Source organism: Streptomyces sp. NPDC048479 (assembly GCF_040651435.1).
Lineage (GTDB): Bacteria > Actinomycetota > Actinomycetes > Streptomycetales > Streptomycetaceae > Streptomyces.
This window is the reverse complement of sequence record NZ_JBEZKA010000015.1, coordinates 57,158-172,500: the sequence shown is the minus strand read 5'-3', so window position 1 is coordinate 172,500 and position 115,343 is coordinate 57,158. Positions and strand designations below refer to the sequence as shown.

The following is a 115,343-nucleotide window of genomic DNA, read 5'->3' as shown; positions in this document are numbered from 1 at the left end:
CTACAACATGCTGGTCAGAAGCCTGGCGGGGCTCTCGTTCGCGCACAACACTCGCTCCCCGAAAGAATGGCCCGGCAGGTGAACGCGGTTCGACGCAAAGCCAGTCAAGGGGGAGCTTCATGAACGACGGGTACTCGATTTTCGCTCGGACGATCGCTGACCTTACGTACCCAGAGGTAGAGGCGAGCCGAGCGGGGAGCATGCGTTCTGCTGCCCACCGGGGTCATCGAACAGCACGGCCCTCACCTGCCACTGGGCACCGATGCCTACGGTGCCTACCAACTCTGCCGACTCGTGATGGCAGAGCTGGAGCAGCGCGGGGTGGAGGCTCTGATCGCCCCGCCGGTCTTCTGGGGGATCAACCAGGTGTCGTCGGCGTTCGCCGGAACGTTCCGTACCCGCCCCGAGACCGCTGTAGCTCTGCACACCGACATCCTGGACTCCCTGGCCACGGACGGGTTCGACCGGATCTTCGTGATCAATCATCAGGGGGACATCGCACACAACCAGATGCTGCTGGACGTGGTGCAGCGCCAGCACGAGCAAGGACGCGCCGGAGTCGTGCTGCTGGAACCCGACTTTATCGCCGACCGGCTCGGTTGCTCGCCGACCCCCGCTCTGGCCTCCTTCGCCATGCAGCCGTTGTTTGAGGGCCTGGAACTGACGGGCGAACTCGGCGTTCACGCCGAAGAGATCGAAAGCGCCCTGATGATGCGCTGGTTCCCCGAACTCGTCGACTACGACGCCATGGCCGGACTGAAGCCGACGGGCCTGAGCCCCAATGACCTCACAGAATGGCGGAAGGGAGGCGAGCACGCCCGCCGGGTGACGCCGCAGGGATTCTTCGGTGCACCCAGCCCCCGTGACCCCTTCCTGTGGCGCTTTCACCAGCGCATGGCCGCAGCCATGGCGGATCTTGTGACCGCGTCGCTGTCACCTTCCCATCGAGCCTAACGATGGTGCGGCATTCATCGGTCGGTTCATGTCGACGAACCAGCAGATGATCTCACCTGCAAGATCACTTTGAAGACGGACCCTAGCCGGACCAGGTGCCGAGACTCATCTCGGCAGTGATGCCGGGCCCGAATCCGGCCAGCAGTCCTTTTTGCCCCTCAAGGGTTGATGCCTCGTCGAACATGCGGGCCAGGGCATCGAGCACCACGGCGCTGGCGATGTTGCCGTACTCGGTGAGCGTGGCGCGACTGAAGCGGAACGCTTCCGGGCGTACGTCGAGGAAGCGGCTCAGGTCGTCCAGGATCCGCGGACCGCCCGCGTGGATGACGTAGAAGTCCAGCTTGGAGGCGTTCCACTGGTGCTGTTCGGCAACGGCACGCAGCGCCGGGGCGAGCGGCTCCATGGTCCCGGGCACGCGCTTGTCGAGCTGGAAGTGGAACCCCGTCGGCCGGACCGCGTAGGAGATCCAGTCCTCGGTGTGAGGGATGAGGTACGAGCCGTTGAATTCCAGTCGGATCCCGATGCCACCGTTGCCTCGGACCGCTGCGGCGGCGATCCCGTCGCCGAACAGGCCATTGGACAACAGCGATCCCACGCCCAGGTCGCTGGGCTGGTAGCACAGCGAGCAGAACTCGCAGGCGACGACGAGCACATTGGCGTCGGGGTACGCCGTGCAGAAGTCGTGGGCGCGGTTGACGGCCGCACCGCCTCCGGCGCATCCGAGTTGCGCGATGGGCAACTGCCGTGTTTCCGGGCGGAAACCCATTGTATTGATGAGCCATGCGGTAAGCGACGGCATCATGAAGCCTGTGCAGGAGACATAGACGATCAGATCGATCTCCTGCGGCTCGAGTTCCGCGTGATCGAGCGCCTGGCGCACCACGGCGGGCACTCGGGCTTTGGATTCCGCTTCGTAGACGGCGCTGCGGGCATCGAACCCCGGGTGCTGCAGCACCTCTTCTATCGGCTGGATCAGGTGTCGCTTCTGTACCCCAGTGTGCTCGATCAGACTGAGGATCAGAGGGAGTTGCGGATGGGCTGCATGCAATCGCGTTGCCAGTTCGAGGGTTTCCTCGTTGGTGATGACGTTGTCAGGTACCGTTACTGCCGGTTTGCACAGAACCGCCATGGATATCCTCCCAGCGTCTGATGGTCCATACGGCACAGCCTTGGCCAGACTTGGGGTCATTCATCAGGTGACACGCGCGCGGCTTGATGCGCGCGGGGGGCGAAGAGCGCCCAGTGGTTCCGGCGGCGTTGGCCGACAAGTTGGCCGACAATCCTGAGACGGCGCAGACAGCCTGAGACGGCGTAGACACGCCGACCGTCGCGAGCAGAGCGCTCGCCATACGACTGGATCCGCATCCGCCACGCGGTTGGCCAACGACCCACAACGCTACGCCAGGCGGGTGGAGCGTGCATGCCGACCGGGGCACCGGTTCACATCCGACGCGAGGGTCACCCGTTCGGAGCATTGCAGCTGGTCATCGGCCGGCCGGTCGGTTGAAGTGGACGGTGGATTCGTTCGACCTCCGCAGCCGTCCTGTGCGCTCCATGCCGCCTCTGGACCGGCGCAGGCGCCGACAACGGGCGCCGTCTGATCGCCGGGGACCGGCGGCACCGCCGGCATCTGCCTCGGCATGTGGACCACCAGTGGTACGCCCACCCTGCCCATCGCGCTGTCCGGCCCGGAAGGACCCCCACATGACGCCAGCAGCACCCCCGGAGAACAACAAGCAGCTGACCATCGGAGGCGACCTGACAATCAACCGCCTCGGCTTCGGCGCGATGCACCTCACCGGCCCCGGAATGTGGGGCCCACCGGAGGACCCCGACAACGCCATCGCCGTGCTCCGCCGCGCCGTGGACCTGGGTGTCACCTTCATCGACACCGCCGACGCCTATGGGCCCGGCGACAACGAACGCATCATCCGTGAAGCTCTGCATCCCTACCCCGGCGAACTGGTGATCTGTACGAAGGGCGGCATGCTGCGCTCCGGGCCGGATGACTGGCCGGACGAGGGCGAGCTGTACATCGTCCCCCTGGGCCGTCCGGAATACCTCCGCCAGCAGGTCGAGATGAGTTTGCGCAACCTCGGCGTGGAACGCATCGACCTGTACCAGCTGCACAGCATCGATCCGGCCGTCCCTCTGGCCGACCAGCTCGGCGAACTGGTCAGGCTCCAGGAGCAGGGCAAGATCCGCCACATCGGCATCTCCGGACAGCCCGGAGTCACCGTGGAGCAACTCGAGCAGGCCCGCAAGACCGCGGCCCTCGTCGCAGTGGAGAACCGCTACAACGTCGCCGACCGCGTCGGCGAAGAAGCCCTGCGTTACGCGGAGGAGCACCGTATCGCGTTCATCCCCTGGTTTCCCATGGGCCACGGAGAGCTCGTCGGGCCTGACGGTCTGCTCACCCCGATCGCCGCGCGGTACGGCGTGACGGCCTCGCAGCTCGCCCTGGCCTGGCTGCTGCACTGCTCACCGGCCACCCTGCTGATCCCGGGCACCGCTTCCCTCACCCACCTGGAAGAGAACATGTGCGCGGCCGACATCCGGCTGAGCGACGACGACTGGAACACCATCACCTACGAAGTCGACCGCAGCCGGTCCGCCGGCATCGCCCCCGTGCCGGTGCGGTGAGCGTCAACCACGCGACGACGGAGGACTCATGGACACCTCATACGTGCACCCCAATGCCACCGTTCTGCGCTCCTTGTACGCAGACCTCGCCCGAATCGCCGACTACGTCGATGACGACGTGGTGCTGCACACCGCGCAGCGAGGGATCGTCGGCCGGCCGTCGAAGGTACACGGCAAGGAAGCCGTCCTGGCGCATGAACGCGACCTCATCCGCCTGACGGGCCACACCCTGGTCATGGACGTGGAGCACATCACGGCCAACGACGAGTTCGGGGCGGTGCTCGGAACACTGCGAGCACATCGCGACCGCCGGGACATCGCGATGCCCTTCTGCGGACTGTGGCGCTTCAAGGGCGGCAGGATCGTCGAGCACTGGGAGCACGCGTATGACCCGCTGCTCCTCGACCGGTCCCTGACCGGCGGTACCGAACCCGTGGCGCCCTGAACGCCGGTCGGCCCCGCCGAGCCCGTGCGGGCGCGGTGGGGCCGAAGCCCGTCCGGTTGGGCACAGAAAGCTCAGCCTGGGCGCCGGGGAGATCGCCGCACGGTGTTCATGACATCCTGTGACATCACAACTCGCCGGGACTGGATCGGCGGACGTCCGGGGGTTACGGGGAAGGTCGATGAGGCTCTGCTTCCTGGTGGAGGAGCACTACCGTCACGACGGCATGCCGATTGAGGTGATCCGTCAACTGACATCTTGGGGGCACCAGGTGGACGTGCTGCGGCCGGGCGGTTCCCTGCTGCGCATGACCGAGACGGTGCAGGCGGGCACCCATGACGCCTGGGTTCTCAAGACCGTCTCCGGCGGCCCAGGGCTCACCTTGCTCGAAGCCGCGGCCGCGGCCGGGATGACGACAGTCAACGACGCCCGGTCGATACGAGGTGTACGGGACAAGGCACTGGCCGCGGCGATCGGTCGCAGCCGCGGGCTTCCTCTGCCGCAGACCTACGCGGCGGCGCGGCCGGAGCTGCTGGCGGAGATACCGGCGTCGGAGTACCCGCTGGTCGTCAAGCCCGCCGACGGAAGCTCGGGGCGGGCCGTGTACCTGGTGTCGTCACCGGATCGACTCGCCGCAATGGTCCCCGAACTGGCGAGGGAGGGCATGCTCATCGCCCAGCCGTATGTGACCAACCCGGGCATCGACGTCAAGGTGTACTGCGTCGGCGGCGAGCTGTACGCGACCGAGCGCTGCTCCCCGCTCCACCCGGACCGCTCGGTGCGAGAACGTCGCGTCCCGCTGTCGGCCGAGGTGGCCGGGATAGTCGCCCAGGTCGGGGCGGTCTACGGCCTCGATCTGTACGGCGTGGACGTGCTGCTGGGACCCGACGGTCCTGTGGTCGTCGATGTGAACGATTTCCCGAGTTTCCGTCAGGTCCCCGACGCGGCGGCCCGGGTGGCACGAGCCGTGCTCGGGCTGGCCCGCACAGGCCAGGCGTCCGGCGCGGCCACGCTGCCCTCCCCCCGTCCGCCGGAACAGCACAGCGAGGCCGGCGGGTCGTCGTTGACACCGCGCCCGCACCCTGCGCAGGTCCCGACTCAGGTGCAGGTTCCTGCGGCGGCGGGTGAGAGCGCATGAGGATTGGTCTGATCACGCCCGAGCCCGACCATCCGCTGCTGGCCGACACCGCCGCCCTGCTCACCCCCGAGCATCGAGTGGAGACGCTGGACCCGAAAACGGTGGTCGACGTCCTCGAGCCGCTCGCCGACGTCTACCTGCTGAAGTCGCGTACGCCACGTGCCCTGGCCCTCGCCCGCGACCTGGAGCAGCGGGGCGCCCCAGTGGTGAACTCGGCTGCGGCGACCGCTCTGTGCCAGGACCGTACGGCGATGGCGGAACAGGCCCGGCGGGCCGGCCTTCCGTTCGCCGCTACCCGCACCGTCACCGCCCTCACTCAACTGGCGTCCGGCCCACGGCTCCCCGGCCCGGTCGTGGTCAAGAGCCGCCACAGCCGAAAGCACGACCTGGTGGCCCGCATCGACAACGACAGACAACTGCGGGAGCTCGCCGCCGCATACCCACAGGAGCCGGTCGTGGTCCAGGAGTTCGCACCGAACAGCGGCTGGGACCACAAACTGTGGGTGGTGGGAGACCAGCTCTTCGCAGCCCTGCGCCGTTCCGAACTCTCGCCCGCAGGGCAGGGCTCCGCACGCCCGCTCGCCCTCGATGATCTGCCGCCCGGCTGGCCCGCCTTCGCGCGCCGGGTCGGCGAGGTCTTCGAACTCGACGTCTACGGCGTGGACGTCATCGACACGGGCGATGGCGCCCCGCTGATTGTTGACATCAACGCCTTCCCCGGAGTCCGGGGTCAGGCCGGTGCTCCGGAGGCCCTGGCGGCACTGACCTTGCGCAGAACCAACCGGTCATCGACTGCCGGCATGCGGCGGGCGACTGGGGCGCGGGGCAAGTCGAGCGCGACTGCAGCCACTCCTGCTTCCTGACAGGCAGGCGTCGCATTGTGCGGGGCGTCCGGCGTGTCCGGGGGACATGGGCGCGAGGCTCCGAGACCAATGGCAGGTGATCGGTTCACCCAGGCGTCGTGGGAGGGCGCGGCGGGGCCATACCTTGCGAGGACGCACATGAGGAAGCTGCTGCCCACACGGCTGCGTGTCTGCGGGGAGTCCGCCGGTCCCCCGCGCGCACCGGCCCCGCGCCCGCCGGACGGCGGGTCCTGCTGCCCGCCCTGCTGCTGGGCCTGACGGCATGGCTGGCGCCCACCCCGCAGGCTGTCGCCGACCCCCAGTCGGGCCACGCCGCCGCCTCGCAGCGAACCATCAAGGCCTGGGGATGGAACCAGTACGGCCAGGTCGGTGACGGCACCACCACCGACCGCCTCACACCCGTCACCGTCCCCGTCCTCACCCGCGTCCGCGCCATCTCGGCCGGGGCGAACCACAACCTGGCATCGCCCTGCTGTGCGACGGCACCGTCAAGGGCTGGGGGCACAACCACACCGGGCAGCTGGGCGACGGCACCGTCACCGATCGCCAAACGCCCGTCCCGGTCACCGGGCTCGCTGGCGTCCGCGCCGTCTGGACAGGCGGAGGTCACAGCATCGCCGTCTGAGCCCGCGCCCACGCCGCCGCTTCGCTCCCCCACCAGGGAAGCGGCGCGGGAGCGAAGCGGCTGGTGTGCGGGAGCGTCCCCGCGTACGCGGGGTGAGGCTGAACGAAATGACGTTGGGTTCCTTGGCCTGAATCAGGGATGATCTCCGCCGTGGCAGAGAAAGCGAGTGCGGGATCGGGAGCGAGTTTCTACAACGAAGCCGGACGGTGGGATGAGCGGCTGAGTTGGGCATACGGTCTCGTAGCGGACGATCCGGGAGAGCGGGCGGCGGCGCTGACCCAGTCCAACAGCCACAGGAAGACCTCCGACGCTCACGACCGGATGCACGAAGCGTGGCGACGAAGGTTGCCCCTGGACAGGAACAGGGCCGCCGGAAACTACTACGAGGCCCTGAGGCATTCGCTGCCCGGGGCTTTGTGGGACCGCCCACCCGGCACAGACATCGCCGCGTGGCCCGGCCTCCCTTACGCGCTTCTCTACCTGGAGTGGGAGGCGAGATATCCGCATGAGTGGACACAGCATGCCAAGGCATGGGGCACAAAGGAGCACATGATCCGAGCCCTGGCTGTCACTCACCGCGACAAGTCCACCCGAGCCAAGCTCGCCGACCTGATCGAGATCGTCGTACAGCGTCCCTACCGCTGCAAGGACCACGAGTATGTACGCGTTGCCCGGGCCGTGGACAGCGATGACCTGCGCGGCAGGCTCAACACGGCCGCCCGCACGGACAATCCATGGGCGCGACGCCACGCCGGCTACATTCTCTGGCTTCTCGATCGCCCCGAAGTTCCCCATACACGTCACGTCTGGCGACAGTGGCTGACGTCAGAATGCAGAGAGCAAGTGCTGCCCGACCGGCCAGATGGAGAGCCGGCTGAGGCCGCCTACTGACACGGCTCATGACTAACCCATCGACATCCGATTTCCAAATCCGCTGACATTTCGATACCCAACGGCAATGAATTCCATATCGAGGTTGATCGCCGTTTCGGCTTGCCGTCACCGCAACGCATTCACATAACGGCGACTTCCGTCCCGGGCACTCTAAGCGGCAACTGACCTGCGGCGTTGCCCTTCAGAAGCAGATGCTTAGCCCGCCGCCCATCTCCTGACCAACTGAATTGCGCGCGCCGGTGCGGGCTGGTGCCGGACTTTGTCTTCGGAGCCGCCGAAGGTCTCGACAACAGGGGCGCCAGCAGCGGTCGACTGCGACGCATACCCGAAATGCGCTCTTCGTATTCGCATGCAAGTCTGGTAGCAGCCCATCGTCCGACATCCGCTACAGGAGGCACGATCGTGGGCAAGAAACAGAGTCGGCAGAACCGCGGCGCCCGCACCGGCGGCCATGAGCGCAGCGCCACCGTGGAGGCGAAGGAGCAAGTGAAGACATCGGCCGCACATGAGACGGTGCGCCCGATCTCGGAGCCGGTCTCCCATAAGCAGCAGCGGAAGTTCGGCCACAACTGACCCTCCGGCGATGTTTTGCCGTCAACGTCGGCAGGGTCAAGGTCCCTTCCCAGCCGGTCTCCGATATCGGAAATCAGCTCCTGACGGGAACGTCGGCAGGCTGCCGCCGCTCCCGATAAGTGGGCTGCCTGCACGCCTGCGAGCAGTACGACGCTGCCCGCCCCGGGCCCGCCACCGCTCACGATCGGGCCGTCGCAGACCCGGCACGTGCCTGGAGACCTTGCTCCAGCGCGAGCCGGGACGGGAAGAGCTCGACGAAGGGCCACCCGAGACGACCGGCCAGCGCACGGGCGACTCCAGCCGACTCACGGCCACTCCGACGAGATGACCGTCAGCGACGGCGACGACGCTCGGATGAAGTGCCTGGAGCGCGGCGACGACATCGGAGAGCCGGAACACCGGCGGCAGCTCGGGACTGGTCGCCTCGGTGTCCAGTCGGACGACCGCTTCCAGATCGTCCGGAGCAAAGCCCCTCACGTACCGGCCGGCCACGCTTCGCCTCCAGTCGGCGTCGCCCCTCCTCCCATGATCGGCCCCCGCTCACGACCCCGCCTGTCCGGTGGACAGGAACCAGCCGGGCGCCGGGTGGCGTCGGGGCCGAGGAGGTCGTGTACGGCTTGGGGGCCGGGGTTGCGGCGTCCGCCGGCACGCACGTGTCGGCGGACCGGGACACCTCGTCGGTCAGGCACCCAGAGTCTGGCAGGCAGGGCAGAGCTCGTAGCGGCCATCGTTCACCACGCTCCCCCAGCCGCGGCACTCGTCGCAGTCGCGAGCCAGGGCGATGTTCGCGCGGGGGGCAGGAGCGTTGGGGTGGGCTCCAGTGGTCATCAGGTCATGTTCCTCGGGTAGAGGGCTATACATAGCAAAATTATGACATAAGGTGCATATCTATGCAACGACTTCCTGTGACTCGGTACGCGTGGATCACATCGAGCTCGCGTCGGCCGCAGCCCGGGCGGCGCGCCATGCCGGTACCGCTACCCAGGGTCCGCCGTGAAGCGGCCAGGGGGCGCTCGAAAACCTCGGCGCCCACGTAGCCCGCAGATGCATTTCGAGCCTGCCGTGGGTGGCGGTCGCCGTCGGCGGAAGGGGATCACATGCGTCACCCACGGCCCCTCCCGGGCTCGTCACAGGCGCTTAGGGCCGCCAGGTGCGCAGGTGCTCGGCGACGCGGCCGGCGGTGCAGCGCGGGTCGTACAGGTCGCGAGCCAGGGCAGTGAGCTCCTCTCGGGTGGGAGCGACGGGGACGCCACTGGCCTCGAGGTACATGACGGCGACGGCACAGGCGACCGTGAGGTTGGAGCGCTCCAGCCACCGGCAGCGGCCCAGCGTGTGGACGAGAGCAGCGGCGCGCGCGAAGGGGCCGCCGTAGACGGGTTGCTCCAGGAGCTCGGCGCGATGGCGGGCGACTGCACTGATGGGCACGCCGAGGTCGTCAGGGGCGGGATCGCGGTGGCCGGCACGCTCGGCCACCTCCAGGACCCAGGACAGATCGACATGCAGGGACATGCTCACGCAGCGGCGCCCCGCGGACTGGTGGCGGTGCCGTACTGCGCGTCCATGCCGGCTTCCAGGTCGTCGAGAAAGGCACCGTGAGTGTCGATGAGGCGCTGGGCGGCGGCCATGCCTGCCGCCCGGGCACCGGAGGTGTCCTCGGCGATGAGACGCTCGATATACCGGTTGAAATCGAGGCCGCGGGCGGCTGCGGCGTCCTTTCCGGCGGCGAGTACGCCGGGCTCGATTCGCACCTGCGTCTGCTTCTTCGCGCTGCTCATACAACCGAGGGTAGCAGGGTGGTAGCAGCCAAGGGGGCTGGATTGGACTGGCGGCACAACTCGCGGGCGCGCATGCGGGTTCAGGCGTCTTCCAACGGCCAGGTCTGCAGAACCTGGTCCAGGCGGTGATAGGCGTCGTCGAACCAGGCGTCGGTCAGAACGACAGTGACCGTCACGGTAGTGAGCGACATCGAGCGGTCCGCGATGGTGACGTGGGCCCGCTCACCGTCCGGATCGAGCTCGATGAGCATCTCGGTCGTGCGCTTGCCCTCAAGCCACGCGACGTCCGCCCCGCCATCGAGCGCGTCCAGGACTCCCTGCCACACCGTCAGGTCCTCTGGGAAGATCCACGTCGCGATACTTCCGCGTACGAAAGCGGTGTCGACGATGATCTCTCCGACCAGCGCGTCGGTGCGGGGTGGGTCCTGGGCGGACTTCTTCCCGGTGATCCGTACGATCACGCTGGTGCCCTCGCCCTCCAGACTGATCAGGTCGATCGGACCCTCGGACGCCATCGCTGCTCCCACCCTCCCCGGTACTTGTGCCCGGCACCATAGCCGACGGCGCTGACGCCGTCTCACCGACGTTGATACTGCATGACACGTGCGCATGGTGTGGAGAGGAGCAGTTCGCGAGCCCGGCGGGCCCGCCGCAACGCGAGGGGACCACGAGCGCATGATCTCCCACGTAGCCGGCGCACATCCATTGAGCCACCACCACGCTCATGAGCAGCCACCTGGTCAGGCTGTCCCGGCAAGCCCAGCAGCCGCCAACCGGCTCTCGCGGCCGCATGAGATCCGGACCCCGTCGACCTGCACCAGCTGCTGCTGACCGACGCGTCGGTGGACACCGTGGTGTACGTGCCGGCGCTGCCCCATATGCCGTCGCTGCAACCTGTCCCGGTTACCGGAGGGTGCGGAAGCGCGCTGCGTCACCTATGCGCTCGGCAGTCCTCCTGTACGCGAACCAGGGCATGAAGAACTGGGTGGTCGGTCCGACCGCCAGTGCATACAGCACGGTGCCGACACCCACGCTCCCACCGAGCAGCCAACCCACGGCGAGCACGGTGATCTCGATCAGGGTGCGGATGAGCCGGATGGAACGCCCGGTTGCGGCGGACGCGCCGGTCATCAGCCCGTCCCGGGGCCCGGGTCCGAAACGCGCGCCGACGTAGACGGCGACAGAGAATCCGTTGAGGAGGACACCACCGACGAGCAGACCGACCCGGGCGGGAAATCCGAGGTGCTCGGGGATGAGCGAGAGACCGAGATCGGCTGAGTACGCCAGGACGATGATGTTGGCGAAGGTGCCGAACTTCGGCCTCTGCTCGAGGGGGATCCACAACAGCAGCACGAGAACACCCACGACGGCGGTGATCGTGCCGAAGCTCAGGAAGGTGTGGTGCTCCAGACCCTCGGACAGGACGGTCCAGGGGGTGACGCCCAGCGAGGCCCGGACCGTGACCGCGAGGCTGAATCCGTACAGGGCGAGGCCTATGAACAGTTGGGGCAGGCGTCGCAGCGGCCGCTCGCCGAGCGGGACGTAGGTGAGTGGGGGCGGGGGCGGGCCCATACGGGACCTGCGCGGAGTCGCGGTGCGATCCTCGTGACCGCGGTCCGTGATGTCCTGGTGCATGCCTGGTTGCCTCCATAATGTGCTTCTGCGCCTTCAAGGCCAATGGGGCAACTCTGTACAGTGATTGGCCCAGATAACATGGCCAATCTCGGGAGAATGGTGTGACAGACACGAATCCGTTCCCGCTCGTGGGCAGAGTGGGCCGCACGGACCGGACCCTGGGGAGCCGAAAGCTTGCCGCGATGCTGCCCGACCCGGCGGGAACGAGGCCCGCCTACCGTCACCTGGCCCAGGCGATCAGCGCGCTGATCCTGGACGGACGCATCGCGTTGCACGTCAAACTCCCCGCCGAACGGGAACTGGCCGCCGCCCTCAACACCAGCAGGACCACCATCACCGCCATGTACGACCTGCTGCGCGAGAGCGGATACGCGCACAGCCGCCAGGGCTCCGGTACCTGGACGACCCTGCCCGAGGGCCGTACTCCCAGCGGCATTTCACGGCTCCTCGGGCCCGAGGACACCGCGATCGACCTGGCCAGAGCCGCACCCGGACTGCCGGAGCAGACGCTCGTCGATGCACTCGTCCAAGTCACCCCTCGGCTGGCCGAGCACGCGCACACTCCCGGCTACCACCCCTACGGCCTGCCGGAACTGCGCGCCGCCATCGCCGAGCGTTTCACCCAACGGGGTCTGACCACCGTGCCCGAACAGATCCTGGTGACCTCCGGCGCTCAGCACGCACTCACGCTCGTCATAGGGCTGCTGTGCCGCCCTGGCGACCGGGTCATGGTCGAGAACCCGTCCTACCCGAACGCTCTGGAGGCCATGCGCCGCGCTCGGCTGCGCACCGTGTCGGTCCCCGTGACCGATACCGCCTGGGATATCGAGATCATCGAATCGACCTTCCGCCAGGTGGTGCCCCAACTGGCCTATCTGATCCCCGACTTCCACAATCCGACGGGCTGCCTCATGCCCGAGCACGAGCGCGTCCGCATCCTGAGCGCCGCGGCGCGCTCCGGCACCTGGCTGGTCGTCGACGAGACCCTGGCCGACCTCGCCCTCGACGTCCCCGCCCCGCCGCCCTTCGCCTCCCACACCACGCCCGGTGGAACCGGCCAGGTCATCACCATCGGCTCGATGAGCAAGACGCACTGGGGCGGTCTGCGCATCGGCTGGCTGCGTGCCCCCGCGCGGCTGGTCACCGAACTTGCCGGCCAGCGAGTCGCCACCGACATGGGCGGCTCAGTCCTGGACCAACTCCTGGCCCTCGCCCTGCTGGCTCGGGCCGGGGAACTCATGCCGCCCCGCCTGGAACAGATGCGCCGGCAGCGCGCCGCTCTGGCCGCGGCCCTGGCGGAGCACATCCCGCAGTGGACCTGGCAACTGCCGCCAGGCGGTCTGTCGCTGTGGGTTGACCTGGGCGAGCCCGTCGCCTCGGCGCTGGCCGAGCGGGCATTGGAGAACGGGGTACGCATTGAGAGCGGCGCCTACTTCGCCACCGATCCGGGCATTTTCGAACAACGGCTCCGCATCCCCTACACCACACCTCCAGAAACCCTGCGCGAGGCTGTACACCGCATGGCCGCCGCCCTCGCCGATGGCCGCCCGCTCCCGTCGACTACCCGACGACCGCACTGGGTCGCCTGAGAGCGGCCCTGCCTGCCGTCGCTTCACCGTTCCTTGACGCCAGGGTCAGCGCCTCATCCATAGCGACCACGTTAGCCACGTACTCAACGCCATCCAGAACCTGCTGCGGTGCTGGGCCGGAACCTGCACCACATGCCAACGCCCCTACCCAACCCAAGAACCAGAAGACAGTCCGCACCCGTGCGGGGACGACGAGGTGCGGGACTTGATCCGTGCGGCGGCCAGGCGGCCCGCCGCGTCCGGCGCCGAGAGCCCGACCGACGTTGCCGTCCTACGGGCCGAGGCGATACCCGTCGAGGACGGGGTGCTGAGCGACGAGGCTCTGTTCGACCTGGTGGGTGACTCCCGGTTCGTACTGATCGGAGAGGCATCCGCGCGGGACGCTCTTGAGCCGATCAGGGAAGATCAGGGAAGAGGAGCGCCGCGGGCAGTGAGCCAGAGTTCGTACCACTCCTCTCGGGTGAGGTCTGGTTCCTGCTGCGCAGCGTCACGGCAGGCGCGGATACGTTCAGGACGCGCGCTTCCGATCACCGGCACGATCCCGGCCGGATGCCGCTGGAGCCACCACAGCAGAATCGTCTCCGGCGTCGTGCCCTTCTTGTCGGCCAATGACGTGATGAGCTGCGCGGTCGCGTACTCGTCCGGCGTCTGCTGCCGACCCGTGAAACGGCCCTGCGCGAGTGCCCCCCATGCCTGCAGGGAAATGCGGTTCGCCTGGCAGAACTCGACCGTACCGAACGGGAAGCCGATTGCAGCGGCCTCCGGGGTGTTCACGAGGACACCGGCTTCGAGCCAGTCCCGCCGCTGCAGGCTCATCTCCAGCTGATTGGCGACCAGCGGGACGTCGAGACGTGCCTGCAGAGGGGCCATCTGCACGGCGCCCATGTTCGACACACCGAACCGTCGCACAAGGCCCTGCCGGTGCAGCGATGTCAGTGCCTCGGCGATCTCGTCCGCGTCTGCCAAGGGATCCGGCCGGTGCAATAGCAGTACATCGATGACGTCGGTACGCAGACGAGCCAGGCTCTCCTCGACCCGCCGGGCGATGCTCTGCCCACGGAGGTCGTAGATGCCGGGCCGCTCGCCGTCTGCAAGACGGATACCGCACTTGGTCTGCACGACGATGCGCTCACGCAGTCCTGGGGTGCGGGAGAGAACCTCACCGAAGACTGCCTCAGCCTTCCCGTGCCGGTAGATGTCGGCGTGGTCGAACGTGCTGATCCCGCAGTCCAGCGCCGCCTCGATGGCTGCCTCGGCATCTGCAATCTCCGGCGCGCCGTAGGGCTCGGTATCCCAACTGCCGCCGAGCCCCATGCACCCGTACAGCAGCCGCCCACCGCTCGTCCCGGCATTCGTCGTCACACCGTCACCTTACGACGCAGCATCAGCAGCAGCTGTCCATGAACCGTTCGGACGATCGATCCTGTTGCCTGAGGGTCAATGGAGGTCGATGCCGCCCCGACTGCTTCGATGTCACCGGCGCCCTCTGCGCTCAGGGTTTCGGACGGTGCAACCGGGTTGGACGCCGCTCTCTTTGGGGATCCAGCGTCAGGCGGCCGACCCCATTTTTCGACGTGTCAGTTCCCATCAGGCGGCCCGCAGTTCCCTGCGGAGAGAGCGGCTCGGTGCGGTCGGCACCGGGCCGACGCCCTGAGGCCTGCAGATGCTGCAGACCTCAGGGCGCGGTGTGTCAGTGCTTCGTGACGGCGTCGAGTGCGTTGACGATGCCGTAGCCGTAGAAGCCGTTCACCCGCCTGTGGCCTTTGCAGGTCGCGTCTTCGATGCCGTTGCCGTCGGGGTCGTACAGTCCGGTCGGGCAACCGGGGTTGTCCGCCTGGGCCTTGAGCAGCGCCTGCAGAGCCTGCGGGCCGGCCCACGGGTGGGTGCTCTTGAGGAGGGCCGCGACAGCCGCCACGTGCGGGCCGGCCATCGAGGTGCCCTGCAGGAAGGCGTACTCGTTGTTGGGCATGGTGGCCAGGATCCGGCCGTTCTTCGACGGGGTGTCCGGGATCTGGTACTTGTCGCCGCCCGGGGCCGCGACGTCGACGACGCCGAGTCCGTAGCTGGAGTAGTACGACTTCAGGTTCTGCACGCCGGTGGCGGAGACCGTGACGACACCCGGCAGCTGGGTGGGGATGTCGAAGCACTTGTGCGGGTCTACGGTCCGGGGAGCCGGGGTGGTGTCGTCGGGGCTGGATTCGTCGACGATCGCGTCGGAGTCGAGGTCGTGGTTGGAGTTGCCCGCGGACGCGACGTGCAGCGTGCCCTTGCTCTGTGCGTACAACGAGGCCCGGTTGACCGCGTCGACGATGGCCTTCTGGTCCGGGTCGTCGAGGCAGTTGTAGAGCCACGGGTCGATGTAGTAGCTGTTGTTGGTGATCTCGACGCCATGGTCGGCGGCGAAGACGAACGCGCAGACGACACTCTCCGGGAAGAAGAGGCTGGTCTTCGGGTCGCTCACCTTGATCGAGGCGACCTTGACCCCCGGAGCAACGCCGGCCACGCCGATGCCGTTGCGGGCGGCGGCTATCTCACCGGCGACGTGCGTGCCGTGGTAGTCCTCCGCCGGGTCGTACGGACGCCAGGCACCTTCGCTGGTGTCCGCAACGCCGCCCACGCAGTTGGCGGACTGAGGCTTGGAGAAGTTCGCGGCGAGGTCGGGGTGAGTGTCGTCCACACCCGTGTCGATCACGGCAACGGTGACGTTCCTGCTGCCCGGGTTTACCTTGGCTGCCTTGTCGGCGCCGATGGCGCGCAGATCCCACTGGTCGGCCTCGAGCGGCTCGGTGCCATCGGTGGCGGCCGTACGGGCCTGGGCCTTGGCGCTGTCCACGTACTCCGGGGCGCCCATCTCGGTGGTGCTCGCAGGGGCGAGTGCGGCGGTACGCGTGGCACCCGCGCTCTGCACGCCCTTGACCGTGCGTATCTGCTTGGCGAAGTCGGGGTTCGCCGAGTGGACGACGATGACGCCGATCTTCTCATAGGCGATGACAACGGTGCCGCCGGCTTCGGCTATCGCCTTCTCAACGGCCTTGATTTTGCCGTGGTTCGCCTTGGTGTTGACCACGTACGAGAGCGTGGGGCCGTCCGTGGTCGCTGTGGCAGGGGTGTCCTGCACAGCGGCCTGGGCGGAGGCGACGCCCGGCAGAAAGCCGAGCGACGCGGTCAGCGCCAGTCCGGCCGGTACCGCGAGGGCGGCACGCAGGCGTCTGGAGCGCAGATGAGCCATGGAGGTACTCCACATCATCAAAGGGCTGCCCGAATTGTGTACGCACGGGCGGGGTACGTGACGAAGCAAGCTAGCGTCGATCAAGCGTGCGTATCAATGCCAACGGCAATAGGCTTCCTTACTTGCTTCCGGCTCCTCGTAGACATTTCGCCCACCGCGCGATGCTGAAGATCATTGCCGTCGGTGGCGGTGCGTCCGGGGCGACAGCCCGGCCAGGGCACGTCGGGGCCGGTCACCCCGTGGTTGCTGGTGCTTCCCGATCGCACCGGGTCGTCGGCCGGCTGTATCTCCAGCCCACACGATCAAGAGTCCTGGCGGTACTGGGGTGTTGGTAAGAATCGTGACGGGCCAGGAGCCAAATAGTTGGTCTTCGTTGGCCCCTGGTGTGGGGTACCGACAACGGTCAACGGGCAGCGGGTTCATGCGTAGGTCGCGAGGACCGCGCTCAGCGGACAGCCTCGGAATGAACCGTCCACGTGGTGTGAAACGTCATCCCTTGACTGCGAATGTCGGTGTCTTCCTTCAACTTCACAGCGTCAGCCAGCACGAATGGCGGGTTGGCCTCGCTGAGGTCAAACGTGGGCAGCGTGCCCGCGCCATCAGGGCAGCCGCGGCCACGGCGCGCATGGCGTCGGAGGCGTCCAGTGAGTCCGCGGTGCCGGCTCGACGGCGAAGTCTGCGGCGTCGCCGTTGCCGAAGGGGCCGATGCCCCAGGTGCCCATGGTGATCTCCTCCAGGAGTCCGCGGTGCCGGCGTGAGCAGGAGCGGCAGGCGATTCCTCCGCGAGTTCGCCCGCAGGCGGAGTGCCACCTCGCCGGTGCTGTGCGCTGCGGCCATCGAGGTGCCGGAGAGTGGGGCGACCGCGGCACTGTGATCGCAGGGCCTGGCCCTGCCCTCGAACTCGGGTTTCGTGGAAAGGCACGTCAACCGGATCAAGATGCTCAAGCGCCAGATACTTGAGCCCACCGACCGAAAAAGCAGCACAAAGCAGGCGTACGCTGGTCAGAACGCCGTATTGCACCGCGAGTGAACGCTGGAGGCGGCGCATGACCGACCCTCACGGCTTCCTCAAGATCCCCCGTCGGCCCGTCCCGCCGCGCCCCGTCGAGGAACGGCTGAGCGACTGGTACGAGGTCTACGCGGGCCAGGCGCTGCTTCCGCTCGTGTCCGAGCAGGCCGGGCGCTGCATGGACTGCGGCCTGCCGTTCTGCCACAGCGGCTGCCCGCTGGGGAATCTCATCCCCGAGTGGAACGCGTACGCGACGCAGGGCGACTGGCGAGCCGCGGCCGAGCGGCTGCACGCGACGAACAACTTCCCCGAGTTTACCGGGCGGCTGTGCCCGGCGCCGTGTGAGGACGCCTGTGTGCTGGCCATCAATGCCGATCCGGTGACGATCAAGAACGTCGAGCAGGCCATCGCCGACCAGATCTGGGAGCGCGGGTACGCGCCACCGCAGCCGCCCGAGCGGCTCAGCGGCAAGACCGTCGCCGTCATCGGCTCCGGACCCGCGGGACTGGCAGCGGCCCAGCAGCTGACCCGGGCGGGCCACACGGTCGCGGTGTACGAGCGCGCGGATCGAGTCGGCGGACTGCTGCGCTACGGCATCCCCGCGTTCAAGCTGGAGAAACGGCACCTGGACCGCCGCATCGAGCAGATGCGGGCGGAAGGCACCAAGTTCCGCACGGAAGTGGACGTCGGCAGCGATCTCGACGCCACCGAGCTCAGGAGGCGTCACGACGCGATCGTCGTCGCCGTCGGAGCCATGGAACGCCGGGAACTCCCCGTCCCCGGCCGCGAGCTGCACGGCATCCATCAGGCCGTGGACTACCTGACCCTCGCCGACCGGGTCAGGGAGGGCGACTACGCCTCGCCCCCCGTCACCGCCGAGGGCAAGCATGTGGTGATAGTCGGTGGCGGGGACACCGGCTCGGACTGTCTGGGCACCGCCCTCCGCCAGGGCGCCGCCTCCGTGGTGCAGCTGGACATCAACCCGGAGCCCGGCGATGCCCGGCCGGACACCGACCCCTGGCCCACGTATCCGAAGGTCTACCGGATCTCCCATGCCCACGAAGAGGCCCGGGGGCGGGAGGGCACGGATCCGAGGGTCTTCTCCTCCGCCACCCTCCGCTTCGAAGGGGGCCCGGCCGGCCACGTGCACACGCTGCGCCTGACGGAAGTGGAACCCGAGGCCAGAAGGCCGCTGTCGGACACCGAGCGGGTGATCCCGGCGGAGCTGGTCCTGCTCGCCCTTGGCTTCTCCGGTCCCGAACGGGGCACCGGCCTGATGAAGCAGCTCGGGCTCACGCTGGACGAGCGCGGAAACTTCGCACGGGACGCCGCCTTCGCGGCCGAGTCGGACGAGACGGTGGAGAGGGCCGAGACGGCCGAGCAGGCCGTGCGGACCGTCCGCACCAAGACGGACGGGATCTTCGTCGCGGGTGACGCGGGACGCGGCCAGTCCCTTGTGGTGTGGGCCATCGCGGAGGGACGTGCCGCCGCGGCGGCCACGGACCGCTATCTGACCGGCTCCACCGTGCTCCCGGCCCCCATCACTGCAAAGGACCGGCCCCTGGCGGCGTGATGCCCCGGGCCAGCCACTGCCCCCGCGGGCGCGGCCCGAACCTGCCGCGCATCCTCCCCCTCGGCTGTAAAGTGACCGGTGTAACTCCTGTGTGACCCTGGCTGTCGAACCCGCTGGTGAGCGCAGGGAAATGGCCATCTGGGTCGTAACGGTGATGCGCGTGGTCACGTGGAACCAGTCCCGCAGTGCTCGGCCTCGACGGTGCCGCAGTGCAGCTGGCGGTGGGCTTGGTCCGTATCTGTGCCAGGGCCCAGGGTCCGTGGCCCTGGGAGCAGCTACTGAAGGATCTCGTCACCGACCGGACCGACCGCTGATGAATCCACCCGCCCTCGGTAGCCGGCCATAGGGGCGGACGTGGCCGACGAGGTGCGCATCGGTCTGCTCGGTGGCCTGGACGTGGCGGTCGGAGACCGCCACGTCGCCGCCGGGGCGTGGCGGCTGCGCAAGGCCAGGAGCGTACTGAAACTGCTGGCCTTGACACCAGGCCACAGGTTGCACCGGGACCGGTTGTACGACCTGCTGTGGCCCGACCTGGATCCGGAAGCCGCGTCCAACAACCTGCACCAGGTGTTGCATGCCGTCCGGCGCGCGTTGGCGACGGCCGGGACACCCGGCGATGTCGTCGTCCTTCGAGACGACATGGTCGTACTCGGCCCGGACGGCGGCGTCCGAGTCGACCTCGACGAGCTGGAGGAGGCGACACGACGGGCATCGGCCGGCGGCAGGTCGGCGGATTACCGCGCCGCGCTTGCCCTGGCCGAGCATGAACTGTTGCCCGAGGACACCTTCGAGCCATGGACGCAGGAGGTGCGCAGTGCCATAGGTGTGCGGCGCACCGGGCTGAGACTGGCTCTCGCCGAAACGCTCGAGCAGGAGGGCCGCGCCGCCGAGGCGGTCGAGGTGCTGCAGTCTCTGATCGCCGACGATGAATTGAACGAGCCAGGCCACCGGGCACTCATGCGGATCCTTGCAGCTGCGGGGCGACGGCGGGAATCGCTGGCGGTGTACGAGCAGCTGCGCGACGCGCTCCGTGGTGACGCCGGATCCGACCCGGACCCGCAGACCCGCGAGTTCTACCGCACACTGCTGGTCGGCTCGGTCGAGGAGCCGGCCGGTCGCGGTCCCGTCCATCGTCACAACCTGCCGGCGCAGATGACCAGCTTCATCGGCCGGGAACGCGAGATCGTCGAAGTGGAGGAACTGCTCGCGCGAAGCCGACTGCTGACCCTGACCGGCCCTGGCGGTTGCGGCAAGACCCGACTCGCCATGGCCGTCGCAGCCCACCACGTCGAGGCTGTCCGCGATGGTGTGTGGTTCGTCGACCTCGCCGCGCTCACAGACCCCAGGTTCGTTCCGGACGCGGTCGCCGCGGTCTCGACATCCAGCTCTCGCCGAGCAACAGGACGCAAGCGGCGCTGGTCACGCAGCTCGCCGTGCGGGAGCTGCTGCTCGTGCTCGACAACTGTGAGCACCTGGTCGAGTCTTGCGCCGCCCTGGTCGCGGACGTTCTGGCCCACTGTCGGGGGGTCGTTGTGCTGGCCACCAGCCGCGAGCCGCTGCAGGCCTACGGCGAACGCACATGGAGGGTGCCTTCACTCGCGCTGCCGGACGTGCGCCGGCTGCCACCGCCGCCCGAGCTCGGCCGTGTCTCATCCGTGCGGCTGTTCGTGGAGCGGGCCACGGAGGCGGTCCCGCGATTCCAACTGGACGCGGACAATGCGGCCGCCATCGCGCAGATCTGCTTCCGGCTCGACGGGATGCCCCTGGCCTTGGAACTCGCGGCCGCGCGGGTACGCATGCTGACACCGCGACAGATCGCCGAGCGGCTCGACGACGCGCTCAGCCTCCTTGGGCAGGGCAGCAGGCACACGGTAACTCGGCAGCAGACGCTGCTCGCCACCCTGCAGTGGAGTCACCAGCTGCTCGACCCCGAGGAGCGACTGCTCTTTCGTCGGCTCGCGGTCTTCGCCGGCGGCTTCTCCCTGGCCGCGGTGGAGGAGGTGTGCACCAAGGACATCGACCCCGCATCCGTGCTGGATCTGCTCGGCCGTCTCGTCGACAAGTCGCTCGTCCTGGTGGAACGCCACGGCGACGAGGCGCAGTATCGACTGCTCGAAGCGATCCGGCAGTACGCGCGGGAGCGGCTGCGCGAGACCGGGGAACTGGCGGAGACCGAGAGCCGGCATCGCGGCTTCTATCTCGCGCTCGCCGAGTCGCATGACCCTGAGCTGACGACCCGGATCTCCGGTGAGACGTCGCTCCGGCTCGAAGTCGACCACGACAACCTCCGCGCCGCACTGAGATCGGCCCTTGAGAGTGACCCGGACACCGCGCTACGGCTGGCGGTCGCGTTGCGGCTGTTCTGGTCCGAGCGAGGCTACTTCGCCGAGGGGCGGCGCTGGCTGGACGACGCCCTCGCCGCCGCGCGGGCGCCGACCCCGCTACGGGCGCGGGCGCTCACCGGTCAGGGCGTGCTCGCGGTACGGCTCGGTGACGGCTCCCGGCTTGCGTCGATCGGTGCGGAGATCGTGGCGATCCACCGGGCGCAAGGAGACCCGGCGGCACTGGCGTACGCCTGCTACCAGCAGGCGGTCCTGTTGTGGATGCGCGGCACCTGGGACGAGGCAAGGACGGCACTCGACGAGGCATGCGCGCTCGCCCGAGGCGAGCCGTCGGTTCTCGCGGCCGCCGCGCACCAGCGGGGAATCTGGGCCGTCTGCCGGGGTGACGGGAGGGCGGCCCGCGAGGCCTTCGCCGAGAGTCTGCGTCTGCTCGCCGGCCTCGCCGACGGGACCCGGCCGTTCTTCCCCGTCATGACACCCGGGTACATGGCGGAGGAGGACGCCGAGAGCAGGACGTCGGTGTTCTTCGAGGAGACCGTGATGGTCGGGCGGCTGGTGGGCGCGGCACAGGCTCGCGGGTACGCGTTGTCCAATCTCGCGTGGGCCACCCGGCTGGACGGCGGTGCGCAGGAGGCCAGAACAGCGGCCGAACAGAGCGTGGACTGCTTCCGCGTGCTCGGCGACCCCCACGGGGAGTCGCTGGCCCTCAACACCCTCGGAAACATCTGCCGCACCCATCGGGAGTACGACGCAGCGCGGCAGTACCTCGACACCAGCCTTCGGATCAGACGCCGGCTCGGCGACCGCCGCGAGGTCGGGATCACGCTCGGCAGCGTCGGCCTGCTGGCCATGACCGTCGGCGACGTCGACGGCGCGCGGGCGGCGATCGGCCGGGCCCTCGCCGGTTTCGAGGAGACCGACGACATCCCGGGGACGACGAACAGCCTGCTCCACCTCGGGCTTGTCGCCCGGGCCGCGGGCGACGCCGCCACGGCGCGGGATCTGCTCACCCGCGCCCTGGACCTGGAACACGTGGCCGGTTCGACGTGCGCCGCCGGGTGGGTGGCGGCCATGCTGTCCCGGCTGGCGGAGGAAGCGGGCGACCATACCGGCGCGGAAGCTTTCACCGCCCGTTCGCTGGGCCTCTTCACGCGAGTGGGCGACATGAGGGGCCTGGCTCACCTGCGTCGCGCCGGGACACGGGCGCAAAGCCGACGCTAACCCGGTGCTGAGCGGCACCTCCTACGGTCCTTGATGTCGGAGCGAAGACCACACCAAGGAGGCCGACGATGTCGATCGAGACAGCAAGGAGTGTCCTGGGGGACGCCACCATCGGTGAGCTGGAAGCGGCTCTGCGCGGGACGGTAGTACGGCCGGGCGACGCGTCGTACGACGAGGCCCGGTCGATTTGGAACGCCGCGCACGATCGGCGGCCGGCCCTGATAGTGCGCTGCGCCGGGACCGCCGATGTGATCCGGGCGGTCGAGTTCGCGCGCAGCCAGGACCTGCCTGTCGCGGTGCGGGGCGGCTCACACAGCATCGCCGGGTTCTCGACCTGTGACGACGGGATCGTCATCGACCTGTCCGCCATGAAGGGGGCGCGTGTCGACCCCGTGGGACGCCGGGTCGTCGCCCAACCCGGGCTGACATGGGGCGAATTCGACCACGAGACCCAGGCGTTCGGCCTTGCCATGACCGGCGGCCTGGTCTCGACGACCGGTATCTCCGGCTTCACCCTGGGTGGCGGGGTGGGCTGGCTCGTCCGCCGCCACGGCCTGGCCTCCGACAATCTGGTGGCAGCCGATGTCGTCACCGCGGACGGCCGGCTCGTGCACGCCAGTGCGGAGGAGAACCCTGACCTGTTCTGGGCGCTCCGGGGCGGCGGCGGCAACTTCGGTGTGGCCACATCGCTCGAGTACCGGCTGCACCCGGTCGGCCCGCAGGTCCTCGCAGGCCTGATCTTCTACCCCCTCGCCGAGGCACGCCAAGTGGTCACCCGGTGGCGCGACCTGACCGCCGAGATGCCCGACGAGCTGACGACACTGGTCAACCTGACCACAGCGCCCCCACTGCCGTTCCTGCCGGAGGCGGTGCACGGCACCCGGGTCGTGGTCGTCGCCGGCATGTACGCCGGCGCCATCGAGGCCGGTGAGGCAGCGGTCCGTCCGTTGCGCATGCTCGGTACCCCGATCGCCGACCTCATGGGCCCCATGCCCTACGTCGGAATGCAGTCGCTGCTGGACCCGCTGTGGACGCCTGGCGCGTACAACTACTTCACCTCGGCATTCATCGAGCCATCCGACACGGCGATCGATGCGCTGATGCGCCTGCACCTCACCACGCCGACGCCCTCCAGCGAGCTGCACCTGCACCATCTCGGTGGCGCGTACGGTCGCATCCCCGCGGACGCGACCGCGTTCAGCCAACGTGACGCAGGCGTCCTGTGCAACGTGATCGCGCGCTCCGACGAGCCGGCAGGCTTCGACGGGCACGCCGCGTGGGCACGCGCGGCACGGGAGGAGATCGCGCGCCACGGCGACGGTGCCATGTACGTCAACTTCACCGGTGACGCGGCAGAGGACAAGGTGCGCGCCTCGTATCCGGGCGCGGTGCACGACCGGCTCGTGCAGGTGAAGGATGAGTACGACCCCACGAACCTGTTCCGGCTCAATCAGAACATCCGCCCGTCCTCAGCGAGGTGACCCGGTGCACTGCAGACCGCGTGGGCGGTACCGGGGCCACTGTGTCGGTTCCTCCTGCCCGACAGTCGGCGAGGGCTGGGCCGTGCGGCCACCGGTTGCGGTGCGAGCGTGGTGCCATCGGCCCTTGCGATGGCGCCGCAGCGCGACACCGCAAGGGTCCAACTTCGGGGCTGGTGGCCGCAGTCCGCTCGCATACAGGACGGACGCCGTGCGCGTGACCCACGTGCTGATTCCTGGATCCCGTGCTGGAAGCACCTGGACCTACGCCCCAGTGGTCACGTGTCCTCTCAGGTGTACCTCGCGATGGGGATGTGGATATCGAGGACGGCACCGCTGGCGCGGGCTGGTGGCGCGTCCAGACTCTCCAGGACGTGGAGCATCGGCGTGTTGACCGCGGCGACAGTCGCAGTCAAGGTGTGGTGTCCGGCCCGGCGGGCCACGTCGGCCGCGTGTGCGGCCAATGCGGTGCCGAGCCCTTTGGACTGCCATTCGTCCTCGATCAGCACGGCGAGTTCGCCGACCCCTTGCTGATCGGTGCGCATGACATTGGTCATGGCGATGATGCGGTCCGTGCGCTGGGCGGTGGTGGTGACCAAGGTGGTGCCGCGCTCCGGGTCGGACAGCAGCCGCCATCCGGCCGGAGACATCTCAGGTTTACCCGCGTGGTAACGCAAGGCTCGGCTACCCGGCGAGCAACGGCGGTGCAGGGCCTGGATGAGCCCGAGGTCGGCGGGGGTCACCTCCCGGGTCCGGGTGGTGGTGCCGTCGGTCAGCGTGATCGGGTGTGCGGGGCCTCGAGGGCCGGCGTCGGGCATGCGGCGCTCTCCTCACATAGCGAACGTGATTGGCGTGCCGCGGAGCCCTCCTGGGGGCATGTCCGCCTTGGCACAGGAGCAGTCTTTTTCCACTCCCCAGCCGATTCAAGGGGTGTTCGCGCCATATCGATTACGCTTCGCGCACTACTTGTCACTCATCGGAGTGACATTTATGGCTCTCAGTCCTCCTCCGCTGCCCTCGGGCCAAGGAGCGTGCGCGCACCGCTCCGTACGACGTCCCAGTCAGTGCCCGGGTCACGGTCCCGCGCACGCTGCAGCCAGGTCGCCCGGTCCCTGTGCTGACGGCGCAACTGCTCCATGTCCAGTTGGACACCGGGCGGAGGGGCTGCCTCCTCCAGTTCGCTGATGCGCTGGTCCATCGCGGCGAACAGCGCCCGGTCGAGTTCGGTCACCGCGGCGAGGAACTCGCTCGTCGGCATGGTCACCCGACCTGTCTGCGGGCCGGCGAACTCGATCACGCCCTCAGGGTCCGCCCGGTGCTCCCAAGTGACGGTCACGGCGTCGTCCTCGCCGACGATGGTGCGCCAGCAGCGTACGTGCGGGGCGATGCGGAGGTAGCTGGTGTGCAGGTAGCCCGCGCTGTGCCAGGTCAACGCCGCCTCAGCCTCCGGCGTGTCCAGCCAGGCCCAGTCCGGCGAGATGTCAGCCGCGACGTCCAACAGATCCTGTGGCACCGGTTCCATCGCCTCCGCCACGAGCGCGATCACGTCTTCCCACAGTCGGACAACGTAGTAGTCCACATAAGGGTTGGGTGGCCCGGCGTCGCTGTCGTTCCGAAGTTCCTGGACAGTGCGCTCGGAGTAACGAAGCACTTCATGGCCGCCCAGGTCGATGCAGTACCAGCCGTCGGTCAGCGCGAACCAGTGAAGTTCGGGATGCTCCCCGCCCCACGGCCTGACCATCTCCAGCGGAGTCAGTCCGAAGCGGAAGTGAATCGCGGGCGCAGTATGGATCACCGGTCCAGTGTCCCAGCTCGCTCACCCGAGGTAACTCGACAGCATCGGCAAGGTGCGCCAAGGGCGTGTCCGAGGGCGGAGTGGGACGGTCGAGCCCCTCAAGGACTCGGCTTGTCGCGGCAGGAGCGGGCGTCGATCGAGGGGCCGCTCGGCTTGTGGGTGCTGATCCAGCCGGGGTCCGCGATGGGCAACCCGGGCAGGGACGTCACGATGTCCCCGATCCACTCGCTGGTGCCCACGAATTTCTTCAGCCAGGTGGCCAGTCTCCGGCAGTCTGCGCGATGCCCCTTGGGCAGCCCGATTCCGTAGAGCTGAGGCGCGCCGATGGTGAGCCCGGGGAGCACGCGCAGGTTGTCCGCAGCGTGCTGCTGGGCAAATCCGTAAAGAATCGCCTGGTCGGTCGAGACAGCGGCGACCTGACCGTCCACCAGGGCCTCGATGCAGTCGGAGGCGTCGTCGAGGACCTGCACGACCACGCCCATCCCCTTGAGGTTGGTCAGCGCCTCCTGCGACGTGGTGCCGTCCCAGGTGCAGACCCGCTTGCCTCGCAGGTCCTCAAGCGCCGTGATGTCCCAGCCGTTTGAGCCCACGAGAAATCCCTGGCGAGTCTTGAAATAGGGACCGACGAAATCAACCTTGCGCATCCGTTCCGGCGTGATGGAGAACGAGGCGATCACCATGTCCGCCGTGCCGTCCTCCAGTTGAGCGATTCGGTCCCCCGACGAAACGTCGACCGGCTGGCTGAACGGGACCCCCAATTCCTCCTTCACGCGCTCGAAGAGCAGATAGTCCATGCCCGAACGGTCATAGTTCTCGGAATAGGAGATCCCCGGCAGATCGTTGTGCGTGGCAACGGTGACCCTCTCGGCACCGAGGAAGTGTGGCTCGCCCGACGGCGGGCCGCAGGCCGTAAGGGCAGCGGTGACCGCCACGGCAAGCGCGGCCGCGACGCAGGCCGACGGCCGTCGTGGCGGTTTGCCGGCCGGCCATGGGCGCGGTGTGCGAGACATGGTCTCCCCCTCAGTCGTGGAACGCCGCACTGGCGACGGAAACAGCTAGCAGGCAGCCCTCTTCGGCGGACAGGATGACCTGGACGCGAACCTCGGTGCGCGAGCCGCCGAGTGGGAGATCGACGGGCGTCCCCGCGCGCACCCCCTCGACCCGGCCTGTCTTGCTCCCCCCGATGAGTTGCAGCGTGAGTTCACTCTCGGGCGTGCAGGACTGCTGCAGCGGATCGGCGTCCTCGACCGCCAGCGTCAGGCGCAGCCAGGAGCGTTGCGCGGAGCCGTCGACGACGATCTGGGCGGCGGACGTGTGCGTCATCGGGCCCGTGGGGGAAAGGTGCGTGCGTCCGGTGACGTCGATCTCGCCGTGTTCGGCGAGATGATCCATTCCCACGAGCCCCAGGACCGCGAGAAGCAGGGCGAAGCCTTGCACGAGCGCACGCGGTACGGGCGAGCGGCTGTTGCCCACCACGCCCACGACCCGGCAGAAGGACAGCACCACGGCCGTACCGATGGCCGCGTACACCCAGGAGAACTGACGCGCCGGTCCGGCTGGCCCCGCGATCAGCGCTGTGGCGCCCAGTGCCAGTACCAGAAAGAAAGGTGGCCAGTTCCAGCCGCTCCAGCGCTTGGCTCTGCCGGAGAACTCGCTGACATCACCTGTGAAGAGGGTGAGGACCACCCTGCCGACCTTGCCGATCGTCAGCGATCCAGAGCCTGTTGAGTTCACGTGATAGGTGTCGGTGGAGCGGTGGGGAGTCACCAAGCGGCTCCACCGTCCGGGCGACGGCCGAAGTGGAAGTCAGCGTGCGTGATCCGGCCGATAGCCGGTGAGTTTTCACCGTGGGACGTCACCGTGATGGTGTCACCGGGCCGGTTCGACTCCATGGCCCGTCGTACGTGAGTGAGCAGGGCTTCGCCCGTCAGCGGACCCTCCGCCAGCCACCGACCGATCGCCGTCTCCAGTACCAGCCGGTCGCCTGCTGTCAGGTTGGCGACGGCTTCGGCGGCAGCTGCTTCCTCCGGGCTCCCCGCCGAGGCATCGGCCTGCCTGCGCAGCAGTCCGCCGAGAAGGGCGCGGCCGCGCTCCACGGCACTGTCCGCGAGTCGGTTCTGTACCGACTGGGCCAGCGTGCCGGCGAAGCTGGCCGCTGCTGCGGTCACGAACGGGGTAACGGCGGCTGCAGCTGCCAGCAGATCAGACATGGCTTTCCCATCCTCGGCAGCACTCGCACAGGCCGCACTCGTACGCCTCACGCAGCGCGTTCTGCCCTCGTTCAGCTGGCTTTCGAGGCTACGGAAAGCGAATGCGCCGCATGCCGGATGGACTCTTCTGACGGTATTTCTCCGATGCTGTCAGCTGCGAGTCCGAGTGTGTGCTGATCCGGTCGGAACGGGTTACGTGCGAGCCGTGGGCGCGGCTCGACAGTTTGGCCGTGCCGGTCTCGTCCGCACCCTTCGTGACTGGGCTCTGCCGTAGCAATGAGCCGGCGGACCGGACGTGAGGCACGTGTGCAAGGACGTCGGCGTCCAAGATTCGGTCGTCGGGGTAGACCGAGCTGCATCGTGCCCCCAGGGAGCCGGCTGCTGTCACCCAGTACTGTCCGGCCGAGTGTGAGTACGTCAGCCCGGACGGGCTGAGTACGTCGGCCGATTCCCACCAGCGCCGCTGCTGGTCGAATGAGAACCATGACTCCTGACGCCGCGCGCCACCCCCGCATGCAGCACGTCACCAACACCGGCACGGCGCTGGCCGTTGTCCTGCTGCCACTGGCGGCCGGCATGCTGCTGGCCAAGGCGATGGGCTCGGACCCGCTGACATCGGTCAACGCGATGATCGCCCACAGCGGGCAGCGAGCACGCGTGTCACCGTCGCAGTGGCGCGGATGCGGCAGATATGCACTGCGCGGGCGGGAGGCCGCCGCACGCAGGGCCGCTCTGCGCACACGCGCGGCTGCCGCCTGCCGCTCGGCGACCCGCACGGACAGGAGTACCGCTGCCACGAGCGCGGGCGCGGAGGAGAACCTGTCCCCTGTCCAGGGCGTTTAGATTTCGCACTTCTCCTCGGCATTGCCGGTTGCACAGAATGTGGGCAGGGCGCCGCGTACACGCTGTCGTTGGGCTCGAGATCGGCGAACCCGCCGGCGTCGTAGCGCACAACCACGTAGAAGATCATGCGGGCGTGGTCGAGCCACCACTGGTGCCGCGGAGGCTCGGTCCACTGCCACAGGTTCGCCTGTTGGAAAGGGCCGTCAGCCCTTCGGCGCGATACCCAACGACCGGACGAGCTGGGCCAGTTCCTCGCGGAAGAGCTTGTCCGGGCTGATTGTCTGGGTATGCAGATGGCCGTAGACCTCCAGTGACACCAGGCCGTGCAGGTGGCCCCAAATGCGCAGGGCGAGTGCCACGGCGGCTGGGGGGAGGTCAGGGAATGCCGGGCGGACCTTGCCGAGCAGGCCGGCATCGAAGTCGGACCACTGGAAGTCGCTGTCCGTGTAGAGGTGTTCGGCGTGCGGCCAGGCGGCAGCTGCGAGGGCGGTGAGGCCGGTGCAGACCCGGTGCGCGGCGTCCGGTGCGGCGCCGCCCTCTGGGGCTCGGTAGCCGGGTACGGGATCGCCGTAGATGAGGCGGAAGCCCTCCGGGTTGGCCAGGGCCCAGTCCCGGAAGGCGGACGCCCATGCCTGGATCCGGCGGGACGGGCCCTTGGCGGGGGCAGTGTCCCAGGCGGCATCCACGGCGTCGGCCAGCGAGGTGTACACGTCGTTGATCAGCGTGGTGACCAGGTCGTCGCGGGTGGCGAAGTAACCGTAGATGGCGTTGGCGGTCATGCCCATCTCGCGGGCGATGGCCCGCAGCGTGATCGCGTCGGGCCCACCCGAAGCCATCAACTCGAGTGCGACCTGCTTGATTTCCGCCGTCGTCGCGGCTCGCAGCCGTTCGCGGCGTCCCCTTGTGCTTCCCACAGTCGCGCTTTCCACGGCGCCACTCTACAGCGTCTCAAGATTGATTGCCGTATCTTAACTTCACGGCGTATAGTTTTCGCACGCCGTCACAGCAAGGGAGAGCCATGCACATCGGAGTCATCGGAGCCACGGGCAGCATCGGCAGTCGCGTCGTCACCGAAGCCCTCGGCCGCGGGCACCACGTCACGGCGTTCACCCGGGACGCCACGCGGATCAGCGAGGACCGGGAGAACGTCGCCTGGAAGAGCGTCGACGTCCTCGACGCCGGCAGTATCGCCGCGGTCGTCCCCGGCCTGGACATACTGATCAGCGGATTCCAGCCCGGCAACGGCGCCAAGAACATCGCGGATACCGTGGAGCGTTCGATCGCCGATCCCACGGTCTACGCCACCGCCGCGCAGGCGCTGTTGAAGGCGTTGGAGAGCCACCCCCGGACCCGGCTGATAGTTATCGGCGGCGCCGGCAGCCTGGAGGTCGAACCCGGATCAGTACGGGCGGACTCCGACGAGCACCTGCACGAGAGCCTCGATCTGCTCGGACTTCCGAGAGAGTACGCCGCCGCAGTACGCGGTCATCGGGATGCCCTGAATGTCCTGCGCACGTCCAACCGGCTATGGACCTACTTCAGCCCCGCGGAGAACATCGCTCCCGGCCGGCGCACGGGCCGGTTCCGCATCGGCGGCGACCAGCCGGTCCTCGACGCCGACGGGCGCAGCAGCATCTCCATGGAGGACGCCGCCGTCGCACTTGTCGACGAGGCGGAACTGCCCCGCTTCGTCCAGCGCCGCTTCACGATCGGCTACTGATCGGTCGCCGACGGGACATCAGCGGCGGGCCGGCGCCGTAGCCACGCTCATCGTGGTGGGCTCGGCCCTCCCCTGGACCTGACTGCCTGGCAGCCCCGGAAGTGGCGCTGCTCCGGTAGATACCTGGCTGTCAGCCACCCCCGAAGAGTCGGGCCTGTTTTCGTGCAACGTCCCGAAGGAGTTGGGCCAGAACCTGACGAAACAGACACAGCCACAGGTACCGATGGCGCGTATCAGAACTTGCCCATGTGCTCTTCAGAGCGGTGCCCCAACTGCTCACGGAACTCCGCGAAAAAGCTGTCGGTGAGCGGCGGCCACCCCCAGAAGTCGAAGGCGAGCGCCCCGAGGGCGAAGCCGGTCGGCCACTCCCACTCGGTGACCGGAACGGACACGCCGCAGGAGGAACAGAGGGCTCTCCCCTCCCCCGTTTCCCGCCATGCATCGATGCCGTCCTGGAAAGGCTGCCAGGCCTCCTCGTCCGCCTCCCACTCCTCCGGATAGTTGATGATCACGGTCTTCGTCCGGCAGCGTGGGCACGTGGCGGATTCCGGCTCGCTTTCCCCCTGCCCCCCGATGTGGTCATCCCGCCCGACGATGACGGCCACCGGGCCCGGTATCCAGTCCGAACCCCAATCTTCCGCAGTCCGCTTCCAGTTGGGGCCCGGCACATAGCCCTCGTCCACGTTCAGGCTGTACATCGCGTCACTGGACATCTCGCGCGTGAGTAGGCCTTCGGCAACCATCCAGTCGACCATCCGCTCCGCGAGCACCCCGGCCTCCTCGGCCGTCACCTCGACATCGACGATCCGCTCGAAGAAGTCACCCATCGTCCGTCAGTCCCCCTTGGTCAGTCGGCGGAACCCACGATGCCATCCCCCTCCGACAATGGACCGCGTCACCGGTGAGGAAGCAACACCGCTGCAGGCGCACCGACTCAGTCCCCCAAGTGCCGGGTGGGGGTGGATTCCCCTACCTGTTCCAGTCATACCTGCGGCGGCAACGCGTCTGCACAGCCCCATTCCCGGGAAGGACAGAGCCCCGCCGGCTCACACGGTGTCGCACACCGATCTTCACCCCTGACACCTTCCCCCGCATCGGACAGCGAGCGTGACATCACGGGGCCGGCAGTCCCTGACGCCGCACATTCCCAGCCAGTCCGAGCACATGACCATTTCCACCTCAAGTGGGATTGTCGGCGCCGGGTCCAGCCGAGGCTTGCAGCGAGCCCCGTCCAGGCTTCCGCGACGTCAGTTCCGGCAGCGCGGACAGGGCCTGCAGCCCCTTGAGAAAGCCGGCGCGGTCGGCGGCCGGCAGCTGGGTGAGCAGTTGCTCCTCGCCTTGCTGGATCGCAGCCTGTACCGCATCCCGCAGCCGTTGACCCGCGGCGGTGAGCGACAGCAGACGTACCCGTCGGTCCTTGGCATCCGGCTGACGGCGGATCAGCTCCCGTGCCTCCAGGTCGTCGAGGACGGCGATGATGCGGGTCTTGTCCGCCCGGATGGCCTCGGCCAGCGCCGCTTGAGTGCGGATCGGTGACTCGTCGAGGTGCAGCAGTACCGAGTACGCCCACATCGTCAGACCGTGCGCGTCGAGGATCGGCTGTTCGGCTGCCATCAGCGCACGGCCCAGGGGCACGATCATCGCCGCCAGATCGGGACGGGTCGGCCGCCCCCCGGATGTGGTGCCACTGTCGGCTGCATTCTCGGCCATGGTCAAGAAAATACCCGTTGACACTTCATATGCTCACGCAGATCGTAAGCACATGCATATGAATCATGCGCATGTGCCCGCATCGCACGCGGACTTCGAGCGCCTCCGGCGCCTCAACGCCCAGGCGGTCCGGGACAGCGTGAACCTGATACGCCGGATGACCCCCGGCGATCTCCTCAGGCCAACCCCCTGCTCGGCGTGGACACTGACCGATCTGCTCGCCCACATGACGGCCCAGCACCACGGATTCGCGGCGGCGGCGCTTGGCCACGGGCAGGACCTGTCGCACTGGTCGGTCCGGCCCCTCGGCGAGGATCCCGTCACGCATTACGGCGACGCTGCCGAGAACGTCATCGCCGTGTTCACGACCCTGGAGGGCCCCGACCGCGAGTTCACCCTCCCCGAATTCACCCGGGCTCAGACCTTCCCCGCCGCCCGCGCGATTGGCTTCCACCTCATCGACTACGTGGTGCACAGCTGGGACGTCGCCCGCACCCTAGGCATCACGTACGCACCCGGCACCGAACTCCTGGGGGCCGCACTGCCGATAGCCCGCGCCATCCCGGACGGCGACTCCCGGCTCGCCCCGGGCAGTGCCTTCCGACCGGGGCTGACCGCGGGCGACGACGCGGGCACACTGGAGAAGATCCTGGCGGCTCTCGGCCGCTCGCCGGACTGGCACCCCCCTCTTCAGCGACAACCACGCCGCCCCGGTCAGCGCCCGGCCCTCCGCCCGGAATGCCCGGCGGAGGCGAGGCTCGGGGGTCCTGCCTGACTGTGGCGGGAGCGGCACTGGCCCCCGCCGACCAGGCGCCGGTTGTCGCCGATCTCCGCCGGAGTTGAACGTCGAGGAGCGGGCTCGGCGTGAGCGGGTGCACCTGGATTCGGCCGAGTTGATCGAGGCGGGGCCGGTGACCGTGAGGTGGCGCGGCGCTTCAGGGCGGCGGTGACGCCGACGCCGTCGTGCGAGGCGCGGGCTGCCGAGTGGGACACATATGCGTCGAACTGACCCCTTGTCCCGCAGGCGGAACGCGATTAGGGTTCGGCAATGTCGAACAACGGTCGGGGTGCTTTGTGGAGCCGATCGTGTGCAGCGGTTGACGCAGCGTGGCGCGCCGCTGGCCAGAGCACGCCCGAGGGCGCGGTTGAACAGCCGCAGGAAACCCTGCCGAGCAAATCCACCGGGACATCGCCATGCGAACCACCGTCTTGAATCCGTCCACGGCGCGGCGCGGCACCATCGCACACCGTGTCGCGGCCTCTCGCCGCGGGCCGGGCAACGCCGTTTCCGTTTACACCTTCACCGTGCCGGCGGTACCCGCTGAGGTCCCCGTCGCCCGAAAGAGGGCGACCTGCGTCCTGCGGGACTGGGGGCTGCACGAGGACGGGCTGAACACGGCCGCGCTGGTGATCTCCGAGCTGGTCGGCAATGCCGCACGGCACGCCATCCCGCATTCGGCCCGAACCACAGTGATGCTCACCAGGACCGGGACGACGCTGGCGCTGGCAGTGCACGACGAGCACCCCTTCCTGCCGCAGCCCCTGCCCACGGGCGATCCCGGACAGGAATGCGGACGGGGCCTGATGATCGTCGACAGCCTCGCCCGCGAGGCAGGCGGCGCGTTGCAGATACGCCGGGTGCCCGCGCGCGGCAAGGAAGTCCGGGCGCTCTTCCCCGCCGCCGACTCCGCGGACACCGCGGACCTCGCAGCATGTCTGGCCGCCGCATGCCCGGTGATGCACTTTCAACGGCGAAGCACAGGTGACCGCAGGGCTGTGCATCACGGCTGACCCGTCCGGCACCGGCTGTCGGCGGTCAGGTGGGCTCGCCTGACGGGGCCCTTCTGTGCAGGCCCCGGCGGCGTGCTGATGCGTGCGGATCACACTCAAGAACAGGCCCCTGAGCAGCACAGACAGACTTCCACGACGACGAGCACGATCCCGAGGGAGCCACGGTCGCGGTCGAACGAGCCCGGCTGCGGGACGTCCTGAAGCAAGCACGCGCCTACCTGGACGACTATGCGCATGGCGAACTCGCCGCCGCAACGGGCGTGAGCGTGCGGTCGCTGCGGTACTACGAGGAGCAGAACCTGCTCACCGCAGAACGCAGCCCCAGCGGTCAGCGGCACTATCCGGACAGCGCCGCCGACCGCGTCCACCTGATTCAGCAGCTGTACGCCGCGGGCCTGCCGAGCACGACGATCGTGGAACTGCTGCCTTGCATCGAGACCGACGCCGTGACACTGGAGCTGCTCGACCGGCTCTCGGCCGAGCGCGACCGCATCGACAAGCGGATCAGTGATCTGGTGAACGCCCGGGACAGGCTCGACACCGCCATCACCCTGGCAACCGATGCCAGGAAACCGGGCCGCCCCTGCCTCCGCTGAGCGGAAGCGGAGACCGCACCCTCTCCTCCAACCGTTAATTACGGGGTCGCCGCAAAGAAGTGACGAAGAGTTACGGAACACGGCGGCCATTACCACGGCCACCCCTGGACGACGGGTCTCCGGCTTCGGCGTAATCGGTCGGTGTACTGGGCACCCACGGGGACCAGGGCCGGCCGTGCCGGAGTACGTCACAGCGGGTCCGGCTGACGCCCCTACGCCGCCTGCCAGGCGGCCGCCAGATGGTCGGCCCTGCAGAGACTCGTCGATCTTGCCGCGCCGGAGATGGAACGGCACATCCAGAATTCACCTCTAGGGTGACGTACCAGTGCTTTCCCGAAAGGCAGTGTTGATATGGCCGTCGACGCATCGAGCGTCGCACGAGAGCGGAACCAGGAGTCCGGTGATGAGCGATGGAGCGGCGGGCAGGACATCTCGTCGTCATGGCGGACCGCCTGGCCTCTGGCTCTGTCGCTGCTGCCGCTCGGTCTGCTCGTCATGGCCTCGTGGATCGGCCGGCACGTGCGCCCGAGCGCGGACGAGTGGTGCTTCCTGCCGAGCGTGCGTGACCACGGCATCTCCGGGCTGATCGGGAAGTTCTACTTCACCGACAACGGACGGGTCGGCAACGGCCTGCTGGTCGGGCTGTACGCGCAGTTCCCCGTCGCCGGGCACCAGTGGTTCGGGCTGATCAGCGGCGTGCTCATGCTGGCGCTGCTGTGGGCGCTGACCGTTCAACTCCTGCGCAGGGCCGATCTGGAGGTGCCGCGCGGTCTCCCGCTGCTCCTGACGTCCATGATCACCGCGGTGTTCCTCTTCGCGACCCCCAATACGTACAAGACGTTCTACTGGCCCGCGGCCTCCGTCTCGCACACAGTCGCACCGGTACTCGCCTGCGCTGTCGCCATCCCGCTGCTGCGCGCAGGCGGCCGCCGCAGCCGTATGGCCGCCCTGGCCCTCGTGTTCACGGCAGGCGTCTTCATGGGCACGCTCTCCGAAGAGGCGTCGGTCGTCGCCCTGGTGGTGCTGTCATCTGTGGTGCTGTTCGCGCACCGCGTCTTCACCGTGCGGGTAAAAGCCTTCGCACGCCGCTGGTCGCTGCTCGGGATGGCCGGCATCGCCATCGGCACGGTCGTGCTGGTGACATCTCCTGGATCGCGCAATCGCCGCGAGCACTACGGCGCCGACCGTGCATCCATGTTCGCCCCCGAGTCGCTGCTGGGCTCCCTGCGGGGATATGCGCAGATCCTCGAGACGATCCTCACCACCTGGCAGTACGCCGGAGCTGTCGCGGCCGGGGTACTGCTCGGTCTGCTGGCACGCGGCCAGGCTCGGCGACCCGCCGTCCTGCTCCCCTGCCGCCCGCTGCTGCTCACCACTCTTGGCGCGGCCGCTTTCCTGGTCTCCGGCTACCTGTGCACCGTCATCACCTACCCCGTCTTCGGAGCAGACGTGGTGACGACGGAACGCACTTGGAACGACTACCTCCTGCTCTACGTCATGCTGCTGGTCGGCGTCGGTGCCTTCATCGGGCGCTCGCTTCGGCTGCGTGGACGCCGTACGGGGGTGGCGACCGCGGCGGCCACGGCGGTTTGCGCCGCGGCCGTGCTGGGACTGGTCGGCCCGCTGAACGGAGTCGGGGACGCGATGGAGGTACGGGCCGCGAAGTGGGACCGTCAGGACCGGTATCTGCGCGAGCAGGCGGCGGACGGCGCCAAGGTTGCGCCGTACACGCCCGTTTCGGTCGCCAGGATGCTGGAGCCCTTCAGCAACCAGGGCCGCAGGATCTGGCCGGCGCAGTGTGTCGCCGACTACTACCACCTGGACAAGGTCACTTACGGTCGCACCCACGATTGATCGTGGGGGGGCTGTGTTGAGGCGTCCGAAGTCGCATGCCGTTGACCAGGGCGGCCGTCGGCATCGCGATCACCGGGAAGACCCGGCGCGAGACCGCGCGGTTCCGCAAGGACGAGCCTTGGTTCCCGGCGGCCTGCGCAGCCCTTGAAGCCATCGGGGCCGGCATGGCCACAGAGGACAGCTGGAAGGCCATCGCGCCCTTCTCCTACCGACAAGCACGCCTGGCGCGAAGCGCGGCGCCCGCAGTCATCAGCCCGGATCTGCGTCGAGCACACCAACGCCGAGCTGCGGCAGTCGCCTGCTGACCACCCGCCAAACGACGAACCACCATGCCAGCACGCCCCGAACTCAATTGCGGGTGACACCGTTACTCGACAGAGCGTCCCTGAGGTCGGACGCGGAGGCGGCCGCCGCGTGAGAGACGTTTGTCTCCCGGACCACATAGTGCGGCCGCCGCTTCGCCTCGTGGTAGATACGTCCCACGTACTCGCCGATGACACCGAGCGTGGCGAGCTGGATGCCGCTGAGTGCGACGATGGCAGTGATCAGGGTCGCGTAACCGGGCGTGTCCACCCCGTCGAGCAAGACGTTCGCAATGATCCACAGCGCATAGCCGAGGGCGGACAGGAAGAGCCAGAGTCCGGTGTGTATCGCCATGCGCAGTGGGCGGCTGTTGAAGGAGAGCAGCCCGTCGATGCCGTAGTTGAGCAGGCGCCGGCCGCCCCACTTGGACTGCCCGGCCGCCCGCTCCACATTCTGGTAGGTGAAGCTGACGGTGTCGAAGCCGATCCAGGAGAAGAGCCCCTTGGAGAATCGGTTGCTCTCCGGGAGGGAGAGGACGGCGTCGACAGCACGGCGCGACAGCAGCCGGAAGTCGCCCGCCCCGTCGACGACTTCGACCTCCATGAAGCGGCGCACCAGACCGTAGTACGCGCGGCTGAGCGTCCTGCGAACCGCGCCTTCTCCGACACGGTCGCGCCGGGCGACGACTTGGTCAAAGCCGTGCCGATGCAGCTCCAGCATGCGGGGCACAAGCTCCGGAGGATGCTGCAGATCGGCGTCCATGAGGACGACCACTTCGCCGTCGGACATCCTCAGCCCGGCGAGCATCGCCGACTCCTTGCCGAAGTTACGGCTGAAGGAGGTGTAGCGCACGCGGGAATCCGCTGCCGCAAGGTCCCGGAGGTGGATACGGGTGTGGTCGCTGCTGCCGTCGTCGACGTAACAGATCTCAAAGGCAGTACCAGTCGACTCGAGAGCAGCGACCAGCGCCGTGTGAAAGGCGTCGATCACTTCACTCTCGTTGAAGCAGGGTACGACGACCGAAGTATGAACCGTTGTCATCTCTCTCCATGGTGCTGAGGTGCGGGCCGGCTGCGTAACTCTGCAAGTCGTCGCGTATGGAGGATGGTCGGCGGACCGTAGAGGTTGCCTCCCGGACTCACAGTGGGCACCGATGTCATGGCGGAACAGCGGGATGACTCGCTGGACTTCGTCGGGAGCTTGCCCAAGCCGTCACGTCTGGGCGCAGGTTCCCCTTGAGCGGTTGTGCGGCCCGCGGTGACCTTTGTCCTGCCGGAGTGCGGACGATTCGCTCTGCCGCCCCGATCGTGTGGCGGCGAGGATCTGTGGTGTCGACCGGTGGCTCACCCTGTGGACCCTGACTCGCGCCACCACCGCGCTTTGACCGGTCAGCCGAGCCGGAAACGCAGGAGCCGGACGCATACGTGCAGTGACCCCCTGACCCGGCACCGTGGGGGCAGTTCATAAGATCGAGCCTGTGACAACGAGGACAACAGGGTGGGTCCCGCCGACAGAGACCGAGCAACTGCTGTGCGAAGCAAGGGCGGCCGGCGCCGTCGAGGCGGAACTGGGTGTGCTCGCCCGCGCGACGCTCTTCCTGCCGGTCGGCCGGCTCTACGCGGACACCCCCGGCTCCGCCGTCCCGTTCGTTCCGGCCAAGGACCTCCAGACCGGCAAGTGGAGCATCTCCGTCCGCACGGCGGGCATGCTGCCGCCCTGGCATCCGGAGTGGGTGCACTGGTCCACCACGCGAGCGCACGGGCACGCCGTGTGCCGTCAGCATCGAGGCCAAGCGGTCCCACCGTCAGGCATGACTGAAGGCGACCACCGAGAACGGCGGCCCACCCCGCGGGCTGCTGGCCACGCACGCGGGCGGCCCGCTGCAGGGCGCCTTGGCCCACGGTCTGGCCTGCGGTGCGCATCGTCGCCACGGCCGCCGCGTACGACTACGGACGGGCGCCCTCCGTGGCCCGCTGGGGGCTGGCCGCCCGGTTCTGCACACCCCATGAGGCGGAGCAGGCCATCGTGCACGCGGGCGCGCTCGCCAAGGCGGCGTACGGGTCGTGGCAGGACTTCTGCGCCGGCTATGTGCTGGGCAGGGTGCTGCGCTTCGACGACGAGGAGTACGGCCCCTACTACGAGGACGCGCTGTCGTCCCACCGGATCCTGATGGAGAACGAGGGCAGCCCCTGGCGGAACGTCCGCTGGAACTGACGGCCCCGCTCGGCTCGTTCCATGCCACCGGCCGCCGGGCGTGCTCACACATCACGACAGGGTGCTCCTGAGCCGTCACGTCCGTATCCAGGCACGCAGCGGCCCCGAGGGCGGGTGCGACGCCAGGAGGTGGTACGAACGCATGCGAGGCGCGAGCAAGAGCCAGTCGGAGTAGACGGCTGCCCTGAACGAAGGACAGCGCGCGCGGACGGCCCGTCGGCGTCCGGGAAGTGTCAAAGGCTCTGTGGGAGGAAACCGGCCAAGACGAGGGGCCGGACGAGGCGTCGGCGGAACGGACTCCTGGAGGCACCATGCTCGACCGCACCCTGCCGTGCATGCTGCGGGGCTCAGGGATGCGTCCGGCCGATGACGAGGCTCGCGAGACGGCGGACGACCTGGTGGCCAGTGTCGACGGCTTCGCCACCCTGGGACCGCGGCACTGGCGGCCCCGCGACGCACGAAACCGCCGGGAGACGCGGACGGCCCCGCTCCTCGGGCGGACACGCATGGAACCTGCGGCCGATGGCCGGGTGCTGCAGGCGGTGGCCCTCCCACCGCGAGATCGGCGGCGCGCTGCTCGCCCCCCGGCCACGAGATCTCCGAAGCCGAACACGAAGCGGCGCCGCACAGCGAGTAGCCGCTGACCACTCCAACGAACACGGGAATTCACTGACCATGGTGCAAATCGGATACACGATGATGACCGAGCAGGCAGGCCCCCGCGAGCTGGTGGACCACGTCGTCCAGGCCGAAGACGCGGGATTCGACTTCTCGGTGACGTCGGACCACTACTTCCCCTGGCTACGCTCGCAGGGCCACTCCCCGTATGCGTGGAGTGTCCTCGGGGCGGCCGCTCAAGCGACCTCGCGCATCCCGCTCACGACGTACGTGACGTGCCCGACGTTCCGTTACCACCCGGCAGTGGTGGCGCAGAAGTCGGCGACCATGCAGCTGCTGTCCGAGGGCAGGTTCCGTCTGGGCCTGGGATCCGGGGAGAACCTCAACGAGCATGTCGTGGGCGGCGGTTGGCCGTCGGTGGATGTGCGGCATGAGATGTTCGAGGAAGCGGTCGGCATCATCCGCGCGCTGTTCGAGGGAGGCCATGTCACCCACCACGGCGCGCACTTCGATGTGGACTCGGCCCGGCTGTGGGATCTGCCGGACCACCTTCCGCCCATCGGGATCGCCGTGTCGGGCGAGCGTTCCTGTTCCCTCGCCGGCCGTCTCGCCGACTTCGTCGTCGCCACGGAACCGAAAGCGGACCTGCTGACCTCGTTCGACCGGCACGGCGGAGAGGGCAAGCCCCGCGTCGGCCAGCTGCCGGTCTGCTACGACACCGACCGGGACGCGGCGGTGCGGCGGGCCCACGAACAGTTTCGCTGGTTCGGAGGCGGCTGGAATGTCAACGCGGAACTACCGCATCCGGATTCCTTCGCATCGGCGACCCGGTTCGTACGCCCCGAGGACGTCGCCGACTCCATTCCGTGCGGGGACGACGTCGAAGACTTCGTAGAAGCCGTACGTCCGTTCGTCGACGCGGGCTTCACGGACGTAGCGCTGGTACAGATCGGTGGCGAGACCCAGCCCGAATTCCTCGACTGGTCGGCGAAGACGCTGCTGCCCGCCCTCAGCGAGGCCTTCGGGTAAGTCCAGCCAGTGGCCGTCAAATCGTCTGAATCCCGGCCAGTACCCGGTCAGGCGTCAGCGGGACTTAGCGGAAGCGGATGCCGGTGGCGTGGTCGGCACGGCCTTGGTGATGGCCGCCGCCGTGCCGACGATGCAGATTTGGCCGATCCCCTTGCATCCCATCGGATTGCGGTGGGTGTCCAGCTCATCGAGCCGGTGCGCCTCGATGACCACCTGCCCTGGAGCGGCGCAAACGGCGGCTCCGCCTTGGGCTGGGCCTCGCCCCCTATGGCGTGGAGGCGACCCTGCGCGATCCGGACGGCGTGCTGCATACCGTGACGAGCGACCCTCGAATGGCTCAAGGTCATCACAGGCACCTTCAGCAGTCAGGCCGGTGTATCACAGCGGCTTCCGCAGGCTGGAGTGACCGCGACGCCACGCCGAGAGGAGGTGGTCACCGAATCGGGAATCGACCCAGCCCGTGGCGTCGATGCCGAATGCCACCTCTTTCTCGAGCCAGGGTTCCTCTTCGAGCAGACCGCCGATCACATCCCGCCGAACGACCTGCTCGTGCACCGCGTCCGCCTCAACGTGCTCCGCGTAGAAGTGCACAGCGGCCGGTCCTGCGCCGACCCGCCGCAGTGCGTGAGCCATGCGGCGCGAGCCCGGCGACGACGTCACCTCGACGGCTGCGAAGTGCCCCACCAGAGCGCCCCGCAGCGCCCGATGCAGGCCGAACAGCGACATCAGGTTGACACTCGTCAGCATCTCCGAAGCGGCGGAATTCACATAACGGCCGTAGGACGTGTCCAGGCCGAGATCCGCCATCAGATCGGCGAAGAGCTGCGCGTGCACTTGCTCCGCACGTCCCGCGCCGAATTCGTCGAACTCCACCGCCACCATCGCCGCTTTGGCCCTGCCCCAGAGACGCGGGAGGACCCATGCATGCGGATCGGCCTCTTTGAGGTGGTAGAGGGATCGCTGGGCCGCGTACTCGCGAAGCTGCCACAACTCGCCCCGGTCCTTGAGAAAATGGGACGTTCCCGTGCCGTTGAGGGGTTCGACGAGGATGTCCTCGAGCGCCTCCTGCACCCCCCTGCGCCGCCCTACATCCATGCGCAGCGCGGCAAGGAAGCACCGCTCCATCTGCCCGCGCAGGCGCAGCAGTCCGGGATCCCATTCCCAGTCGGGGTCGACGCCGGAAAACCCCCGGTAGTGCAGCTCGTAGCAGAGGTAAAGCGCGAGTTGCAGGTCGTCCCCATACGGAGCGGCGCACGCCACCACCTCTCCCTCCGGCATGGGGTGGCCGGGACGGCCGCGCAGTGCGCGTACGACTCCGTGGGAGAGCTCCCCTCGGTTCTCCGGCAGGACAGGCCCGGCCAGACGGCCGTCAGAGCTTTGCACGGGAGCCTTCACTGTTCTCGCCGCTTCCCCCGGCGACGGTGGCTGGTGTCGCACCACGGATACGTCCGGCTGCGTCGGCAGGTGCACAGCGCAACGCTGAAACGGTCCGACACCGCCGTAGCCCCGTCCTCGAGAACCACTTCGACGGGGCCCTCGACAAGAATCGGGCCGTCCTTCGTCAGGGTGACGCGACGCCGCACAGTCGGTTCGGTCGGCTCAGTCGGTTCGGTGGGCATGGAAGATCACCAGCTCTTCCTTCTGGTCGCCGGGATCGATCAGCCCCTGGTCCTCCAGCCACTGCCTTCGTGAGCTCAGCACCGGCCCGAAGGGGACACAACAGCGGTCCACCACCGCCGCACGCAGGCCCCCATTGTTCAGACGCGCCAGTGTCCGAGCGACGCCGCACAGCCCGGAGTGCACCAGCAGCAGTGCCCCGCCGGGACGGAGCAAGTCGGCGGCCCCGTCGCAGATCCTGTCCACCACGGCCCGGCCGTCGCGCCCTGCGTCCCAGGCCATGGCGGGGCCGCGTCGCGGCAGGCCAAGCCCCGGTGCGGGCACGTAGGGGGGATTACTGAGGATGAGATCGAAGTGGCGGCCCTCGACCGGAGCCAATAGGTCGCCGTGCAGCACTTCCACTCTCAGCCGAGCGAGGGCCGCATTGAGGCGGGTGGTCAGCGCGGCGCGCCAGGCCCGGTCGACCGCGGTGACGCGTGCGCCGCGCCTGGCGGCGGCCAAGGCGAGGGCTCCTCCGCCGCTCCCCACGTCGAGAACGTCGGCACCCGGTCTCAGTGGCTCGCGTTCCAATGCCTGCGCGAGCAGGAGCGTGTCCTCCTGCGGGGTGTAGACCCTGGGCGGAACCAGTACACGGCCGCCCCGGTCATCCTTTTCCAGACCGAGCATCCATGTCACCTCTGTTGCTTGCGGCGCCTCGTGCTTCACAGCCGCCAATTCCGTCACAGTCCGCGAGTGCCCACTGAGGCGGCTTTCTCACATCGAGCGGAACGATTTATGGACTGTTTCACCCGGTTTGCCCCTTGCGCGGCCGCTCACGCGCGGGTACGGGCGGCGTCGCGCACGTCCCGTCGCCTCCGGGTCATCACGCTATCGGCAAGCTGACGTCGCACCCGGACGGTGCTTGCTGTGAGGCGGATGCAACGCTGCCAACCGTCAGCCGGATGAGATCGTCCACGACTCCGACAAGACCGTGACGCGATTCAGCAGAGGCGCGCTGGCGCTGGGCACCGGACCCCCGTACCGCCAGCCTCCGCAGGAATGCCCTCACCTGGTCCATGTCCCCGCGCTCTTCCAGCGCGGGCCGGACGTGGTCGACCAACCGTGCGGCTTGCACCGAGGCAGGGAGAATCCGGCCGGTGAGCGCGTCGACGCCGTTGCCCGACCAGCCGTCCCGCGCCGCGCGCCAGTATGCCCCGCGCAGCAGCTCACTGCTGGGGCGCGGGCCGGGGTCGCCACGCCGGACCCGTGCCGCCGCAGTCACCGCGAGTGCCCTGATCAGGACCGCCATGGCCGCGGCGTCATCGATGTCCGGCATCACATCCATGGACCGGATCTCCAGCGTCGGCAGATGCGGGTTCGGCCGGATGTCCCAGAAAGGGACGGCCGCGTCCAACATGGCCTCGGATTCCTGCATGGCGACGGCGAGGCGCTCGTAGTGGTCCAGGGATTCGAAGTATGGCGGCGGCCCCAGGCAGGGGAAACGCCCTCTGACGACGGAACGCCAGCTTTCGTATCCCGTGTCGTGCCCTTGATGGAAGGGGGAGTTGGCACTCATCGCCACAAGCAGCGGTAGCCAGGGTCTGAGGTGATTGCTCACCAGTACCCCCAGCTCTCGGTCCGGCAGATGCACATGTGTATGGAATGCGCAGACGGCGAAGTCGTCGAGCATGGCACGGTACTGGTCCACGCTGGCCCGATAGCGCGGATGGTCTCCGATTTCGGCCGATCCGCTGCCTCCGATGACCGGAGTACCTGATGCGCACAGGCGTAGCCCTTCGGCCTGGGCAGCTGCCGAGGCGGCACCGCGTATCCAGGCCAGTCGGCTGAAAAGTTCCGCGAAGCTGGAGCACGGTGGTGTCTTTCCTTCGATTTGGTATTCCGTGAACTCGCCGGAGACCAGATCGCCCATCACGGAGGAAGCTCGTGCGACCACCTTGGTACCGCCCGCTTCCACGGAGCGGCTCCCGGGGTGAACGAGAAAGTACTCCTCCTCCACACCCACCGTGGGGACGGCCGCATGATCGTGGCCGTTCGCATTGCTGTCCGCGACTGCCTCTTCGGCGTCAGCCATCGCGTTTCCCGACGTCCTTGTCGGGAGCCGACCGGGAGCCCTGGTTCCCGAAACCCCTCAGCTCATGCGGGCTGAGCCTCTCGCCCTCGCCGCCGAAGTCGTCGGCTTCACGAGTTTCCTCAATGTGCGTCTGACGTGCAGGGCGTCGGGGCTGCTCATCGGGACGGGGCGGCCCGCTACGGCCTCGCCGGATCCCCCAGCCGACCAGGCCGATCAAGAAGGCCACCACAACGATCCCAATGAAAAACGGGGCAATTCCCGTGAGCCATTCGTTCTCGGCGGCAAGGCTGGGCACACTTCCGCGGCCAAGTGCGACTGGGAATGTGTTCATGGCGATCATCTCCTCCGTTCGGTGCACTGGAAGCCGAGCCGACCGGCAGCGGATTCACAGTGCAAAGCTCAGCACCATTGCCAGGAAGTTCCGGAGATCGGGGTCGGTTCTGGATACTCACGTGATGGCGGGTGCCCTATACGGCCCGCCCTATTCATGTCGCGTACGCAGCCCGCATCGCGTCAAGTGGCGCGTGCTCAAGGATTGGCCGGCGTGCATTGTGCCTGCGCGCAGAAATCGGAACGAGTCGATAGCGCGGCGCGACCAGTGCAGATCACCCCGGGGAACCGGCGCCATCGCGATTCGGTGTGTGAGTTGGCGGGCGCTATGGGCGCCGCCGAGTGGAGGGTGGAGCTGCGACGAGGCACGCTGTATCCATGCGGTTGCTCTTCCGCTCCTCTCCCCGACCAGGGGCGGGCGGCCATAGCCGGGCCCTCTACACACTGGCGGAGTGTGTGCCCTTCGCGATCGCAGTGCTGGTGGTGGTCATCGAGCTCTCGCCTGCGCACTTTCTGTACACCGGTCCCCTCCTCACCGCGACTCCGGCGTTGGCCGCGGTAGCGATGGGCCCCAAGGGCACCTTCGCGGCAGCGGCTTTCGCTTTGGCCATCAGTGTTACCACCGCCACCTACAACCAGATGTGGGGTAGCCAGCAGGTCTACACCAACTTTCTGGCTCTCTTCTTGGTCTCCGCGGCCAGTGTCACGACCAGTAGCGCGGTGCACACTCACAGGCAGAACGAGCTCAACCAGATTCGGCGGATTGCCGTGGCGGCCCAACGGGTGCTGCTGCGGCCCGTACCCGACCGACTTGGACCAGTGCGGGCGGCGAGCATGTACATCGCGGCGGAGACGGGGGCGGAGATCGGAGGTGATCTGTACGAGGTTCTGCAGACCCGGTACGGGGTCCGGATGATCGTCGGAGACGTCCGCGGCAAGGGGCTTCCTGCTGTGCGCTCGGCCGCAGCGGTGCTGGGTGCCTTCCGGGAGGCCGTGCACTATGAAGAGGACCTGGTGGAGGTCATCAACCACTGTGCGGCTGCGCTGCGACGGGAGCGCGCCATGCCGCGCGGGATCGATCAGGGCGCTGAGGAAGATCAGTCGGAATCGTTCGTCACCGCGCTCGTGGCTCAGGTGCCGGACGGGCCCGTAGTGGAGTTCGTCAACCGTGGCCATCTGCCTCCCCTGGTGCTGAGTGAAGGCAAGGTTCAGGCCGTGATGCCCGCTTCACCACTGCCGCCCCTTGGTCTGGAAGAGTTCATCACCGGCCCTCCGGCCAAGGCGGAGAGCCATCCGTTCGCATGCGGCGACCGCCTGCTGCTGTACACCGACGGCGTGACAGAAGCCCGCAACAGCGAGAAAAAATTCTTCGCTCTGCCGGAGGCCATGGAAGCGCTGAACGACCGCACCCCGCCCGAGTTCCTGGAACAACTGCACCAGGTATTGGTCCGCCACACCCAGGGCCACCTGGCGGACGATGTGGCGATGATCCTCGTTGACCGGCTCGACGAGGAATTGGATAAATAGGCTGCTTCCCATGTGGTGACCGCTCGTTGGATTGTTCATGGCTCGGGGAAGTCAACGGTCCACCGTCGGTTCATGATGTGGTCGCGGGCCGGTGTGTGGGGCCGGCTACCCGAGGCAGCGCTGCACCACCACGACGACCACGGGTCCGATCAACGTCTCCCGCATGGTCCTCGACTCAGCCGATGTCAGGGCTGGCCGGCTGGACCAGGAATAGTCGGCGATCTTCAAGGCGCACTCGTCGGCGCCCGGCCATCGACTCGTGTCCAGGCGGATACTTGTTGGGTGAACGTGTCAGTGCCCGGGGCTTTCGACCTGCGGGAGCGACTTGGCAGCAGCCTCTTCACCCGCGTCGCAGGCCCCGCGGGCCGGGACAATCGTGCGCGCATTCATGACACACCGGGACCTCGCTGGTTCGGTCCGGACAGGCCAATCCGTACCGTCCACGGCGACGCCTCGATGTTCATCGGCGGACTGAGGGCCCTGTTGCTGCAGTCCTTGCACCCGCTGGCCATGGCCGCGGTGGCAGCTCACTCCGGCTATCAGGGTGACCCGTGGGGGCGGCTGCAGCGCACCAGCACATTCCTCGCCGTGACGACCTACGGCACCGCCGACGACGCCCAGCAAGCGGTCGACCGCGTCCGAGCGGTGCACGACCGCGTGAAAGGGGCCACCCCCACCGGGGAGACTTACCACGCCGCCGACCCGCATCTGCTCGCCTGGGTGCACATCGCCGAGGTAGACAGCTTTCTGCAGGCCCACCAGCGCTACGGCGCGCATCCCCTGGATGCCACTGGGTGCGACGAATACATCGCCGACACCGCACGCGTCGCAGCCGCGCTCGGTGTGACCGACCCTCCACGCGACCAGGGCGAGCTGGCCGACCGGCTCGCTGCCTACCGTCCGGAACTGCGCGCGACCCAAGAGGCCCGCGAGGCAGCGCGCTTCATACTCCTCCACCCGCCCCTGCCCTGGATCGCCCGAGTCCCGTACGCCGTCCTCACCGCCAACGCGGTGTCCACACTTCCGCAGTGGGCCCGCAAGCCGCTGAGGCTGCCCTATCTGCCGGGGATCGAGGAAACCTGCGTACGACTGGGTGGACATGCGCTGATCACGACGATCCGATGGGCCATGAAGCCTCCCCGGCCCGTCGCGCACACGACCTGACCAGCGGACACTGCGTCCGCCCGCACTCGCCACACCCCCTGCCGACTCCCGCATGACCTCGACCGCCTCGCAGCCGGCGGGAGCCTTCAGCCCCGGGCCCGGCCCTGTCCCCAGGGCGCTCCCCCGCCGCGGGCACCGGGGCCGGCGTCGTCCCGGATCGCGGTGGCCAGCTCCGCCGGCCGCTCGACGCGCCGGTGACCAGCACCGCGCGCCCCGACAGAAGGTTGTTCACTCTCCCGCAGCGACCGCCCCTTGGCATATCGGGCACCGGTCCTTGCCATCCCACCCGTCCCACCCGAAAACCGCGGGCGAGAGGGACTGGCCTTCAAGCTCCTTGCGCACGGCGACCCGATAGGACCAGACCGCGCCGATGTAGGGGTGGTAGACATCGTGGAAGGCGGGTGACACCGGCGAAGCCCCTGCCGCAACCGCACGTTGAAGAGCACGGAGCTGCTCGAACATCACCTGCCCGGCACCGGCGACAACCGCGGTCGCATCGATGAACAGCCGTTCACGTACTTCATAGATCGCGGCATCGCTCAGTGCAGCGCGGGTGGCTGGGCCCAGGTCGACTTCGGCACCAGGGGCTTGCGCGATCTGGCGCAACCGCGCGTGGCACGCCCCAGCGGCTCCGATGAACTCGATGTACACAGCCCGCCGCCGTGCCCCGACCCCCCGGTCATCTTCGTGGCGATGGCGCAGGTAGTCAGCCAGAACGGTGCCGGAAATGGCAAGAGAGCCACCACTGACCGCCGCGACGAGCGTCCCCCAGTCCACGTCTGCCCCCCCAGCAGTGATCACAACGTCGGCGTCTGGAATCTACGCGCGGCTTCCCTCGAAGAACAGAGGTCAAGCCAGGCCCAGTTGCCGCGCAGGGGGCACTGCCTCACGACGCTGCAGGCGCAGCGCGCGCAGACCCTGCGCGAATCGCCCAAGTGGCAGTGTGAGATACGTCGACAGGCAGACGTGGAGTTCGTGGTCAGCCTCACTCACTCTCCGCCCGTGTGGAGTGAATCGAGGAGGGCCAGTTCTTCCGCAGGGAGCCGCAGCGCGCTCGCGGCCACGTTCTCGACGACGTGCTCCGGATTGCCCGTGCCGGGGATGGCCAGCACGTGCGGTCCTTGCTGAAGCGTCCACGCCAGCCGGACCTGCGCGGCCGTCGCGCCGTGCGCGCGTGCGACGGCGAGTACCTCTTCGCTGTCGGTGGCGCTCGCACCCGCGTCACCCCCGGCACTGGCGATTGCGTAGAACGGTACGAACGCGACGCCCTGCTCCCCGCAGGCGCGCAGGAACTCGTGATCCTCGAGCCGTGCGCCAACGCCGTAGGAGTTCTGCACGCAAACCACCGGAGCGATGGTCTGGGCCTCGGCGAGCTGTTCGGGCCTGACGTTGGAGACGCCCAGGTGGCGGATCAGCCCGGAGTCACGCAGACCGGCCAGCGCACCGAAATGCTCGGCGATCGAGCCGGTTGCCAGGCTTCGTGGGATGCGCAGGTTCACCACGTCGAGGTGGTCACGGCCGAGCTGGCGCAGGTTCTCCTCGACCTGGCCGCGCAACTGCCCGGGCGTGGCCCACAGCCACTCACCCGAAGGATCCCGGCCCGGCCCGACCTTGGTGGTGATGACCAGATCATCCGGGTACGGGGCCAGCGCGCGGTTGATCAGCTCATTGGCGGAGCGCAGCGGCGAGAAGTAGAAGGCGGCGGTGTCGATGTGGTTCACACCGAGCTCAACGGCGCGGCGCAGCACGCTGATTGCCCGGTCACGATCGCTCGGGATGCCGTTCCCGAACGCCCCACCGTTCTGTGTCAGGCGCATCGAGCCGAACCCGATCCGGTTGACTGTCAGGTCGCCGAGTTCCCAGGTGCCCGCGGCCGCCGCGCTGATCGTTTCTGAGGTCATGCCCGGAGTCTGTGTCAGACCCCTTCGGAGCGCCTCACGGTGGCAACAACCTGCCAGAGACAACGCATCCGCTCGCGGTCCCAGCGATCAGCCCGGCCTCGGAGCCGGCAGCGAGCCGGCGGACGAAGACCTGATGCTCCGGCAGACAACAGCTGCTGGCAGGCTCATCGGCCAGTCAGCTGCGCCCGCCAGGTGGCGAAGTCGACGCCGTGGGCCCCGCGTTGGCCGTAGGCGTTGCCGTCGAACGGCGATCAGGACGTGGACGCCGACGATGCGCAGGGCAGCCCTGCCCCACCCGGGTAGCCAGTAACACCGTGTGAAGCCTTGGCCTGTAATGTCTCGCGGAAGCTACTCGGTGGGGGGCCGCGGGCCATTGTGCCGCGTGTGAGTATGCGCCCCACGAGTCGCCGACATCCGAGACAACGAAGACTTCGGGGACCCGTATGAAACACACCGGCCTGGGGCGCAAGCTCTTCGCCATAGCCGCTGGCACAGCCTTCGCGCTACTCCTTCCCGCCGCCTCTGCCGACGCAGCCGGCACTCAGGTGTACTCGGGCAACGGATGGAAGGCACTGCCCAACATCCACTCCCTGTCGGGGGACGGCACCGGCTACACGATCCAGTTCGCCAGCGCCGACGCCCGGACCAAGCTCGGCCCGGCCGCCAAACAGGCTGCCGCCCAGCTCACTTCGGTGACCGGCATCAAGTTCACCGTCTCGACGACTCTCAAGGCCTCCCCTGAGGGGTGCGCGGCACAGCCGCGCCATGTCCTGACGCTGGGCACCAAGTACCGGCCGTTCGACGGCAGGAAAGGCATGTCCCGCGCGTGGCACTGCTTCAACACCGGTGACCACAGCGTGTGGGGCGGGTGGTCGTGGATCGACACGGAGTACTGGTCGAGGCCCGACTGGTTCAGCAGCAACAAGGCAATCAACGCGGCCATAACCAAGAACGCCGTCAACCACGAGATCGGGCACCTGGTCGGCCTGGACCACCCGAACAAGGACCTCAACGGTGACGGCAAGGTCGCCGACTTCGAGTGCGTACTGACCCCGAAGAAGTATCGGCCCCTGATGTGCTCGCCGAACGGTGGCTACACCACGGCGGCCGACGGAGGCAAGTTCACGTCGATCGAGACTCCTGGTCTCAAGCAGCTCGCCGACAACTGGACGCTCCCCGCTCCGGCCGGCAAGGCCCGCCTTGCCAGGACAACACCCGGCATCGACACGGGCGCGCTCGGCGGAGCCGACTCCTGAGGCATCAGGAAAGCGACATCTGAGGGAGCAACCCTCCTCTCGTCACAGGGTGCCGCCGGAGCCACCGGCGGCACCCTGGAACCGTCCTGACGCCACGGCTCCGGATTGGCCGATTCACGCCACAGGCACGTTCTGGTTCGCCTTGAACGCTAGGTTGAGTACAGCGAGCCCCGGCCTCCGTGTCATCCCCCGTGCACGGAGTCCGGGGCCGCGCTTTCATACTCCGCCCGAGGGGCGTCACCCGTAGCCCTCTGCGACGCGGTCACGCGGCGGCCCAAGTCGGGGAGTGTCGGCAGCCGTGGGCCACGTGCACGGTTCCGTGGCCCCGCCCGTCAGCCGGTCGGCGCCGCACACTGTTTACCGGGAGGGCAGAACCACCCGAGGGCCGTGTCCAGCAGCTCCTGCTCGTCGTCGGAACCGTCGGCGTCGGGTCCGTAGGCCACTATGGCGTACCGCTGCCCGTCCTCCGCTTCGAAGCGGTGGTCGATGACATGCCGGGTGAAGCTCTGCGACTCCCCGGCGACTTCGTCGGCGCGGTACTCGTGCGTGGCGGCCTTTCGCGCGGCCCCCGAGCTTTCCTCCAAAGTGATGACCTCGTAGCCGTTGAGTTTCCGGCTCTCGAGCTGTGCCGCCTGGAGCGAGGCGTACGGCGATGTCTCCATCACCGCGAACACCTGGAGCCGCCGGGATCCGTCGGAGCTGCGGTATTCGACCACGGCCATGCCGTACTGCGACGGGCGGCTGGTGCGCTCCCAGCCCAAGGGCACAGCGGACCGGAAGCCCTCGGAGTCCTGCACGACTTCGTACCCCCGCGGGGGCGTGGCGGCCGAGGTCGCCGCGGGCGATTCGGCTGACGGCTCGGCAGACGATTCACTGTCGCCGTCCCACGACTCGGTGGCCGTTGGCTGCGCGGCCGCAGGTTCCTTCACCGGCTGCGGCTCGCCCTTCCAGCCGAGCGCCCATATGAGGAAGCAGAGCCCGACCACAGCGAGCACCACGGCAGCCCGGCGCAACATCTGTCCTTGTTCGACGGCCTGCATCTGCTGATCGCCGTTGAACCGTGTTTCCCGCTCGTCGCCGGCCCACTCCTGCCGGTCGGCGTCGAATACCCGCATTGGTCCTCCGCCCGTCACACCAGGAGTTGCGCGATGCCTTGAACGACAGCCGTGGCCGAGGCGACCGCTCCCGCCGCGGCCGCGTTGGTGCCGAGCCATCCGCGCACGCCCACCAGCAGCCTCGTCAGACTGCTGCGGTCGGCAGTGCCGTCCCGGACGATCTCGGCCTCTGCCTCGGCCAGTTCACCGTCGAGCACTGTGTCCTCGGCGCTGCGGTCCTCCCGGGGCAGTGCGCGACGCAGTGCCCGGATGGCATCGAGCAGTTCGTCGTGCTCCGGTCCGGGCCCCCGCGCGGTGGTGTTGACGGACGTCGCCACACCGTGTGAACCCGTCGAGACGGAGCCTCCGCTCATGGCGTGGATGCTCACACTCCCTCCACCGGTCTCCCCTGCCTGCCCCGCGGGCTCGGACGGGGTGTCCCGCTCCGTGCTGCTCATGCCCTGCTCCCCTCCGTGTCCGGCGCCGAATCCGAGTGCGGTGTCCTGTCCGCGTGCGACGCCCTGCCGTGAGTGCCGGTGGCCACCGCGCCGCCCGACATCTCACCGATGAAGACACTTCCGCCGCTGACCTGGTAGACGTGCTGTTCGAAACGGTCCGTGCGGTAACCGTGGTTCTTGAGCGCGTCCCGCATCCCGTTCACGATCCGATCCTGAATCGTCTTGATGTACCGGGCGACATCCATCTCCTGGAACGGCGACAACTGCTGCGTACTGGCCACTTGACGCAGCGAGACGCGCGGCACGTCGGGAGCCGGGTCGCGGTTGGCCACCTCCGTCCGGATCTCCGAGCCGAAGCTCACCGCCGCCCCGAGTCCCACGGCGAGCCCCGTCGCCGGCCCGTCCCGCAGGGCGCGTACGGCACCGCGCCACCACTCCTCCGGCAGGTCCGCCATGAGTGTGTCGACCTTCTTGAACTCCGCGCGGACCGGCCCGAGTACGTAGGGCGCTACCTCCAACACGAGCATGCCGCCCTGGGTGTGGACCCGGACCAACACGGTGACGACCACCTGCTCGTGCCAGGCGCCCACCCTGATGCGCAGAAAGACCCGGCGTCCTTCACCGCCCTCGTCCACCGACTCCCTGCGGTGCCGCTCCACCTGCCCGGGCTCGTACACGCTCGCGCCCTGCCGGTCCGGCCGACTCTCGTCCTGAGCTCCGGCGCCCGAGCCGAGCAGCAGTGCCTCGTCCCGTTCCACTCCGCCCGGCAGATACACGAATTCCTCGATCTCCAGCTCGCGCAGCCGGTCCTTGCCGGACATGGCCGCGGATTCGCGCAGTTTCTGCAGCCCGGGCTTGATCATGTCCAGGGCGCCCCGGGCCGTGAGCGGCTGCCCCCACTGATGAGGTACGCCGTTCTCGGTTCGCTTCGGTTCCGTTTCCCTCTTCAGCTCCAGCGCGAAGGACCAGGGACTGCGCGGGGTCCCGGCACCCACGAACGGGCTGTCCACGTCGTAGAGGGTGAGCGAGGCGGCCTGCTCCCGGCGGATGTTGTCCTGCAGGTCCTCGTACAGCGGTCCTGCCGACAACGCTGGCTGTACAGCGTCCTGGAAAGTCCACCTGGACAGCCAGGTGGCAAGCGCGCGCCTGTGCTCCAGCTGGTGCCACCAGACCACCAGGGCGATCAGCAGCGGGAAGATCAACGGGTAAGGGGTCTGCACTGTGCCGTCGAGCGCCCCGGCCACGAACCAGTACCAGTAGAACGCGGCGAACAGCCATGCACCAACGCCCACCAGCCGTCCTGCCCCCTGCACGGCCTGGGCCACCTGACCACTCCGCCCGGTAGAGAGGCCGTCAGTCCCCCGCCCGGACACCGAGCCGGCGAACCACAGCGCCACCGCGACCATGGCGTACAGCTGGGACCAGGGCAGCGGCAGCCCTCCGGTGAGCTTCAGGGCCTCGTCCCCGGAATAGAAGGCCGTCAGCACGTCATGGAACTGCACATCGGAACCTGCGCCCCACTGGTCCCCCAGGGCATCCCAGAACATCACCACGTCGGTGATCAGGAATCCGCTCCACACGGCGAGCAACAGCAGCGCCGTCGTCGTTTCCTGGCGCATGACGCGCAGGGCGTGTGCCAGCACAGGCAGGACGTCCACGCCCAGCGGCGGTGCCACGGGCCGCTCCGGGTGTCCGACCAATTCACCCACGACGCGGCGACGGAAGGACATGTCCAGGTAGACCCCGGCACACAGCAGGCGAGTGGCCTCTGTGCGGCTGTACTGGTGCTGCGGGAGGCTCTCTCCGGCCACGGGCATCCCCACTCAATCCGGGCAAGGAATAGGCAAGTTACTGCGCGGCCGGCACCCAGGGTGAGAAACAGCGATACATACGCGTCGATCAGGTGAATTTCCGCAATTAGCCTTGATTTTCTGAAGGTAGGCGATGAAACACCCTGCCGGATGCAGACACGCGGCACACTGTGCTCGCCCCCAACTCCCGTACCCTGGCCTCGAAATGACGCCGAGTCTCTGCCAGTCCCCGGACCCGGCGTCGCCGACGGGCACGCGGTCGATCCCCAATGCCGGGTCCGATAAGCCACGGTGGTGTGCCGGGACATGCTGATTCTTGGTCAAGAGGACGTTGCGGCGCTGCTGGACTGCGATGCGCTGATCGACGCGCTCGCAGGGGCGATGGCCGACCTGAGCGCCGGGGACGCCGTGGTCCCCGCGCGGACCGCGGCGCCGGTTCCTGGGCTCGCGGCGACGATGCTGGTGGACATGCCCGCCTACGTTCCCTCGACTCGGGCGCTGATCAGCAAGCTGGTGTCAGTGTTCCCGGGAAACGCGGGCGGGCCTGTCCCCGTACGCCAGGGCGTGGTGGCCGTCTTCGACCCGGACACCGGCGTACCGGCGGCGCTCATGGACGCGACCTGGCTCACAGCGGCCCGCACCGGCGCCTGTTCGGCTCTGTCCGCCCGACTGCTGGCCCGCGAGGACGCTTCCGTACTGGCGGTCCTCGGGACCGGCCCGCAGGCGCGCGCTCACGCGCTGGCTGCGGTCCGGGTACGACCGATCCGCGAGCTCCGCATCGCCGGCCGCGACCGGGCCAAGGCGTCGGCGCTGGCAGAGGCAGTCTCGGACGACCCGGCTACTGCCGGGGTGGCGGTTCGGGCCGTCGGATCGTACGAGGAAGCACTCGATGATGCCGATGTCGTCTGCGCGGCTACGTACGCACAAGAGCCGGTCGTCCGCCGTGGCTGGATCAAACCGGGCACACACATCACTTCGGTCGGCTACAACCCCCAAGGCCGGGAGATCGACGATCAGACCGTCGTCGACGCGCTGCTGTTCGTGGAGTCGCGCTCGGCCGCACTGTCGGCGGTGCCTCCCAACCGTGATCTCGCCGAGCCGATCGAACGCGGCCTGATCAGCGCCGGGCATGTGCGGGCCGAGCTGGGCGAGCTGGTCGCCGGAACAGCCACCGGGCGAACCGGCGACGAGCAGATCACCCTCTACAAGTCGGTCGGCGTGGCCGTGCAGGACGCCGCCGCGGCGGCCCTGGTCCTGGCCGCCGCACGTGAGCGCGGAATGGGCCAGGAAGTCTCGCTCTAGCTTCGGGCGGCGGCATCCACGATCCGGCTGTGGTGTCCGGCACTCATGCGGCCCGGGACGTCGCCAGTGCCCGGCTCGCCGAGTCGGCCGGAGCTCTGACCGAACTACCGGCCCAGCGCCGACCGGAGCGTCATTCCATACCGGGTGCGCAGCCGCCGCACTTCCCAGAGCGACAGCGCGGACACCGACAGCGGGCCGCCGAGCGAGAAGGCGTAGATCACGACCGGAGGCGCGGCCACATCCGCGTCGTCGAAGAGCTGAAGACCGAAGAGCGACCGGACCAGCAGCGGTGAGAGCAGGGCCGGCAGCAGCTCATGAACGTCCCCCCGTATCCGCGACAACCGTATCCAACGATGGCCGGCTCCTGTTTGGCCGCGTCAAGACGTACTGGTCCCGCCGACGCCTTCGGGGAACTGACTACATCCCAGGTCATGTTGGCAGGTACGGCCCGCCCGTGCGCTCACCCGTCCGACGGCGCTCGGCTCGCATCGACCATCCACGCAGGATCGCCACAACCGGCCCACGGTGATGCTCTGCATCAGTGCCGTCGCGCAGGCTCATACCCAACAGCCCGAACACAACATGCGTTCATCTCATCCTACTTATGGAGATGACCGACTTCGATATCTGATTTCAATGAGTATCCGATACACTTCCGCGGCAAGCGAAATGGTTGTTTGTCCAGGATGTGACCCGGGGGGCACCTTGGAACCATTGGGGCCTGACGACCCCGCCGTCGTGGGGCCGTACCGGCTGGCCGCCCAGTTGGGCAGTGGCGGCATGGGCCGGGTCTACCTCGGGTACTCGCCGAGCGGCCGGCAGGTCGCGATCAAGGTCATCCGTCCGGAGTACGTACAGGAGCCCGCCTTCCGGCAGCGCTTCGCCCGCGAGATGATCGCCTCCCGAGCCGTGAGCGGGTTCTTCACAGCCGGGGTGGTCGATGCTGACCCCGAAGGGCGCCAACCGTGGCTGGCGACCGCGTACATTCCCGGCCCCTCACTGCAGCAAGCGGTGCAGAAGAGCGGCCCCCTGCCGGAGCGGTCCGTGCGGGCGCTCGGCGCGGCGCTGGTGGAAGCGCTGACGGCAATTCATGGTGCGGCTCTGATCCACCGGGATCTCAAGCCCGCCAATGTGCTCCTGGCCCAGGACGGGCCACGTGTGATCGACTTCGGGATCTCCCGGCTCGCCGAGCACAGCGGACTGACCCTCACCGGCACCACGATCGGATCTCCGGGCTATATGTCGCCCGAGCAGATCCAGGGACTCCCGATCGAGCCCTCGACCGACGTGTTCTCGCTCGGCTCGGTTCTGGCCTATGCCGCGATGGGCGCCGGCCCCTTCGGTGAGGCGTCTGTGCCGGCACTGTTGTTTCGCGTAGTGCACGAGGAGCCCAATCTCCAAGCGATACCGGCCCAGTTGCGCTCGCTGATCAGCTGGTGCCTTGCGAAGGAGCCCGCCGACCGCCCGGCACTTTCGGCTCTGATGCCCGCTCTGACCGGCGGCCGGTCACCGGTGGAACTGCTCGACGCGGGCTGGCTGCCGAAGGCCTGGCGGGGCGAAGACGCGGCGGGGACGCCCGCTTTCCCGGACGTGCCCACCTCGACTACGGCGCGGCACACCCCCGTCCCAGCCCCCGCCCCCGCCCCCGCCCCAGAGCAGCCGCAGAGTCTGCCGGAGCCCCTGCAAGAGCGTCCGGTCAGCCGTCGCCGACTGCTGTACGCCGCAGCCGGCACCCTGGGAGCCGGCGGGCTGGCAGCCGCCACCTGGGCGATGACGCGGGACGGCAAGTCGGCCGCCGCCGGATCGCTGCGCTGGCGATTCACCACCACCGGCACGGTCCTGTCCTACCCCAGCGTGGCCGGGGATCTGATCTACGCGGCGAGCAACGACGGCACGCTGTACGCGCTGACCACCGCCGACGGGCTGCGACGGTGGAAGTACACGACCGCCGCAGCCATCGGCTCCGCACCCACCGTGCTGGGCGGCAGCGTGTACCTCGGCAGCGACGACCGCATCCTGTACGCCTTCGACGCGCTTTCGGGGAAGGTCCGCTGGCGGTTCACCACGGGAGGCATCGTCCATACCCCGGTCGTGACAGGGGGCGTCGCGTACGTCGGCAGCGCGGACCATCGGCTCTACGCCGTGGACACGGCCAGCGGAAAGCGTCGGTGGGACTTCGCCGCCGGCAACGATACCCACTCCCCCGCCGTGTCCGGCGAAACGGTGTACGTGGGCAGCAGCGACACCAGCCTCTACGCGGTGAACGCGAACACGGGCGAGAAGCGGTGGGCCTTCACCACACGCGGGGCAGTGTCCGGCATCCCGTCCGTAGCGGGCGGTCTCGTCTACTTCGGCAGCACCGACGGAAACTTCTACGCGGTCGACGCAGACACAGGAAAGCAAGTCTGGCAATTCTCGGGTGCCTCCGTCGGGTCCAACCCGGCCATTGCCAAGGGAGTGGTGTACGTGGGAGGCGGCAAGACGATGCACGCGCTGGACGCCGGTACCGGCAAGTCCAGATGGGAGTTCACGGCCACAGGGGACGTCCATACGCCGGCCACAGCTGGAGCGGTCGTGTACGTGGGGAGCGATGACACCAAGCTCTACGCGGTGAACGCTGCCACAGGAAAGCAGCTTTGGGCCTACTCCGCCTCCGCTGCGGTGCACTCGCCGACAGTCACGCAGGACACGGTGTATTTCGGCAGCGACGACAGCACCCTGTACGCCGTTCGTATCTGAACCAACCGGGAACCGGGCAGCAGACGCAAGCAGTCCTACTCACTGCAGGTAATGGCTTTTTCATGTCTGAGTAACGTTGTTTGTTACCAAGGGGGGACATGTCAAGATATTCATCGCGGCTGGATCGGCGCGCCGAGAGGAGGAATCGCCGCAACGCTTCAGCCGTCGCTGGCTACGCCCGTGCTGCCCGGACCTGCGGCCCGCTGGCCAACCCGGGCCGAGAAGTGGAGTTCCGCTCGGTGCTACGACCGGGCCATCGGGTGTCGCTCACAGTTCTGACCGCCGCCACCGCCCTGGCCGATATCGTATTCATCGGCTGGCTGCTGCTGCCCCAGCATGTGCCCGGGCCCGGGGTGACCGGCGTCGGTAACGGCTGGCTGTTCCTGGCCCGGCTCGGGTTCTGCTTGGTCATCGCGGTCGAGACGATCAAAATCGTGCAGGCGGTGGCGATCTGGGTGTTCGCCTTCCGGGCGAAGGACCCCATCCCCATGGTGCCGCCGCGCGGACTGCGGATCGCCATGCTGACCACCATCGTGCCGTCCAAGGAGCCGATTGCCGTCGTTCAGCGGACGCTGCGGGCCATGCTGGAGGTGGCGCGCTGGGACTGCACCGTGGACGTCTGGATCCTGGACGAGGGAAACGATCCGACCGTACGGCAGATGGCCGCGCGCCTAGGGGTCCACCACTTCAGCCGCAAGGACCGGCCGGAGTACAACATGCCGTCCGGCCCGTTCCATGCGCGTACCAAGTCGGGAAACCACAACGCCTGGCGCGCCGAGCACGAGAACGAGTACGACGTGGTCGCCCAGATGGACCCGGACCATGTGCCGCTGCCCTGCTTCCTGGAGAGGACCCTGGGCTACTTCCACGACCCGGACACCGCGTTCGTGGTCGCCCCCCAGGTGTACGGCAACGCCTACGACAACTGGGTCGCCCACGGCGCCTCGGTGCAGCAGTACCTGTTCAGCAGCATCGTCGAGCGGGGCGGCAACGGTCTGGACGCCCCCTTGCTGATCGGCACCAATCACCTCTACCGGGTCGCCACATGGCAGCAGATCGGCGGCTACCAGGACTCCATCATCGAGGACCATCTGACGAGCATGAGGGTCCACGGCACGCTCAATCCCGCCACCGGAAACGGCTGGAAAGGGGTCTACACCCCCGATGTCGTCGCCGTGGGCGAGGGCCCGACCACCTGGACCGACTACTTCAATCAGCAGAGGCGCTGGGCCTATGGCATCTGGGAGATCAAACTCAACCCGCGGCTGAGGCAGGGCATCCGGCTCCGGCCCCGCCAGCGGCTGCTGTACGACCTGGTTCAGTTCTACTACCCGAGCGTCGCCATGAGCCTGACGCTCGGCACCCTCGCCACCGCCCTGTACATGCTGCTCGGAGTCTCGTCCATTCAACTGCCGGGACTGCCCTGGTTCCTGCTGTGGTCGGCGGGCATGGGCGGCTCATTCGCCCTGTGGCTCTGGCTGCGCCGATTCAACCTCGCCGAGCATGAGAGGCGGGAGATCGGTATGGCGGGGATCCTCCTGTCGCTCTTCGCCGGGCCTGTCTACATCGCAGCCGCGGCGAGCGCCCTGCTGCGCCGACCGCTGGCGTATGTGGTCACCGCCAAGGGCGAGCTGCGCAGTTCGGAGTCGCTGCGCACCTTCCGGCTGCACCTGATGTGGGCCCTGCTGGCCGGGGGTCTGCTGACCGTCAGTTTCCTCCACGACCATGACTACACCGGCATGCGGATCTGGACGCTGCTGGCCCTTGCGGCCGGCTCTGCCCCGCCGCTGCTCGCCCTGGCCCAAGGTGTCTCCACACGCTTGCGCACCGCGAGGGCCGACCGGTGAGGGTCACTACCCCACGGGTGCTCGCGCTACTGTGTGCCGCCCTACTGTCCTGGTACACCTTCCAGGTGGCGCCGGATCTGGCGGACCGCGAACGGCGCGAGGCAGCCGCGCGCGCCGACGCAGTGCTGCCACCGACGACCGTGCTGCCGGACGACGATCGCGCGCCGCACCACCCCGCCCCGCAGAGGCCCACGGTCTTCTTCCCCGCCGCGGGAAACGCGTTCATCGGCGTCTTCACCTCCGCGGGCGCCCACGACTTCACAGAGGCGGCCGATTTCGCCCGGCAGACCCGGCACCGCCCGCAGGTGTACGAGTTCTCGGCCGACTGGGAGACCGATCACTTCGACGCTGAGGCCATCAACCGTGTGGCCAAGCGGGGCATGCTGCCCATGGTCGCCTGGGAGCCATGGGACCACAGAGCCGAGGCCGACGAACCCACGCTGCGTGGAGAGCAGCCCGAGTACCGGCTGTCGAGGATCATCCACGGCTCCTTCGATTCGTACATACGGTCATGGGCGCTGGGCATCAAGTCGCTCAGCTACCCGGTGGCCATCCGCTTCGCTCACGAGATGAACGGCTACTGGTACCCCTGGTGCGAGCAGTCCAACAGCAACCGCCGTGGGGAGTACGTCCGAGCGTGGCGTCATGTGCACAAGATCTTTGACGCGGTGGGAGCACGTAATGCCGTGTGGGTGTGGAGCCCCAACGTCAGCTACACGAACTCCACACCGCTTACCCGGCTCTACCCGGGAGACGCATACGTGGACTGGGTGGGTCTGTCCGGCTACTACGGCACCGTGGGCAAGGAGAACTACCAGTCGTTCGACCAGCTCTTCACTCCGACGAGGACCGAACTGCGCCGCTTCACCCGCAAGCCGCTCGTCATCACCGAACTCGGCGCCACGGACGCCGCCGGGCGGAAAGCAGAGTGGATCACCGGCATGTTCCGTGCTCTGCCGCGCCACCGCGACATCATCGGCATCATCTGGTACCAGGCGGTGAAGGAGATCGACTGGCGCGTGGGCACGTCCCACGCATCCTCAGTCGCCTTCACCGCCGGGGCCTTGGCGAGCCGGTACCAGCAGAAGTGGGAGCCAGGTATGGCGCCGCGTCTTCGGTAGATTGTTCAACGGTGCGGATGCAGGACGACTTGATAGTTCTCGCCGCCGTACAGGAACTCGTACCGGTTCTCGAGCGCGAGCCGTCGATTGATCAAGTCTGCGGCTTCGGCGTGTGCCTGCTGATCGTAGTTCGCGAAGCCTATGGGGCGTCGCCGTGGACCGTGTCAATGAACTGTGGGAGCGGATCGAGCCGCTGCCGACCCCTGGCCCCAGCGCGGACGCCACGTCGACGCGGTCGATCCTGGCGTGCTCCCACTGGCAGGCGAATGGGCTGGAGTCTCCAGTAGGGGGAGACGCGAAGGTGGGGGCATGGACAACGACACGCTCTACTCGATCGGCGATCTGGCCCGGCGGACGGGTCTCACGGTCAAGACCGTTCGGTTCTACTCCGACTGCGGGATCGTGCCGCCGACTGACCGCAGCCCGGCCGGCTACCGCCTCTACGACATCGACGCCGTCGCACGACTGGACCTCGTGCGGACCCTGCGCGACCTGGGACTGGACCTTCCCACGATCCGGAAGGTCGTGGACCGGGAGCTCCCGCTTCCCGAGGTCGCCGCAGCGCACGCCGAAGCACTGGAAGTGCAGATCCGGATCCTGCGCCTGCGGCGCGCGGTGCTGACGGCGGTGGCCAAGCGCGGGTCCACCCCTGAGGAGATGGATCTCATGCACAAGCTGGCCAAGCTCTCCGAGGACGAACGCCGACTTCTGATCGGCGAATTCCTCGATACCGCCTTCGGCGGTCTGGACGCCCATCCAGAATTCGTGGGGATCATGCGCTCGATGACCCCCGAACTGCCCGACAACCCCGAGGCCGAGCAGGTCGAAGCGTGGGTGGAGTTGGCCGAACTGTCCCAGGACCCTGATTTTCGCGCCGACGTGCGGCGCATGGCTGAGCATCATGCGGCCGAGCGCGCCCAGGCCGACACCCCGGGACTGCACCGCGACCCTGCCGCAAGCATCCGTGACCAGGTCGGCCCAGCCCTGGTAGCCGGCATCGACCCGGCCTCGCCCCAGGCGGATCCGGTCGTCGCAGTGGTCACGGCTCAGTACGCGCACGTACTCGGCCGCCCCGACGACGTCGAGCTTCGGCCCCGGCTGTTGACCTGGCTGGAGAGCGTGAACGACCCTCGCAGGGAGCGGTACTTTCAGCTGCTCGCAGTGATCAACGGCTGGCCGGCCCCGGAAAGCCTGGCGCCGGTGTTCGACTGGTTCATCCAGGCTCTGCATGTCCGTACGCAGCGATAATGGGTCGCTCGCGAGGCGGCATGGACCGGGCATGGTTGTCGTCAGCTGAGGACGTCGCCGTCATACTGCGGGCGGCGCGACACCGGCCGCCCTCTCTCTCGTTCTTCACCCCTGGTGCGACGGAGGACGTTGCCGCATTGGTGGAGCTGTGTCGCGATCCCCCTTCGCTGTCCATCACGTGACACGGCCAGCGAGGGCCCGCGCGCACTCCATCGACTCGGCGTGCGTCGTGTCCACCTCCAGGTCGTAGAACACGCCCGCCTGGACCACATCCGCCTGTGACACGGGCTTCCTTTCTGCGGAAGCGCATCGCCGACCAGCGGGGCGTGGCCGAAGGCGAGGCTGCGCCCGCCGGCCTGATGAGGTCGAGCTCGTCAGGGCATGAGGCGTCCACCGATACGAGTTGCAGGCATCGGCCAACGCCCTCAGTCAGTACGCATTGCTGATCCGTTCGCTGCCCGAGTCGCCGCGACCGTGGCCCGTCGCCCTTCCCTCGCCGACTCCCGCGCCCCTCCTCTCCCGGTGCGGAATGAGCCATTGCCGGTCTGCCCTCGGAACCTCGGCCTGATGGCGCTTACGGACCGCCCGCAGCCCGTTGCACGGGGTGTACGCCCATGCCGGAGGCAATGACGGCAGCCCCCGGAGAGCGGAGGGTTCCGGCCGGGAGGGCGGCCGACGGGGCCCAGTGGGTGCAGACGGGGCGCCGCGCGGTCTCCTAGCCTCCCTCGCCATGCGCCTCACACACCTGAGACGGATCGCCCTCGCCGCGGTCCTCGCCGTCGCCGTCGCCCTCCTCGGACTGGCCCAGCCGGCCGCTGCCGACACACCCGACCTGACCTTCACCGTCGATCAGCCAGTCGCGGCCCCGGGCTCCACCGTGAACCTGACGATGACGCTCACCAACAACCAGGCCACCGACGTCGCGTTCGTCTATCAGTCGATTCAGCCGACCTGGGCCACATCACAACGCAGCGATCTGAAGTACTCGTTCACTTCGTGCGCCTCCGAGGGCGCCACGTGTACCGGCACTGGCACGACCGGGCTCGGAGTGAACTACGCCCTCCCCCTCGCCCCGGGTGCCAGCCGCACCGTCACTCTCACGTTCCAGATCGCCCCCGACTCCGGCTGCAACGGCAGCATCTCGTTCTACTCGTACCTCTACTACGAGTACAACGGACACCAGAGCGCCAAGGACGGCATCCACAACACCCCTGTCACCCAGGTGGACTGCCCTCCCGCTCCGCAACCGGGCTCCTCGAACGCAGACCACTCCTGACCCCAAGTGGCCGGCGAGCAGGGCAGGCGATCCCGGCAGAAACACACCGGGGTCGTCTGCCCTGCCCCCCATGCAGCCGCAGCTCGGGACGACCAGCGCAGCCCCAGCGAAAGTCCCTGGGGCGAGCTTGCCGCAGGGGTCCGGTCGGCGCTCAACAACGGAAAGCGGGGCCGTTCTGTTTGGTGAGGTTGTCGTTGGACATCCAGCCCGATGTGTTGGTGCCGGCGATCCGCATGAACGTCCAGGTGTGGCCGTGGGAGTTGACGACGTAGCAGTGGTACCAGACCTTTGCTCCTGATTGAGCCTGTGCCACGTCGGAGCATGTCGCGTACGGCCCGGTCTTGAGGTGGTAACTGCCCGTCATGTAGCCGTAGGTACCCGGATGCGGGTCCTGGTGGCCCCATCCGTTGCAACTCGTCGACACGGAACTGGATGTCGCTGTCGGGCTCGCGGGCGACGACGCGCAGGAGCATCAAGTGAGCCGGGTCAGCCGGTGCGCACCGCCGTGACTGTGAAGCGTTCGACCTCGGCGATGTGCCCGCCGGTGGAGGCGACCACCGTGAGCACCGGGTCGCGGGCGCCGGAGAAGGTCACCGACTGTTTCCAGGGCTGGCCGTTGCCGCCGGCCGAGGTGCAGCACGAGGTGCCCAACGGCGCCGCGGACGACGGCTGGCGTACCTGCACGCGGATGTTCTCGTCCACGCCGGTGATCCGCCCGCCGATCAGCACCGGGGAACGCACGAGCGCCCCGTATCCGGGCATGGTCAGGGAGAACGTCGTGTCGTCGGTACCCACGACCTCCCACGGGGCGTCCGGGCCGGTGCCGTACCGCACGAGGTGGACAATCGCCGCGGTGCCGCCCTCGGACCCGCGCAGTGCGACGCCGATGCGGGCGTCCGAACCCTTGACGGTGTGCGCGGAGATTCGGCCGATGTCCCGGAAGCCGAGGTAGCCCTGGGTGAAGGACAGTGCGGTCCGGTCCGGGTCGAGATGCCAGGGCTGGTGTCCCCCGGAGTGATAGTCACGCTGCCACGCCTGGGCCTCGGCGAGCGTGGCGAACGGCCAGATCGGCTGGAGGCGTCCGGAGCCGAGCGCCGGCGCGCTGCCGCCGGGTGCGGGCGTGGTCGGCGCTTGCGTGTCTGGCGACGTGGTCGCCGACGGGGCCGAGGGAACGGGCGTGGTGGGCGACGGCGACGGCGAGGACGTCCCCGGTGCGGCGGAAGGCGATCCCGACGCGTCCGGGGGTCCGCCAGAACTCCCGCAGGCGGTGAGCATCAGGCCGGTCACGGCTGTTGCGGCGAAGAGTCGGAATGGGAGCCAGATGTTCATAGGTGCCCCAAAAAACGTGTACCGACCGCCGGTACGGTCTGTGCGCCTATCGTGCCACCAGTCCGGTTCGCGTCACAGACCCCCGGCCCGGTCGTGTCCCCGTAGGCCGAGCGCCCATCGGGCTGCTGCTGGGCGATGACTCGCCCGTCATGGTGATCGTCGGCGAGCTGGGCATTGTCGTAGCGGCACTCCCCACCTCGTAGCGCCGCCCATCGCGGCCTCGGAGCCCCCGGCCCACCAGGTCGCCCGCCTGGGCAGCTGTTACGGAACCGTCTTCTTTCCCCGTGCAACTACGAGGTCCCCTCTGCCGTCTACCAGGCGGAACTCGCAACACGCCCGCATAAGGAGTCGACAGCCGTGGGGGACATACGCCGACGAGGAGTCGTCGCACTCGGGATCACCGCGCTGGTGGCCCCGCTCACTCTGGCCATGGGAAGCACGACCGCTCAGGCGGCCTCGTGCACAACGCAGACCGGGGCGTACCAGGAGCAGGTCGAGAAGTTCCTCGGCCGCCCGGTGGACGGAAAGCAGTCGGCCGCCGACTGCAAGGCGATCCAGGCATTCCAGACGAAGCACTCGATCAGCCCGAACGCCGGACTGGCGGGACCCATCACCTGGGGCGTCATGGATCTCATGAACAAGCAGAAAGCCGTCGGGAAGAACCCGAACAAGTCCCGCAAGTGCCCCACAAACAAGGGCCGCGTCGCCTGTGTCGACCTGACACTCCAGCTCAGCTGGATCCAGGACGGCGAGAAGCTGGTGTACGGACCGGTCGCGGTGCGTACCGGCCGCGATGGACACGAGACGCGGACCGGCCTGAAGAAGATCTACTGGCGCGACATCGACCACGTGTCCACCCTCTACGACGTGCCGATGCCGTACAGCCAGTTCTTCGACGGCGGCCAGGCCTTCCACTCCGTGGGCATCAGCGTCTGGGCACCGCCCGGCTCGCACGGGTGCGTGAACATGACCAAGAGCGACGCCGCCAAGTACTGGAGCCTGCTCCGTAACGGCGACGACGTCTTTGTCTACGGCCGCAAGGCCGGAACCTGAGACACCTCACGACCCGGCAGTGCCCGTACAAGCGCCCGGAGGGGGCCGGAACCATGTTCCGGCCCCCTCCGGCGCAATTGTCATGGGACACACAGACGGTGCCCGGCAGTGCCGGTGAAGCCGCAGCAGCCGGCCCCCCGCCCAAGGCCGGCGCCAACGGATGCCGACCTGTATGCGGCGCACGGTCAACTCCTCCCCCGACGAGCTCGTGGCGATGGGCATCCGCGCTGGTACAAGTCGTGATACTGCCTCCATGCGCCCGATTTGGGTTGATTTCATGCTGGGTTCACGACGCAGGAGTGCATGCCGATGGATCTGAACCTCACCGACAAGGTCGCCGTCGTCACTGGTGCCAGCAAGGGCATCGGCTTGGCCGTCGCCGAGGCGCTCGGTCGTGAAGGCGCGCGTGTTGTCGCCGGCAGCCGTACTGAGACCCCTCAGCTGGCTGCGCTGCGCGAGAGGTACGACGTCGCCTTTACCCCTGTCGATCTGGCCACCGCCGACGGTGCGGCCCTGCTGGTCCAGGCTGCAGCGGACCGACACGGCAGGATCGACCTGCTGGTCAACAACCTCGGCGCGACCCGCCCCCGCCCCGGCTTCCTGGACGTCGATGACGCCGAGTGGGAACGGGCCTTCGATCTGACGTTCTTCAGTGCGGTCCGCGCCAGCCGTGCCTCACTGCCGCATCTACTCGCCGCCGGCGGCGGGGCAATCGTCAACATCAGTTCCATCAACGCCCGGCTGCCCTTCCCCACGGTGGTGGATTACTCAGCGGCCAAAGCCGCGTTGAGCAACCTCACCAAGGCTTTGTCGGAGGAGTTCGCCCCGCGCGGCGTACGCGTCAACGCCATCGCTCCGGGGCCGGTCCGGACCCCGTTCTGGACCGACCCCGGCGGCTTCGCCGACGCCGTCGCCGCCGACGCGGGCAGTACCGCCGAGGAGGTCCTGGACGAGGTCGTGCCCCGGCAGATGGGCATCTCCACCGGACGGATCACCGAGCCCCAGGAGGTGGCAGACCTCGCTGTCTTCCTGGCCTCCCCCCGCGCCGGCAACATCACCGGTGCCGAATTCGTCATCGACGGCGGCCAGATCAAGACCACCTGACCGGTCACGAATCATGTCCGGCTGATGCTGCCCCATGCCACTCCGGCCCGAGGCGTGCGATGGTCAGCGGAATAGGGTATCCGTTCCTATTGCCTCCACCGCGTCCAACTCGTCCAGCCGGGGCTGGAGATGCGTGTCGCGGCTTTCCGGTCACAGCCGGGCACCCGTGCGTGGACGCGCCAATACGCTCACAGGCCCGTGCCCCCAGGTGCGACTGTTCATCTGCGCGGCAGCGGCCGGCGCAGAGCACCACATTCGTATGATCGAGATCCGGACAGACATCGCGGGGATTGTGCACAACCAGCGCTCTGGAAAACCGGTTCTCCTCCCCGCATCCGGCAGGCACGGCGAGGCGAGCCCCGCTGCTCCGGCGCGACTCCGCCGAGGAGGTCCCATCCCTCCAGCCCGCTCCGGTATTCCGTGCCGAACTCGCCGGGATCCTGCCGCAATATCGGCAGCCGACCGTCGGCCATCACGCTCGGCAACACTCCTGTAACCACAGAGTGGTGATCATCACAGGCTCGTGGTGTCAGACCCCCCTGAGCAGTGCGCTAACGTCATCGGGCGGCGCACCGAAGTCGGGGATTTCAAGAGCCATGACCAGGCCGGCTCGGCGATGAAGCCGGAATCAATTGAGGCTTTCACCCCGTCAGCGCGTCGCGTGAATAAGGAATCACCAGGAGAGGTTTATGAATAAGAGTCGATTAGAGTCCATCGGGACGTATCTCCCCTCGGCTGTTATGAGTACTCCGGAGCTCCTCACTCGCATGGAGAAGTCTCCGGAATTCGACCTCTTCAAGATTACCGGAATGGCCGAGCGCCGCGTCGCGGACGACACTGCCGACCTCCCCGAGGACTGCCTCACGATGGCAGTCTCGGCAGCCCGCGACTGCCTGGATCGCTCCCGCTACGCCCCGGCCGAGATCGACGTCGTGATTTCCTGCTCCATCAGCCGCACGACGGACGGCCGGCGCCACCAGTTCGAGCCGTCATTCGCCCACCGCATCGCCAAGGAGATCGGCGCGATCTCCGCCATTCACTTCGATGTCTCCAACGCCTGCGCGGGCATGATGACCGGCGTCTACCTGCTGGACCGGATGATCCGCTCCGGTGAAGTGCGCAATGGCCTGGTGCTCAGTGGGGAGCACATCACCCCGATCGCCTTCACTGCCGCGCGCGAGATGGAGGACAGCCGGGACCCCCAGTTCGCGTCCCTCTCCGTGGGCGACTCGGCCGTCGCCGTGATGGTCGATCGCGCCACCGACGAAGCAGACGTGATCCACGACATCGAGCTGATGACCTGCTCGGAGTACTCGCATCTGTGCCTGGGCATGCCCAGCGACGACACCGGCGATCTGGCCATGTACACGAACAACAAAGAGATGCACGCCCAGGACAGGCTCTCGCTGTGGCCGACGTTCCACCGCGACAAGCTGGCCGATGACGGTCGCCAATTCGCTGACGAGGGATACGACTTCATCGTCCAGCACCAGGTCGGCAGCCGGTTCATCGACTTCATGAACCACGTGGGCGAGAACATCTTCGACACACCGATGCCGCAGACGCTCTCGGTCGTCGAGAAGTTCGCCAACACCGCGACCACCTCCCACTACCTGGTACTCCACCAGGCACTGGCGGAAAGCCGAATACCCAAGGGGTCCAAGATCCTCCTGGTACCCGCCGCCTCGGGTGTGGTGACCGGTTTCCTGTCCGCGACCGTCTCCTCCCTGGAGGTATGACCATGGCCACCGTCATCACCTCCACCGCCCTCAGCCCGGCCGACGACGCCGGCAGCGCGATCGGGTACGCGGCATCAGCCGGCAGCGCCTGCCTGGAACAAGCAGGGCTCACCGCCGCGGACGTCGACGTCCTGATCAACGTCGGTGTCTACCGCGACTCCAACATCTCCGAACCGTCCGTCGCCGCGCTCATCCAAAAGCGCATCGGTATCAACCTGGACTACCTGCACGCCCCCGACAGGCGGGCCGCATTCTCGTTCGACCTCATGAACGGCGCCTGCGGCGTGCTCAACGCCGTCCAGGCGGCCGGTGCCCTGCTGGCAACCGGGAGCGCCCGCCGGGTGTTGGTGGTCTCCGCCGACACGCATCCCTCGATGGATCCGTCGAAGGCGGGTACTGCCGAGTTCCCGTACGCGAGCACCGGCGCGGCGCTGCTGCTGGAACGCACCGACGACGCCTGTGGCTTCGGCCGGGTGCACCACCGATCGGCGCCGGGGGCACACGGCGTCAACGGGTATCTGCCGCTGCACGAGGCCGGCTCCGAGGGGCGTGACACCATCGTCGTCGACCGCTACGGCGGCGTCCTGGAGCTGATGCTCGACCTGGCCGTCGACTCCGTACTCGGCTGCCTCGCGGCCGAGGAGGGCACCGACGCCGACGGAGCGACAGCGGTACTCGACCGCACGCTCCTGATCACATCCCAGCCGTCGCCCGACTTCCCCGCCCAGCTCGCCAAGCGCCTGGGTGTGGCATCCGATGCCGCCGTCACCGTCGAAGGAGTGCAGGGCGACCCACACACCTCGGCACTCGCCTACGGCTGGCGACAGGCACAAGACGCGGGCAGGCTCGGGGGCTTCGACCGGATCCTCTTTCTCGCCGTTGGCGCCGGGCTGAGTTCGGCAGCCTCCCTTTACCGCCTGGCCGGCGACAGCGACGGAGCGGCGCGCTGATGCCTGGCACCACAACCGGACTGCGCCAGGACGCGTTTCTGACCGAACTGCTTGCCTGGCACGCCGTCCGCACGCCCGACAAGCCGGCCGTCATCCACCCGGACGGCGGCCGGGTGGAGTCGGCCGGCCGACCTGCCTACGCCTCGGTCGGCTACGCCGAATTCGCCGCCCGCGTCACCGCCTGCGCCGCCGCACTGGGAGAGCACGGCATCCGCCGCGGCACCCGTACAGCCCTGCTCGTGACTCCGGGCGTCGACCTGCTGACGCTGGTCTTCGCTCTGCTGCACGTCGGCGCGGTTCCGGTGGTGGTCGATCCCGGCATGGGGCTGAACCGCATGCTGGACTGCCTTCACCGGGTGGGTGTCCAGGCATTCATCGGCGTACCGGCCGCACACATCCTGCGGCGGCTGCGCCCGCGTGCCTTTGCCGGAGTGCGGAGTCTGATCAAGGTGGGCGGCGGGAGCGGCACCGCGCTGGAGGACTTGACCGCCCTCGGTGCGGGCCTGCCGCAGCTGCCTCCGTTGAAATCCGGGCCCGACGACCTCGCACTGATCGGCTACACCACCGGCAGTACCGGCCCGGCCAAGCCTGTCGAGCTGACCGTCGGCATGCTGCGGGGCATGGCGTACGGCGTCGAAAAGGGCCACTTCACCGCCGACATGACAAGCACCCTGGTCACCCTGCCCCTGATGGGCGTGTTCGACCTCGCGGCGGGCCGCACGGCCGTGGTGCCGAAGATGAACATGGGCCGGGTCGGCGCCGCCGACCCGGCGCTGCTGACCGACGCGATCCGACGCTTCTCCGTGAACGCCATGTTCGCCTCCCCCGCGCTGCTGGGTCCGCTCTCGGCCCATCTGGCAGCGACCGGCGCCCACGTGCCGTCGCTGCACATGATCGTCTCCGGTGGCGCACCGGTGAGCCCCGAGCTGATGGGCGCGCTGCGCGCCGTACTGCCCGACGAGGCACGTGTGTTCAGCACCTACGGGGCGACCGAGGCGCTGCCGATAGCACTGGTGGAGAGCAGAGAAGCGCTGGCCGGGCCGGCCGCCGGCCCGGCTGAGGGCCTGGGTGTCTGTGTCGGCCGGCCCGCACCCGGCACAACGGTGCGCACCATCGCGGTCAGCGACGGGCCGGTCCCCCGATGGACCCGCAAACTGCCGGTGGCAGCCGGTGAGATGGGCGAAATCGTGGTCAGCGGTGAGGCGGTCAGCCCGCGCTACTTCCAAACGCCCCAGGCCGACGCCGAGCACAAGATCCAGGACGGCGAGCGTCGTTGGCATCGCACCGGTGATGTCGGGTGGATCGACGGTGAGGGAAGGATCTGGTTCTGCGGGCGCAAGAGCCACCGGGTCCGCGCCGCCGACGGCGACCTGCACACGGTGCGCTGCGAGAGTGTCTTCAACACCCACCCACAGGTGAAGCGCACGGCGCTGGTGGGCTTCGGCCCCTACGGCGAGCAGCGGCCGGTGCTGTGCGTGGAGCTGGCACCGGGCACCGACCGTAAGCAATGGCCCCGGATCGAGGGCGAGTTGCTCGAACTGGGCGCGCGCAGCCCCATGACCAAGGCGATCGCGGACTTCCTGCCGCACCCCGCGTTTCCCGTCGACATCCGCCACAACGCCAAGATCCGCCGGGAGCTGCTGGCCGGATGGGCCGACGACCAGCTCACCGGAAGTCGTCGCCCAACGGCGGCCGACCGGGCGCTGCGCACCGTCCCGCTGCTCGGGTGGGCGTACCTGGCAGCCTGGCCGCTGCTGCCCCTGGACCATGTGGCGCTGACCGCTCTGTGGTGGGTCGACGCCTTCCTGAGCGTTGTCGTCCACGCGGTCCAGATACCGTCCGCTCTGCGCGCGGAGCAGGAACTCGCCACCGGGCGCAAACCATGGGCGACAGCCGCGCTCACGATGCTCTTCGGGGCCACGTGGTGGCGGACACAGCTCCGCAAGAGGAAGGGCGCTTCCGTATGAAGGTGCTGGTGACGGGCGCATCCGGGTTCCTCGGCAGCCATATCGTCGACGCCTGTGTACGCGCCGGCGACCACGTGCGGGTGCTGGTGCGCGAAGAGAGCGACCTGAGCTATCTGCGCACCGTCGCAGGTATCGAGTTCGCGTACGGCGACCTGCGCGACGCCGACTCGGTACGCCGGGCGATGGTCGGGATCGATGCGGTGCACCACAGCGCGGCGCGGGTCACCGACAGGGGCACCCGCGTCCAGTTCTGGGACGAGAACGTCTCGGGCACGGCGCGCCTCGTGTCGGCCGCCCAGGAAGCCGGGGCACGACGCTTCGTCTTCATCAGCAGCCCCAGCGCACTGATGAGCATCCAGGGCGGCGACCGCCTCGACATCGACGAGAGCGAGCCCTTCCCCACACGCCACCTCAACCTCTACTCGGAGACCAAGGCCGCCGCGGAGCGCCTGGTGCTGGCCGCGGACCGCGCGGACTTCACCACCGTCGCGCTGCGCCCGCGCGCCGTGTGGGGCCCGCGCGACCACTCCGGTTTCATGCCGCGGCTGCTCGCGAAGATGATGACGGGCAGCCTGCCCGACCTCTCCGGGGGCAGGCCGGTGTACGCCTCGCTGTGCTACTGCGAGAACGCCGCCGATGCCTGTGTGCGGGCGGCGCGTGCCGACGGCGTTGGCGGCAGGGCGTACTTCATAGCCGATGGACAGCCGGTGGAGATCTGGAGCACGCTCGCCGGCCTAGCCGAACGGTTCGGCGGCAGGCCTCCGACCAAGCGCGTCTCCCACAGCCTCCTGCGCGCAATCGCCTTCACGGCGGACATGGTCTGGAAACTGCCGCCGCTGGCCAAGCACTCGTCGCCTCCGCTCTCCCGCTACTCGCTGGCGCTGCTGACCCGTTCGGCGACGTATGACATATCGGCGGCGCGGCGGGATCTGGCGGCGCCGCGGGTGGGCCACGAAGCCGGGATGGCTCAGCTGGAGGCCTGGATCAACAGCATCGGCGGCGTCAACGAGTTCATCCGGAAGGTGAAATAGCCATGACTGCGCAGCATGCCGCCACGGGCATTGTTCCTGGGGCCGGTACTGGGAGCAGCACCGCCTTCCGTCGGCCCGTCTCACCGACCGAGTGGTCCTATCTGGCCGCAGCCCGTCTGGGTGAGCTACTGGTGCTCCAGCTGGTGGTCGAGGGCATCGGGCCGATCGACGCCCTGGCCTTGAGCCGCGCCGTGGCGCAGGCCTCGGCGTCGTGTCCGGGCTCGCGCCTGGTACGCCGCGGCAGGATGTGGGTCGACAGCGGACTGCCGGCCCGGATCGTGGTCGCCGATGGACGGGCCTTCGACCGCAGTACGCTCACCGGCTTGCCTGAGCTCACCGGCCAGCTGGCCGAGGCGGAAGGCCGCTCCGGCTGCGAGGTTCTGCTGCTCACCGGCGAACCCAGCACCGTGGTGTTCCGCGCCTCCCACGCCGTGATGGACCTCAAGGGCACGGCGATCTGGGCCGCCGAGATCTTCCGCGCTCTGCGTGGTGAACCGCTGCACGGCGCCGCCGGTTCCCTGGCCGACTACCAGTTGCTGGACACGCTCGGCCGCCCCGGGCAGCGGCCCCGCCTCGGCCTCGACCAGCGCTCGCCGCTGGCCGGCCGGCCGGGCAGCGGCTCGGTGTGGCGGCGGCGTACGGTTCCGGGCCGACACGCGGCGCTGGCATCGAAGGTGGCGGCGGCGGTTGCCGGGGCCGTCGGTGGTTCCGCGGCCCGGATCATGGTCCCGGTGGATCTGCGGCGGCACGTCCCCACCGTGTCATCGACGGCCAACCTGGCGCTGCCGGTGTTCCTCGACGTCCCGGCCGGCCAAGGCACGGATGCGGTGCACCGGCGGTTGCTCAACGCTCTGGCCGACCGCCGGGAACTGGCAGCCGGGGCGGAGACGGCGCTCGCCCGGCTGCCGCTGCCCGCAGCCGCAGCACTGGTCGGGGCTTCGCGCGCCGCCACGTACGCCCGGCACCGTTATCTGGCGTCGGCAATCGTGTCCAATGCCGGCCGACTGGCGCTCGAGGAATTCAGCACTGGGGAGTTCACCGCGGCGACCGTGTACGCCCTGCCGGTGCATGCCCCCCTGGTTCCTGTCAGCATCGCACTGCTCGAACTGCCCGAGCACACCGAACTGGTGATCTCGGCCCGCGGGGCCGCGGACGTCGGCGAGCGCTGCGAGTCGCTGCTGGACCGGATCGAGACCGCGCTGGGCACGGCCGTGCCGGTCTCGTGCGCGCCGCCGACGGCACCGCCTCGCGAGCCCGGCGCCGCCGACCGGCTGCTCGCACCCGGGCCTGACGGGCTTCCGCCGCTGGACACCACAGTAGTGCAGCTGTTCCGGGCGCAGGCCGCCCGGCGGCCCGAGGCACCCGCAGTGATCGGCGGCAGCCATTCGTGGTCGTACGGGGATCTGGACCGCCGCTCGGACTCCGTCGCGGCCGTGCTGCTCGCCCGCGGGGTCGAGCGCGGCGAGGTGGTCGGTGTGCTGGCCGACCGCTCGGCGCTCGGCCTGGCCGGGGTCTGGGGTGTCCTCAAGGCAGGCGCCGCGTTCTTGCCCATGGACATCCGCAATCCGGCGCAGCGGGTCAAGGAGCTGCTGCACGACGCTCAGGTCCGCTTCTGTCTGACGGATGCGGCCTCGGCCGACACGGCGGAGGGGGCCGACTGCACAACGATCCTCCTCGAGGATGTCGGCAGCGACCACACCACGCTCGACGGGCAGGCGCACAGCGTCCTGGCCGCTGCCGCTCCGGACCCGGACGATCTGGCGTATGTGATCTACACCTCCGGTTCCACCGGCAAGCCCAAGGGCGTCCAGATCGAGCACCGGAGCCTCGTCAACGTGGTCGGCTGGATAGCCCCGTTTCTGCGGTGCGACGAGCAGACCCGGCTCGCGTACTCCTTCTCGCCCGGCTTCGACCTGTCGATGATGCAGATCTTCCCGCCGCTGCTGCACGGTGGCGCCGTCGTACCGGTGCCCGGCGAGCTCGACCCCGTCAAACTGCGTGAGATGTTCTCGGGGCTGCAAGCCAACACCCTGGCGCTGACCCCGACCCACCTCGAGCTCGCCGCCCGGCTCGGCCTCCGACCGGCCGGCATCCGCGCGCTCCATCTCGGCGGCGAGAACCTCACCATGGCCAGCAGCCAGTGGGCACGCACGTCGTTCGGGCCCGACTGTCTGATCGTCAATATCTACGGCCCCACCGAGGCGACGGTGGCCTGCACGGTCGCCGTCGTCGGCGACGACGCCACACGCGCCTCCACGCCGATCGGAGTGCCGGTACACCGCACCTCTGTGGCCGTGCTGGACGAGCAGCGGAACGATGTCCGGGACGGCGAGTTGGGCGAGCTCTATGTAACGGGTGTTCAACTGGCCCGCGGCTACCTCGGCCGCCCCGACCTGACGGCCGACCGCTTCGTCTACCTCCCGGACGGCCGGCGCGCCTACCGGACCGGCGACCTGGTGCAGCAACTGCCGGACGGGCAGCTCGAGTACGCGGGCCGGATCGACACGCAGGTCAAGATCCGGGGTCACCGGGTCGAGCCGGCCGAGGTCGAGGCGGCGCTCACCGCGCTGCCGGACATCGCCCAGGCCGCCGTGGTCGCCCGCCGCCGGCACCACGCCGGCCCGCAGGCACTGTGCGCCTATGTGGTCCCCGCCGAGGGTGCGGCGCCCCTCGACGAGGCAGCCGTACGGGCGGAGTTGGAGCGTACGCTGCCGTCCCACCTGGTGCCCTCGGTGGTGTGTGCGGTGCCCGGGCTGCCGGAGACGGCCAGCGGCAAGACCGACCGCAACGCGCTGCCGAATCCTTTCGACGAAGCAGCCGAAGCAGACGGAGAAGCCCAAGCAGCGGCAGGGCCCGGGAAGCCGGCCGCCTCGGGAGCACCCGCCCCGAACCCCACGGGCACGAAGCCCCCCGGGACCCTACGTGCTCCGGGAGCCGCCACTGCGGCGGTGACTGCCGGGATCTGGTGCCGCATCCTGCACTGCGATGCCACTCGCCTCGATGCCTCCTCCGACTTCCATGCACTGGGCGGCGACTCACTCGCCGTCCTGGAGATGCTGGCCGCGCTCGGCGACGAACTGCTGGGACAGTCCATGGAACAGCAGTTCCTGACCCAGCTCGGTTCGCTGAGCGAGAATCTGACGCTCGGCCGGGTCGTCGAGACCGTCGACGCGCTGCGGAGCACGTCGTGATCTTCGTCGGTGAGGGCGCGCTGCTCTGGCGCGCCGTACAGCACACTCTGGACAGCGGCCTGGCCGTGGACCTGGTCTGCGGCCCTGCCGCCGCACGGACGGCTCGGCCCGACGTGCCCTTCCTGACCGCCACGGACGTCAACACGGTCGCTGCCGAACTGGCCGCCGCCAGCACGGACGGCCTTGTCTGGTCGGTCAACAACCGGATGATCTTCCGCGCTCCGGTCCTCTCCACCGGGCTGCGCATCCTGAACGTCCACCACGGCCCGCTACCTGCCTATCGGGGGCTGCCCGAGGTGGCTCTGGTGTACGCGATGCTGCGCGGCGAGCGGGAGTTCTCCGCGACACTCCACCAGGTGGACGAGGGCATCGACACGGGCCGTACGCTGGCCGCCGAGCCCTATCCGATCGGCCCGAACGACCCGTACCACGTGGTGCTGCGCCGCGGCCTACAAACCTGCCACCACCTCTTCGAGCGCTGCCTGCCCCTCGCCGCAGCCGACCCTGAGTGGGTCGGCGAGCCCACCCCACCCATGGGGGCCGACGCCGGCGGCTACTTCGGCCGCGAGGCACTGATCCGTCTGCCCGAGCACCGCAGTAACCCGAATTTCGGGCGCGCCACCGACCTGGGATTCCTGGCCGGCTACCTCCCGGAGCTCGCCGCAGCGCTGGCCTGAAGCCGGGCAGCCATCCGCACCGACCGCGGACAGCGGCTGGTCCGCGGGCAGGCGGCGAGCCCCCGGCCCAGGACGCGCACCCCCTGCTCGGCTTCCCCGACGGTCGGCTGGAGGGAGCGGCCGCGGTGAGTACTCCTCAGCCGCCGCTCAAGGGAGTGTCCGGGGCGACGTGGTTGGCGACCGAGATCAAGAGCTCGGTACTGAAATTCTTGGCCGTGTTGCTGCCGATCCCCTGTGTCGCGACCGTCGCGATCGCGATCTTCTTGGAAGGCAGATAGGCGACCGTTCCCTGATAGCCGGCGAATGACGGATTCTGCAGGAGCCAGGTGTTCTGCACGGCCAGCCCAAGGGCATAGGAGGCCGTCGGCGACAGCTTGGAAACGGGTGTGATCTGTACCTTGTGCGACTCGGGCGTCAGCAACTTCCCCTCGCCCAGTGCCATCACCGACTTCCCCATATCTTCCAACGTTCCCGTCATGACCGCTCCCGGGGCCAGCGTCCACGACGGATTCCAGTAGGTGGAGTCCTCGAATACGCCCCGTTCGTTGTCGAAGGCATGGAGTACCGGGGCGGTGATCTCCGCCGTTGACGGGTTGTCGGTCTGAGTCAAGCCGAGGGGCTTCAGGATGTCATTCCGCATCACTTCCGACAGGGGCTTCTTCTCCACTTTCGAGATGATGTCACCAAGGATCACCCAATTGGCGTGCGAGTACACGAAACCCGTTCCCGGGGTTTTCTCGAGCGGCTTGGAGACGGAGATCTTCACCAGTTCTTCCGCCGTCCATTGCCGAAACGGATTCTTGTAGAGCTCGGCCAAGAACTCACGATCCCGGACATAGTCCGAGTATCCAGAGGTGGTAGAGGCCAGCATCTTCAGTGTGATCTCGTCCGCGTGCGGAAGGTCGGGGCGCCACCGGGAAATCTTGTCGTCAAGCTTTACCTTGCCCTCGTCGACGAGCATGAGAATTTCCGTCGTCAAATAGGGAATCGCAACCGAACCCATCCGGAAATGCATGTCCGTCGAGACAGGAACGCCCGTCATCGACTCCCCTGAAGCGACATTCGAAATTCTCTTGCCGTCGACCCATACCCCTGCCATGGCTGCACTGAGTTTGTACTTCTTCAGGGATTCTTCGACCTGCTTCTCGGTGAAGTCGGCGGTGTCGGCCGGAATGCACGTGCCGCCTGGAGAGATCTGGCCGGACGGACACGCCTTCGCAGCGCTCGCGGCCTCACTGTCGACGCAACCCGCCAGCGAAGCACCCAAAAGCAATTGCAGACACGTGAGCGTAACTGTCTTGTGTGTACGCACGGTGGAGCCTCCATGCAAGGTCGAAGGACGCCGACTCTGCGATCCCCACTTGTCGCCTTTGAGGGCCTCGTTTCGCATGCTAACCGTCGGCGTCAGCCGGCGCGCTTCAGAGGATTTCCAGGAGCTCCTCAGAACCGCACCGCACCTCCAAGCCGACATGGGGCCTGCGAAACGGCTCGCCACAGGGCGCCCGGCACCGCAGCCTGACGGAAACTGAAAGCAGGGAGCAGGGAGCCGTGAGGAGGAGACATGACCGAGAGCACCATGGGCGACGAGGTCTACCAGCCGGACGGGTCCGAGGTGCAGGACGATGCCGGGCTGCTGGACGCCGAGGACACACTCGAGGATCCGGCGCTGCAGATCCTCTCCGACGGGTACTCCCCGCCGGAGCGACCGTGGGCCGTGGACCGGGTGGGCACCACCGCAGCGGAGCAGCGCTGGGGCGAGAGCCTTGAGGAGCGGCTGGCCGAGGAGGCACCGGACGTCACTGTCCCCACGGGCGATGGACTGGGGGACGCCTCGGATACCGACGGCGAGCTGATCGACGACGAGGTCGGGGCGGACCGCGCCGGGCGGCTTGTGGCCCCTGACGAGGGGGCCCACTCCGACCTGGAGAAGGAGCTGGTCGCTACCGACGTCGGCATTGACGGCGCCGCCTCGGCGGAGGAGGCGGCGATGCATGTGATCCCGGAATCCGAGCAGTTCTGATCTGCGCGAGGCTGCGCTGGGCGCTCGACCGAGCGCCCACCGCGCGGCGTCCGGCAGAGGCTCCGGCGTCAGCGTTCCTCACGGAACAGAACGTGCCGGCCGACGGTGGCGTCGTACTTGCGCAGGAGCAGGCGGTCGGGGTCGTTGCGCCGACTCTTGCGGGTGACGTAGGTGTCACCGGTCCCGGCAGTCGACCGCAGAGTGATGACCGGTCGGGTGTCGCTTCGTGCCATGGGGTGCCTCCCGGCGATTCCACTGGACCCCATCCCATAAATGAGATGGTTGTCGTTTTCATCGATGTGCTGATGGAGTAACGAACCAAGACTCCACCGCATTCCCGGGCGCCGCCCCGCTTCGGTGGGCTCCGACGGAAGGCTCACGGGTTCGCCGGTGCCCCAGCCAGCGGGCGGCCCGCCGGTGAGCTGCAACCAGGCGCTGCCGCCAGAGAGCGGCCGGGCAGCCCCGGCGTTTTCACGGTCGAACCGTCCCCATGATCCGTCAGTTCGTGAACGCACAGCGGACCGCGAACGCTGAGCACCACCACAGGCAGAGCGGCTCCTACGTCAAAGGCGCCTGCCCTGCCCCTACGAACGGGCGGGCTGGTTGGCGATCAGCAGAGTGGTGCCGGCCGGGCGGAAGCCCAGGCGGGCGTAGATACGGGCGACCGCCTCCTCCGCGTAGGCGAGGAAGATGGTGCGCACGCCGTGGTCGCGGGCATGGGCGGCCAGGGCCGCCGCGACGGCGGCGCCGAGGCCTTGGCGGCGGGCGGTGGGAAGCCTGGCCCGGTGGTGTGAACGTGGATGTGTGACGCGTTCCGCGACGACGGCATCAGCAGATTCGTGGCAACTGCTCACCGATCGGCAGGTCCACCACCCGCGTGCCGCCAAGTCCGGTACGCGCCACCACCATTCCGGGGTGCGCCTCCACAGCTTCGCCGATCACAGATGCGTCAGCGCCCAGAGGGTGCGAGCGCATCGCTTCCAGGACCGGCTCCGCGTGCTCGCGCGGAACGAACGCCACGAGCTTGCCCTCATTGGCGACGTACATCGGGTCCAGCCCCAGAATGGCGCAGGCGTTGGCCACGGGTGGCGGGACAGGAATGGTGCGCTCCTGGATGACGACTCCGGCGCCGGAGGCCGCCGCGATCTCGTTCAGAGCGGCTGCCAGGCCTCCGCGCGTGGGATCGCGCAGCACATGCAGGTCCGGGGTGACAGCAAGCATCGTCTCCACCAGGCCACCGAGCGCCGCGCAATCGCTTTCGATCTCCACACCGAACTCGAGGCCCTCGCGGACGCTCATGATCGCGACGCCATGGACGCCGATCGCGCCGCTGACGATCACAACATCACCGGGGACGACGCGCTGCGGCCGCAGATCGACGCCCGTCGGGATGATGCCGATCCCCGCGGTATTGATGAAGATCCCGTCACCGTGGCCGGCTTCGACCACCTTGGTGTCGCCCGTCACCACTTCGACCCCCGCGGTGCGCGCGGCCGAACCGAGCGCCTGCGACACGCGCGAGACCACCGAGAGCTCGACCCCCTCCTCCAGGATGAATCCGCAGGAGAGATAAGCGGCTCGGGCGCCGCTCATAGCAAGGTCGTTGACGGTGCCGTTGACAGCCAGGTCACCGATACTGCCGCCGGGGAAGAACAGCGGCCGCACCACGAAGGAATCCGTGGAGAAGGCCAGCCGGACTCCGCCGAGCGAGAGCGCCGCGGAATCGCCCAGCTGGCCGAGCACCTCTCCCCCGAAGGCCGGCGCGAAAATGTGCTGGACGAGCTCGGCGGAGAGCACGCCGCCACCGCCGTGGCCCATCACCACCCGGCTCTGGTCCCGCATTGGGGCTGGGCAGGTCCACGCCGTGAGGTCCGGCAGCCGCGGCCCGGCGGCCTGCGGTGAGCCGTTCAACGGTGTATCGATCGAGAGCGCTTCTGTGGTCTCAGACAACGGGGCTCGCCTCCAGCGATGCGTTCGTGATGTCCAGCCGCCGGTAGAGGTAGTACGCGGCGCAGGCGCCCTCACTGGAGACCATGGTGGCGCCGAGCGGGGTCCGCGGCGTGCACAGCGTGCCGAAGGCCTCGCATTCATGAGGCTTCAGCAGACCCTGCAGGACCTCGCCACTGCGGCACTCCGCCGGCTCCCTGGTCTGGATGCCGGTGACCGAGAAGCGGTACTCGGCGTCGTACTCCCGGTACCGCGATGACAGCCGCCAGCCGCTGCCGGGGATCGTTCCGATGCCGCGCCAGGCACGATCGGTGACCTCGAAGACATCCGCCAGCATCGCTTGAGCGGCGCGGTTTCCCTCGGGGCGCACGGCACGCGGGTAGGCGTTGTCCACGGTGTGCTCACCGCGTTCCAGCTGCTGTACGGTCCTGCGCACCCCCTCCAGGATGTCCAGCGGTTCGAATCCGGTCACGACGATCGGGACACGGAACCGCTCGGCCAGCTCGGGATACTCCGCGACGCCCATCACGCTGCACACATGCCCGGCCGCGAGAAAGGCCTGCACCCGGCAGCTCGGGGACTGCATGATCGCCTCGATCGCGGGAGGCACCCTGACATGGGACACCAGCAAACTGAAGTTCTGGATACCGAGCCTGCGCGCCTGATACACCGTCATGGCATTGGGCGGCGCAGTCGTCTCGAATCCGATACCGAAGAACACCACTTCCCGGTCCGGGTTCTGCTGAGCGATCTTCAGGGCGTCGAGCGGCGAGTAGACGACCCGTACATCGCCGCCTTCGCTACGGACCTGGAACAGGTCACGGCCGGTGCCGGGCACGCGGAGCATGTCACCGAAGGAGCAGAAGATCACCTCGGGGCGGGAGGCGATCTCCAGCGCCTTGTCGATGACTTCCAGCGGGGTGACGCACACGGGACAGCCGGGTCCGTGGATCAATTCCACCTGGTCAGGGAGCAACTGGTCGATGCCGTGCCGGATGATCGTGTGCGTCTGTCCCCCGCAGACCTCCATCAGTGCCCACGGTCTGGTCACGGTGGAATGGATGTCATCGAGCAGGCGGCGCGCCAGATCCGGGTCCTGGAACTCGTCGATGTACTTCACTTCTTGGCCTCCTGGGGCGTGTCGGTGCCGGCGGCGGGCAACGGGGATCCGCCGGATCGCGCCACCGGCTCCCACGGATCGCCGAACTCCTCCTGGAGCAACCCGAGCGTGGCAAAGAGCTCGAGGGTCTTCTTGGCCGACTCCTCGTCCAGGCGCTGCAGGGCGAACCCCACATGCACGATGGCGTACTCGCCGACCTGGAGGTCCGGCAGATACTCCAGGCACACCTCCTTGACGACACCGCCGAAGTCCAAGCGGGCCATACGGGTGCCGTCGCGTTCCTCGATGTCCAGGACTCTCCCGGGTACCGCCAGGCACATGTCGTTCTCCTCGCTGTGGGTGTTTCGTCGCCCGGACTCCCCGGGGCACGTCGTCAGTTGCCGCCTGCGCGCAGGGCCACGGCGGTATGTGCGGCCACCATCAGTTGACCGAGCGCCAGCCCCCCGTCGTTCGGCGGGACTTGGTGGTGGCGCAGGACGGTGAAGCCGTCCTCGCGAAGCGTCCGTGCGCACGCCGATGAGAGCAGAGTGTTGGCGAAGACACCGCCGGTCAGGGCTACGGTGTCCAGTCCGCGCTCGTCTCGCGCCATGACGCAGATCTTGTGTACGAGATCGGCGACGGCCCGGAGGAAGCGCGCGGCGACAAGGGCTGGAGGTGTGCCCGCCCGTACGTCGTCGACGACGGCTGCCAGAACGGGTGCAGGGTCGGCGGCCACCGCAGCCCGGCCATCATCCGGAGGCCGCACGGCGAACGCGTAGCCGACGACGTCCTCGGCCGCCGCCGTGAGCGCGGCCGCCTCCAGCTCAATGGCTGCCTGGGCTTCGTATCCGGACTGATGGCAGACGCCCGCGAGCGAGGAGACGGCATCGAAGAGCCGCCCCATGCTGGACGTAGGCACACAGTTCAGGTTCCGCTCCAACTGGTGTTCCAGCACCCGGAGTTCGTCGGGAGGGCAGGCGACAGTACAGGGAAGGTCCTGGGACCAGGCGATCCCGGCTGCGCGCAGATGTGCGAGTGCCATTCGGTACGGCCGGCGCACCGCGGCGTCGCCGCCCGGCAGGGAGACATAGGCGACGTGTCCGAAGCGGCTGAACCCGTGGTAGTCCGCCAGCAAGAACTCCCCACCCCACACCGCCCCGTCGTCACCGTAGCCAGTGCCGTCGAACGCGACCCCGATCACGGGGCGGCTCCCGTCCAGTCCGTGCTCCGCCATCGCGGCGGCGACGTGGGCGTGATGGTGCTGGACCCGCACGACGGGCCGACCGGCCGCGTGCCGGGTGGCCCACTGTCCGGAGCGATAGCCGGGATGCCGGTCGGCCGCCAACAGCTCAGGGTTCACCCCGGTGATCGACTCCAACTGCGTTTCGGCGCGCTCGAACGCCTGCTGTGTGGCGAGGTCGTCCATGTCCCCGATATGAGCCGACAGCCAGGCCCTGTGCCCTTCCGCGAGACAGAACGCGTTCTTGAGGTCGCCCCCGACAGCGAGAGCCGCCGGCACGGGTAGGGGCAGTACCACGGGCAAGGGGGCGTAGCCACGAGCGCGGCGGATCGTCAGCGGCTCCCCGTCGCACACCCGCACCACGGAGTCGTCGCACGGCACGTGGATCCCGCGGTCGTGCGTGAGCCAGGCGTCTGCCAGGTGCGCCAGCCGGGTCAGTGCGTCGGTGTCTTCGGTGACGATCGGCTCCCCCGCCACATTCCCGCTGGTCATCACGAGCAGACACGGCCCGTCGGCATCGCCGGGCAGGCCGAGAAGCAGATGGTGCAGAGGTGTGTAGGCAAGCATCACGCCGAGATCGGGACTGCCGGGGGCGACCTCCTCCGAGGGCCCCGGCCCCGGCAGTCCCGGCAGCACAGCGTCAGGCCGACGGCGCAGCAGGACGATGGGCCTGACGCCGCCCGTCAGCAGACTTCGCTCCTGGGAGCCCAGGTGCACAAGGTGCTCGATGTCGGCGATGCTCCTGGCCATCAGGGCGAACGGTTTGTTCCCCCGGGCCTTGCGGTGGCGCAACGTGGCCACGGCCCGGGAGTTGGAGGCGTCGCAAGCGAGGTGGTAGCCGCCGAGGCCCTTCACGGCGAGGATCGCGCCTTGGGACAGGAGCCTGCGGGCCTCGGTGATGGGGTCCTCGGCGGATACGGTCCGAGGCGAATCTTCCGTATTCGCTTGCGCCACGAGCAGACGCAGGCGGGGGCCGCAGGCGTGGCAGGCGACCGGCTGCGCATGAAAGCGGCGGTCGGCCGGATCGGCGTACTCCCGGGCACAGTCGGCGCACATCGGGAAGTCGGCCATGGTCGTGTGGTCCCGGTCGTACGGAAGACCGCGGACGATCGTGAAGCGGGGGCCGCAGTGCGTGCAGGTGATGAAGGGGTGGCGGTGACGCCGGTCGGCCGGATCGGCCAGTTCCGCGAGGCAGGCCGCGCAGGTCGCCATGTCCGGCGACACCAGGGTGCGCGCGGGTCCGCCCATGGTGGATGCGGCGATGGTGAACCCCTCACCCCCGGTGGTGGGGACCTCCTGATGGTCGACGGACTCCACCCGCGCGAGAGGCGGCGCGTCCGCGGAGATGCGGGCACAGAAGAGAGCAACGTCAGCGGGTGGCCCTTCGACTTCCGCGACAACGCCCTCACCGGTGTTGGTCACATGGCCGACCAGGTCGAGCCCGGTGGCGAGTGTGTACAGGAAGGGCCGGAACCCGACGCCTTGAACCACGCCCCGGACAGTGACCCGCCTGCGCTGCACCGCCTCCTCCGCGACGGCGGCGGCCGGCTGCCGACCGCTCACGAGCCGGACTGCGCCATGGCGCCGGAGGCCGGCGTAGGGGTATGCGTACCGTGTTCGTGGTGATGGAGATGCTCCTGACGGGCCATGACGGGCGAGTGGACCGGCCCGCCGTCCGCTGCCGCCGTCGCCCGGTCCAGCAACGCCCCGACGCCGTCGCCCCGACGCGCGGACGTCAGCAGCACTTCCACCCCGGGGTTGACCTGCGCGACGTTCGCCCGGAACGCCGCCTCGTCGAACTCGACCGCCTCTGCGATATCGGTCTTGGTCACCACCACCAGGTGCGCCAGACCGAAGGCGGTGGGGTACTTCAGCGGCTTGTCCTCCCCCTCCGTCACGGAGGCGAGCACGACCCGCAAGGACTCACCGAGGTCGTACGAGGCCGGACAGACCAGGTTGCCGACGTTCTCCACGAACAGCAGCCGGGTGTCCTCGGACAGCCATCCGTCCAGGTGCCGGCTCAGCATCCCGGCCTCCAGATGGCACAGACCGTCGGTCAGCACCTGCTTGACCGGAACTCCTGAACGAGCCAGGCGCACAGCGTCGTTCTCGGTGGCGAGGTCGGCGGTCAGGGCCGCGACCCGTACTCCCCGCTCCCGTGCCAGCAGCAGCTCGCCCTCCAGCAGAGCGGTCTTCCCACTGCCGGGGCTGGACAGCAGATTGACGATCGTGGTGCCGCGGGCGGCAAGTTCGGCGCGCAGCGTGTGCGCGGTCGCATCGTTCTTGGCGAGGACCGCCTGTTGCAGATCGACCACACGGCACATGCTTCAGCACTCCTCGAAAATGGGTTCACGGGCCCGTTCGTGCTCCTGGCCGTCCTCCCAGTGCACGCTGACGATCTGCAGCTCGCGGCCCGAGAGCAGCTCGGCGGTCGCCTCTCCGCACATCGGACAGCACAGTTGCGGCGGCATTCCGACCGCCCATTCATCCGCGCACGGTTCGCAGCGGGCACGACCCGGCACGGAGTCCGCGACCAGCTCGGCACCTTCCAGAACGGTCCCGGCACAGGCCAGTTCGAAGCAGAAGGAGAGAGCGTCGGGGACCACACCGGCCAACTCGCCGACCTGGAGGCGTACGGACGTCACCGCGGTGACGCCGCCTGCTTCGGCCGCCGCCTGCTCCACCTGGCCGACGACAGCCAACGCGATGGACATCTCGTGCATCGCTCTCCGTCCTGGCACTGGCCGACCGCCGTCGAACGCTCTGGGCCCGGTGGGCGTCGCCCGCCCGCGCAAGCTGAGCGCTGGGGCCGTTCGGCACCATTACAGGCCGGGACCCGGTGGCCGGGAGCCCGGCACGCCGACGCCACCCGGCCGCGTACACCATTCGGGGCAGCGGCGGAAGCCGTGCCGGTCTCGAGGTGTACGTCGCCACAGAACAGCCCGGCCGAGGGGTGGCTCCGATTACCACCTAAACGGACAGAACGTACCTATAGGGCACCAATGCACGTATAAGTCGAATGCAGGGATTGAATACGCACCCCGGGAGCGCAATCCCGCCTCGGAGTGTCCGGAATGGGCGTTTGCTCGACATTGCTCCCGACATCCATTTTGCGGGAAATCACGCGACTTGTCGTGTATTTTCGCGGCGCCGTGGGGCAGACCGTCCCGCATCGAAGCTCGTGATATGGGTCACGTCCGTGACGCTGCGCGAAGGGCGCCGGCCTGGCTCAGTCCCGTGCCCCAGAAAGAAAGTTGAGTTTCCCGCCCTCGGTGGATCACCGGATTTTTCGCGGCAGAATCCGCCGCGTGGATTGCAGTGGTGAATTCAGGGCTTGTTCCATCCAGCCCTTTTCGCTTACGGTCACCGCAATCCGGACGGAACGCCGAATCCTGCCGCCGTCCGGCAAAACCCACCCACTTACGTACGGCAGGAGCGGGGGACCCAGGTAAGCCGCCGATCCGGAATCCGGAACGGCTCGGGGTGAAGTCGCATTCCTACTGCGGCCGGGCATCTCCAGCCCGAACCCGACAGCTGACCTCGCAGGCGACGGAGAGGAACTCGCCATGCCCGCAAAGGGTAAGCATCGCCGTCCCAAGTCCAGCCCGATCACTCGGGGTTTCGTCGCTGCGGGTGCGGGAGGTGCCGCACTCGTCCTGCCGGTGATCGGCGCGACCACTGCCGGCGCGGCGCAGCCGACGGCGCATCCCTTCACAGCTGAAAAGGCTGTGGCGCCGACCGTCGCGGGCACCACACCCGTCGCCGCGAAGAAGGCCCTGCCCACCACCTATTCCGTCGTTGTGGGCGACTCCCTTTCCAAGATCGCACGGGCGCACTCCCTGAGCGGCGGCTGGATGCAGCTGTACAAGGACAACCGGCGGGCAATCGGTAGCAACCCTTCGCTGATTCACGCGGGTCTCAAGCTGTCGGTCGGCAAAAAGGCCAAGGTGACCCCCAACACGTCTTCTCCGGACGAGCGGGCCAGCCGCTCCGCGCAGAGGAGCACGCTGGCCACCAATAGCGCCGCCACCGCCGCGAAGCCCGCGACCTATGCGAACAACCTCGACGGCTGGATCAGGGAGTCGCTCGACGTCATGGCCAAGCACGGCATCCCCGGCTCGTACAACGGCATCCACCGGAACATCATGCGCGAGTCCTCGGGCAACCCGCTGGCCATCAACAACTGGGACTCCAACGCCGTGAAGGGAACCCCGTCCAAGGGGCTCCTCCAGGTCATCGACCCGACGTTCCGTGCCTATCACGTGCCCGGCACGTCGATGGACAGCTACGACCCGGTCGCCAACATCACCGCCGCGTGCAACTACGCCGCCGCCAAGTACGGCTCGATCGACAATGTGAACGGCGCCTACTGACGCAGTCGCCTCAGTCGCGTCACATCCTGCGGATGCGCAGATAGCGCATGAGGTCCGGCAGGGCCAGCCTGACGACGGCGGCCAGCGCAGTCGCGGCAGTAGCGGCGGCCGCGCCACCGATGATCGTCTTCTTCATGCTCTTCTCCTCACTTCGCAGCCTCGCCGACCGCAGCCGGTGGCGCGGACGATTCCTGCTCGCCGTCCCGCAGCAAGCCCATGATCAGCCGTACGGCCTCCGGCACCGCGGCGGCCACGGCCGGACTGAGACCGATGCCTTCCTCCACACCGGCGGGTTCGCATCCCACTACCAGGATGCGCCGCGGCGGCCGCGCGCCGGTCCCGGCGCAGAGGGTCTCCAGGAGAGCCAGGACCGCGTCGGGGGACATCCGGTGACCGTCCAGCAGCGCGTTCCGGGGCTCGATGCCGCACGCGCCGTCGGCTTCGATCAGATACACCGTGCCGGGTTCGCCGCCGCGCGCCGTGGCATCGACCAGGACGAGCGTGTCGTAGCCGTCGAGAAGCTGATACGCCAGGTGTACGCCCCGTACGCCGATGTCCACGACCTCGGCGTGCTCCGGCAGCTGTTCCGCGGCCAGCCTGCGCACGGTCTCGACGCCGAAGCCATCGTCGCCGAGGAAGATGTTTCCGACCCCGGCGACCAGAATCCGGTCGCTGTTCCGCTCAGGACGTGTCATGCGTCCTCCAGGGGGGCGACCTCGTCGGGCTGGAAGTACAGGAAGCGGCCCTGCTCGCGGCGGATGTCGGCTCCTGGATCGCCCTCGACGGTCACTGCCAGATGCACTGCCCCGTCCACGTCGTGCAGCACCGCCTCGACCCTGGCGCTGCGGCCGTGCAGGAACAGGTCCTGTGCGTCGGTGCGCCGCAGGCCGGGGCGCAGCAGCACGCGGCTCCCGGCCCCCAGCGACCGGCCGTCCACGACGACCCGGTCGCGGGCCGGGTCGAAGCCGGAGTCGCTCGCCGGGTCCCACCACGGGGTGCCCGGCGCCTCCACGCCGTATTCGTCGGTGAACCCGCGACAGTCGGGCGGCGGGGGTGCGTCAGCGTCCGACGCGTCGGGGCCGGTCACCTCCCGTAGCGCACGCACCGCACCGTGCAGGCGCTCAAGGACTTCAGGGGGCATCGAGTCGGCCAGGTCGATCACCGCGCCGGCCCGCTCGTCGGTGCCACGAGCCTCGCGCTTCTCCTCGTCGGTGAGGGCTGCGGTGCGCAGCGCGAGGATCTCGTCGATCTCGGTGGCGTCGTAGAGAGCCCCTGGGCTCTCCGGGGCGATGGCGGGGTGGTCCTCCAGGATGATCGGGGAAGACAGCACCAGGTCCGCGCGGCCGGGTTCGCCGGCGAGGACCGGCCAGGTGTGCAGGTTGCGGCAGGACGCGATCGCGCCCTTGGCCCACTCGGGCGGATCCGTCATCGACAGGAACGACCCGGCGCTGAGGCCCATCAGCAGATGCGCGGCCACCAGCGAGCGGGGCAGCGCCGCGTCACGGTCGGCCGTGCCGTCCGGCGGGCTCCAGCTGCTGGTGTTCTCCACGACAGCGGTCAGGCGCATCACCCGGTAGGGACCGTCGAGGTCACGTGCGGACAGCCGCACGGCGCCACTGATCTCCTCGCATCGGCGAATCAGCCGGCCCACTGTCCGGCCGGTCGCGTCCAGGACGGGCTCGGTCTCTTCGCGGGCAGGGCGGGTGAAGGGAACGGTGACACCGTCTCCTGCCAGCTCCTCCACGTCTGCGAGGACCTCGACACGCTCCTCGACGCCCTCGTCCCAGGGCACCAGGACGCGATCCTCGAGGTGGAGTTCGGGCACCGTCTCGAACCCGCCGTCCTGCCGGGCCTGTTGCACGGTCCTGCGCCGGGCGTGCAGGAAACGCACCTCGACCGCCAGCGTCGCGCCCGCCTTCGGTTCCATCAGACATTCGGTGTGCTGGAAGTCGTGCTCCTCGCACTCGGAGCCCCAGGCGGGCGGCACGAGGACTCCGAACTGCCAGCGCAGCCGGTTCTTGGCCGCCGAAGCACGGTACGGGTAGAGCACATAGCCCTCGAAGAGCACCGCGTCGGCCACCTGTCGGGCGACGGCGAACCGGGCTTCCGTCGCCGGTGCGAAGGCAGTTGTCGTCAACGTGCCGTCCTTCCGGTAGCGCGTGGCAGCAGCGCTCGGTCCAGGGCGTGGACCGGCTGGGGGTCCGGCGTGCCGGCCTCGGCCAGCAGGGCCCGGACGGCCGCCTCCCAGGAGGGATGTGCCCGCCGCGAACGGAATGCGAGCAGCGCGTCCATGGTGTCGCGCGGCAGCCGGATCCAGCCGCAGCCGGGGAAGTGCTGCTCGACCATCTCCTGCCACACCTTTACCGGCATCCGGAAGGCCGCCTCCCGGTCCCACGGCACGGGCTCGACGCGGAAGCCGCCTGGCCCGGTGAATGCCGTTCCGGAGAACAGCATGAGCAGCGGCACCTCGCCCGCCTCGAGGGCGTTGAAATACCGGGTGGCGGCGACGTCCATGTCGTATGTGCAGGGGACGGCGAGGTCGGTTTCCGTCTCTCCCGTGAAGCTGGGAACCATGTGCGAGACCTGGGCGAACTGAACCGGCTGGAGCGTGCTGCCCCAGCGTGAGCGCTCTCCGAAGAGGTCGGCCAGCCCGTCGGCCTCCGTGGGAGCGTAGCCGCGGCGCGCGGGTTCGATACGGATCTGGCAGCGCAGGGCCAGGGCGTGCACGCGGGCGTTGTCGGACGCGGTGATGCGCAGCCTGAAGACGAGTGTCGGACCGGCGGCGTACTGGTCGGCCCGTACGCCCGTACACGTGAAGGCGAACTCCGTCATGGCCGGTCCGCCCCCTGCACCACTTGGGCGCGGCCGCCGACATGTGCGAAGAAGGCCTCCAGATCGGCCCGGGCCTCGGCTCCGCCGTCAAAGCCCTGCCACAACAGGCGCATGCGGCCCACCAGTTCGTAACAGATGTCGATCGGGACGAGGTAGCACTCGGCCCGGCCTTCCACACGGCGCAACAGGAGTGCCTCCACGTCGGGTTCGAGAAGCGCGGCCAGCCGGCTGCCGCCCAGCACGGCCTGCCATGCCGACGGGTCCAGTTCACTCTCGGTCGCGCCGGCGGGACTCGGGTACAGCGCGACCAGGCGGTCGAGCGCCGCGTTACGGAAGAAGAAGGCGACGCCAACCGGGATCTGCAGAACTTCCCACGCGCTGTCGTCCAGGCGGTGGTCCGGGTCGGCCAGATAGCGGTCCGGCACCGCCCGGAAGCGGCCGCCCGCGGCACCGGGCCGCTCGAACAGGAGGGAACACGGGACGCAGGCGCAGGCAAGTGCGCGTTTCTCCGTGTCCACCAGGTGGCGGTGTCTGTTGTCGGCCACCGCCACTCCGCACAGTTCGCAGCGCTCCTGCCGGGGTGGCCGCTCGGTCAGAAACCGTCGCAGGCCGCGCAGTTCAGCGGCAGGCCCAGCAGTCTGCGGCCGAAGCTGGGGCGCGCTCACCGCGTCTTCGCCGTGGCCGGTCCGGGCGCCGTACGGGACGTGGGAGCCTTCCCGATCTGGAGCAGCGCCGGCTCCCGGGCGGTGGCGCCCGCCTCCACTTCCACAGCCGTCACCTCAGGCGCGAAGCAGGTGAGAGCGTCCTCGACTGCCTGCTGTGCCGACGCGGCTGTGCCGGCGCAGCCGCAGCCCGCACCACCGGCAGACCGCAGGCGCAGCGTTGCGGAGGAGTCGTCGAACCCCGCCACCTCCCAGGCATGGTCACCGGCCGCGTCCAGAGCACGCGCGATGCGCGTGGCGGTGTCCTCGGGGTGCAGGTCGTGCAGGACCAGCAGGCTCGAGACCAGTTCGTCTCCGAGCAGGCCGGCCAGGGGACTGCCCGGGGATTTGCCGGCGGCGGGGGCATCGAGCAGCCGGACGATCCGGGCCAGACCGGCGCCGTAGAAGTCCATCAGGACCCTGACCAGTTCCTCGGCCCCGGCACACGCCGATTCGTCGCCGGTGGCGGCCAGTCGGTCGAGGACTTCTTCCACGCGCCGTCCTGCCTGCTCCGCGTTCATGACCCGGTTGGCAGCATCGGCCGGCGGGGCGGCGGTGTGGGCTGCCGCGCTCATCCGGAAAGGCCGCTCAGGCCGGTGGGCACGTGCATCGACTTCACGGTCTTTCCGCCGCCGACGTACATGTGAACGCCGCAGGGCAGGCAGGGGTCGAAGCTGCGCACCGTGCGCATGATGTCGATGCCCTTGAAGTTCTCCGGGGAGTTCTCCTCGAAGATCGGCGTGTTCTGCACGGCGTCCTCGTACGGGCCGGGCGTGCCGTAGGAGTCGCGAGTGCTGGCGTTCCACGGAGTCGGCGGGTACGGATGGTAGTTCGCGATCTTCCCGTCCCGGATGACCATGTGGTGGGAGAGGACACCGCGTACGGCCTCGGTGAAGCCGCAGCCGATGGACTGGTCAGGCACCTCGAACTTCTCCCAGGTCTGGGTGCGGCCGGCACGCACTTCGTTCAGGCCCTTCTCGGCGCAGTGCAGGGCGATGGCCGCGGCGTAGGCCTGGAAGTAGGTGCGGGCACGGTTTCGTTCCAGCGCGTTGCTCCAGCGCGGGATCTTCCACTCGAAGGTGGTCTCGGGCTTGGTCATCGTGCGCGGCAGGTTGATGACGACGCTGTTGCCGGTGGCCTTGACATAGCCGACGTCGACGAGCCCGGACAGCGCCGTGGACCACAGGCGGGCGAGGGGGCCACCGCCGGTGTCCAGCGGCAGGTAGTCCTTGCCGTCGAACCAGCGGGGGGACATCACCCAGCTGTACTTGTCGTTGAAGTCCCGCTTCTGAGGGGCCGGGATGGTGTGCTGGTTCCACGGGTGGCGCGGGTCGACGGGGTTGCCGAGCGGGTCGTGGGTGACGAACTGCTCCTGGCCCTGCCAGTCGTCGTAGTACGAGCTGCCCAGCAGGATGCGGATGCCGAGGTTGATCTCGGTGAGGTCGTTGGTGACGAGCTTGCCGTCGACGATGACGCCGGGGGTGACGAACATCTTCCGTCCCCAGTCGGTCATATTGGCGTAGGTGAAGTCGCAGTACTCGGGGTCGTTGAGGGCGCCCCAGCAGCCGAGCAGCACCCGTCGGCGGCCGACTTCCTCGTACCCGGGCAGAGCCTCGTAGAAGAAGTCGAACAGGTCGTCGTGCAGGGGGACGACTCGCTTCATGAACTCCACGTAGCGCATGAGGCGGCTGAGATAGTCCGTGAAGAGCTGAACGGAGGCAATCGTGCCGACTCCACCGGGGTAGAGCGTGGAGGGGTGCACATGGCGGCCCTCCATGAGGCAGAACATCTCCCGGGTGTAGCGGCTCACCTGGAGGGCTTCCCGGTAGAACTCGCCTTCGATGGGGTTGAGCGACCGCATGATGTCGGCGATGGTGCGGTAGCCGTGGTCCCCGGCGTGCGGAGCCTCGGTGCGCTCGGCGAGCTCGAGGACGCCGGGGTTGGTCTCGCGGACCATCTTTTCGCAGTAGTCGACCCCGACCAGGTTCTCCTGAAAGATGTTGTGGTCGAACATGTACTCGGCGGACTCGCCGAGGTTGATGATCCACTCAGCGAGGTGCGGAGGCTTCACCCCGTAGGCCATGTTCTGGGTGTACACCGAACACGTGGCGTGGTTGTCGCCGCAGATCCCGCAGATACGGCTGGTGATGAAGTGCGCGTCCCGGGGGTCCTTGCCGCGCATGAAGACGCTGTAGCCACGGAAGACCGACGAGGTGCTGTAGCACTCCGCGACCCGCTTCTGCTTGAAGTCGATCTTTGTGTGGATGCCCAGACTGCCCACGATCCGGGTGATCGGATCCCAGGCCATTTCCACCAGGCCACTGCCGTCGCCGGCCGCCTTCGTCGTCGGTGCCATCGTGAGTGCCGTGCCCTTCTTCAAGCTATAGGTGGGTCGCGCGGTGAGGCGTGTGCAGGTACTTCGGTTCAGCGGGGTTCACCAGGGCGGCCGGTAGCCGGTGGTCAGCTGCTGTCCCGTGTGGCGCCACTTCGGCTCCTTGTCCACGGTCCTGGCCGTGATGGTCCGCAGCTTGCGGATCACCGCGCCGTACGCTCCGCTGGCGGTGCTGGACACCTTGGCGCCGGGCGGTTCGTCCATGAACGGCATGAACTTGTCCGGGAACCCCGGCATGGTGCAGGCGATGCAGATGCCTCCGACGTTCGGACAGCCGCCGATTCCGTTCATCCAGCCCCGCTTGGGCACGTTGCACTTGACGACGGGGCCCCAGCAGCCGAGCTTGACAAGGCACTTGGGCGAGTCGTAGGTGTCGGCGAACTGTCCCTGTTCGTAGTAGCCCGCGCGATCGCACCCCTCGTGCACGGTGGCGCCGAACAACCACGTCGGTCGGAGTTTGTCGTCCAGCGGGATCATCGGAGCGGCGCCCGCCGCCTGGTAGAGCAGATAGGTCAGGGTCTCCGAGAAGTTGTCGGGCTGGATCGGACAGCCGGGCACGCACACGATCGGGATGCCGGCCTTGGACGTCCAGTCCCAGCCCAGGTAGTCCGGCACACCCATCGCACCGGTCGGGTTGCCCGCCATGGCGTGGATCCCGCCATAGGTGGCACACGTTCCGATCGCGACAACAGCCAGCGCCTTGGGCGCGAGCCGGTCGATCCATTCACTGGTGGTGATCGGCTGGCCGGTTTCGGGATTGTCGCCGAAGCCGCACCAGTAGCCTTCCTGCTTGATCGACTCGTTGGGGACGGATCCCTCGATCACCAGGACGAAGGGGTCGATCTCACCGCGCTCGCCCTTGAAGAACCATTCGATGAACGTGTCCGCGCCCCCGACCGGTCCACATTCGAAGTCGATCAGGGGCCAGTGCACAGCGATCTTGGGCAGGCCGGGCAGCACGCCGAGCACGATCTCCTCGATACTGGGCTGCATCGCCGCCGTCAGGGCTACCGAGTCACCGTCGCAGCTCAGCCCGGCATTGATCCAGAGGATATGGATCGGGGGTGCGTCGTCGGCGGGTGCCCCGGCGGCGTCCGCGTCCTGGGCCGCGGTCGACGTGGCTGCATTCATCAGCGTGCCTCCTTGGGGAGGTATGTCATGAAATTCGGCATTTTGACCTCAGCCTTCTTGTTAACAGACATCCGGTGCTGAAGCCGAGTTTTCGGCGTCCGGTCCGGTGACACGGGCCTGGGACCGGAGCTGATCCGTCACGCGTGCTGCAGACACCGGAACCTCCAGGTGCGGCGGTGTTTGCAGCGGCTTCTCCTTGCGGACGAACGCGCGACGCAAAGCGTGGTAAGGGGCGGCCGGGTCGGAGAAAGTCCGCCGCATATGGGCCAGCTCCTCCTCCCGGAAGGCAGCGAGCGGCTTGAGACTCTCCTGGTGGTCCCGCTCGGCCTTCTTCGCAGCGATCCGCGGCTGCACCGCGGGGAGGGAAGCGAGGTGCCCGGCGAGCCGGGCGACCTCTGCGGTGAAGTCCTGCGGGGTGCACTCGACCAGCCGCTCGACGAGGCCCAGTCGCTGCGCGGCCGGCCCGCTCACAGGCAGGGCCTGACGCATCAGACGCCCTGCCACCGCCGAACCGACTCGGCGAGGCAGCGTGTACGTCCAGTACTCCGAGCCGTACAGGCCCATCAGCCGGTAGTGCGGATTCAGCACGGTGCCCGATCTGCACCACACCTCGTCCGCTGCCAGTGCGAGCATCGCCCCGCCCGCGGCGGCATGTCCGCCGACGGCAGCGACCACCAGCCGGTCCGTGGTCATCAGGACGGCCTCGACCAGGTCGTCGATGGCGTTGATGTTGGCCCAGGACTCCGCACCGGGGTCTTCGGCCGCCTCGATGACGTTGAGGTGGATGCCGTTGGAGAAGACCCGGCTGCCGCCGAGCACCAGCACCGACGTGGGACGCGAGCAGGCCTCCCGATAGGCCGCCAGCAGACGACGGCACTGGGTGGTGCTCATCGCGCCACCGGCGAACGAGAACGAGAGGAAGCCGACGTTGCGCTCCTCCCGGTAGCTGATGTCGGTCCAGGTACGGCGATGCGCGTCCAGACGCAAGGGCGCGGGGCTCTCCGGCAAGGAGGGCAGCCGGCCGGCAAGCGCCTGAACGGCAGGCAGCTTGAACGTGGGGGGCTGCCCGGGCCTGCGCCGGGCCCGCAGCTCGGGAATCCACACGGCGCCGTCCGTCGTCGCGCGGCAGACAGCTCCGGCTCGTGTGGCCAGAAGTTCGCCTGGATGCCCGCACAGCTCGTCGTCGGGGCGGCCACCGTGCAAGTACCACTCCTCGCCCAGCAGTTCGTCGAGCACTCCGGGCTGCGAGTCCGCGGCCCGCAGCTTGCGGACGATCGCTTCGGTGGACTCCGACGCCCAGTCGATCCGCCGGACGCTCTGATCGAGATACGGCCGGGCTCGGCCGGTTCCTCCACTGCCTCGGCCGGTCTGCGCGCGAGGGGCGTACATCCCGGTGGCGAACCGTTCCACCGCCAGCATCACAGCAGTCACCGCCGCGTCGGACACCTCGCCGCGGTACAGGTCGCTCTTGGCCACCGGCGGCATCGGGCAGGGGGCAGCGGCCCACACGTCACCCGCGTCCATCTCCGCGTTGGCCTGCAGGACAGTCACACCCCAGTGGCCGACGTCCTCGTGAATCGCCCAGTCGAGGGACGAAGGCCCGCGGTCCCCGACGGGGCCGGGGTGGACGACGAGACACGTGTGCGCGGACCACACCTCGCGTGGGATCGCCGTCTTCAGTATCGGCGCGACGACGAGCTGCGGCTCATGACGACGTACGGCATCCGCCAAGGGCTCTCCGTGCAGGGCGAGTTCCACCGCCACGGTGTGACCGAGATCCCTCAGTTCTGCGTGGAGTCGCTGCGTGAGGCTGTTGAACGCAGTGGCGACGAGCAGGATGTGCATGACAGGCCTCCCAGCGTTCAACGTCTCCGGCAGCGTCTCCCCGGCCGCCTGTGATCGTCGAATACACGGAACCGGCCATGACGACGCCGAGCCACGGGGTCACCCAAAAGCGGACATGGCGACGGCCACCTGGCGGTTCGGGCCTTCTCGGCCTTCCCCCATGAAAGGCGCGCGCCGACACCGGTGGTGGCCGGCCTGCATGTCCTCGCGTGGTCGGGTAGGCAAGTCGTATGACTCTTCAGCATCCCGCCGATCGTGGTGGCGACAAGCGCACATGGTTCGCCCGGTTGGCGGAGCACGCCTCGAACTTCACCAGCTCGCCGGCGTTTTTCGGAGTGTGCTTGGCCTTGGTGGCTCTCGTCGTAACCGCCCATGCCATGAAGCTTCCGGACGAGTGGCTGCTGCTCGCCGGAGAATCGATGACCGCCGTCACTCTGCTGCTTCTGGCCCTGCTCAAGAACTCGGAACGGAGAGCCGAGCACGTGATCCAGCGCAAGCTCGACGCCATCGCTGCCGCGCTGCTGGAGATGCAGGAGAAGAAGCCCGGCCAGGCACTCGAAAACCTCAGGAGCGCCATTCGTATGGAAGAGGAAACCTGAGGGACGGACTGGGTACGCCTGCGCACCGGCGACGCCGACGTGAGCCTTCCCTGCACAACGCGCCATCGCCGAAGAGGGGCAGGCGCATCACGCGTCTCCGCCTGCCACCTCACCCGCTCCAGTTGTTGTCCCGGCAGCCGCAGCGGTGTGACCTCACGACCTCATGGTCAGTGGCGGCCAGGGATGTCGCCCGGCGAGCACCACCGCCCGGTGCTCGCCGAATGCCTCTTCCCCGATACGCAACAGGCCCGTTGACTGCCGGTCAGGACTCCTCGAAGTAAGCGTCCAGGACAGCGTCGAGTTCCGCTGCCCACTCCTTGAGAAGGCTCCTGGCCGGGGCCTCGACCTCGGCGTCGAACCAACGGCGCATCGTCAAGTGGACCGTGACGGTGAATCGACGCCCGAATCGGGCGGACTTCACCTCGACGGCGCCGATCTCGTCCCACCGGAACTCGGCCTCCTCATCGTCCAGCCGGAACCGGACCCCGTCGCGGTCCGCCCTGACCGAACCGCGGCGGTCTCTGACCTCGAAGACGGGGCCGCTCACTTCCTCCCCCGTCTCGCTGACGGCACCCTCCTCGTCGGGGGCGGGTACCTCCTCACGGACGGCCTCGTCAGACCTTCGCTCCTCGGTCTGGTCCGGGACTGACTCTTCTGCCTCCTCCACCTCTCCCGTCCCGGCAGAGCGGGGGGCCGTGAGGCCAGGGATGTACGCCGGGTCTGTCCCGACGGCGTACTCGAGCGGAATGTTTGGATCTACGCGCTGCTCCACGACGGGCAGTATGGTCGACGAACCTGTGGGCAACCAGTGAACCCTGAGACGAGGGTGCACTACTGGCTTCGGCCATGACCGAACCGGCGGCCTTTGCTTCGCGGTACAACTCTCACGACCGGTGCAGGAACAGGAAGAGGTCCAGCTCGTCGCCGCCGCGGAGGGCAGCGGGTCAGCGCCTCGGTTCGCGACGCCGCGACGCCGGTTCTCCCGGGCGGCAGCGAGGTCGACCATACGGCGGGAGCCGTCCGCGGTCGGCCTGGAGAGCCGGATCCGGCCGACCGGAGCACCAACGACCTCGATGATCTCCAGCCGACCGGACGGATACCGCTGCAGCCATTCGCGCTCACGTGCGTCGAACTGCCGGCAGAGCATGAACTCCCGCTCGCGCTCCGCGACGCATGCAGCCGAGGCCACGGCCTTTCCGGCTGCAAGCAAGCAGCTCCGTCAGACGCACTCCGATGCGGCGTCCAGCAGCCAGTCCGCCAGGTAGCCGGCGAAGGACGAACGGACCAGCAACCAGAACCCGGCCCGGGGTTCGTCCCGTGCGACCAGCACGACCTGCGCGCGGGCCAGGGTGGTCTGGGCGCAGCGTCCGGGGCCGAAAGCACGTGGGTGTAGGTCCAGCGGGCAGCCGTGGGCCAGCAGGTCGCGGGCGCGGGGGCCCGTGACGAGCAGGGTGGTGCGCTGGGCTGAGACGTCGGTGACCGATGCCGGTTCGTCGCCGGCAGCCGCCCTGATCTGGTCCTCCAGGCCCGACTGGCTGCCGGGCGGCCCGACGACGAGCCATTCGTCGGGGCCGAGCCAGATGGCGGCGCGGTCAGCGGCGTGTACGACGGTGTCGGGTTCGATGGGCAGTTGGAGACCCAGAGCAAGCCCGACGGCGTCAGCAGCCTGGCCCTTGGGGTCGAGCCGGACGTTGACCTGGGCCAGGAAGGGCAGTTCGGCCAGGCGGACGGCTCCTCCGGAGGCGCGGGTGGCCGCGGTGAGGCGCCCGGCGGCATGCGCCAAGGGGCTGTGGCGGGTTGCGGTGTCAGCCATCGCGGCGGGCTCCCTCGGGGTCGTAGAGGACGGGGCTTGCGACGGTCACCGGGACCAGACGGTCGCCCACGGGCGCGTACAACCGCTCGCCGATGCGCTCCCGGCCGCCCTTGATCAGGGCGAGTGCGAAGGTCCGGCCGAGCGCCGCGCTGTGGTAGCTGGAGGTGACATGGCCGAGCATCGGCACCGGCGGCTCGGGAAGCACGCTGTCGGCGACCAGCTGGGTGCCCTCGGGGAGGAAGGAGTCCGGGTCCTCGGGGAGCAGGCCGACGAGGTGCTTGCGGTCGCCCCGTACGGTGTCGGCGCGTGCGTGGGAGCGCTTGCCGACGAAATCGGGCTTCTTCTTGGACACCGCCCAGCTCATGCCGAGGTCCTGCGGGGTGACCGTGCCGTCGGTGTCCTGCCCGATGATCGGATAGCCCTTCTCGGCGCGCAGCACGTGCATGGTCTCGGTTCCGTACGGGGTGATTCCGAACGGGCTCCCGGCCGCGTACAGCGCCTCCCACAGCGCGCGGGCGTCCCACGGCGACACATTGATCTCGTAGGCCAGTTCGCCGGAGAAGCTGATCCGGCAGATGCGGGCCGGGATTTCGGCGACGGTCGTGTCGCGCCACGCCATGAAGGGGAAGTCGTCGTTCGCGACGGCCAGTTCGGGGGCGAGGCCGGCCAGCAGCTCGCGGGAGCGGGGACCGACGAGGGCGACGGTGGCCCACTGCTCGGTGACGGAGGTGCAGTGGACGCGTAGTTCGGGCCACTCGGTCTGCAGCCATTCCTCCATCCAGTCCAGGACGGCGGCCGCATTGCCCGTCGTGGTGGTGACGAGGAAGCGGTCCGCGGCGAGGCGGATGACGGTGCCGTCGTCGAAGACCATGCCGTCGAGGCGGCACATGACGCCGTAGCGGATCATGCCGACTTTGAGGGTGCTCATCATGTTGGTGTAGAGCCGGTCGAGAAGAACGGCGGCGTCCGGCCCCTGCACGTCGATCTTGCCGAGGGTGGAGGCGTCCATGAAGGCGACGCCCTCGCGGGCAGCGCGGCACTCACGGAGCACGGCGGCCTTCATGTCCTCGCCTTCCTGGGGGTAGTACCGGGGCCGCTTCCACTGACCGACGTTCTCGAAGAGCGCGCCATGCTCGACGTGCCAGTCGTGCAGGGCGGTCACGCGCACAGGGTCATGGAGCGCGCCGCGGTCGCGGCCCGCGAGGGTGGCGAAGGAGACGGGGGTGTAGGGAGGGCGGAACGTTGTCGTGCCGAGGGCGGAGATGTTCACGCCCAGGAGCTGGGCGACGGTGCCGCTGGCGAGGACGCCGGACGTCTTGCCCTGGTCGTTGGCGGTACCGGCGGTGGTGTAGCGCTTGGTGTGCTCGACCGAGCGCATACCGGCGCCCGTCGCGCGGGCCAGGTCGTCGACGGTGACATCACGCTGAAGGTCGACGAAGCAGGGCGCGCCGGCGGCGCCGGGGACGACGAAGACCTGCATGGACGGGGACTGCGGTTCGCCGGCCGCAACCGGGAGCTCGGGGGCACCGACCCCATAGCCCTCGGCGTCGATCGCGCGGGCGCCCGCCGCAGAGCCCTGAGCGAGAACGCCGGGCAGATCGAAGACGCCGGCAACGGAGCCCGCGGCCTCGACCGCCTGAGGGCATGAGTCGGGGACGAAGGTGCCGAGCGTCTCGTCGTACCGCAGCTTTCCGCCCGCCTGGCTGAACAGATGCGCGACGGGGTTCCACCCACCGGAGACCAGCAGCAGGTCGGCAGCGAACTCGCGCCCCGCCGACTCTCCGTACGGAGCGACGGTGACCGCCGAAAGCCGCTGCTCGCCCTCGGTTCCGACCACGGCGTGTCCGGCCAGCACCTCGATCCCGGCGTCCTGGGCGCGGCGCGCCCACTCCCCCGGTTCGGGTCGGGTGTCTGCGACCGCCGCGATGTCCACGCCCGCCGCCGCCAGGTCGAGCGCGGCCGCGTAGGCGCTGTCGTTGGTGGTGAAGACGACGGCGCGACGGCCCGGCAGGACGCCGTAGCGGTTGGCGTACGTACGGGCTGAACCCGCCAGCATCACGCCGGGCCGGTCGTTGTCGGCGAAGGCCAGCGAGCGCTCGTGGGCTCCGGTGGCCAGGACGACGCGGCGGGCGCGGATGCGCCAGACACGCTCGCGGGAGACATGCTCGGGGGCTTCGCCGCCGAGGTGGTTGGTGCGGCGTTCGACGGCGAGGACGTGATTGTCGTCGTAGTAGCCGAAGACGGTGGTGCGGCGCAGCACACGAACCTCGGGCTCGGCACCGAGCCGCGCGCCCATCTCGGCTGCCCAGTCCAGGAGTTGGCCTGTTCCGAGGAGACTGCCGCCCAGCTCGGGCTGGTCGTCGGCGAGGATGACCCGCGCCCCGCTGCCTGCGGCGGCAGCCGCGGCCGCGAGTCCGGCCGGTCCCGCGCCGACGACGAGCAGGTCGCAGTGGGCGTGGACGGCGTCGTAGCGCGCGGGATCGGGCTCTGTGGCAAGCCGTCCCTGCCCGGGGAGGCTGCTGGCGACGAGCCCGTCGTACAGCTCCACGGCCGTCGCGGGCAGCATGGGCTCGGGGAACGGCTCCTCGATCTGGACGACCGCGTTGGGCTCCTCGACGCCGGCGGAGAAGATGCCGCGCGGGCGGCCGAGCTTGATGCTGGTGCCGGCCTGGATGATCCCGTTGGCGAGAAGCGCGGAGGCGAGGGTGTCGCCGCGGAAGCCTTCGTATGTCGTCCCGTCGAAGGCGAACGTGAGCGGTTCGTCCCGGGCTACGCGACCGCCCGTGGTGAGGCGGAGGGGCTGAGTGACCGTGCCTGCGGCCTCGGGTGCCTGAGGTTTCGTCGCCGGGTGGGCGCCGGTGGCCAGGGAGTTCTCCCCCGCCCCGCCCCTTCCCGTAACCGGGGCTCCGCCCCGGGCCCCGCTCCTCAAACGCCGGAGGGGCTCACATTCCGCCGGACGGGCTGGATTCGGCTTCGGATCGCCCGTCCTGTACACCGCCAGGATCTCGTTCGTCGCCGTATTACGCACGGCGTTGAACCAGCGACGGCATCCGGCCGCATGGCTCCAGCGCTCCGCGAACGGACCCCTGGGGTTGTCGCGGAAGAAGACGTAGCGGGCCCACTCCTGGTCGGTCAGGGCGGCGGGGTCCTCGGGATAGGGCACGTGCGCCTGGCCGCCGTAGTGGAATTCGGCCTCGTCGCGGGGCCCGCACCAGGGGCATGGGATGAGCAGCATCGATTCGGCTCCCTAGTGGGCCACCGCGGCCGCGCCGTGCTCGTCGACGAGCGCGCCGGTGGTGAATCGGTCGAGCGAGAAGGGGGCGTTGAGGTGGTGGGGGGTGTCGTGGGCGATGGTGTGGGCGTAGACCCAGCCGACGCCCGGGGTGGCTTTGAAACCGCCGGTTCCCCAGCCGCAGTTGAGGTAGAGGTTGTCGACCGGGCTGAGCCCGACGATCGGCGAGGCGTCGGGGCTGACGTCGACGATGCCGCCCCAGGTACGCAGTACATGGGCACGGGCGAAGACCGGGAAGAGTTCCAGGGCGGCGGACATCTGATGCTCGATGATGTGGAAGGCGCCGCGCTGGGTGTAGGCGTTGTACGCGTCGATGCCCGCTCCCATCACCAGCTCGCCCTTGTGTGCCTGGCTGACGTACACATGCACCGCATTGGACATCACGACCGTGGGGTGCACCGGCTCAAGGAGCTCGGAGACCAGCGCCTGCAGCGGGTGACTCTGCAGCGGCAGCTCGAAGCCCGCCATGGCTGCCAGTACAGAGGTGTGACCGGCCGAGCAGAGCGCCACCTTGCCTGCGGCGATCGGGCCGAGCGTGGTCTGCACGCCGACGACCCGCCCGCCCTCGATGTCGATGCCGGTGACTTCGCAGTTCTGGATGATGTCGATGCCCGCGGCATCGGCGGAGCGCGCCAGCCCCCAGGCGACGTGATCGTGCTTGGCGATACCGGCCCGCGGCTGGTAGGTGCCGCCCATCACCGGATACCGCACGTCGGGTGAGATGTTGACGATGGGGCAGACGTCCTTGACCTGCTGGGGGTCCAGCCATTCGGCGTCGACGCCGTTGAGCCGGTTGGCCTCGACCCGGCGCACGCTGTCGCGGACGTCCTGCAGGCTGTGGGCGAGGTTCAGCACACCGCGCTGGGAGAAGAGGATCGGGTAGTCGAGTTCGTCGGCCAGCCCCTCCCACAGCTTGAGGGCATGCTCGTAGATTCCGGCGCTCTCGTCCCACAGATAGTTGGAACGGATGATGGTGGTGTTGCGGGCCATGTTGCCGCCTGCGAGCCAGCCCTTCTCCAGCACGGCCACATTGGTGATGCCGTGGTTCTTCGCCAGGTAGTGGGCGGTCGCGAGACCGTGTCCGCCGCCGCCCACGATCACCACGTCGTACGACCGCTTCGGCTCGGGCGTGCGCCACAGCCAGTCGGGGTGCTCGGGGAGGTCGGCGCCCGGGGTGCGGGGGCTCATCGGGCGTCTCCTGAAAGGTGCGCGTACAGCGGGTGCTTGGCGGCCAGCGCCTGTGTACGGGCGCGGAGCGCGGCGACATCGGGCGCGGGCTGGAGGGCGAGCGCGATCACATCGGCGACCTCGGTGAAGTCCTCTTCGGTGAAGCCGCGGGTGGCCAGAGCGGGGGTGCCGATACGCAGCCCTGAGGTGACCATGGGCGGACGTGGGTCGAAGGGCACGGCGTTGCGGTTGACGGTGATGCCGATGTGGTGGAGCAGGTCTTCCGCCTGCTTCCCGTCCAGTTCCGACTCCCTGAGGTCCACCAGGACCAGATGGACATCGGTGCCGCTGGTGAGGACGCTGACTCCGGCCGCGGTCGCGTCCGGCTGCGTGAGCCGTTCGGCGAGGATGCGGGCGCCGGCCAGGGTGCGGGCCTGCCGCTCGGCGAACTCCGGCGACGCGGCGACCTTGAACGACACCGCCTTCGCTGCGATGACGTGCTCCAGCGGGCCGCCCTGCATTCCGGGAAACACCGCCGAGTTGATCTTCTTGGCGATGTCGGCCTCATTGGTGAGGATGACGCCGCCGCGCGGGCCGCCGAGTGTCTTGTGGGTGGTCGTGGTGGTGACATGGGCGTGCGGTACGGGACTGGGGTGCAGGCCGGCGGCCACGAGGCCCGCGAAGTGGGCCATGTCGACCATCAGATAGGCGCTCACCTCGTCGGCGATCCGCCGGAAGGCCTCGAAGTCCAGTTGTCGGGGATACGCCGACCAGCCCGCGATGATCATCTTGGGGCTGTGCTCCTTGGCGAGCCGCTCCACCTCGTCCATGTCGACCAGGTTGTCGGTCTCGTCCACGTGGTAGGGCACTACATTGAGCATCTTGCCGCTGTAGTTGATGCGCATGCCGTGGGTGAGGTGACCGCCGTGCGCGAGGTCGAGGCCGAGGATGGTGTCACCTGGCTTCAGCAGGGCGAAGTAGACGGCGGTGTTCGCCTGCGCGCCCGAGTGCGGCTGCACATTGGCGAATCCGGCGCCGAAGAGAGACTTGATCCGCTCGATGGCCAGCCGCTCGGTCACGTCAACGTGTTCACAGCCGCCGTAGTAGCGGCGACCCGGGTAGCCCTCGGCGTACTTGTTCGTCAGGACCGAACCCTGGGCCTCCATGACCGCCGAGGGGGCGAAGTTCTCCGACGCGATCATTTCGAGGGTGGACTGCTGGCGGTCCAGCTCCGCGGAGACGGCGGCGTGGACCTCCGGGTCCAGCTCGGCGAGCGGCGCGTTCAGCGTGTTCATGCGGCGTTCCTCTCGGCAGCCTCAACGACATTGGCGAGCAGCATCGCCCGCGTCATGGGTCCTACGCCGCCGGGCATGGGCGCGACCCAGCCGGCGACCGTGGCGGCATCGGGGTGCACGTCCCCGATCAGCCCTTCGTCGGTGCGGGTGATACCGACGTCGAGGACGACGGCACCGGGCCGAAGCATCTCGGGGGTGATCAGTCCGGGCGATCCGGCGGCCGCGATGACGATGTCCGCCTCGCGTACGTGCCAGGCGAGACCCTTGGTCCCGGTGTGGCACAGGGTCACGGTGGCGTTCTCGGACCTGCGGGTGAGCAGCAGCCCGATCGGCCGTCCGACCGTGATGCCTCGCCCGATGACGCACACCCGCGCTCCGGCGAGGGGGACGTCGTGGCGACGCAGCAGTTCCACGATGCCGCGCGGGGTGCAGGGCAGCGGGGCCTCGATGCCGAGAGCGAGGCGTCCGAGGCTGACGGGGTGCAGGCCGTCGGCGTCCTTGGCCGGGTCCATGCGCTCCAGTACCGCGTTGGCGTCCAGGCCCCGCGGCAGCGGCAGTTGGACGATGTAGCCGGTGCAGGCGGGGTCGGCGTTGAGCTCGTCGATGACGGCCTCCACCTGCTCCTGCGTCGCGTCGGCGGGCAGTTCGCGCCGGATGGAGGCGATCCCGGCCTGTTCGCAGTCGCGGTGCTTACCGGCGACGTACGCGTGACTGCCGGGGTCGTCGCCGACCAGTACGGTGCCGAGGCCCGGCGTGATTCCCCGCGCGGCCAGCTTGGCGACGCGCGCGGCGAGTTCGGTGCGGATCGCAGCCGCGGTACGGCGTCCGTCGAGGACCTTTGCGCTCACGGTGCTCCTCTTCTTACGGATGGGGGCTCAGCCACGCAGGCGGGACATGGAGGGGTCGAACAGCGGCTCGTCGGCGACGACCGCTTCGACGCGCTGGTCGAAGTAGCCGATGTGCAGGGTGCGGCCGGTCGTGGCGAGCTCGGCGGGCAGCCACGCATAGGCGATGCCCTTGCCGATCGTGTAGCCGTACGCGGCGCTGGTGACATGGCCGACGGGGCGGTCGCCGTCGTACACCGGCTCCTTCCCCATGACCACGGCCTGTGGGTCGTCGATGGTCAGACAGGTCAGGCGGCGCCGCACATCGGCCTTGCGCCGCTCCAGCGCGGCCTTGCCGATGAAGTCGTCCTTGTCGAGCTTGACGGCGAAGCCGACGCCCGCCTCGTAGGGGTCGTGCTCATAGGTCATGTCGGTGCCGAAGGAGCGGTAGCCCTTCTCCAGACGCAGACTGTTGAAGGCGCCACGGCCGGCGGCGATGCCGCCGAGGGGCTGGGCGGCCTGCCACAGGGTGTCCCAGAGTTTCTGGCCCATGTCGGCGGTGGTGTACAGCTCCCAGCCGCGTTCGCCGACGTACGACAGGCGCATCGCGGTGACGGGGACGGAACCGATGTGGGCGCGCTTGGCGCGGAAGTACTTCAGACCGTCGTTGGAGAAGTCCGAGTCGGCGAGCGGCTGGAGCACCTCGCGGGCCAGCGGGCCCCACAGGCCGACGCAGCAGGTGCCGGCGGTGATGTCGCGTACCTGGACCGACCCGTCCGCCGGCAGGTGCCGGCCAAACCAGTCGAGGTCCAGGTTGCCGTTGGCGCCGACCTGGAAGTGGTCGCGGCCGAGACGGGCGACGGTGATGTCGCTGCGGATACGGCCGTCTCCGTCGAGGAGCAGGGTGTACGTCACCGAGCCGACCGACTTGTCGACGTTGCCGGTGGACAGCCGCTGGAGGAACGCGGCAGCGCCGCGACCGGTGACTTCCAGGCGCTTGAGCGCGGTCATGTCGTACATCGCGACGGTCTCGCGCGTGGTCTGGGCCTCTGCGCCGACGATGGGCGACCAGTAGCGCGCTGCCCAGTCGTTGGGAGTGGGGATGGAACGCCCGGCTGCCAGATGCTCGTTCGCTTCGTACCACTGGGGCCGCTCCCAGCCGGTGGCCTCCAGGAAGACGGCGCCGAGTTCCTGCTGGCGGGCGTAGAAGGGGCTGGTGCGCAGGGGGCGCGGCGCGCCGGCCGGCTGGAGGGGGTGGAGGATGTCGTAGACCTCGACGAAGTTCTGGCAGTCGCGGGCCAGCACGTACTCCGGGGAGAGCTGATGCGGCTCGAAGCGGTTGACGTCGCACTCGTGCAGATCGAAGGACGAGCAGTGGCCCTCCACAAGCCATTCCGCCACCGCGCGGGCCACGCCGGCCGAGTGGGTGACCCACACGGCCTCGGCGACCCAGAAGCCCTTGACGTCAGGTGATTCGCCCAGCAGCGGCAGGCCGTCGGTGGTGAAGGAGAAGAGACCGTTGATGCCCTCTTCGATCTTGGCGTCGCGGGTCGCGGGCAGCAGTGCCTGTGTCTCGGCCCAGGCGTCGGCGAAGTCGTCCTCGGTGAACTTCATGACCGAGGGCATCTGCTCCGCCTCGTCCACCGAGGCGATGTCCTCCGGGTCGACCGGCATGGGCCGGTGGCCGTAGTAGCCGATGCCGATGCGGTCGAAGCGGTCGCGGTAGTACAGATCCGCGTCCTGGTGGCGCAGGATCGGCCGGACGGCCTCCACGGCCTGGCCTTCCAGTGCGGGAACGGGGCCGGTCCAGGCGAGCTGGTGGGCGAGCGGGGTGAGGGGCAGGTTCATGCCGACCATGCGGGCGATCTTCGGGCCCCAGATCCCCGCACAGCACACGACGATGTCGGCGGGGATCTCGCCCTGGTCGGTGACGACGGCGCTGACCTCACCCTCGCTGTGTACGACGTCGAGGACTTCGTGGCGGGCGAGGAAGCGTACGCCGCGCTCGGTGGCCCGCCGGATCTGGGCCTCGACGGCGAGCACCGCCTTGGCCAGGCCGTCGGTGGGGACCAGGAGGCCGCCGAGGACACGCCCGGGGTCCACCAGCGGGTGCAGTTCGATGCACTCCTCGGGGCTCAGCAGCCGGGACTCGATGCCCCAGGCGGTGACCCAGCCGTGGCGGCGGTGCAGCTCGATCAGGCGTTCCGGGGTGGTGGCCACCTCGAGTCCGCCCACCTGCAGGAAGCAAGGCTCTCCGTCGACGTCGAGGCTGCAGAACTTCTCGACGGTGTAGCGGGCGAGCTCGGTCATGGTCTTCGAGGAGTTCGTCTGGAAGACCAGCCCCGGCGCATGGGACGACGACCCGCCGGTGGCGGGGAGGGGCCCCTGGTCGACGACCGTGATGTCGGTCCAGCCCGCGAAGGACAGTTCGTCCGCGAGCGCCGCTCCCACGACGCCCGCTCCGATGATGACCACTCGGGGTCCCGCCATCGCCGCACCTCCGCCTTTGAGCAGTTAAGTTGCTGTCAGCGCAACATGCTTCAGGTTGCGCAACTCACGATGCCGGTCGCCGAGGGTGGGTGTCAAGGGGCCTTCACGGCCGTAACCGGGGCAAAAAAACAGCCGTGCCCGGCGGGCTGTCACGGCAGCCCGCCGGGCACGGTCAACGCTCCCGGCCCCTCCTGTGGATCAGCTCTTCTTGAGCCAGAAATCAACCTTGTCGCGGTTGGCGTCCACCCACTTCTTGGCCGCCGCATCCGGCGTCATCTTGTCCTCGGCGATGTACTTGGCCACGAGGTTCTGGTCCGAGTTGGTCCAGGTGAAGTTCTTGACGAGGTCATAGGCAGGACTGCCCGAGTCGGCGAACTTCTTGCTGACGATCTTGTCCAGCTCGTATTCGGGGTAGTCGCAGGCAACCTTCTCCGCGTCGGCGTCGCAGCCGTCCTTGTACGCCGGCAGATTCACCTTCGCCAGCTCGACCTCCGACATGAACCACTGCGGTGCGTAGAAGTATCCGATCACCCAGGACTTCTTGGCCTCGGCCTGCCTGAACGCCTGGATGAGCGCCGCCTCGCTGCCACCGTAGACGACCTTGTAATCCAGCTTGAGATTCTTCACCAGTGCGGCGTCGTTCGTGACGAACGACGGATCGCCGTCGAGGAACTGGCCCTTGGCACCCGACTCCGACGTCTTGAAATTGGCGGCGTATTTATTGAGGTTCTTCCAGTTGGTGATGTCCGGGTGCTCCTTGGCCAGCCACGGCGGCACGAACCAGCCGATGACGCCCGTGTTGCCGGTCGCGCCGGCCTCCACGGCGGTCTTCTGGTCGGTGATGTACTTCTTCTTCAGGTCGTCGTGGCCCCAGTTCTCGACGACGGCGTCCACCTCGCCGGTGCCGAAGCCCTGCCAGGCGACCTCTTCCTTGAGGTCCTTCTTGGTCACCTGACACTTGAGGTCATTCTCGGCGACATACGCGATGACCGCCGCGTTGGCCTCGTAACCGACCCAGGGGTTGACCGCGAGGTTGAACGTGCCGCACTTGCCGGCGCCCCCCGCCTTGTCCGATCCCGACTCGCCGACCTTGGCGCCGCCGCAGGCGGTGAGCGCGGCGAGGCTCAGCGCCGCCAGCCCGGCCACCGCGGCCCGCCGTCTCGCGGGCCGCGACTGCCCAATGAAGTTTCCGATCATTACTGCCTCCTGTGCTTCTTCCTGTGGCCGCTGAGTTGTGGCCGGCCTAGCGGGCGCCGGGCGCCCTTGTTGTGCGCCGTGCCGCTGCCTGGGTTATCCGGTCGAACATGACCCCGAGCAGAACGATGGCCAGGCCCGCTGCCAGGCCCTTGCCGTACAACTGGCCCTGGGAGAAACCGGCTACGACGTCGTAGCCCAGGGCGCCCGCACCGACCAGACCGCCCACGACCACCATGGACAGGACGTAGATCAGTCCCTGGTTGGTCGCAAGTGTCAGGGCGCTGCGTGACATGGGGAGCTGGACCTTGGTGATGATCTGCCAGGTGCTGGAGCCGGCTGCCGTGGCGGCCTCCACCGTGGTCTGTGGCACCGCTCGCACACCGTCCGCGATGATCTTGATTGTCACGGGAGCCGCGAAGACGACCGCGGCGATGATCGCCGTGAAGCGCGTCGCACCGAACAGCGCCAGGAACGGCACCAGATACACGAAGGAGGGCATGGTCTGGCCCGCGTCGAGGCTGGGCCTGATCAGCCGGTCGACCAGCGGACTGCGGCCCATCCAGACACCGACCGCGACGCCGAGCAGCATCACGATCAGAGTCGCCACCGCCGTGGAGGCCAGGGTCGTCATGCTGTCCGACCACACCCCGGTCCCGACGAGCAGTGCCACACAGACCGCCGCCGTGATACCCGCGCGCCACCCGCCGAGCACTGCGCCGACGGCGACGAGGACGAGGCCGACCAGCCACCAGGGGGACTCGGTGAGCAGTGTCTCGAAGGGGTTGAGCAGCGCCGTGGTGATCAGGTCCCTGGTTCCGTTGGTCAGTCCGCCGAAGGTGTCCTGCGTCCAGAGGGTGACCGAGTCCGCCGTGCGCGCGATCGCGCCGCCGACTCCGGCGTCGCCGGGGAACTGGGCTGCCCACACATAGGTGTGGGACAGCCACACGCACACGGCGGCCGCCGCGCCACCGGCCAGCAGGAGGGGTCGGCGCCACTTCGTGAAGCGGCCGGCGCGGCGCTTCCTCGCGGCCTCCACACGGTCACCCGCCGCGGTCGTGACCCGGTCCAGCACGATCGCCATGACGACGATCGCGAGGCCGGCGTTGAAGGCGACGCCGACGTCCAGGGTCTGCAGCGCCTTGACGACCGTCTTGCCCAGCCCGGGCGCGTCGATCAGGGCGGCGATGGTGACCATGGACAGCGCGGCCATGATGGTCTGGTTCACGCCCATCACGACGGTCCGCTTGGACATGGGCAGCAGCACCTTGGTGAGCGTCTGCCGCCGGGTGGATCCCAGCGACTCTGCGGCCTCGACCGTGGTGGCGGGCACCGAGCGGATGGCGTGCGCGGTGATGCGTATGGCGGGCGGCGCCGCGTAGATGAGCGTGGCGATCGTCGCGGATGCCGGGCCGATGAGGAAGAACAGCGTCAGCGGAGCCAGGTAGACGAAGGTCGGCATCGTCTGCATGAAGTCCAGGAACGGCGTGATGGCGCGGTTCACCCGGTCGGAGAGCCCGGCCCAGATGCCGAGCGGGATGCCGATGAGCAGGGAGACGAAGACCGCCGACAGTGTCAGGGCCAGCGTGTCCATGCTCTCCTGCCACAGTCCCTGCAGCCCGAGGAAGACGAACCCGGCCACCGCCAGGGCCGCGACGCGTATGTTCCCGAACGCCCAGGAGACATATCCGGCGAGGCCGACGACGCCCAGCCAGCCGATGACGGGGACCGGGCGCCCACCCTGCGGCTGGGAGATCAGCGACTGGATGAAGGTGACGAGATTGTCGATGACCAGCCGGATCTCGTTGAAGAAGTAGAGGAAGAGCGGGTTGCTGTTGCGGTTCGCCCCGATGCTGTCGTTGACCGAGTTGAACCAGCGGTGCAGGTCCGTCAGGTCGGCCGCCGCCAGCGCCAGGGTCTCCCGCCCGCGCAGGGCGGCGAACAGCACCAGCCAGGCGAGCAGGATCGCGGCCACCACGACGCGGCGGCTGACTCGGCGCGCGGCCCGGACCGGGGCGGCCGCGTCGGCGGCGACAGCCATCACGCGCCGCCTTCCTGTCCGGCGACGACCGCGAGGATCTCCTCGTCGCCGACGATGCCCAGCAGCTTGCCGTCCTGGACGACCTTGACCGGCCTGTCGGCGGCGAGCACCGCCCGCGTCGCCTCGCGCACCACGACGTCCGGGCCCAGCTCCGGGCCGTCGAGGGCGTCGCCGGGCTCGGGGGCGCGCATGATCCAGCGCAGGGTCAGGACTTCGGCGCGGGACACGTCCTTGACGAACTCGCGGACATAGTCGTCGGCGGGCGCGCCGACCAGTTCGTCACCTGTGCCGCACTGGACCATCTTGCCGTCGCGCATGATGAGAATGCGATCTCCGAGCTTGAGCGCCTCGGACAGGTCGTGGGTGATGAAGACCATGGTCTTGCCGACCTCGTGGTGCAGGCGGATGACCTCGTTCTGCATGTCGCGGCGGATCAGCGGGTCGAGCGCGGAGAACGGCTCGTCGAAGAACAGCACGTCCGGATCGCCGGCAAGCGCACGGGCGAGACCGACGCGCTGCTGCATGCCGCCGGAGAGCTGGTCGGGGTAGGAGTTCTCGTATCCGGCCAGGCCAACCAGTTCGACGACCTCCATGGCCCGCTTGACGCGCTCTGCCTTGCCCATGCCACGTATCTCCAGGCCGTACGAGACATTGTCGACGACCCTGCGGTGCGGCAGCAGCCCGAAGTGCTGGAAGACCATGGAGAACTTGCGGCGTCGTAGCTCGCGCAGCCGTTTGGCGTCCGCGCCACGGATGTCCTCACCCTCGAAGTTCACTTCGCCCGCGGTGGGTTCGATCAGCCGGGTGAGACATCGCACCAGCGTGGACTTGCCGGAACCGGACAGGCCCATCACGACGAAGACCTCGCCGGGCGACACGTCGAAGTTCACATCCCGTACGGCGGCGGTGCATCCCGTGCGGTCCATGAGCTCGCGGCGCGTGAGCCCGCACAGCTCCTCGGAATCCGGCACCTGGCCGGCCTTGGGCCCGAACACCTTCCACAGCCCGCGCACGGAGATGACCGGGGGCCTGTCCTGGTCCTGGGACGTGCCGCGCCGCTGCGGCAGTTCAGTCTCTGTTGGGGTCACGGTCGACCTCTCTTCGGCATTCAGCCGCGGAACCAGTGCTGCGGCCGGGGTTGGATGTTCTGCCAGATGTGCTTGGGCTCGCGATATTCGTCCAGGCCCGTCGGCCCCAGTTCCCGGCCCACGCCCGAGTGGCCGAAGCCACCCCATTCCGCCTGCGGTACATAGGGGTGGTAGTCGTTGATCCACACGGTGCCGTGGCGCAGCCGTCGCGCGACCCGCTGGGCCTTGCCGGCGTCCTGCGTCCATACGGCTCCGGCGAGTCCGTACTCGGTGTCATTGGCTATGCGTACGGCGTCGTCCTCGCCGCTGAAGCGCTCGACGGTCAGCACGGGGCCGAAGGACTCCTCATGCACCACACGCATGTCCTGGCGACACTCGTCGAGCACGGTCGGCGGGTAGTAGTAGCCGCTCGCGAGTTCGGGGTCCTCGGGGCGACTGCCGCCGCAGCGCAGTGCGGCGCCCTCGGCGATGCCCGCGGCGACATAGGCCTCGACCTTCTCCCGGTGCTGTGCGGAGACCAGCGGTCCCGTATCGGCCTCGGGATCGAAGGGGCCGCCCAGACGGATTCGCCCGGCCCGGCGTACGACCTCGTCGACGAAGGCGTCATGGAGCTCGTCCTCGACGATCAGACGGGCGCCGGCCGAGCAGACCTGCCCGGAATGCAGGAAGACGGCCGTGAGAGCGAAGTCCACCGCGGCCTCGAAATCGGCGTCGGCGAAGACGACATTGGGGTTCTTGCCACCCAGTTCGAGGGCGACCTTTTTCACGGTCGCGGCGGCCGTGGCCATGATCCTTCGGCCGGTGTCCAGGCCCCCTGTGAAGGAGATCATGTCGACGGCGGGGTCTTCGGACAGCGGTGCGCCCACCTCGGGACCGGCGCCGAGCACGAGGTTGGCGGCGCCGGCCGGCAGACCGGCCTCCTCAAGTGCCCGCATCAGCAGGATCGATGTGGACGGGGTGAGCTCGCTCGGCTTCAGCACGATCGTGTTTCCGGCCAGAAGAGCGGGGGCGACCTTCCACGACGCCTGGAGCAGCGGATAGTTCCACGGGGTAATCAACCCGCAGACTCCGACCGGCTCGTAGGTGACGCGGCTGACGGCGTCGTCGCGTCCGGTGTCGACCACCCGGCCGGCGCTGGTGCCCGCGATCCCGCCGTAGTAGCGGAAGCAGGAGACCACATCGGCGATGTCGTACTCGCTCTCCACCAACCGCTTGCCGGTGTCGAGTGATTCGGCGCGGGCGAACTCCTTGGCGTCGCGCTCGATCAGATCGGCGGTGCGCAGCAGCAGCGCGCCGCGTTCCCGCTCGGGGGTTCGCGGCCAGGGGCCTTCGTCGAAAGCCCGGCGGGCCGCTGCGATCGCGGCCTCGCTGTCGGCCCGGGTCCCTTCGGACACGACCGCCGCAAGCGTGCCATCTGCGGGGCAGAGGATCTCCCGGTGGCCCCCGGCCACCGGATCGCGCCATTCTCCGTCCAGATACAGGTCTGCCACGTGCGGAGCCCTTCGACCGAAGTTCGTTGCGCATCATGCACTGCATTGCTTGTGGTGGAACACCCTGGCCGAACGTATGACCCACGTCAAGAGGGCAAAACGGGCGGATTCCGACCTGGAGCCCAGTTGTCCCGCTTCCCTTGACCGCGACCCATGAGGGGCTGACCATGTTGCGTATCACTCACCGCGTTGTGCAATACGCACCAACGGAGGCCGCGTATGTCCCCTCGACCGCAACCTGGCCGCGAATACGTCCTCACCCTCTCGTGCCCGGACCAGGCCGGACTGGTGCACGCCGTGAGCGGCTACCTGGTCAGGAACTCCGGCAACATCCTGGAGAGCCAGCAGTTCGACGACCGGCTTCAGGACCGTTTCTTCATGAGGGTCCACTTCGATGTGTCCGACCCCGACACCGACGTGAAACAACTGCGTGACCGATTCGGCCCCGTCGCCGAGGCCTACCGGATCTCGTGGACCCTGCGGGACGCCTCGACCCCGACCCGCACGCTGATCATGGTGTCGAAATTCGGCCACTGCCTGAATGACCTCCTCTTCCGCCGGCGCACCGGCGCTCTCAACATCGAAATCCCGGCCATCGTCTCCAACCACGAGGAGTTCGAGGAGCTGGCCGGGACCTACGGCATCCCCTTCCACCACATCCCGGTGACCAGGGACACCAAGGCCGACGCCGAGGCACGTCTTCTGGAGCTGGTGCGCGAGCTGGACATCGATCTGGTGGTGCTCGCCCGCTATATGCAGATCCTCTCCGACGACCTGTGCAAGCAGCTCGAGGGCCGGGCCATCAACATCCACCACTCCTTCCTGCCCAGTTTCAAGGGCGCACGCCCGTACGGGCAGGCGTACGACCGCGGCGTGAAGCTCGTGGGCGCCACGGCGCACTATGTGACGCCGGACCTGGACGAGGGCCAGATCATCGAGCAGGACGTGGTTCGCGTGGATCACTCGCTCGACCCGGACGAACTGGTCACGGTTGGGCGGGACGTGGAGGCACAGGTACTGGCGCACGCCGTGAAGTGGCACAGCGAGAGCCGCGTGATGGTGGACGGGAACCGTACGGTGGTCTTTCGCTGAACCGACCGGGGCTCCACCCCGGACCCCGGTCCTCAATCGCCGGCAGGGCTCCATTGGAGCCCGTCCGGCGATTGACTCGCCCGAAGGGCGTAGAGGGGTCCGGGGGCTAACAACCGTCGAGGCGCTCCAGCATGCCGCGGCGCCAGCGCTCCGTCTCGGCGATCTGGTTGAAGGTGAACAGGTGCAGGCCCGCGACGGCCGCCGAGGGAGCAGTGAGCGCGTCGGCGCTGCGTCTGAGCAGCTGATCGGGCGAGTAGCCGCCCGGTGCCGCGAAGCGCAGAAACCAGGAGGCGTGCCCGGCCAGGAACCGCGCCGACTCCCCCACTCCGATCTTTGTCGCCATGGCGAGCAGCTTCGCCCGCTCAACGGGGCCGGCGACGCCCACATGGACGGGCAGCACGATGTCGCGCCGGCGTACCCGCACGAGCCAGTCGCCGAGCACGCGAGGATCGAAGCACAGATTGCTGACGATGTACGTGGCGTGCGCGCGCTTGTCCCACATCGACTGGACGATGACGTCGTCGTCGATGAGCGGATGGCTCTCGGGGTAGCCGGTAATGCCGATGTGTGTGAAGGGGCTGCCCAGCTCGCTCAGCCTGCGCAGCACCGGCAGCGCTCCGTGGTACGTCCCGGCCGGCGGGTCGGCGTCCCCGGCCGGGACAAAGATGTCGTCGATGCCCGCCGCACGGAGCCGGCCGACGACGTCCGCCAGGTGCGCGTCGTCCCGCAGCAGCCGCGCGGGCACGTGCGGGACGACGCGGTAGCCGTGCGCCGCCAGCCGAGTGGCGAGGTCGAGGGTCGGCTCCAGGCCCTTGACCGGCGACGCGGTGACCGTGACCACCACGTCGCGCGGCACATTGGCGAGCACCTTGTCCTGTGTGGACTTCGTCGGCAGGACCTCGTAGCGGA

General features: G+C 68.6%; 100 protein-coding genes, 5 pseudogenes and 1 riboswitch (1 of these 106 cut by a window edge). Of the genes and pseudogenes, 44 read left to right on the top strand and 61 right to left on the bottom strand.

Annotation, left to right across the window (positions count from 1 at the left end):
• Positions 1–198: 198 nt before the first annotated feature.
• Positions 199–954, top strand: a pseudogene (locus AB0D12_RS23665) (creatininase family protein); the annotation flags it as partial.
• A gap of 82 nt (positions 955–1,036) precedes the next feature.
• Here AB0D12_RS23665 and AB0D12_RS23660 read toward each other — a convergent pair.
• The gene (locus tag AB0D12_RS23660) at positions 1,037–2,083 is read right to left on the bottom strand and encodes a type III polyketide synthase (protein ID WP_362686209.1); all 1,047 of its coding nucleotides are present in this window, start codon (positions 2,081–2,083) and stop codon (positions 1,037–1,039) included.
• A gap of 575 nt (positions 2,084–2,658) precedes the next feature.
• On the opposite strand from AB0D12_RS23660, the gene AB0D12_RS23655 reads away from it, so the two are divergent.
• The 8 genes and pseudogenes from AB0D12_RS23655 (at position 2,659) to AB0D12_RS23620 (ending at position 8,132) form a co-directional block, all read left to right on the top strand.
• Positions 2,659–3,597 (top strand): aldo/keto reductase, encoded by a 939-nt coding sequence (locus AB0D12_RS23655; protein WP_362686206.1) that lies wholly within the window; start codon positions 2,659–2,661, stop codon positions 3,595–3,597.
• A 28-nt stretch (positions 3,598–3,625) separates the two neighbouring features.
• Positions 3,626–4,042, top strand: coding sequence for a nuclear transport factor 2 family protein (locus tag AB0D12_RS23650; protein ID WP_362686203.1), 417 nt, complete (start codon positions 3,626–3,628; stop codon positions 4,040–4,042).
• Between the two features lie 178 nt (positions 4,043–4,220).
• On the top strand, positions 4,221–5,177 hold the full coding sequence (locus AB0D12_RS23645; RefSeq protein ID WP_362686200.1) for a hypothetical protein: 957 nt from the start codon (positions 4,221–4,223) through the stop codon (positions 5,175–5,177).
• Complete coding sequence (locus AB0D12_RS23640) at positions 5,174–6,040, top strand: alpha-L-glutamate ligase (RefSeq protein WP_362686197.1); 867 nt, start codon at positions 5,174–5,176, stop codon at positions 6,038–6,040. Before AB0D12_RS23645 ends, AB0D12_RS23640 begins: the two co-directional genes overlap by 4 nt.
• 98 nt (positions 6,041–6,138) lie before the next feature.
• Positions 6,139–6,492, top strand: a pseudogene (locus AB0D12_RS23635) (RCC1 domain-containing protein); the annotation flags it as partial.
• Positions 6,493–6,503: 11 nt separating this feature from the next.
• Positions 6,504–6,665 (top strand): RCC1 domain-containing protein, encoded by a 162-nt coding sequence (locus AB0D12_RS23630; RefSeq protein WP_362686374.1) that lies wholly within the window; start codon positions 6,504–6,506, stop codon positions 6,663–6,665.
• Between the two features lie 138 nt (positions 6,666–6,803).
• On the top strand, positions 6,804–7,556 hold the full coding sequence (locus tag AB0D12_RS23625) for a hypothetical protein (RefSeq protein ID WP_362686194.1): 753 nt from the start codon (positions 6,804–6,806) through the stop codon (positions 7,554–7,556).
• A gap of 405 nt (positions 7,557–7,961) precedes the next feature.
• On the top strand, positions 7,962–8,132 hold the full coding sequence (locus tag AB0D12_RS23620; RefSeq protein WP_362686191.1) for a hypothetical protein: 171 nt from the start codon (positions 7,962–7,964) through the stop codon (positions 8,130–8,132).
• 681 nt (positions 8,133–8,813) lie between these two features.
• Here the strand turns inward: AB0D12_RS23620 and AB0D12_RS23615 are convergent.
• The 5 genes from AB0D12_RS23615 to AB0D12_RS23595 form a co-directional block, all read right to left on the bottom strand.
• The gene (locus AB0D12_RS23615) at positions 8,814–8,960 is read right to left on the bottom strand and encodes a hypothetical protein (RefSeq protein ID WP_362686188.1); all 147 of its coding nucleotides are present in this window, start codon (positions 8,958–8,960) and stop codon (positions 8,814–8,816) included.
• A gap of 309 nt (positions 8,961–9,269) precedes the next feature.
• A complete protein-coding gene (locus AB0D12_RS23610; RefSeq protein WP_362686371.1) occupies positions 9,270–9,641 on the bottom strand; it encodes a fic family toxin-antitoxin system, toxin component in 372 nt (123 codons plus the stop codon).
• 2 nt (positions 9,642–9,643) lie between these two features.
• Positions 9,644–9,907: a hypothetical protein gene (locus tag AB0D12_RS23605; protein ID WP_362686185.1), complete on the bottom strand. Its 264-nt coding sequence runs from the start codon at positions 9,905–9,907 to the stop codon at positions 9,644–9,646.
• 80 nt (positions 9,908–9,987) lie between these two features.
• Positions 9,988–10,422 carry a DUF5959 family protein gene (locus AB0D12_RS23600; RefSeq protein ID WP_362686182.1) on the bottom strand — a complete coding sequence of 145 codons (435 nt, stop codon included), beginning with the start codon at positions 10,420–10,422 and terminating at the stop codon, positions 9,988–9,990.
• Positions 10,423–10,810: 388 nt separating this feature from the next.
• Entirely contained in the window at positions 10,811–11,542 is a 732-nt protein-coding gene (locus AB0D12_RS23595; protein WP_362686179.1) for a hypothetical protein, read from the bottom strand.
• Positions 11,543–11,643: 101 nt separating this feature from the next.
• Between AB0D12_RS23595 and AB0D12_RS23590 the strand changes: the two genes are divergently transcribed.
• Positions 11,644–13,131, top strand: a complete 1,488-nt coding sequence (locus AB0D12_RS23590) for a PLP-dependent aminotransferase family protein (protein ID WP_362686176.1) — start codon at positions 11,644–11,646, stop codon at positions 13,129–13,131.
• A 405-nt stretch (positions 13,132–13,536) separates the two neighbouring features.
• Here the strand turns inward: AB0D12_RS23590 and AB0D12_RS23585 are convergent, their stop codons facing one another.
• Both AB0D12_RS23585 and AB0D12_RS23580 read right to left on the bottom strand, forming a co-directional pair.
• Positions 13,537–14,493, bottom strand: coding sequence for an aldo/keto reductase (locus AB0D12_RS23585; protein WP_362686173.1), 957 nt, complete (start codon positions 14,491–14,493; stop codon positions 13,537–13,539).
• Positions 14,494–14,821: 328 nt separating this feature from the next.
• A complete protein-coding gene (locus AB0D12_RS23580) occupies positions 14,822–16,360 on the bottom strand; it encodes a S8 family serine peptidase (protein ID WP_362686170.1) in 1,539 nt (512 codons plus the stop codon).
• A gap of 1,046 nt (positions 16,361–17,406) precedes the next feature.
• On the opposite strand from AB0D12_RS23580, the gene AB0D12_RS23575 reads away from it, so the two are divergent.
• The 4 genes and pseudogenes from AB0D12_RS23575 to AB0D12_RS23560 all read left to right on the top strand — a co-directional run bounded on the left by AB0D12_RS23575 (position 17,407) and on the right by AB0D12_RS23560 (position 23,986).
• Entirely contained in the window at positions 17,407–18,942 is a 1,536-nt protein-coding gene (locus tag AB0D12_RS23575) for a glutamate synthase subunit beta (protein ID WP_362686167.1), read from the top strand.
• Between the two features lie 639 nt (positions 18,943–19,581).
• Positions 19,582–19,971, top strand: a pseudogene (locus tag AB0D12_RS23570) (bacterial transcriptional activator domain-containing protein); the annotation flags it as partial.
• Between the two features lie 404 nt (positions 19,972–20,375).
• Positions 20,376–22,505, top strand: a complete 2,130-nt coding sequence (locus AB0D12_RS23565) for a tetratricopeptide repeat protein (protein WP_362686164.1) — start codon at positions 20,376–20,378, stop codon at positions 22,503–22,505.
• A gap of 68 nt (positions 22,506–22,573) precedes the next feature.
• On the top strand, positions 22,574–23,986 hold the full coding sequence (locus tag AB0D12_RS23560) for an FAD-binding oxidoreductase (protein ID WP_362686161.1): 1,413 nt from the start codon (positions 22,574–22,576) through the stop codon (positions 23,984–23,986).
• Positions 23,987–24,273: 287 nt separating this feature from the next.
• Here the strand turns inward: AB0D12_RS23560 and AB0D12_RS23555 are convergent, their stop codons facing one another.
• From AB0D12_RS23555 to AB0D12_RS23535, 5 genes are all read right to left on the bottom strand, one after another.
• A complete protein-coding gene (locus AB0D12_RS23555) occupies positions 24,274–24,801 on the bottom strand; it encodes a GNAT family N-acetyltransferase (RefSeq protein ID WP_362686158.1) in 528 nt (175 codons plus the stop codon).
• 179 nt (positions 24,802–24,980) lie between these two features.
• Positions 24,981–25,778 carry a DUF5984 family protein gene (locus AB0D12_RS23550; protein ID WP_362686155.1) on the bottom strand — a complete coding sequence of 266 codons (798 nt, stop codon included), beginning with the start codon at positions 25,776–25,778 and terminating at the stop codon, positions 24,981–24,983.
• Positions 25,779–25,876: 98 nt separating this feature from the next.
• Positions 25,877–26,710 (bottom strand): transporter substrate-binding domain-containing protein, encoded by an 834-nt coding sequence (locus AB0D12_RS23545; RefSeq protein ID WP_362686152.1) that lies wholly within the window; start codon positions 26,708–26,710, stop codon positions 25,877–25,879.
• Positions 26,711–26,798: 88 nt separating this feature from the next.
• Positions 26,799–27,545 (bottom strand): hypothetical protein, encoded by a 747-nt coding sequence (locus tag AB0D12_RS23540; protein WP_362686149.1) that lies wholly within the window; start codon positions 27,543–27,545, stop codon positions 26,799–26,801.
• Positions 27,542–27,988, bottom strand: coding sequence for a hypothetical protein (locus AB0D12_RS23535; protein WP_362686146.1), 447 nt, complete (start codon positions 27,986–27,988; stop codon positions 27,542–27,544). The genes AB0D12_RS23540 and AB0D12_RS23535 overlap by 4 nt, the downstream gene beginning before the upstream one ends.
• 483 nt (positions 27,989–28,471) lie before the next feature.
• Between AB0D12_RS23535 and AB0D12_RS23530 the strand changes: the two genes are divergently transcribed.
• Positions 28,472–28,831: a hypothetical protein gene (locus AB0D12_RS23530; protein WP_362686143.1), complete on the top strand. Its 360-nt coding sequence runs from the start codon at positions 28,472–28,474 to the stop codon at positions 28,829–28,831.
• 203 nt (positions 28,832–29,034) lie between these two features.
• Here the strand turns inward: AB0D12_RS23530 and AB0D12_RS23525 are convergent, their stop codons facing one another.
• The gene (locus tag AB0D12_RS23525; RefSeq protein WP_362686140.1) at positions 29,035–29,760 is read right to left on the bottom strand and encodes a TetR/AcrR family transcriptional regulator; all 726 of its coding nucleotides are present in this window, start codon (positions 29,758–29,760) and stop codon (positions 29,035–29,037) included.
• Between the two features lie 89 nt (positions 29,761–29,849).
• Between AB0D12_RS23525 and AB0D12_RS23520 the strand changes: the two genes are divergently transcribed.
• On the top strand, positions 29,850–30,551 hold the full coding sequence (locus AB0D12_RS23520) for an NAD(P)H-binding protein (RefSeq protein WP_362686137.1): 702 nt from the start codon (positions 29,850–29,852) through the stop codon (positions 30,549–30,551).
• Between the two features lie 233 nt (positions 30,552–30,784).
• Here the strand turns inward: AB0D12_RS23520 and AB0D12_RS23515 are convergent, their stop codons facing one another.
• On the bottom strand, positions 30,785–31,378 hold the full coding sequence (locus AB0D12_RS23515) for a hypothetical protein (protein WP_362686134.1): 594 nt from the start codon (positions 31,376–31,378) through the stop codon (positions 30,785–30,787).
• Between the two features lie 352 nt (positions 31,379–31,730).
• Complete coding sequence (locus tag AB0D12_RS23510) at positions 31,731–32,261, bottom strand: MarR family winged helix-turn-helix transcriptional regulator (protein WP_362686131.1); 531 nt, start codon at positions 32,259–32,261, stop codon at positions 31,731–31,733.
• Between the two features lie 52 nt (positions 32,262–32,313).
• On the opposite strand from AB0D12_RS23510, the gene AB0D12_RS23505 reads away from it, so the two are divergent.
• From AB0D12_RS23505 to AB0D12_RS23485, 5 genes are all read left to right on the top strand, one after another.
• Positions 32,314–33,036: a TIGR03086 family metal-binding protein gene (locus tag AB0D12_RS23505; RefSeq protein ID WP_362686128.1), complete on the top strand. Its 723-nt coding sequence runs from the start codon at positions 32,314–32,316 to the stop codon at positions 33,034–33,036.
• Between the two features lie 419 nt (positions 33,037–33,455).
• Positions 33,456–34,052 (top strand): ATP-binding protein, encoded by a 597-nt coding sequence (locus AB0D12_RS23500; RefSeq protein ID WP_362686125.1) that lies wholly within the window; start codon positions 33,456–33,458, stop codon positions 34,050–34,052.
• Between the two features lie 218 nt (positions 34,053–34,270).
• Complete coding sequence (locus AB0D12_RS23495; protein WP_362686368.1) at positions 34,271–34,648, top strand: MerR family transcriptional regulator; 378 nt, start codon at positions 34,271–34,273, stop codon at positions 34,646–34,648.
• Positions 34,649–34,999: 351 nt separating this feature from the next.
• Positions 35,000–36,502, top strand: a complete 1,503-nt coding sequence (locus tag AB0D12_RS23490) for a DUF6056 family protein (protein ID WP_362686122.1) — start codon at positions 35,000–35,002, stop codon at positions 36,500–36,502.
• A 35-nt stretch (positions 36,503–36,537) separates the two neighbouring features.
• Complete coding sequence (locus AB0D12_RS23485; protein WP_362686119.1) at positions 36,538–36,807, top strand: hypothetical protein; 270 nt, start codon at positions 36,538–36,540, stop codon at positions 36,805–36,807.
• A gap of 43 nt (positions 36,808–36,850) precedes the next feature.
• Here the strand turns inward: AB0D12_RS23485 and AB0D12_RS23480 are convergent, their stop codons facing one another.
• Positions 36,851–37,846, bottom strand: coding sequence for a glycosyltransferase family 2 protein (locus tag AB0D12_RS23480; RefSeq protein ID WP_362686116.1), 996 nt, complete (start codon positions 37,844–37,846; stop codon positions 36,851–36,853).
• An 873-nt stretch (positions 37,847–38,719) separates the two neighbouring features.
• On the opposite strand from AB0D12_RS23480, the gene AB0D12_RS23475 reads away from it, so the two are divergent.
• Both AB0D12_RS23475 and AB0D12_RS23470 read left to right on the top strand, forming a co-directional pair.
• Positions 38,720–39,019, top strand: coding sequence for a DUF1266 domain-containing protein (locus AB0D12_RS23475; protein WP_362686113.1), 300 nt, complete (start codon positions 38,720–38,722; stop codon positions 39,017–39,019).
• A 675-nt stretch (positions 39,020–39,694) separates the two neighbouring features.
• On the top strand, positions 39,695–40,666 hold the full coding sequence (locus AB0D12_RS23470) for an LLM class F420-dependent oxidoreductase (RefSeq protein ID WP_362686110.1): 972 nt from the start codon (positions 39,695–39,697) through the stop codon (positions 40,664–40,666).
• A gap of 54 nt (positions 40,667–40,720) precedes the next feature.
• On the opposite strand, the gene AB0D12_RS23465 is transcribed toward AB0D12_RS23470, so the two are convergent.
• The 6 genes from AB0D12_RS23465 to AB0D12_RS23440 form a co-directional block, all read right to left on the bottom strand.
• Positions 40,721–40,879 carry a hypothetical protein gene (locus AB0D12_RS23465; protein WP_362686377.1) on the bottom strand — a complete coding sequence of 53 codons (159 nt, stop codon included), beginning with the start codon at positions 40,877–40,879 and terminating at the stop codon, positions 40,721–40,723.
• 165 nt (positions 40,880–41,044) lie between these two features.
• Positions 41,045–42,049, bottom strand: coding sequence for an iron-containing redox enzyme family protein (locus AB0D12_RS23460; protein ID WP_362686108.1), 1,005 nt, complete (start codon positions 42,047–42,049; stop codon positions 41,045–41,047).
• Positions 42,050–42,057: 8 nt separating this feature from the next.
• Positions 42,058–42,285: a CDGSH iron-sulfur domain-containing protein gene (locus AB0D12_RS23455; RefSeq protein WP_362686105.1), complete on the bottom strand. Its 228-nt coding sequence runs from the start codon at positions 42,283–42,285 to the stop codon at positions 42,058–42,060.
• Positions 42,266–42,949, bottom strand: a complete 684-nt coding sequence (locus AB0D12_RS23450; protein ID WP_362686102.1) for a HemK2/MTQ2 family protein methyltransferase — start codon at positions 42,947–42,949, stop codon at positions 42,266–42,268. Before AB0D12_RS23450 ends, AB0D12_RS23455 begins: the two co-directional genes overlap by 20 nt.
• Before the next feature lie 196 nt (positions 42,950–43,145).
• Positions 43,146–44,354 carry a glutamate--cysteine ligase gene (locus AB0D12_RS23445; RefSeq protein ID WP_362686099.1) on the bottom strand — a complete coding sequence of 403 codons (1,209 nt, stop codon included), beginning with the start codon at positions 44,352–44,354 and terminating at the stop codon, positions 43,146–43,148.
• Entirely contained in the window at positions 44,347–44,685 is a 339-nt protein-coding gene (locus tag AB0D12_RS23440) for a DUF6479 family protein (RefSeq protein WP_362686365.1), read from the bottom strand. Before AB0D12_RS23440 ends, AB0D12_RS23445 begins: the two co-directional genes overlap by 8 nt.
• A 455-nt stretch (positions 44,686–45,140) precedes the next feature.
• Here AB0D12_RS23440 and AB0D12_RS23435 point away from each other — a divergent pair, with 455 nt between their 5' ends.
• A complete protein-coding gene (locus tag AB0D12_RS23435) occupies positions 45,141–46,211 on the top strand; it encodes a PP2C family protein-serine/threonine phosphatase (RefSeq protein ID WP_362686095.1) in 1,071 nt (356 codons plus the stop codon).
• A gap of 282 nt (positions 46,212–46,493) precedes the next feature.
• Complete coding sequence (locus AB0D12_RS23430; RefSeq protein ID WP_362686092.1) at positions 46,494–47,375, top strand: oxygenase MpaB family protein; 882 nt, start codon at positions 46,494–46,496, stop codon at positions 47,373–47,375.
• Positions 47,376–47,603: 228 nt separating this feature from the next.
• On the opposite strand, the gene AB0D12_RS23425 is transcribed toward AB0D12_RS23430, so the two are convergent.
• Both AB0D12_RS23425 and AB0D12_RS23420 read right to left on the bottom strand, forming a co-directional pair.
• Positions 47,604–48,152 carry a CchlQ gene (locus AB0D12_RS23425; protein ID WP_362686089.1) on the bottom strand — a complete coding sequence of 183 codons (549 nt, stop codon included), beginning with the start codon at positions 48,150–48,152 and terminating at the stop codon, positions 47,604–47,606.
• A gap of 212 nt (positions 48,153–48,364) precedes the next feature.
• A complete protein-coding gene (locus AB0D12_RS23420; protein WP_362686086.1) occupies positions 48,365–49,276 on the bottom strand; it encodes an oxidoreductase in 912 nt (303 codons plus the stop codon).
• A 443-nt stretch (positions 49,277–49,719) separates the two neighbouring features.
• On the opposite strand from AB0D12_RS23420, the gene AB0D12_RS23415 reads away from it, so the two are divergent.
• Complete coding sequence (locus AB0D12_RS23415) at positions 49,720–50,532, top strand: hypothetical protein (protein ID WP_362686083.1); 813 nt, start codon at positions 49,720–49,722, stop codon at positions 50,530–50,532.
• Between the two features lie 332 nt (positions 50,533–50,864).
• On the opposite strand, the gene AB0D12_RS23410 is transcribed toward AB0D12_RS23415, so the two are convergent.
• From AB0D12_RS23410 to AB0D12_RS23400, 3 genes are read right to left on the bottom strand one after another with little or no spacing between them, the layout of a single operon-like run.
• Complete coding sequence (locus AB0D12_RS23410; protein ID WP_362686080.1) at positions 50,865–51,647, bottom strand: hypothetical protein; 783 nt, start codon at positions 51,645–51,647, stop codon at positions 50,865–50,867.
• Between the two features lie 14 nt (positions 51,648–51,661).
• Positions 51,662–52,084, bottom strand: coding sequence for a hypothetical protein (locus AB0D12_RS23405; protein WP_362686077.1), 423 nt, complete (start codon positions 52,082–52,084; stop codon positions 51,662–51,664).
• Entirely contained in the window at positions 52,081–53,895 is a 1,815-nt protein-coding gene (locus AB0D12_RS23400; RefSeq protein ID WP_362686074.1) for a hypothetical protein, read from the bottom strand. The genes AB0D12_RS23405 and AB0D12_RS23400 overlap by 4 nt, the downstream gene beginning before the upstream one ends.
• A 306-nt stretch (positions 53,896–54,201) precedes the next feature.
• Between AB0D12_RS23400 and AB0D12_RS23395 the strand changes: the two genes are divergently transcribed.
• Positions 54,202–55,197, top strand: a complete 996-nt coding sequence (locus tag AB0D12_RS23395) for an ornithine cyclodeaminase family protein (RefSeq protein ID WP_362686071.1) — start codon at positions 54,202–54,204, stop codon at positions 55,195–55,197.
• 104 nt (positions 55,198–55,301) lie between these two features.
• Here AB0D12_RS23395 and AB0D12_RS23390 read toward each other — a convergent pair whose 3' ends face one another.
• Positions 55,302–55,538, bottom strand: coding sequence for a hypothetical protein (locus tag AB0D12_RS23390; RefSeq protein WP_362686068.1), 237 nt, complete (start codon positions 55,536–55,538; stop codon positions 55,302–55,304).
• A gap of 373 nt (positions 55,539–55,911) precedes the next feature.
• Here AB0D12_RS23390 and AB0D12_RS23385 point away from each other — a divergent pair, with 373 nt between their 5' ends.
• From AB0D12_RS23385 to AB0D12_RS23370, 4 genes are all read left to right on the top strand, one after another.
• Complete coding sequence (locus AB0D12_RS23385; protein WP_362686065.1) at positions 55,912–57,936, top strand: serine/threonine-protein kinase; 2,025 nt, start codon at positions 55,912–55,914, stop codon at positions 57,934–57,936.
• A 260-nt stretch (positions 57,937–58,196) separates the two neighbouring features.
• Positions 58,197–59,783 (top strand): glycosyltransferase family 2 protein, encoded by a 1,587-nt coding sequence (locus tag AB0D12_RS23380; protein WP_362686062.1) that lies wholly within the window; start codon positions 58,197–58,199, stop codon positions 59,781–59,783.
• A 17-nt stretch (positions 59,784–59,800) separates the two neighbouring features.
• Positions 59,801–60,904 carry a glycosyl hydrolase gene (locus AB0D12_RS23375; RefSeq protein WP_362686059.1) on the top strand — a complete coding sequence of 368 codons (1,104 nt, stop codon included), beginning with the start codon at positions 59,801–59,803 and terminating at the stop codon, positions 60,902–60,904.
• Positions 60,905–61,213: 309 nt separating this feature from the next.
• Positions 61,214–62,152, top strand: a complete 939-nt coding sequence (locus AB0D12_RS23370; RefSeq protein ID WP_362686056.1) for a MerR family transcriptional regulator — start codon at positions 61,214–61,216, stop codon at positions 62,150–62,152.
• Between the two features lie 174 nt (positions 62,153–62,326).
• Here the strand turns inward: AB0D12_RS23370 and AB0D12_RS23365 are convergent.
• A pseudogene (locus AB0D12_RS23365) lies at positions 62,327–62,434 on the bottom strand (chloramphenicol phosphotransferase); the annotation flags it as partial.
• Positions 62,435–62,882: 448 nt separating this feature from the next.
• On the opposite strand from AB0D12_RS23365, the gene AB0D12_RS23360 reads away from it, so the two are divergent.
• A complete protein-coding gene (locus tag AB0D12_RS23360; RefSeq protein ID WP_362686054.1) occupies positions 62,883–63,428 on the top strand; it encodes a hypothetical protein in 546 nt (181 codons plus the stop codon).
• A gap of 151 nt (positions 63,429–63,579) precedes the next feature.
• Here the strand turns inward: AB0D12_RS23360 and AB0D12_RS23355 are convergent, their stop codons facing one another.
• Both AB0D12_RS23355 and AB0D12_RS23350 read right to left on the bottom strand, forming a co-directional pair.
• Positions 63,580–63,792, bottom strand: coding sequence for a hypothetical protein (locus AB0D12_RS23355; protein WP_362686051.1), 213 nt, complete (start codon positions 63,790–63,792; stop codon positions 63,580–63,582).
• Between the two features lie 122 nt (positions 63,793–63,914).
• A complete protein-coding gene (locus AB0D12_RS23350) occupies positions 63,915–64,757 on the bottom strand; it encodes a hypothetical protein (RefSeq protein ID WP_362686048.1) in 843 nt (280 codons plus the stop codon).
• Between the two features lie 357 nt (positions 64,758–65,114).
• On the opposite strand from AB0D12_RS23350, the gene AB0D12_RS23345 reads away from it, so the two are divergent.
• The 8 genes from AB0D12_RS23345 (at position 65,115) to AB0D12_RS23310 (ending at position 76,469) form a co-directional block, all read left to right on the top strand.
• Positions 65,115–65,810: a L,D-transpeptidase gene (locus AB0D12_RS23345; RefSeq protein WP_362686045.1), complete on the top strand. Its 696-nt coding sequence runs from the start codon at positions 65,115–65,117 to the stop codon at positions 65,808–65,810.
• Between the two features lie 309 nt (positions 65,811–66,119).
• Positions 66,120–66,914 (top strand): oxidoreductase, encoded by a 795-nt coding sequence (locus AB0D12_RS23340; protein ID WP_362686363.1) that lies wholly within the window; start codon positions 66,120–66,122, stop codon positions 66,912–66,914.
• Between the two features lie 740 nt (positions 66,915–67,654).
• On the top strand, positions 67,655–68,653 hold the full coding sequence (locus AB0D12_RS23335; protein ID WP_362686042.1) for a 3-oxoacyl-[acyl-carrier-protein] synthase III C-terminal domain-containing protein: 999 nt from the start codon (positions 67,655–67,657) through the stop codon (positions 68,651–68,653).
• Positions 68,650–69,603, top strand: a complete 954-nt coding sequence (locus tag AB0D12_RS23330; RefSeq protein ID WP_362686039.1) for a hypothetical protein — start codon at positions 68,650–68,652, stop codon at positions 69,601–69,603. Before AB0D12_RS23335 ends, AB0D12_RS23330 begins: the two co-directional genes overlap by 4 nt.
• The gene (locus AB0D12_RS23325) at positions 69,603–71,570 is read left to right on the top strand and encodes a fatty acid CoA ligase family protein (RefSeq protein ID WP_362686036.1); all 1,968 of its coding nucleotides are present in this window, start codon (positions 69,603–69,605) and stop codon (positions 71,568–71,570) included. The genes AB0D12_RS23330 and AB0D12_RS23325 overlap by 1 nt, the downstream gene beginning before the upstream one ends.
• Complete coding sequence (locus AB0D12_RS23320; protein ID WP_362686033.1) at positions 71,567–72,601, top strand: NAD-dependent epimerase/dehydratase family protein; 1,035 nt, start codon at positions 71,567–71,569, stop codon at positions 72,599–72,601. The genes AB0D12_RS23325 and AB0D12_RS23320 overlap by 4 nt, the downstream gene beginning before the upstream one ends.
• Before the next feature lie 2 nt (positions 72,602–72,603).
• A complete protein-coding gene (locus AB0D12_RS23315; protein ID WP_362686030.1) occupies positions 72,604–75,792 on the top strand; it encodes a non-ribosomal peptide synthetase in 3,189 nt (1,062 codons plus the stop codon).
• Positions 75,789–76,469, top strand: a complete 681-nt coding sequence (locus AB0D12_RS23310) for a formyltransferase family protein (RefSeq protein WP_362686027.1) — start codon at positions 75,789–75,791, stop codon at positions 76,467–76,469. Before AB0D12_RS23315 ends, AB0D12_RS23310 begins: the two co-directional genes overlap by 4 nt.
• A 136-nt stretch (positions 76,470–76,605) precedes the next feature.
• On the opposite strand, the gene AB0D12_RS23305 is transcribed toward AB0D12_RS23310, so the two are convergent.
• Complete coding sequence (locus AB0D12_RS23305; protein ID WP_362686024.1) at positions 76,606–77,781, bottom strand: serine hydrolase domain-containing protein; 1,176 nt, start codon at positions 77,779–77,781, stop codon at positions 76,606–76,608.
• Positions 77,782–78,030: 249 nt separating this feature from the next.
• Here AB0D12_RS23305 and AB0D12_RS23300 point away from each other — a divergent pair, with 249 nt between their 5' ends.
• Positions 78,031–78,489, top strand: coding sequence for a DUF5709 domain-containing protein (locus tag AB0D12_RS23300; protein ID WP_362686021.1), 459 nt, complete (start codon positions 78,031–78,033; stop codon positions 78,487–78,489).
• A gap of 68 nt (positions 78,490–78,557) precedes the next feature.
• Here AB0D12_RS23300 and rpmG read toward each other — a convergent pair whose 3' ends face one another.
• From rpmG to AB0D12_RS23260, 8 genes and pseudogenes are all read right to left on the bottom strand, one after another.
• Positions 78,558–78,722 carry a 50S ribosomal protein L33 gene (gene rpmG, locus AB0D12_RS23295; RefSeq protein WP_362686018.1) on the bottom strand — a complete coding sequence of 55 codons (165 nt, stop codon included), beginning with the start codon at positions 78,720–78,722 and terminating at the stop codon, positions 78,558–78,560.
• A gap of 351 nt (positions 78,723–79,073) precedes the next feature.
• Positions 79,074–79,265 (bottom strand): annotated as a pseudogene (locus AB0D12_RS23290) (GNAT family N-acetyltransferase); the annotation flags it as partial.
• Between the two features lie 52 nt (positions 79,266–79,317).
• A complete protein-coding gene (gene hypE / locus AB0D12_RS23285) occupies positions 79,318–80,331 on the bottom strand; it encodes a hydrogenase expression/formation protein HypE (RefSeq protein ID WP_362686361.1) in 1,014 nt (337 codons plus the stop codon).
• A gap of 100 nt (positions 80,332–80,431) precedes the next feature.
• Positions 80,432–81,556: a hydrogenase formation protein HypD gene (gene hypD / locus AB0D12_RS23280; protein ID WP_362686015.1), complete on the bottom strand. Its 1,125-nt coding sequence runs from the start codon at positions 81,554–81,556 to the stop codon at positions 80,432–80,434.
• Positions 81,553–81,876, bottom strand: a complete 324-nt coding sequence (locus tag AB0D12_RS23275; protein WP_362686012.1) for a HypC/HybG/HupF family hydrogenase formation chaperone — start codon at positions 81,874–81,876, stop codon at positions 81,553–81,555. The genes hypD and AB0D12_RS23275 overlap by 4 nt, the downstream gene beginning before the upstream one ends.
• 53 nt (positions 81,877–81,929) lie before the next feature.
• Complete coding sequence (hypF, locus tag AB0D12_RS23270; RefSeq protein ID WP_362686009.1) at positions 81,930–84,338, bottom strand: carbamoyltransferase HypF; 2,409 nt, start codon at positions 84,336–84,338, stop codon at positions 81,930–81,932.
• Entirely contained in the window at positions 84,335–85,099 is a 765-nt protein-coding gene (hypB, locus tag AB0D12_RS23265) for a hydrogenase nickel incorporation protein HypB (protein WP_362686006.1), read from the bottom strand. The genes hypF and hypB overlap by 4 nt, the downstream gene beginning before the upstream one ends.
• 3 nt (positions 85,100–85,102) lie before the next feature.
• The gene (locus tag AB0D12_RS23260; RefSeq protein WP_327327862.1) at positions 85,103–85,498 is read right to left on the bottom strand and encodes a hydrogenase maturation nickel metallochaperone HypA; all 396 of its coding nucleotides are present in this window, start codon (positions 85,496–85,498) and stop codon (positions 85,103–85,105) included.
• Positions 85,499–86,148: 650 nt separating this feature from the next.
• A riboswitch (cyclic di-AMP (ydaO/yuaA leader) is annotated at positions 86,149–86,337 on the top strand.
• A gap of 4 nt (positions 86,338–86,341) precedes the next feature.
• Here AB0D12_RS23260 and AB0D12_RS23255 point away from each other — a divergent pair.
• A complete protein-coding gene (locus AB0D12_RS23255; protein WP_362686003.1) occupies positions 86,342–87,148 on the top strand; it encodes a transglycosylase SLT domain-containing protein in 807 nt (268 codons plus the stop codon).
• 146 nt (positions 87,149–87,294) lie between these two features.
• Here the strand turns inward: AB0D12_RS23255 and AB0D12_RS23250 are convergent, their stop codons facing one another.
• From AB0D12_RS23250 to AB0D12_RS23215, 8 genes are all read right to left on the bottom strand, one after another.
• Positions 87,295–87,843: a hydrogenase maturation protease gene (locus AB0D12_RS23250; RefSeq protein ID WP_362686000.1), complete on the bottom strand. Its 549-nt coding sequence runs from the start codon at positions 87,841–87,843 to the stop codon at positions 87,295–87,297.
• Complete coding sequence (locus AB0D12_RS23245) at positions 87,840–89,285, bottom strand: hypothetical protein (protein WP_362685993.1); 1,446 nt, start codon at positions 89,283–89,285, stop codon at positions 87,840–87,842. The genes AB0D12_RS23250 and AB0D12_RS23245 overlap by 4 nt, the downstream gene beginning before the upstream one ends.
• Entirely contained in the window at positions 89,282–89,980 is a 699-nt protein-coding gene (locus tag AB0D12_RS23240) for a DUF6084 family protein (RefSeq protein WP_362685990.1), read from the bottom strand. The genes AB0D12_RS23245 and AB0D12_RS23240 overlap by 4 nt, the downstream gene beginning before the upstream one ends.
• Positions 89,977–90,645, bottom strand: coding sequence for a DUF5947 family protein (locus AB0D12_RS23235; RefSeq protein ID WP_362685988.1), 669 nt, complete (start codon positions 90,643–90,645; stop codon positions 89,977–89,979). The genes AB0D12_RS23240 and AB0D12_RS23235 overlap by 4 nt, the downstream gene beginning before the upstream one ends.
• Positions 90,642–91,256: a hypothetical protein gene (locus AB0D12_RS23230; RefSeq protein ID WP_362685985.1), complete on the bottom strand. Its 615-nt coding sequence runs from the start codon at positions 91,254–91,256 to the stop codon at positions 90,642–90,644. Before AB0D12_RS23230 ends, AB0D12_RS23235 begins: the two co-directional genes overlap by 4 nt.
• On the bottom strand, positions 91,253–93,037 hold the full coding sequence (locus AB0D12_RS23225) for a nickel-dependent hydrogenase large subunit (protein ID WP_362685982.1): 1,785 nt from the start codon (positions 93,035–93,037) through the stop codon (positions 91,253–91,255). The genes AB0D12_RS23230 and AB0D12_RS23225 overlap by 4 nt, the downstream gene beginning before the upstream one ends.
• A gap of 78 nt (positions 93,038–93,115) precedes the next feature.
• The gene (locus AB0D12_RS23220) at positions 93,116–94,204 is read right to left on the bottom strand and encodes a hydrogenase expression protein HypE (protein WP_362685979.1); all 1,089 of its coding nucleotides are present in this window, start codon (positions 94,202–94,204) and stop codon (positions 93,116–93,118) included.
• Positions 94,205–94,264: 60 nt separating this feature from the next.
• A complete protein-coding gene (locus tag AB0D12_RS23215; protein ID WP_362685976.1) occupies positions 94,265–96,049 on the bottom strand; it encodes an enoyl-CoA hydratase-related protein in 1,785 nt (594 codons plus the stop codon).
• Positions 96,050–96,279: 230 nt separating this feature from the next.
• On the opposite strand from AB0D12_RS23215, the gene AB0D12_RS23210 reads away from it, so the two are divergent.
• A complete protein-coding gene (locus AB0D12_RS23210) occupies positions 96,280–96,648 on the top strand; it encodes a low affinity iron permease family protein (protein ID WP_362685973.1) in 369 nt (122 codons plus the stop codon).
• A 262-nt stretch (positions 96,649–96,910) separates the two neighbouring features.
• Here AB0D12_RS23210 and AB0D12_RS23205 read toward each other — a convergent pair whose 3' ends face one another.
• From AB0D12_RS23205 to AB0D12_RS23155, 11 genes are all read right to left on the bottom strand, one after another.
• The gene (locus AB0D12_RS23205; RefSeq protein WP_362685970.1) at positions 96,911–97,420 is read right to left on the bottom strand and encodes a hypothetical protein; all 510 of its coding nucleotides are present in this window, start codon (positions 97,418–97,420) and stop codon (positions 96,911–96,913) included.
• 447 nt (positions 97,421–97,867) lie between these two features.
• Positions 97,868–98,461: a sarcosine oxidase subunit gamma family protein gene (locus AB0D12_RS23200; protein WP_362685967.1), complete on the bottom strand. Its 594-nt coding sequence runs from the start codon at positions 98,459–98,461 to the stop codon at positions 97,868–97,870.
• Positions 98,454–101,696: a sarcosine oxidase subunit delta family protein gene (locus tag AB0D12_RS23195; RefSeq protein ID WP_362685964.1), complete on the bottom strand. Its 3,243-nt coding sequence runs from the start codon at positions 101,694–101,696 to the stop codon at positions 98,454–98,456. The genes AB0D12_RS23200 and AB0D12_RS23195 overlap by 8 nt, the downstream gene beginning before the upstream one ends.
• 12 nt (positions 101,697–101,708) lie before the next feature.
• Positions 101,709–102,941 carry a sarcosine oxidase subunit beta family protein gene (locus tag AB0D12_RS23190; RefSeq protein ID WP_362685961.1) on the bottom strand — a complete coding sequence of 411 codons (1,233 nt, stop codon included), beginning with the start codon at positions 102,939–102,941 and terminating at the stop codon, positions 101,709–101,711.
• Positions 102,938–104,215 carry a serine hydroxymethyltransferase gene (gene glyA, locus AB0D12_RS23185; RefSeq protein WP_362685958.1) on the bottom strand — a complete coding sequence of 426 codons (1,278 nt, stop codon included), beginning with the start codon at positions 104,213–104,215 and terminating at the stop codon, positions 102,938–102,940. The genes AB0D12_RS23190 and glyA overlap by 4 nt, the downstream gene beginning before the upstream one ends.
• The gene (locus tag AB0D12_RS23180) at positions 104,212–105,063 is read right to left on the bottom strand and encodes a bifunctional methylenetetrahydrofolate dehydrogenase/methenyltetrahydrofolate cyclohydrolase (RefSeq protein WP_362685955.1); all 852 of its coding nucleotides are present in this window, start codon (positions 105,061–105,063) and stop codon (positions 104,212–104,214) included. The genes glyA and AB0D12_RS23180 overlap by 4 nt, the downstream gene beginning before the upstream one ends.
• Before the next feature lie 27 nt (positions 105,064–105,090).
• Positions 105,091–107,529, bottom strand: coding sequence for an FAD-dependent oxidoreductase (locus AB0D12_RS23175; RefSeq protein WP_362685952.1), 2,439 nt, complete (start codon positions 107,527–107,529; stop codon positions 105,091–105,093).
• A gap of 198 nt (positions 107,530–107,727) precedes the next feature.
• A complete protein-coding gene (locus tag AB0D12_RS23170; RefSeq protein WP_362685949.1) occupies positions 107,728–108,726 on the bottom strand; it encodes an ABC transporter substrate-binding protein in 999 nt (332 codons plus the stop codon).
• Positions 108,727–108,772: 46 nt separating this feature from the next.
• A complete protein-coding gene (locus AB0D12_RS23165) occupies positions 108,773–110,764 on the bottom strand; it encodes an ABC transporter permease subunit (RefSeq protein WP_362685946.1) in 1,992 nt (663 codons plus the stop codon).
• On the bottom strand, positions 110,764–111,852 hold the full coding sequence (locus AB0D12_RS23160; RefSeq protein ID WP_362685943.1) for a glycine betaine/L-proline ABC transporter ATP-binding protein: 1,089 nt from the start codon (positions 111,850–111,852) through the stop codon (positions 110,764–110,766). Before AB0D12_RS23160 ends, AB0D12_RS23165 begins: the two co-directional genes overlap by 1 nt.
• Positions 111,853–111,872: 20 nt before the next feature.
• Positions 111,873–113,342 (bottom strand): aldehyde dehydrogenase family protein, encoded by a 1,470-nt coding sequence (locus AB0D12_RS23155; protein ID WP_362685940.1) that lies wholly within the window; start codon positions 113,340–113,342, stop codon positions 111,873–111,875.
• Between the two features lie 219 nt (positions 113,343–113,561).
• Between AB0D12_RS23155 and purU the strand changes: the two genes are divergently transcribed.
• Positions 113,562–114,434: a formyltetrahydrofolate deformylase gene (purU, locus tag AB0D12_RS23150; RefSeq protein WP_327327842.1), complete on the top strand. Its 873-nt coding sequence runs from the start codon at positions 113,562–113,564 to the stop codon at positions 114,432–114,434.
• 106 nt (positions 114,435–114,540) lie between these two features.
• On the opposite strand, the gene AB0D12_RS23145 is transcribed toward purU, so the two are convergent.
• Positions 114,541–115,343, bottom strand: partial view of a 5,10-methylenetetrahydrofolate reductase gene (locus tag AB0D12_RS23145; RefSeq protein WP_362685936.1) — the 3' portion only. The gene runs 22 nt beyond the window's last position; only the last 803 of its 825 coding nucleotides appear in the window; the start codon falls outside the window, past its right edge — the gene reads right to left on this strand; it ends in the stop codon at positions 114,541–114,543.

Excerpts from the sequence above, each read along its gene's own strand:
- AB0D12_RS23395 (WP_362686071.1), top strand. The coding sequence starts at position 54,202 with ATGCTGATTCTTGGTCAAGAGGACGTTGCGGCGCTGCTGGACTGCGAT.
- AB0D12_RS23420 (WP_362686086.1), bottom strand. The coding sequence starts at position 49,276 with ATGACCTCAGAAACGATCAGCGCGGCGGCCGCGGGCACCTGGGAACTC.
- AB0D12_RS23515 (WP_362686134.1), bottom strand. The coding sequence starts at position 31,378 with ATGGGTGACTTCTTCGAGCGGATCGTCGATGTCGAGGTGACGGCCGAG.
- glyA (WP_362685958.1), bottom strand. The coding sequence starts at position 104,215 with ATGAACACGCTGAACGCGCCGCTCGCCGAGCTGGACCCGGAGGTCCAC.
- AB0D12_RS23650 (WP_362686203.1), top strand. The coding sequence starts at position 3,626 with ATGGACACCTCATACGTGCACCCCAATGCCACCGTTCTGCGCTCCTTG.
- AB0D12_RS23600 (WP_362686182.1), bottom strand. The coding sequence starts at position 10,422 with ATGGCGTCCGAGGGTCCGATCGACCTGATCAGTCTGGAGGGCGAGGGC.
- AB0D12_RS23580 (WP_362686170.1), bottom strand. The coding sequence starts at position 16,360 with ATGGCTCATCTGCGCTCCAGACGCCTGCGTGCCGCCCTCGCGGTACCG.
- hypE (WP_362686361.1), bottom strand. The coding sequence starts at position 80,331 with ATGCGGGACCAGAGCCGGGTGGTGATGGGCCACGGCGGTGGCGGCGTG.
- AB0D12_RS23175 (WP_362685952.1), bottom strand. The coding sequence starts at position 107,529 with ATGGCGGGACCCCGAGTGGTCATCATCGGAGCGGGCGTCGTGGGAGCG.
- AB0D12_RS23255 (WP_362686003.1), top strand. The coding sequence starts at position 86,342 with ATGCCCGCAAAGGGTAAGCATCGCCGTCCCAAGTCCAGCCCGATCACT.
- AB0D12_RS23410 (WP_362686080.1), bottom strand. The coding sequence starts at position 51,647 with ATGCGGGTATTCGACGCCGACCGGCAGGAGTGGGCCGGCGACGAGCGG.
- AB0D12_RS23640 (WP_362686197.1), top strand. The coding sequence starts at position 5,174 with ATGAGGATTGGTCTGATCACGCCCGAGCCCGACCATCCGCTGCTGGCC.
- AB0D12_RS23615 (WP_362686188.1), bottom strand. The coding sequence starts at position 8,960 with ATGACCACTGGAGCCCACCCCAACGCTCCTGCCCCCCGCGCGAACATC.
- AB0D12_RS23415 (WP_362686083.1), top strand. The coding sequence starts at position 49,720 with ATGAAACACACCGGCCTGGGGCGCAAGCTCTTCGCCATAGCCGCTGGC.
- hypB (WP_362686006.1), bottom strand. The coding sequence starts at position 85,099 with ATGTGCCGTGTGGTCGATCTGCAACAGGCGGTCCTCGCCAAGAACGAT.
- AB0D12_RS23165 (WP_362685946.1), bottom strand. The coding sequence starts at position 110,764 with ATGGCTGTCGCCGCCGACGCGGCCGCCCCGGTCCGGGCCGCGCGCCGA.
- AB0D12_RS23480 (WP_362686116.1), bottom strand. The coding sequence starts at position 37,846 with ATGACAACGGTTCATACTTCGGTCGTCGTACCCTGCTTCAACGAGAGT.
- AB0D12_RS23230 (WP_362685985.1), bottom strand. The coding sequence starts at position 91,256 with ATGAGCGCGGCAGCCCACACCGCCGCCCCGCCGGCCGATGCTGCCAAC.
- AB0D12_RS23625 (WP_362686194.1), top strand. The coding sequence starts at position 6,804 with ATGATCTCCGCCGTGGCAGAGAAAGCGAGTGCGGGATCGGGAGCGAGT.
- AB0D12_RS23595 (WP_362686179.1), bottom strand. The coding sequence starts at position 11,542 with ATGCACCAGGACATCACGGACCGCGGTCACGAGGATCGCACCGCGACT.
- AB0D12_RS23655 (WP_362686206.1), top strand. The coding sequence starts at position 2,659 with ATGACGCCAGCAGCACCCCCGGAGAACAACAAGCAGCTGACCATCGGA.
- AB0D12_RS23445 (WP_362686099.1), bottom strand. The coding sequence starts at position 44,354 with ATGGCTGACGCCGAAGAGGCAGTCGCGGACAGCAATGCGAACGGCCAC.
- AB0D12_RS23340 (WP_362686363.1), top strand. The coding sequence starts at position 66,120 with ATGGATCTGAACCTCACCGACAAGGTCGCCGTCGTCACTGGTGCCAGC.
- AB0D12_RS23250 (WP_362686000.1), bottom strand. The coding sequence starts at position 87,843 with ATGACACGTCCTGAGCGGAACAGCGACCGGATTCTGGTCGCCGGGGTC.
- purU (WP_327327842.1), top strand. The coding sequence starts at position 113,562 with ATGTCCCCTCGACCGCAACCTGGCCGCGAATACGTCCTCACCCTCTCG.
- AB0D12_RS23320 (WP_362686033.1), top strand. The coding sequence starts at position 71,567 with ATGAAGGTGCTGGTGACGGGCGCATCCGGGTTCCTCGGCAGCCATATC.
- AB0D12_RS23645 (WP_362686200.1), top strand. The coding sequence starts at position 4,221 with ATGAGGCTCTGCTTCCTGGTGGAGGAGCACTACCGTCACGACGGCATG.
- AB0D12_RS23455 (WP_362686105.1), bottom strand. The coding sequence starts at position 42,285 with ATGCCCACCGAACCGACTGAGCCGACCGAACCGACTGTGCGGCGTCGC.
- AB0D12_RS23440 (WP_362686365.1), bottom strand. The coding sequence starts at position 44,685 with ATGAACACATTCCCAGTCGCACTTGGCCGCGGAAGTGTGCCCAGCCTT.
- AB0D12_RS23210 (WP_362685973.1), top strand. The coding sequence starts at position 96,280 with ATGACTCTTCAGCATCCCGCCGATCGTGGTGGCGACAAGCGCACATGG.
- AB0D12_RS23220 (WP_362685979.1), bottom strand. The coding sequence starts at position 94,204 with ATGAATGCAGCCACGTCGACCGCGGCCCAGGACGCGGACGCCGCCGGG.
- AB0D12_RS23350 (WP_362686048.1), bottom strand. The coding sequence starts at position 64,757 with ATGAACATCTGGCTCCCATTCCGACTCTTCGCCGCAACAGCCGTGACC.
- AB0D12_RS23530 (WP_362686143.1), top strand. The coding sequence starts at position 28,472 with ATGACTCCTGACGCCGCGCGCCACCCCCGCATGCAGCACGTCACCAAC.
- AB0D12_RS23605 (WP_362686185.1), bottom strand. The coding sequence starts at position 9,907 with ATGAGCAGCGCGAAGAAGCAGACGCAGGTGCGAATCGAGCCCGGCGTA.
- AB0D12_RS23610 (WP_362686371.1), bottom strand. The coding sequence starts at position 9,641 with ATGTCCCTGCATGTCGATCTGTCCTGGGTCCTGGAGGTGGCCGAGCGT.
- AB0D12_RS23370 (WP_362686056.1), top strand. The coding sequence starts at position 61,214 with ATGGACAACGACACGCTCTACTCGATCGGCGATCTGGCCCGGCGGACG.
- AB0D12_RS23275 (WP_362686012.1), bottom strand. The coding sequence starts at position 81,876 with ATGTGCCTGGCGGTACCCGGGAGAGTCCTGGACATCGAGGAACGCGAC.
- AB0D12_RS23330 (WP_362686039.1), top strand. The coding sequence starts at position 68,650 with ATGACCATGGCCACCGTCATCACCTCCACCGCCCTCAGCCCGGCCGAC.
- AB0D12_RS23260 (WP_327327862.1), bottom strand. The coding sequence starts at position 85,498 with ATGCACGAGATGTCCATCGCGTTGGCTGTCGTCGGCCAGGTGGAGCAG.
- AB0D12_RS23575 (WP_362686167.1), top strand. The coding sequence starts at position 17,407 with ATGACCGACCCTCACGGCTTCCTCAAGATCCCCCGTCGGCCCGTCCCG.
- AB0D12_RS23560 (WP_362686161.1), top strand. The coding sequence starts at position 22,574 with ATGTCGATCGAGACAGCAAGGAGTGTCCTGGGGGACGCCACCATCGGT.
- AB0D12_RS23315 (WP_362686030.1), top strand. The coding sequence starts at position 72,604 with ATGACTGCGCAGCATGCCGCCACGGGCATTGTTCCTGGGGCCGGTACT.
- AB0D12_RS23520 (WP_362686137.1), top strand. The coding sequence starts at position 29,850 with ATGCACATCGGAGTCATCGGAGCCACGGGCAGCATCGGCAGTCGCGTC.
- AB0D12_RS23660 (WP_362686209.1), bottom strand. The coding sequence starts at position 2,083 with ATGGCGGTTCTGTGCAAACCGGCAGTAACGGTACCTGACAACGTCATC.
- AB0D12_RS23500 (WP_362686125.1), top strand. The coding sequence starts at position 33,456 with ATGCGAACCACCGTCTTGAATCCGTCCACGGCGCGGCGCGGCACCATC.
- AB0D12_RS23225 (WP_362685982.1), bottom strand. The coding sequence starts at position 93,037 with ATGGCACCGACGACGAAGGCGGCCGGCGACGGCAGTGGCCTGGTGGAA.
- AB0D12_RS23555 (WP_362686158.1), bottom strand. The coding sequence starts at position 24,801 with ATGCCCGACGCCGGCCCTCGAGGCCCCGCACACCCGATCACGCTGACC.
- rpmG (WP_362686018.1), bottom strand. The coding sequence starts at position 78,722 with ATGGCACGAAGCGACACCCGACCGGTCATCACTCTGCGGTCGACTGCC.
- AB0D12_RS23325 (WP_362686036.1), top strand. The coding sequence starts at position 69,603 with ATGCCTGGCACCACAACCGGACTGCGCCAGGACGCGTTTCTGACCGAA.
- AB0D12_RS23450 (WP_362686102.1), bottom strand. The coding sequence starts at position 42,949 with ATGCTCGGTCTGGAAAAGGATGACCGGGGCGGCCGTGTACTGGTTCCG.
- AB0D12_RS23485 (WP_362686119.1), top strand. The coding sequence starts at position 36,538 with ATGCCGTTGACCAGGGCGGCCGTCGGCATCGCGATCACCGGGAAGACC.
- AB0D12_RS23490 (WP_362686122.1), top strand. The coding sequence starts at position 35,000 with ATGGCCGTCGACGCATCGAGCGTCGCACGAGAGCGGAACCAGGAGTCC.
- AB0D12_RS23335 (WP_362686042.1), top strand. The coding sequence starts at position 67,655 with ATGAGTACTCCGGAGCTCCTCACTCGCATGGAGAAGTCTCCGGAATTC.
- AB0D12_RS23405 (WP_362686077.1), bottom strand. The coding sequence starts at position 52,084 with ATGAGCAGCACGGAGCGGGACACCCCGTCCGAGCCCGCGGGGCAGGCA.
- AB0D12_RS23510 (WP_362686131.1), bottom strand. The coding sequence starts at position 32,261 with ATGGCCGAGAATGCAGCCGACAGTGGCACCACATCCGGGGGGCGGCCG.
- AB0D12_RS23200 (WP_362685967.1), bottom strand. The coding sequence starts at position 98,461 with ATGGCTGACACCGCAACCCGCCACAGCCCCTTGGCGCATGCCGCCGGG.
- AB0D12_RS23470 (WP_362686110.1), top strand. The coding sequence starts at position 39,695 with ATGGTGCAAATCGGATACACGATGATGACCGAGCAGGCAGGCCCCCGC.
- AB0D12_RS23535 (WP_362686146.1), bottom strand. The coding sequence starts at position 27,988 with ATGTCTGATCTGCTGGCAGCTGCAGCCGCCGTTACCCCGTTCGTGACC.
- AB0D12_RS23300 (WP_362686021.1), top strand. The coding sequence starts at position 78,031 with ATGACCGAGAGCACCATGGGCGACGAGGTCTACCAGCCGGACGGGTCC.
- AB0D12_RS23360 (WP_362686054.1), top strand. The coding sequence starts at position 62,883 with ATGCGCCTCACACACCTGAGACGGATCGCCCTCGCCGCGGTCCTCGCC.
- AB0D12_RS23355 (WP_362686051.1), bottom strand. The coding sequence starts at position 63,792 with ATGACGGGCAGTTACCACCTCAAGACCGGGCCGTACGCGACATGCTCC.
- AB0D12_RS23505 (WP_362686128.1), top strand. The coding sequence starts at position 32,314 with ATGCATATGAATCATGCGCATGTGCCCGCATCGCACGCGGACTTCGAG.
- AB0D12_RS23240 (WP_362685990.1), bottom strand. The coding sequence starts at position 89,980 with ATGACGGAGTTCGCCTTCACGTGTACGGGCGTACGGGCCGACCAGTAC.
- AB0D12_RS23190 (WP_362685961.1), bottom strand. The coding sequence starts at position 102,941 with ATGAGCCCCCGCACCCCGGGCGCCGACCTCCCCGAGCACCCCGACTGG.
- AB0D12_RS23195 (WP_362685964.1), bottom strand. The coding sequence starts at position 101,696 with ATGCTGCTCATCCCATGCCCCTGGTGCGGGCCCCGCGACGAGGCCGAA.
- AB0D12_RS23170 (WP_362685949.1), bottom strand. The coding sequence starts at position 108,726 with ATGATCGGAAACTTCATTGGGCAGTCGCGGCCCGCGAGACGGCGGGCC.
- AB0D12_RS23215 (WP_362685976.1), bottom strand. The coding sequence starts at position 96,049 with ATGCACATCCTGCTCGTCGCCACTGCGTTCAACAGCCTCACGCAGCGA.